Source organism: Franconibacter daqui, from assembly GCF_014644275.1.
Classification (GTDB): domain Bacteria; phylum Pseudomonadota; class Gammaproteobacteria; order Enterobacterales; family Enterobacteriaceae; genus Franconibacter; species Franconibacter pulveris.
Map to the genome: position 1 here is coordinate 343,372 of NZ_BMKJ01000002.1, position 113,912 is coordinate 457,283.

Sequence of the window (113,912 nt, forward strand, 5' to 3'; positions counted from 1 at the left end):
TCATCTTGGCGCAGAGTGCCGGGCGCAGGTGCTTTCTCTGCTGACCGATTTTCGCCGTGAAATTGACAAACGCACCATCGGCCCGCGTGGGCGTCAGGTGCTTGACCAGCTGATGCCGCGCCTGCTGAGTGAGGTGTGCGCCAGCAATAACGCGGCGGTGCCGCTTTCGCGCCTGACGCCGCTGCTCTCCGGCATCGTCACCCGCACCACTTATCTGGAGCTATTAACCGAGTTTCCCGGCGCGCTGAAGCATCTGATTCGCCTGTGCGCCGCCTCGCCGATGGTGGCAGGCCAGCTGGCGCGTTATCCGCTGCTGCTGGACGAGCTGCTCGACCCGAACACGCTCTATCAGCCGACCGCGATGAACGCCTATCGCGACGAGCTGCGTCAATACTTGCTGCGCGTGCCGGACGATGATGAAGAGCAACAGCTGGAGGCGCTGCGCCAGTTCAAGCAGGCGCAACTGCTGCGCGTAGCGGCAGCGGACATCGCCGGTACGCTGCCGGTCATGAAAGTAAGCGATCACTTGACCTGGCTGGCGGAAGCGATTATCGACGCTGTGGTGCAGCAAGCCTGGGGGCATATGGTGGCGCGTTACGGCCAGCCGACGCATTTGCGCGAGCGGGAAGGCCGCGGTTTCGCCGTTGTCGGCTACGGCAAGCTCGGCGGCTGGGAGCTTGGCTACAGCTCTGACCTGGATTTAGTTTTCCTCCACGATTGCCCGGTGGAAGTGATGACCGACGGCCCGCGGGAAATCGACGGCCGTCAGTTTTACCTGCGCCTCGCGCAGCGCATCATGCATCTTTTCAGCACCCGCACATCGTCAGGGATTTTGTACGAGGTGGATGCCCGTCTGCGCCCCTCCGGCGTGGCGGGAATGCTGGTGACGACGACCGAGGCCTTTGCGGATTATCAACAAAACGAAGCCTGGACGTGGGAACACCAGGCGCTGGTGCGCGCTCGCATCGTCTACGGCGAACCGCAGCTCAAAGCTCGCTTTGACGACATCCGCCATCAGATCCTCTCAACCTCGCGGGAAGGCGAAACGCTGCAAACCGAAGTGCGCGAGATGCGTGAGAAAATGCGTGCCCACCTTGGTAATAAGCATCGCGATCGCTTCGATATCAAGGCGGATGAAGGCGGTATCACCGATATCGAATTCATCACACAGTATCTGGTGCTGCGCTATGCTGCGCAAAAGCCGAAGCTGACGCGCTGGTCTGATAATGTCCGTATTCTTGAGCTGCTGGCGCAAAACGACATTATGGAAGAAGGGGAAGCGAAGGCGTTAACTCACGCTTACGTCCTGCTTCGCGACGAGCTGCATCATCTGGCGCTGCAGGAGTTGCCAGGCCATGTTGAGCGGGAGGCGTTCAGCGCCGAGCGCGAGCAGGTGCGCGAAAGCTGGCGGCGCTGGCTGCTGCCTTAACCGTGCGATTGGGCGTAATTATGCTATCATCGCGCGCAAATTTTGGTGTCTCTCAGGAGAGTCAGGAATGAAAGTAACGCTGCCCGAATTCGAGCGCGCAGGCGTCATGGTGGTGGGCGATGTGATGCTGGACCGCTACTGGTATGGCCCCACCAGCCGCATTTCGCCGGAGGCCCCGGTGCCGGTGGTGAAAGTCGATACTATCGAAGAGCGCCCGGGTGGCGCGGCGAACGTGGCGATGAACATCGCCTCCCTCGGCGCAAACTCCCGCCTTGTGGGCCTCACCGGCATTGACGACGCGGCGCGTGCGCTGAGCCAGACGCTGGCGGGCGTGAACGTCAAATGCGACTTCGTCTCGGTGCCGACGCACCCGACCATTACCAAACTGCGCGTGCTCTCCCGCAACCAGCAGTTAATCCGCCTCGATTTTGAAGAGGGTTTTGAGGGCGTGGACCCGGAGCCGCTGCACGAGCGCATCAACCAGGCGCTGCCGCACATCGGCGCGCTGGTGCTCTCCGATTACGCTAAAGGCGCGCTCGCCAGCGTTCAGCAGATGATTACGCTTGCGCGCAACGCGGGCGTGCCGGTGCTTATCGACCCGAAAGGCACTGAGTTTGAGCGCTATCGCGGTGCCACGCTGCTTACCCCGAACCTCTCCGAGTTTGAAGCGGTAGTGGGCAAATGTAAGAACGAGCAGGAGATTGTTGAGCGCGGCATGAAGCTGATTGCCGATTACGATCTCTGCGCGCTGCTGGTGACCCGCTCCGAACAGGGCATGACGCTGCTGCAGCCGGGCAAAGCGCCGTTCCACCTGCCGACGCAGGCGCAGGAAGTTTATGACGTGACCGGCGCGGGCGACACCGTCATCGGCGTGCTGGCGGCGACGCTTGCCGCCGGTAACACGCTGGAAGAGTCTTGCTATTTCGCCAACGCGGCGGCGGGCGTGGTGGTCGGCAAGCTCGGCACCTCGACCGTTTCGCCCATTGAACTGGAAAACGCGGTGCGCGGACGTTCAGAAACCGGTTTTGGCGTGATGACCGAGCAGGGGCTGAAAGAGGCGGTGCTGGCGGCGCGCAAGCGCGGCGAGAAAGTGGTGATGACCAATGGCGTGTTCGACATTCTGCACGCAGGCCACGTCTCTTATCTGGCCAACGCGCGCAAGCTGGGCGACCGCCTGATTGTCGCGGTAAATAGCGATGCTTCAACGAAACGCCTGAAAGGCGAAACCCGTCCGGTTAACCCGCTCGAGCAGCGCATGATTGTGCTGGGCGCGCTGGAAGCGGTGGACTGGGTAGTCTCGTTTGAAGAAGACACGCCGCAGCGTCTGATAGGCGAGATCCTGCCGGATCTGCTGGTAAAAGGCGGCGACTATAAGCCGGAGGATATCGCAGGCAGCAAAGAAGTGTGGGCCAACGGCGGCGAAGTGCTGGTGCTCAACTTTGAAGATGGTTGCTCCACCACCAACATCATCAAGAAAATCCAGAAAAACAGCTAGGTTTGTTGCAAAAGCCCCTGCCTGAGCGGGGGCTGAGCGGCGACGGTTAGTCCTGCTTGTCGATATTATCAACAGGCGGAATCGCCGGCGGCGGCGTTACCGGTTCTGCGGTAACGGGCGTTGCAGAAGCAGGCGTAGCGGTTGCGGCGGGAGTCGCGGCAGTCGCGCTGGCGCCACGGCTTTCCAGCTCGGTCAGGCGCTGCTCCAGGGCGGTCAGCTTTTCACGGGTGCGCAATAGCACCTGCGTCTGCACATCAAATTCCTCACGGCTTACCAGGTCAAGGCGCGACAGCTGGGATTGCAGAACCTGGCGGATCTTCTTCTCGACATCTTCCCCGAACTCGCGGATCCCTTTTGGCATCGATTCATGGACCTGACGGGCGATCTGTTCAATTTTCTTCGGGTCAATCATAGCGGTTTCCCTGATCTTCAACGGTGTGAACTCTAATTGTAATGCCTGATCCGAAGGGGATAAACCGGAAATGTTTGAATCGAATACATTGCCGACAATAATCATTGGCGTTATAGTTAACCCGCTTATTCTCAGGGCGGGGCGAAATTCCCCACCGGCGGTAAATCAGTTTTTCTGTCCATACTCTTTTTCGCGTTGCGGCAAAGCGGCGTGAAAGACGAAGGACAAACTGAAAGCCCGCGAGCGCTTCAGATTATCTCTGAAGGTCAGCAGATCCGGTGAAATTCCGGGGCCGACGGTTAAAGTCCGGATGGGAGAGAGTAACGATCAAGCGACGTCAATCCGTCCGCTCACGTTATTTTTTTGGCCGCTTTTCGGCACTCCTAAGACCGCCCTGGTTCTGGTAATCCATAATTTTAATGAGGTTTTTTTACCATGAATCAGACGCTTCTTTCCTCTTTTGGCACTTCGTTCGAACGCGTGGAAAACGCGCTGGCTGCGCTGCGCGAAGGTCGCGGCGTGATGGTGCTTGACGATGAAGATCGTGAAAATGAAGGCGACATGATTTTCGCCGCCGAAACCATGACCGTTGAACAGATGGCGCTGACCATTCGTCACGGCAGCGGCATTGTCTGCCTTTGCCTGACTGACGAACGCCGCCAGCAGCTCGACCTGCCGATGATGGTGGAAAATAACACCAGCGCTTACGGCACCGGCTTTACGGTGACGATTGAAGCGGCGCGCGGTGTGACAACCGGCGTTTCCGCAGCCGACCGCATCACCACGATCCGCGCGGCGATTGCCGATGACGCTAAGCCGTCCGACCTCAACCGTCCGGGCCACGTTTTCCCGCTGCGCGCGCAGCCGGGCGGCGTACTGACCCGCGGCGGCCACACCGAAGCGACTATCGATCTGGTTACGCTGGCGGGCTTTAAACCGGCGGGCGTGCTGTGCGAACTGACTAACGACGACGGCTCAATGGCGCGTGCGCCAGAGTGCATTGAATTCGCGAAGCAGCACAATATGGCTGTCGTCACCATTGAAGATCTGGTGGCTTACCGCCAGGCGCATGCGCGTAAAGCCAGCTAAGGCATAGCGCGAACAGAAAAAAGCCCGGTCGCTACCGGGCTTTTTTGTTAGCCGATGCCGCTGGTTTGCAACAGCGTCAGGCTGAACCCCATCACTGACATGCCGCACAGCACGCCATAGCTCGGGTTGTTGTGCGGGTCTATCTCTTTGGCGAGCGGCATTAGCTCATCCACCGACAGTGCCACCATAATCCCCGCGACCGCCGCCATGATGGAAGCCATTACGACGGGCGAAACCATCGATCCCAAAATAAGCCACGCCAGCACGCCGCCGACGATTTCCGCAAGACCGGAAACGCCCGCCCAGAGCACCGCTTTGCGTTTAGAGCCCGTTGCGGCGTAAACCGGCCCGGCCACCGCCAGCCCTTCGGGAATGTTGTGCAGCGCGACGGCGAGCGCAATGCCGAAACCCAGCTCCAGGTTATTGCTGGCGGTAACGAACGTCGCTACGCCCTCCGGAAAGTTATGCAGGCTGATGCCAAGCGTCAGCAGCAGGGCGGTGCGCCGCAGGTTGCGCACGCCGTGCGCTTCGCCGTGGCCTTTATCCAGCAAATCCTGCGGGTGCGCGTGCGGCAGCATCCGGTCCAGCGCGAAGTAGCCAAGCAGGCCAATAATAAACATGCCATAGCCCAGCACTGGCGACATTCCCTCTTCATGCAGCGCGGCGGGCAGCATTTCCATCAGCGAAATAAGCAGCATAATGCCCGCCGCAAAGCCGAGTGAGAAAGCCAACAGGCGGTTAGACGGCCGCTGGCCGAGCACCCCTAAAAAGGCGCCGATAAACGTGGCGCCGCCCGCCAGCAACGTCAGGATCAGAGGCACAGACATTGAACGCTCCTTATGATAATGATTCTCATTAATGTAAAGGGCCGAGTGATAAAGGTCGAGTAACCGCAGGGGCTTTTACACATTCCTTACATTCAAAATTTCTGATGATGATCATCACGCTTATCTGAGTTCTTCCCGCCAGCAAACAGCGTAAGGTTAACGCAACAAAACGCTCAATCTTGTTAAGGATATCATCATGACTTCCTCCCGCATGCCCGCACTGTTTCTCGGCCACGGCAGCCCCATGAACGTGCTGGAAGACAACCACTATACCCGGACCTGGCGCGGTCTGGGTGAAACGCTGCCGCGTCCAAAGGCGATTGTCGTGGTTTCCGCTCACTGGTATACGCGCGGTACGGGCGTGACGGCGATGGAGCAGCCGCAAACTATCCACGATTTCGGCGGTTTTCCACAGGCGCTTTATGACACGCATTATCCCGCTCCCGGCTCGCCTGAGCTGGCGCAGCGCGTGGCGGATCTGCTTGCGCCGACGCCCGTGACGCTCGACCGCGAAGCCTGGGGATTCGACCATGGCTCCTGGGGCGTGCTGATTAAGATGTACCCCGATGCCGACATTCCCATGGTGCAACTGAGTATAGACAGCACCAAACCTCCCGTCTGGCATTACGAGCAGGGGCGTAAGCTTGCGAAGCTGCGTGATGAAGGCATTATGCTGGTGGCGAGCGGCAACGTGGTGCATAACCTGCGCACGGCGCGCTGGCATGGCGAAAGCACCCCTTATCCGTGGGCGGAATCGTTCAATAACTTTGTTAAACAAAACCTGCGCTGGCGGGGCGAGGCGCAGTCGCACCCGCTGGTAAACTACCTTGAGCATGAAGGCGGCAGCTTGTCTAACCCTACGCCGGAACATTTCCTGCCGCTGCTTTATGTGCTTGGCGCCTGGAATGGCGAAGAGCCGCTAAGCGTGCCGCTGGAAGGGATGGAGATGGGATCGATAAGCATGCTTTCGGTGCAGGTGGGTTAAAAATAACGGCGCATGTTTCGCGCCGTTTTTTTATTCCACAAAGATATGCGGATAAAAGCGCGAGAGATCCTGCGTAATCAATTCGCGATCTTCGCGTATCCCAATGCCCGCCGCCTGGTCGTTAATCAGCCAGCTGCCGATAAGCGTATAGCTTTCGCCAAACTTCGGCAGCGGATGGAACTGCTGGACGATCATTCCTTCTTCGCCGTAAGGCCCTTCCACTTTAGCGATCGGCTGGCCATTTTCCACGATAGAAACATTAGCGCCTTCGCGAGAGAAAATGGGCTTCATAACATATTTCGCCAGTTCCGGATGAGCGTCTTCGGCGAAGTAAGCGGGAAGCAGATTGGGGTGATTGGGGAACATCTCCCAGAGCATCGGCAACAGCGCCTTGTTAGAGATAATGCTCTTCCATGCGGGCTCCAGCCAGCGCACGCCTGCATCTTCAAGCTTGGTGGAGAACATTTCACGCAGCATATGCTCCCACGGATAGAGCTTGAACAGATTGCCGATAACCTGATCCTGAAGATCGGTAAACTGACCTTTTTCGCCAAGGCCGATGTCTTCAATAAACAGGAACTCGCTCGGCAATTGCGCTTCAGCAGCGCAATCCTGCAGGTACTGCACCGTGCCGCGGTCTTCTACCGTGTCGCGGCAACAGGCAAAATGCAGCAGGTTAAAGCCATGCTGTTCTTTAAGCTCGGCAAAGCGCGCAATCAGTTTTTCCTGCAGACTGTTGAACTGATCGCTGCCAGCAGGGAGCTTGCCGGCATTGAGCTGATCTTCAAGCCAGATCCACTGAAAAAAAGCGGCTTCATACAAGGAAGTCGGCGTATCGGCGTTATTTTCCAGAAGCTTTGGGTCACCCACGCCGTCCCAGGCGAGATCGAGACGCGAATAGAGCGAAGGCTGCTGCGTGCGCCATGACTGGCGAACAAATTCCCAGGTATGTTTCGGAATGCGAAATTTGGCCATCAGCGTATCGCTGGCGACCACTTTTTCCACCACCTGCAAACACATCTGATGCAGCTCTTCGGTAACCGCTTCAAGGCGTTCAACCTGCGCCAGCGTCAGTTTGTAATAAGCCTCTTCACACCAGTACGGCTCGCCGTACATGGTGTGAAAGTTGAAACCGTATTCGGTCGCTTTATCGCGCCAGTCCGGGCGCTCGCTGATAGCAATTCTTTCCATTGCGTTTAACCACCCATTGAACGGGAGCCGGTGCCCATCGCGCTGCGCTGCATGGCGCTTTGTTTCGCCACGGTTTCGCCAAATCCGCCACGGGTTATGGTGGTTGTGGTAGCCGGTTTCGGCGTCATTGCGGTTTTAGGCACCGTTGCGGTACGGCCCGGCTGCGCGGCGCCGTAGCTCTTGCCGCTGGCGTCAGTATACTGGCCGTAAGCAGGGCTTGCCGGGTTGCGCGAACTGAAGAGCGGCTGTTGCGCGAAGCCCATGCCGCCGCCCATCAGACGGCCCATCATGTAGCCTGCCATCAGCGGCATCCAGAAGCTGCCGCTGCTTTGCGCCTGCGCCTGGTTTTCCGTCGAGCCGCTGCCCGCGACGCCTGCCTGAGCGGGCGCCTGCTGGCACTGGCCTTCGCCAAACTCCGCCACGCAATCTTCGCGGGTAGCGTACTTCGGCGCGGTGCGTTCGGCTTCCTTCAGCGCATTGTTGTAGGCGGCGGTACACTCGGCGCTTTTGCCTGGGTTCGCCTGCGAGCAATCATCCGCGTTTTGAAACATCTGCACGGTTTCATCGCTTTTCTCGCAACCGGCAAGCATGAAGACCGCCGTGACCGCGAAGGCCACAGGGGTGAGGTGACGCGCGTTCCAGCTTTTGCGGAACGTGGCGTGATTAATCTGTTTTGTCCGTTTCATTACTTTCTTCCTGGCCCCAAAGATATTGCACAGTTATGGTGCTCAGGATAGTGGATGAGTGGTTGAAATTAAAGCAGAGGGCCGCAAGGGCAGGGGATCTTTACGTTGCCTTACGTAAAGGCGTGATGCGCCAGCGCGCATCACGCCTGAAGCGCGATTACTGACGGAACGGGTTCGCGCCAGAGCGGCGGGATTGCGCGGCTGGCTGTACCGAAGCGGCAGGCTGCGCTGCCGGCATCGTGGCATCGTTACCGGCGGCGTTAGCGTTAGCCGTGAAGCTATCTACGGCCGCGTCCTGTTGCGGATTCTCCGGCGCTACGCTTTCCGGCGACGTCGGGATTGGCTTGCCAAGCGTCGTGTTCAGCGCAACCAGATCCTGCTCGTTCAGCGTACCGAGCGCAGCTTTAATATTAAGCTGGTTAATCAGGTAGTTATAGCGCGCGCTGGAAAGCTGCTGTTTCGCGTTATAGAGCGTGGTGGTGGCATCCAGCACGTCGACGATGGTACGCGTACCCACGGCGTAACCCGCTTCAGAGGCGTCCAGAGAACTTTGCGCGGACACCACGGCCTGCTCGTAAGCTTTAATGCTGCTGATGGAGGCGTTGACGTTGTTCCAGGAGGAACGCACGGTCTGAATTACGCTGCGGTGCGCGCTTTCTAACTGCTCGCTGGCGCTCACGAAGTTGTACTGCGCTTGTTTGACCTGCGAGGTGACCGAGCCGCCGCTGTAGATAGGCAGATTGAAGCTCAGGCCGACGGAGTTCTGACCGATATTGCGATCGGCATAACTTGAGCTGCTGAGGCTATTGCCGCGTGTCGCGCTGCCGCTGTAAGAGGTGTCGGAAATGCTGCTGGAGGCGGTTAAGCCCAGCGTCGGCAGGTGGCCAGATTCCGCATAGCGGATCTGTTCACGCGCCAGATCCTGGCTCAGACGCGCCTGCAGCAGGGACAGGTTGCGGTTTTCCGCTTCCTTCAGCAGCGCATTGACGTTGTCCGGCTTGTTGGTTTTAAAGCTGTCGATGTTCAGCGAAGCGAGCTGCGGATAGTAGTTGCCGCTCACCTGGCGCAGCTGTTCTACTGCGTTATCAAGGTTGTTGCGCGCGGTGACTTCGTTCGCCAGCACGGTGTCGTACTGCGAGCGGGCGTTCTGCACGTCGGTGATGGCCACCAGGCCTACGTTAAAGCGCTGGGTGGTCTGATCCAACTGGCGGTAGACCGCCTGTTTTTGCGCTTCCGTGTAAGAAAGGGCGTCAATGGCGCTCAGTACGTTAAAATAGGCGGTAGCGGTATTGAGGATCAGCGTCTGCTGGTCCGTCTGATAAGTGACGTCCTGAACGCCGGCGGTTTTTTCCTGCAGCGTCAGCGCGCGCCATCTCGACATATCGAAAATGGTCTGGGTCAGCTGCAATGAGCCGCTGGTGACGTTGGAGTCAATGCCGTCGTTGTCGCGAAAACCGTTATTGTAGGTGTAATCGGCGCCCAGACCTAACTGCGGCAGCAAAGGGCTGCGTGCTTCGTTAATTTTTTCGAATGCGGCGTCACGGTTAGCAGCGGATCGACGTAAATCCGGGTTACTTAATCGTGCCTGCTGATAAACCTGTAACAGGTTTTCTGCCTGGCTCATGGCGCTGAAACCCGTCAGGCTCAGACCGATAAGGATGGGGAGCAGTTTCTTCATTTGCATTCCTTGTTGTGAAGCAAAAATATTGTTAGCGCTGACAGAAGTCGAAAAATGATCGCCGATTCTAACAGAGTCAGCCCGCCGTGCGGCTTGGCGTAACGTGCCTTCTGCCTTTAAATTTCATCAATCTATCACATACCCGCACAGGCAGCAGGTAAACTGGCTTGAAATTACCAGATTCGCCACTATAAAGGAGTGGAAAACGTCATGAGTAAACCCACCAAATCAGCCGTTACGTTCGCCAAAAACGATGTAGAAATTATTGCACGAGAAACGCTCTATCGCGGCTTTTTTTCACTTGATCTTTACCGCTTCCGTCATCGCCTTTTCAACGGCGAAATGAGTGGCGAAATTAAGCGTGAAATTTTTGAGCGCGGCCATGCCGCAGTCCTGCTACCCTTTGACCCGGTGCGTGACGAGGTGGTGTTGATCGAACAGATCCGCATCGCCGCGTATGATACGAGCGAAACACCGTGGCTGCTGGAGCTGGTGGCTGGCATGATAGAGCCTGGCGAAAGCGTCGAAGAGGTAGCCCGCCGCGAAGCGGTGGAAGAGGCGGGGCTCTCCGTCGGCCGGGTGAAAAAGTTCATGAGTTATCTGGCAAGCCCCGGGGGCACCAGCGAGCGCCTTTCCTTACTGGTAGGCGAAGTGGACGCCACGACCGCGAAAGGGATTCACGGTCTGGCTGATGAAAACGAAGATATTCGGGTTCATGTGGTAAGTCGGGAGCAGGCATACCTTTGGGTTGAAGAGGGGAAAATCGATAACGCAGCCTCGGTCATCGCTTTGCAATGGCTGCAATTACATCATGAAGCATTGAGACAAGAGTGGAACACCTGAAAATGAAGCGCTATACGCCTGACTTTCCTGAAATGATGCGCCTGTGCGAAACCAACTTCGCTCAGCTGCGCCGCCTGCTGCCTCGCAACGACGCGGTGGGCGAAACCGTGAGCTATCAGGTCAATAGCGCGCAATACCGATTAACTATCCTGGAATCTACCCGTTACACTACGCTCGTGGAAATCGAGCAAACGGCCCCGAAGGTAAGCTACTGGAGCCTGCCTTCCATGTCCGTGCGTCTTTATCATGACGCCATGGTGGCGGAAGTGTGTTCAAGCCAGCAGATATTTCGTTTTAAAGCGCGTTATGATTATCCGAATAAAAAGTTGCATCAGCGCGATGAAAAGCATCAAATTAACCAGTTTCTTGCTGACTGGTTGCGCTATTGTTTAGCGCATGGAGCGATGGCGATTCCGGTTTGTTAGCGTCGTGAAACCTAAGGACACCATTTGGAAAGCCTGTTAAACCTTCCTGTTGCTGGTGGGGCCAGCGTCAGGATCTTGCAAATAACCGATACCCACCTGTTCGCCGGAAAAGACGAAACGCTGCTCGGCATAAAAACCTGGGAGAGCTATCAGGCGGTACTGGCGGCTATCCATGAACAGCAGCGTCAATGCGACCTTATCGTCGCGACCGGCGACCTGGCGCAGGATCATTCGCCCGAGGCCTATCAGCATTTCGCTTCAGGCATCTCGTCGATTTCTGCGCCCTGCGTCTGGCTGCCCGGCAACCACGACTTTCAGCCCGCCATGTATAGCGCGCTGCAGGAAGCGGGGATTTCTCCGGCAAAGCGGGTAATGGTGGGCGAGCAGTGGCAGATAGTGCTGCTCGATACTCAGGTGTTCGGCGTCCCTCATGGTGAACTTAGCGAGTATCAACTGGAATGGCTGGAGCGTAAGCTTGGCGAATGCCCCGAGCGCCATACGCTGCTGCTGTTGCATCATCATCCCTTACCCGCAGGCTGCAGCTGGCTCGATCAGCATAGCCTGCGCAATGCGGCTGCGCTTGATGACGTGCTGAGCCGTTTTCCGCGGGTGAAAAACCTGCTGTGCGGCCATATTCACCAGGAGCTGGATCTCGACTGGAACGGTCGCCGTATTTTAGCCACGCCGTCTACCTGCGTGCAGTTTAAGCCCCATTGCGCTAATTTTACGCTTGATACTATCGCGCCCGGTTGGCGCTGGCTGGAACTGCATCCGGACGGCACGCTGACGACGGAAGTCTGCCGTCTGGCAGGCGCGCAGTTTCGCCCCGATATCGCTTCCGAAGGCTACTGATGCCGACGCTTCTCTATTTGCACGGCTTTAACAGCTCGCCGCGCTCCGCCAAGGCCACCAGTCTGCAAGGCTGGCTTAAGCAAACGCACCCGGAGATCGAGATGATTGTGCCGCAGCTGCCCGCCTACCCGGCAGAAGCGGCGGAGCTGCTTGAGTCGCTGGTCATGGAGCATGGCGGGGATGAGCTTGGCGTTGTCGGTTCTTCTCTTGGCGGTTATTACGCCACCTGGCTTTCGCAATGTTTTATGCTGCCTGCTGTCGTGGTGAATCCGGCGGTGCGTCCTTACGAATTGCTGATAGATTTTCTGGGCGCCAATGAGAACCCCTACACCGGGCAGCAATATGTGCTAGAGTCTCGCCATATTTACGATCTTAAAGTCATGCAGATAGACCCGCTGGAAGCGCCGGATCTTATCTGGTTGCTACAGCAAACAGGCGACGAAGTGCTGGATTATCGCCAGGCGGTGGCCTATTACGCCTCCTGCCGTCAGACTGTGGAGACCGGCGGTAACCACGCTTTTGTAGGCTTCGAAGATTATTTCACCCAGATTATCGATTTTCTCGGGCTGCGCTAAGCCTGAAAGATCGGTACCGTTTTGTTATCTGACGATTAAATCATGACGCAATCCTATAATGCCGATGCCATCGAGGTACTCACCGGGCTTGAGCCGGTTCGCCGCCGTCCGGGGATGTACACCGATACCACCCGTCCCAACCATCTGGGTCAGGAAGTAATTGATAACAGCGTGGATGAAGCGCTGGCGGGACACGCGAAGCGCGTGGACGTTATCCTGCACGCTGACCAGTCGCTCGAGGTGATCGACGACGGGCGCGGCATGCCGGTGGATATCCACCCCGAAGAGGGCGTTCCTGCCGTTGAGCTGATCCTCTGCCGTCTGCACGCCGGCGGTAAATTCTCTAACAAGAACTACCAGTTCTCCGGCGGCCTGCACGGCGTTGGGATCTCGGTGGTAAACGCCCTCTCCACGCGGGTTGAAGTTAACGTGCGCCGCGACGGCCAGATTTACAACATCGCTTTCGCCAATGGCGAAAAGGTTAAAGAGCTGAGCGTGGTCGGCACCTGCGGCAAGCGCAACACCGGCACCAGCGTCCATTTCTGGCCGGATGAAAAATTCTTCGACAGCCCGCGCTTTTCCGTTTCGCGCCTCACGCATTTGCTGAAAGCGAAGGCGGTGCTCTGCCCGGGCGTAGAAATCACTTTTAAAGACGAAGTGAATAAGACGGAGCAGCGCTGGTGTTATCAGGATGGCCTGAACGACTACCTCACCGAGGCGGTAAATGGCCTGATTACGCTGCCGGAAAAACCGTTTATCGGTAATTTCTCGGGCGATACTGAGGCGGTGGACTGGGCGCTGCTCTGGCTGCCGGAAGGCGGCGAACTGCTGACGGAAAGCTACGTTAACCTTATTCCTACCATGCAGGGCGGCACGCATGTGAACGGCCTGCGCCAGGGGTTGCTGGACGCGATGCGCGAGTTTTGCGAATACCGCAATATCCTCCCGCGCGGCGTGAAGCTTTCCGCTGAGGATATTTGGGAGCGCTGCGCCTATGTGCTTTCGGTGAAAATGCAGGATCCGCAGTTCGCCGGGCAGACCAAAGAGCGCCTCTCGTCGCGCCAGTGCGCGGCGTTTGTCTCAGGCGTGGTGAAAGACGCTTTCTCGCTGTGGCTGAACCAGAACGTTCAGGCGGCGGAGATGCTGGCGGAGATGGCTATCTCCAGCGCCCAGCGCCGCATGCGCGCCGCCAAAAAAGTGGTGCGTAAAAAGCTCACCAGCGGCCCGGCGCTGCCTGGCAAGCTTGCGGACTGTACCGCGCAGGATCTGGCGCGCACCGAGCTCTTCCTGGTGGAAGGGGACTCGGCAGGCGGCTCCGCCAAGCAGGCGCGCGACCGCGAATATCAGGCGATCATGCCCCTTAAGGGCAAGATCCTGAACACCTGGGAAGTCTCTTCCGATGAGGTGCTGGCGTCGCAGGAGGTGCATGATATCTCTGTGGCTATCGGCATCGATCCGGACAGCGACGATTTGTCCCAGCTGCGCTATGGCAAAATTTGCATTCTCGCGGATGCGGATTCCGACGGTTTACACATCGCCACGCTGCTTTGCGCGCTGTTTGTGAAACATTTCCGTTCGCTGGTGAAAGGCGGGCATGTTTATGTCGCCATGCCGCCGCTTTACCGTATCGACCTCGGTAAAGAGGTCTATTACGCGCTGGATGAAGAAGAGAAGGCGGGCGTGCTGGAGCAGCTTAAGCGCAAGAAGGGCAAACCGAACGTGCAGCGCTTTAAGGGGCTTGGCGAGATGAACCCGATGCAGTTGCGTGAAACCACGCTTGACCCGAACACCCGCCGCCTCGTGCAACTGACCATCAGCGATGATGACGATGCGCGTACGCTTGCGGTGATGGATATGCTGCTGGCCAAGAAGCGCTCTGAAGATCGTCGCAACTGGCTGCAGGAGAAGGGCGACCTCGCGGATATCGAGGTATAACATTTCCGCCGTTGCCTTACGCAGGCACGCTCGCGGGTAATAAAAAAGGCGATGACTCTCATCGCCTTTCTTTTTTAGCAATAACGCTTATTTCACGCCTTCTTCCAGGATACGGATGTGAGTATCGAGCACATCGCTCTTTACCGCCTCGCTCCAGGCTTTCATGTGAGGCGTTTGCAGGTGCGCCTGTAAATGCTGCACGCTTTCCCATTTTTCCAGCATGACGATGGAATCTGGCGCGCTGGTCTGGAAATCGACCCCAGCGGCATGATCGATAAGCGGCGCATAGCCGTGACAACCTTCTTCCGCCAGCACCGTCGGAATGATTTTCCGAAAGGCGTCCAGCACCGCCTGGCGATGATGCGAGCCGGGACGGGTTCGAATTTCTGCAATCACTGTCAGCATGGTTAACTCCTTTTGTAAAACCGCCTTTCAGTTAAGCAAAAATTTTCGCCAGATGCTCGCGATATTCTGCAACATAGCGCGGCACGTCCGGCATTTTAATCACGTCGTTGGCGATAAAGGTCGGCAGGCCGCTCAGGCCGATAAACTCGTTGGCCTTGTGGAACGGCAGGTAAACGCCATCCACGCCTACGCCGTGGAAGAACTGCGCTTCGTCGTTGAAGGCTTCCAGCGGCGCGTTCCAGGTCAGCGACAGCATATATTTTTTGCCCTGCAGCAGGCCGCCGGAACCATACTTTTTGGACGCGTCGGAACGGGTGCGGCCATCGCTTGCATACAGCGAACCGTGACCTTCGGTAAACACATCATCAATGTACTTTTTAACGGTCCACGGCGCGCCCATCCACCAGCCCGGCATCTGATAAATAATCACATCGGCCCAGAGGTATTTCTGCACTTCCGCTTTCACATCGTAATCGCTGTCGGCGCGGGTGACCTGAACATCATGTCCGGCGTCGCGCAGAAAGCCTTCCGCGACCTCGGTCAGGGTGTCGTTAAGCTGACCATTGGAATGGGCGAATTTTTTCGCGCCATTGATGATAAGTACGTTGCTCATTATTTATCCTCTAACTATTACGTTTGGCATTAATTTTACCGCACCAGACGATGCGGCAGAATTAGCAAATTGAGCAAAGACTTTTGCCAAAACAGCAATAATTAAGCAAAAAGAGGGGCTTGCCTGATAAGTTTGTCCAATAAGCAAACCGGTAAAAGGGCTATAATAATGCCAGTCATGCTGACAGCGAGGCCTGTCATGCAAGCCCCTGCCTTGCAGGCAGAAAAAGCCTGATCGTATATACAATACTGTGACAGTAAGCCCCTGGATAAGGTACTATCGCGAGCAAAGATCTGCCCGGCGGGCAGGCATTGACGCGTGTAAAGCCACACCACGGTCTGAGGAAAAGAATTAATGAGTGATATTACTCACGACGGTGCAGAGCGCCTGGCGCTGCATGAGTTTACCGAAAACGCCTATCTCAACTACTCCATGTACGTCATCATGGACCGCGCGCTGCCGTTTATCGGCGACGGGCTTAAGCCTGTTCAGCGCCGTATTGTCTATGCGATGTCGGAACTGGGGCTGAACGCCAGCGCGAAATTCAAAAAGTCGGCGCGCACCGTGGGCGACGTATTGGGTAAATATCACCCGCATGGCGACAGCGCCTGTTATGAAGCGATGGTGCTGATGGCGCAGCCGTTCTCCTATCGTTACCCGCTGGTAGACGGGCAGGGCAACTGGGGCGCGCCGGACGATCCGAAATCCTTTGCGGCGATGCGTTATACTGAATCGCGTTTGTCGAAGTATGCCGAAGTGCTGCTGGGCGAGTTAGGCCAGGGGACGGTAGAGTGGATCCCGAACTTTGACGGTACGCTGCAGGAGCCGAAAATGCTGCCGGCGCGCCTGCCGAACATTCTGCTGAACGGCACTACCGGCATTGCGGTGGGCATGGCGACCGACATTCCGCCGCACAACCTGCGTGAAGTGGCGAAAGCGGCCATCAGCCTGATTGAGCACCCGAAGAGCACGCTCGAAAACCTGCTCGACATCGTGCAGGGGCCGGATTACCCGACCGAGGCGGAAATTATCACGCCGCGTGATGAGATTCGTAAAATTTACCAGAGCGGCCGTGGCTCCGTGCGCATGCGCGCCGTGTGGAAGAAAGAAGATGGCGCGGTGGTGATTAGCGCGCTGCCGCACCAGGTTTCCGGCGCGCGCGTGCTGGAGCAAATCGCAAGCCAGATGCGCGCTAAAAAGCTGCCGATGGTGGACGACCTGCGCGATGAGTCCGACCACGAAAACCCGACCCGTCTGGTGATTGTGCCGCGCTCCAACCGTGTGGATATGGAGCAGGTGATGAACCACCTCTTCGCCACCACCGATCTGGAAAAAAGCTACCGCATCAACCTGAACATGATTGGCCTCGACGGTCGCCCGGCGGTGAAAAACCTGCTGGAGATCCTCACCGAATGGCTGGCTTTCCGCCGCGATACGGTGCGCCGTCGTCTTAACTATCGTCTGGAGAAAGTCCTCAAGCGCCTGCATATCCTCGAAGGTTTGCTGGTGGCGTTTCTCAATATCGACGAAGTGATTCACATCATCCGCAGCGAAGATGAGCCGAAGCCGGTGCTGGTCAGCCGTTTCGGCATCAGCGAAACGCAGGCGGAAGCGATTCTGGAGCTTAAGCTGCGTCATCTCGCGAAGCTGGAAGAGATGAAAATTCGCGGCGAGCAGAGCGATCTTGAAAAAGAGCGCGACCAGATTCAGGGCATTCTCGCTTCTGAGCGCAAGATGAACACCCTGCTGAAAAAAGAGATCCAGGCGGATGCCGACGCTTACGGCGACGATCGCCGTTCGCCGCTGCACGAGCGCGAAGAGGCGAAGGCGATGAGCGAGCACGATATGCTGCCTTCTGAGCCAGTGACCATCGTGCTTTCGCAGATGGGCTGGGTTCGCAGCGCCAAAGGACACGACATCGATGCGCAGGGGCTTAGCTATAAAGCGGGCGACAGCTGGAAAGCGTCCGCCAAAGGCAAGAGCAACCAGCCTGTTGTGTTCGTTGATTCAACCGGGCGCAGCTATGCGCTTGACCCGATCACGCTGCCTTCCGCACGTGGTCAGGGGGAGCCTGTCACCGGCAAGCTAACGCTGCCGCCGGGCGCTGTCGTCGAACATATGCTGATGGCGCCGGAGGAGCAGAAGCTGCTGATGGCTTCCGACGCGGGCTACGGCTTCGTCTGCACCTTCAACGACCTGATAGCGCGCAACCGCGTGGGTAAAGCGCTTATCACGCTGCCTGAGAACGCCAGCGTGCTGCCGCCGCTGGAGATTACTCATGACGACGATATGCTGCTCGCCATTACTCAGGCGGGACGCATGCTGATGTTCCCGGTAGCGGATCTGCCGCAGCTCTCGAAAGGCAAGGGCAACAAGATTATCTCTATCCCGTCTGCTGAGGCGGCGAAGGGCGACGATAAGCTCGCTTATCTCAACATTCTCCCGCCGCAGAGCACCGTGACGCTGCATGTCGGCAAACGTAAGATCAAACTGCGTCCGGAAGAGTTGCAAAAAGTGCATGGCGAGCGCGGACGTCGCGGTACGCTGATGCGCGGCCTGCAGCGCATCGACCGCGTGGAGATTGACTCTCCGGCGCGCCCGACGGTAGGCAGCAGCGAAGAATAATCCGGACGCGTCAAAAGCGTGCGGGTTAGCGCCTGCGCCGCCATAAAAGGTGACGGGCGACAGCGAAGGCCCGGTGTTGACCGGGTTCCTCTCCCCGCCGGGGAGAGGATTCGGGTAACGGCCTGCGCTTAGCCTGCTCCTGAACTGGCGTTCTCCCGTCAGCGTTGCGTAAACTTTTCCCATCGAACCCATTGTTTGTTAGCGCGTTGCGCATAAAAATAACTGTTTTGGGATCCTCAACGTGATGGGCCGACAGCGGCGCCCGATCATGCCCCGAACGATTCGGGTATACTGACCGGCGGCTGCGGCTTCAGAGGTATTTATGCTATTTATTGTTCGTCTGACTATTGTTGTGCTTTATTGCATTGTGGTGTGCATCCTCGGTTCCATCTGGTGCCTTTTCAGCCCACGTAATCCCCGACATGTTGCAACTTTCGGTCACCTGTTTGGTCGGCTGGCGCCCGTTTTTGGTCTGAAGGTGGAAACCCGCAAGCCGGAAGGCGCAGAGAAATATGGCAACGCCATTTATATTGGCAACCATCAGAACAACTACGACATGGTGACGGCGTCGAATATTGTTCAGCCTCCCACCGTTACCGTCGGTAAAAAGAGCCTTGTCTGGATCCCCTTCTTCGGTCAGCTTTACTGGCTTACCGGCAATATCCTCATCGATCGCGACAACCGCGCTAAAGCTCATACCACTATTGCCACTGTGGTTTCGCAAATCCGCAAGCGCAATATCTCCGTCTGGATGTTTCCTGAAGGCACGCGCAGCCGCGGTCGCGGACTGCTGCCTTTTAAAACCGGCGCGTTCCACGCCGCTATCGCCGCAGGCGTGCCGATTGTGCCGGTATGCGTCTCCAACACCAGCAATAAAATTAATCTTAACCGTTGGGATAACGGTCTGGTGATTGTCGAAATGCTGCCGCCTATCGATACCCGCAACTGGGGTAAAGAACAGGTTCGCGACCTGGCCGCGCACTGCCGCCAGGTCATGGAAGCGAAAATTGACGAATTGAATAAAGAAGTCGCCGAGCGCGAAGCCGCGGATAAGCGATAATCCGCACCTGTAGCGGGGCCAGGCGGCCCCTTCCGGCTGGCATGTTGCGCCAGTCGTTAGTCCTTATTCATGGAGCAAGTATGTCACTCAGCCGGCGTCAATTTATTCAGGCATCGGGTATGGCCCTCTGCGCAGGCGCGGTGCCGCTAAAGGCCAGCGCGGCGGGTCAGCAGCCAGCGCTGCCTGTGCCTCCGCTGCTGGAATCCCGTCGCGGTCAGCCGCTCTTTTTAACCCTGCAACGCGCGCACTGGTCTTTTGCAACCGGCACCCGCGCGCAGGTATGGGGCTTTAACGGACGCTATATGGGGCCGACCATTCGCGTCTGGAGCGGCGATGACGTCAAAATGATTTACAGCAACCGTCTGCAGGAAAACGTCGCCATGACGATAAGCGGGCTTCAGGTGCCAGGGCCGCTGATTGGCGGCGCGGCGCGGATGATGAGCCCGAACGCCGACTGGGCGCCGGTGCTGCCCATCCGCCAGTCCGCCGCCACGCTCTGGTATCACGCTGATACGCCAAACCGCAGCGCCCAGCAGGTCTATAACGGACTGGCGGGCATGTGGCTTGTGGAAGACGACGTCAGTAAATCGCTGCCCGTGCCGAACCATTACGGCGTTGACGACTTTCCCGTCATCATTCAGGACAAACGGCTGGATAACTTCGGCTCGCCGGAGTATAGCGAGCCGGGGAGCGGCGGCTTTCTTGGCGATACGCTGCTGGTCAACGGCGCGCAAAGCCCTTATGTGGAAGTCTCCCGCGGCTGGGTGCGCCTGCGTCTGCTGAACGCGTCGAACGCCCGTCGCTACCAGCTGCAGATGAGCGATGGCCGACCGCTGCACGTGATTGCAGGCGACCAGGGCTTCCTGCCCGCGCCGGTGTCGGTAAAACAGCTTTCGCTGGCACCAGGCGAGCGGCGAGAAGTGCTGGTGGACATGACGAATGGCGATGAAGTCTCCATTACCTGCGGCGAAGCGGCTTCCATCGTGGATCGCATTCGCGGCTTCTTTGAACCTTCACGCATCCTTATCTCCACGCTGGTGCTGACGCTGCGCCCAACCGGGCTGCTGCCGCTGGTAACCGACAATCTGCCGATGCGCCTGCTGCCGGATGAAATCATCAACGGCAGCCCGGTGAATAACCGCACCATTAACCTGGGCGACGACCCAGGCATTAATGGTCAGCTCTGGGATATGAAGCGTATCGACGCGCAGGCGCAACAGGGTACCTGGGAGCGCTGGACGGTGCGGGCGGATATGCCGCAGTCTTTCCATATCGAAGGGGTAAGTTTCCTGGTGCGTAACGTTAACGGTGCGGCGCCTTTCCCGGAAGATCGCGGCTGGAAGGACACGGTATGGGTGGATGGGCAGGTAGAACTGCTGGTCTGGTTCGGCCAGCCCTCCTGGAGCCATTTCCCGTTCCTCTACCGCAGCCAGACGCTGGAGATGGCCGATCGCGGTTCGGTAGGGCAGTTGCTGGTCAACCCGTCGCCTTAACGGCGAACAGAGAAAAGGCCGCTGTGAAGCAGCCTTTTTTATGCGTAGCGTTTGCCCCTCACCCTCTCTCCGGCGGGGTGAGGGAACCGGTCAGTGCAGAGATAGATGGCTTTTCGGTTGTTATTTCATGAAGCGTCTTAAACGACCTGGCTGAAGCGCCCCTCACCCCACGGAGAGAGGGAGTCGGCCCGCATGGATGGACTCTTTTGCCGGAAAAAGAGGCCAACCCGTGCAGGCGTCATTGGTTTTCCCCCTCTCCCTTCCAGGGAGAGGGCCGGGGTGAGGGTAAAAGATGTTCAAGCTCCGCCAGTAAAGTCAGCAAAACTCTTTCCTGATTATTTAATCGTTCATTATTCCAAAAGCGTAACACCGTCCAACCGTGAGCCTGCAACCATGCCGTACGCCTCGCGTCGTATGCCCGATGCTCTGCCTGCTGACCGCCATCCAACTCAACAGCCAGCTTTGCCTGGCAACAGGCAAAATCAAGAATGCAAAGGCCGACGGATGCTGGCAAATTTATGCGCTGCAAAGTGGCGGTCGCGTAAGAGGCGCCATAAGAGGCGTTCCTGGGCAGTTAACTGCCGCCTGAGCTGGCGGGCATGAGTGGGGGCGTATCGCATCGCTCCACTCTGCCAGCCGTAAACGGAGCTGTCAGCGCGGAGCGATAAATGTGGAATCTGCCTTCAGAATTTATTCCGCCAGGAACAACTCCAGCAGCGAATTGAGAAACAGCTTGCCGTGGTCGGTTATCTGCCAGCTTTCCGGCGTTTCAATCAGGTATCCCTGCGCTATCGCTTCGTCAATCTGTGGGCGAATAACGCGCTCATCGAGACCGGTGTAACGCGCAAACTCCTCACGCGGTGCGGCTTCCAGTAAACGGAAGCGGTTCATAAAGAACTCAAATGGCTTATCTGTCGCTTCCACCTCATGCTGGCGGTCGAGGTATTTTCCCTGCATATAGCCGCGCGGATGGCGAGTTTTCGCCGTGCGCAGAATACGTCCGTCCGGGAACGTCACCTTGCCATGCGCGCCGCAGCCGATGCCGAGGTAATCGCCAAACCGCCAGTAGTTGAGGTTGTGCTGGCACTGATAACCCGGCTTCGCATAGGCCGACGTCTCGTACTGCTGATAGCCCGCCTGGGTGAGTAACTGATGGCCTTGCTCGAAGATATCCCACAGCGCGTCATCATCCGGAAGCGTTGGCGGGCGCGAGCCAAATAGCGTATTAGGCTCAATCGTCAGTTGATACCAGGACAGGTGCGGCGGGTTGAGCGCAATGGCCTGACGCAAATCGTCCAGCGCCTCGTCCAGCGACTGGTCCGGCAGGCCGTGCATCAGGTCGAGGTTAAAGCTGCGAAGCCCCAGCCCGCTTGCAAGGTTTGCTGCGCGCTTCGCCTCATCCGGCCCGTGAATGCGGCCAAGGCGCTTGAGCTTCGGCTCGCTAAAGCTCTGCACGCCGATGGAAATACGGTTCACGCCGGCGCGCTGGTACTCCACAAAGCGGTCGGCCTCCACGGTGCCTGGGTTGGCCTCCATGGTTATCTCCGCATCGGCGGCCAGGTTCAGGCGCGCGCGTACGCCGTCGAGCAGTTGCTGCATCGCCGGACCCGAAAGCAGGCTCGGCGTGCCGCCGCCGATAAAAATGGTTTTTACCTCGCGTCCCTGGGCATAAGAGGCGTCGTTATCAAGGTCGGTTAACAGATGCTGGACGTAATCATCGTGCGGCACCTCGCCCTTAAGCGCGTGCGAGTTGAAGTCGCAGTAAGGACACTTCTGCACGCACCAGGGAATATGAATATAAAGACTTAAGGGTGGCAAATTAGCCATTACGCATTGCTTCCAGTAACAGTTTCAACGCCTGTCCGCGGTGGGAAATGGCGCTTTTCTCTTCCCGCGTCAGCTCCGCCGCGGTTTTGCCCTCGGAAGGGACAAAGAAAATCGGGTCGTAGCCAAAGCCGCCTTCACCGGCAGGCTTGCGGGTAATAACGCCTTCCCAACTGCCGTGACACACCAGCGGCGTCGGGTCGTCGGCATGGCGCATATAAACCAGTACGCAGTGAAATTGCGCCTGACGTTTGCCTTCAGGCACATCTTCAAGCGCCGCCAGCAGCTTTTCGAGGTTTTGTTGATCGGTTGCTTCAACGCCTGCGTAGCGTGCGGAATAGATGCCCGGCGCGCCGCCCAGAATGTCGACCGCAAGCCCGGAGTCATCGGCAATCGCTGGCAGGCCGGTTACCTGCGCCGCGTGGCGCGCTTTCAGGATGGCGTTCTCAATGAAGGTCAGTCCGGTCTCCTCAGCGGACTCAACCCCAAGCTCGGTCTGCGCCACCACCTCTAAGCCAAAGTCTTGCAGCAGCGAGGCCAGCTCGCGCACTTTACCGGCGTTACCGGTAGCGAGAACAACTTTTTGCATAACGAAATCCTGTGATTAATCGATAATCGCCGCGACTTGCGCCGGGATTTGTTGAGGGTTAATGATTCTGACTTGCTTATGGCGGCCCAGTTCGCCTTTTTCAATGAAAACCTGGCTTTTGGCGACGCGAAACTGCTTTGCCAGAAACTTCAGCAGGTGCGCGTTGGCCTGGCCGTCCACCGGCGGGGCGGTGATGGCGACTTTCAGTTCGTCGCCATGCGCGCCCACAATGGCGTCCCGGCTGGCTTTCGGCTGAATATAAAGCCGTAAAACCAGCCCGTCCGCGCTGCGGCTTACTGCACTCACAGCAAATACCACAGCCCCGGGAAGAGATCCATGCCGAGGTAGTTCAGCAGATAAAGGATAATGATGACGCCCATCGCTGAAAAATCGATGCCGCCCATCGCCGGAATGATGCGGCGGATCGGCGCCATCATCGGTTCGGTCATCTGCATCAATACATACTCGACAGGGCTGCGGCCCTGGCTCACCCAGCTCATCAGCGAGCGAATGATGATGACCCAGAAGACCAGCGTACCCGCGGATTTCAGCAGCGAGAGCGCGCCTACCAACAGGTTCATCGGATCCAGCGACAGTACGCCCGCCTGGATAAGCAGCAGCAACGGATATTTCAGCGTCGTCAGAATAAACGCCACCAGCAGCGAAGCGGTGTCTATCGGCCCGAGGGACGGAATGATGCGACGCAGCGGCCCGATAACCGGCTGCGTTACTTTCACAATAAACTGCGCGAAGGGGTTATAAAAATCGCAGCGCGACCACTGCATCCAGATGCGCAGCAGCAGCACCATTACGTACAGCTCAATCAGGGTCTTGACCAGAAAAGTCAACGTCAGCATGGCGTTCCTCAGTAGTTATTGTTCAGTGTGGCGCGTGTAATCCCGCGCGCCAAAAATGGCGGTTCCAATGCGCACCATGGTGCTGCCCGCCGCTATCGCGGCTTCCATGTCGTCGGTCATGCCCAGAGATAGCGTATCGACAGACGGATAGCGGCTTTTCAGCTCGTTAAATGCTACCGCCATTTGACGTGCGACGGCAAACTGCCGCTCGTAATCGGGTTCCGGCGCGGGAATGGCCATCAGCCCGCGAAGCTGAACGCGCGGCAGTTGCGATACCTGCGCCGCCAGCGCATCCAGCTCGCTTAAGGGAATGCCTGATTTGCTTTGTTCATCGCTGATATTAATTTGGATCAGCACATTGAGCGGCGGCAGATTATCGGGGCGCTGGTCGCTTAAGCGGCTGGCGATGCGCAGGCGGTCGACGGTATGACACCAGTCGAAATGCTCCGCCACCAGGCGGCTTTTGTTGGACTGCAGCGGACCGATAAAGTGCCATTGCAACCCTTCCACGCCGCGTTGCCGGAAATGAAGGATCTTCTCCACCCCTTCCTGCACGTAATTTTCCCCAAAGGCGCGCTGCCCGGCGGCGATAGCTTCTGCGAGGGCGCTCGCAGGTTTGGTTTTGCTTACTGCAAGCAACGTAACTTCTTCTGAAGACCTGCCGCAGCGTTGGGCCGCCGCTGAGATCTTCTGCTGCACTTGCGCTAAGTTGCGCTCTATCTCACTCATGATTTATCGGGAAGCGGTATGGATATGGATGAACTGGTGGCGCTTAGTGTAAAGCATAACGTTTCGGATCTACACCTGTGCAGCGCGTTGCCTGCGCGATGGCGTCGGCGCGGCAGGCTGGAGCCGGTGCCGCACCCGCTGCCTGAACCTGAAACCTTGCTCGGCGAGTGGCTTAATGAAACCCAGCGCAGCGAGCTTGCCTTTAACGGGCAACTTGATTTCGCCGTCTCGCTGCCTGGCGGGGCGCGGCTGCGCGTCAACGCCTTCCGGCAGCAAAACGGGCTTTCGCTCGCGCTGCGTTTGCTGCCGACGCGCTGTCCGCAGCTGTCGTCGCTCGATCCGCCAGCGGCGTTAACCGGGCTGCTGCAGGCGCCGGATGGCCTGATTCTGGTGACCGGGGCGACGGGCAGCGGAAAATCGACCACGCTGGCGGCGATGGTCGACTACCTCAACCAGACGCTGGATGGGCATATCCTTACGCTGGAAGATCCGGTGGAGTTTCAGCACGCCAGCGCACGTTGCCTGATTCAACAACGGGAGGTAGGCATTCATTGCCGAAGCTTCAGCGACGGTTTGCGCGGCGCGCTGCGGGAAGATCCGGATGTGATTTTACTGGGCGAACTGCGGGACAGCGAAACTATCCGGCTCGCCCTGAGCGCGGCTGAAACGGGCCATCTGGTGCTGGCGACGCTGCACACGCGCGGCGCGGCGCAGGCGGTGGAGCGGCTGGTGGATGTCTTCCCGGCGGAGGAGAAAACCTGGGTGCGCAGTCAGCTTGCCGGCAGCCTGCGGGCGGTGCTGGCGCAAAAACTGGCGGAGTCGAGCGATGGCGGGCGGGTGGCGCTGTATGAGCTGCTTATCAACACCACGGCGGTGGCGAACCTTATCCGCGAAGGCAAAAGCCATCAGTTGCCCGGCCAACTGGAAACCGGAAGACAGCAGGGGATGCAGAACTTCGCGCATAGCCTGGCTTCGCGCATCTGTGAAGGAAAAATCGCCGCCGCGCAGCCGCAGGCGGCGAAGTGGGGATAGTCATCGCACGTTGAGTGAGTAAAGCACGGGCAAAGCGCCAGCGGTGGCAAGTATCTCGAGCTTAAGTTCACTGACATGCAGCGGCGCGCTGAGCCGGTGTTCCTGCACAGAATGGCGGTTATCAGTCACCTCCGCCACCAGGATTTCATCTGCCCAGAGCCGGTAATGCGTAACGCAGTGCGGCGTCACCGCAAAATGATGGCCCATTTGCACCGTTTCCATCGCGTTGTCGAAATCGTTGTCAAACACCAGCGTCAGGGTCTGGATGGTTTGCGGTTCGGCCCAACGCCAGAGCACGGCGGGCTGCTTATCTTCAGGCGAGGGCGCCCAGCCGTTGAAGTGCTGTTCCGGGCGAAGCCGACCGTTCAGCAGGTTTTGCGCTTCAAAACAGCGTAGCGGTTCGCTCAGGCGCAGAGCGGGCAGCACGTTATGCGGACGGCGGCGCGGCAGCCAGAAGTCAAACTCCTCCACGCCGAAGTCGCCGTCGGCAATCTGGCGCGCGTGTTTCGCCACGCGGGGGTTCTGGCTGTTGAATACCGTGATGATGCCAGGCGCGTCTGCCGCGCTCAGCGCTATTTCAGTCTCATCGTTGCGATCGAATGCAATAAACAGGTATTCGTCGCGCGGGCTGGAATAATCGAATTGCAGCGTATAATCGCCCGCTTGCGTTATCGTCAGCGTGCGCTCCGCCAGCAACCTGTCCGGCGTAAAGTTGCCTGCCTTTTTGCTGGTCAGCAGGCTGACGTTCAGGCGTTGCGGGCTTGCGGCGCGCAGGGTAAACGTGAGGGCAGGTAGCGACCCGGCAGCCTTTAACGGCAGCAGCAGCGCCATGCGCGCCTGCAGCGGCAACCATTCGCCGTTTGTGGGCAGGGCGTGAAGTTGATATTCGCTGGTGGCGGTTACAACCGCGCCGCTCGCCGGGTCGCTAAGCGTCTGGCGCGGAATGTAGCAGCCGCTGGCTTGTAAATGCTGTTGCAAAAGCGTGACGCGTTCGCGCTGCGCCAGCTCGCGTGGGGTAAGGCGTTGCTCGCGACAGAGCGCTGCGGCGCGGCCCACCACTTCGCCCAGCAAACCGCAGGTGCACATCACTCGCGCGCTGCCAAAAGCGACATGGGACGCGGAGATAAGCCGCCCGGTTAAAAAGAGGTTATCCAGCGAACGGCTGTAAAGGCAGCGAAAGGGGATAGTATAAGTGCCCTTGCTGTGGAACTGTCGGCAACCGTCGTGCGTGCTGTAGACGCCGTCCGCCGGATGCAGGTCAATGGACCAGCCGCCGTAGCCGACGGCGTCATAATGGTCGCGCTGCTCGATAATATCTTGCTGGCAGAGCAGGTGATCGCCCATAAAACGGCGGCTTTCCCGCTTGCCGGGAATGGCGCCGACCCATTCGATGGTCATCTTCTCCGCCTCGGGAAAGTTGCCGGAATTTTTAATGTAGTTCCAGACGCCCCAGACGATTTTCCAGAGTTCCCATTTTATGGCTTCGCTGTCGTGCACGGTATCAAGCCGGCCGCCCCATTCCAGCCACCAGAGGTCGCAACCGTTGAGGGTGGAAGTCAGGCGGGTGTAGCGCGGGATATCGCTTATCTCGCTCAGAGCGAAGGAGGGGGGCGTAAACGCTACCGCTTCCTCTGTGCGTTTGGTGTAGAAATAAATGGAGTGGCCCAGTTTGTGCCCGAAGCTGTCGCCTGGCGCCATCTTCTCGCCAAGCTCATCGGCGGCTTCTGCTCCGACACGATATTCCGCGCCAGCAAGGTAGCCGAGTACGCCGTCGCCGGTAGCGTCGCAAAACTGCTCCGCCGTGATGAGGTAAAAGGTTTCGTTGATAGCGTTGAATCCTTTCACGCCCGTAATGCGTTTACCCTGCGTGTAAACCTCAAACAACGCGGTGTTAAGCAACAGCGTCAGGTTGGGTTCGCGCTGCGCCATATCAAGCAGCACCAGATCGAACATCACCGGATTGCCCTCTTTGTTGCGATAGAGGTTCTCTTCCAGGATTTCCCCCATAATGCCGCCTTCTCTCGCCCAGCGGTTATTGTTACCCATATGCGAGGTGGCGCCGTTGGCCCATAGCCGCACTTCGCTGGAGGCGTTGCCGCCGAGTACGGGCCTGTCCTGCACCAGGACAACCTGTAACCCCTCGCGCGCCGCCGCCAGGGCCGCGCACAGGCCGGATAGCCCACCGCCCGCCACCAGCAGGTCGGCGTGCAACTGCGCCTGCGGAAAAGCCCGGGCATCGCTTTGGTGAAAGATCTGCATAATGTTTGTATCCTTCTTAAAGAGCACGACTCAATTCACGCAACCCAGGGCAGCTATGTCATCACAACCCAATCAAAGTCTGATCGACGGCATCCGTTGCCTGCAGTATCTGGTCTCCAGCGACCGCGCCATTGGCTGTCGCGAGCTGGCGCGCCTGATGAATATCAACACCACCCGCGTTAACCGCCTGCTGATGACCATGGCCTCAATTGGCCTCACCATGCAGGACGAACAGCGCCGCTATCTTCCCGGGCCCGGCATCCATGCGCTGGCGGCGCAGGCGATCCGCGGTTCTGCGCTTTTTTCGCAGGCGCTGCCGCAGCTTGAACGCCATGCGCCAAAGGAGATTGTGGTAGCGCTTGGCGTACTGTGGGAAGACCAGGTTATTTACATCTATCACGCCTCTCCGGGTTCGCAGCCGGGTCAGGCGCTGGCCGGGTTTCACATGTTGCCTGCCTGGCAGTCGGTCATCGGCATGTCGCTGTTGGCGTCGGAGAGCGACGACGCGCTGGCGCCGCGCTTCACCCCTGAGCAGTGGACGGCGCTTTCCCCTTATCTGACCCAGCAGCGCGAGCAGGGCTATGTGCTGTGGCGTCATGATGATGGCGAGATCTCCATGGCGAAGCCGCTGGGCATGCATAACGCGTCGCTGGCGCTGGCGGGGATGTGGCATATCTCCGAAACGGAGATTGACGCGCGTCTTCAGCAACTCCATGAACTGGCGGCGCTACTGATCAAACCTGTTTAATCGTCTGTTGCTCGCCTGACGTTGGCGTACCTGGCATACAATGACTATCGTGTCTCTTTAATAGAAACACAAAGTTTTTGACGAAACGCCACCGGGAAATGTGATGTGGCTCGAAGGGAAAGGGCGGGGCGGCAAGCCCCGGCACTATCAGAAGAGTAATGCGGTCAGGGGTGCTGTTCGAAGTAGCTTTCCAGAATGACGACCGCAGAAGCGGAGTCCACGCTGCCCTTATCCAGCGCGCGAAAGCCGCCGCGGGAGAAAAGCCCTGCGCGCGCTTCCACCGTACTGAGGCGCTCGTCATGCAGTTCCATCGCCACGCCGAAACGGCCATGCAGGCGATTAGCGAAGTTACGCGCGCGCGCCGTGAGCGGCTGCTCGGTGCCATCCATATTCAGCGGCAGCCCGACGACGACTTTTTCCGGCTGCCACTCTTTTATCAGCCGTTCGATAAGCGTCCAGTCCGGCGTGCCGTTTTGCGCTTTCAGCGCCGTCAGCGGACGGGCGGTGCCGGTGATGCGCTGACCTACGGCCACGCCGATGCTGCGGGTGCCAAAGTCAAAGGCAAGTAAGGTGCCGCTCATCAGGCGTGCCCCGCCACGCCGGGCATGGTATGGATATCAATGCCGATAAGCTTCGCAGCCTCGCGCCAGCGGTCGGCAATCGGCGTACGAAAGAGAATATTGAGATCGGCAGGCGCGGTGAGCCAGGCGTTTTCCAGCAGCTCTTGCTCCAGCTGACCTTTCTCCCATGACGAGTAGCCCAGCGCCACGATAATGTCGGAAGGTTGCTCAGCGGTGCCCATGGTTTCCAGCACGTCGCGGGAGGTGGTGATAATGGTGTTATCGGAAATCCGGATGCTCGAAGCAAACTTATCCGGCGGAGTATGCAGGATAAAACCGCGATCTTCCGCCAGCGGTCCGCCGAGAAAAACCGGCTTATCCAGGCGAATAGCCGGGTCGCGCGGTTCCGGGTTGATTTTCAGCTTCTGCAAAACCCCTTCGACCTGCAGGTTTTCCAGCGGCTTGTTGATGACGATTCCCATGGCGCCTTCGTCGTTATATTCGCAGATGTAAACCACGGAACGCCGGAAGAGAGGATCCTGCAAGGCCGGCATGGCAATCAGAAAGTGATGCTGTAAATTCATTGTCAAAGGTTCTGTAGTCCTGGTTGAAAAAGCGACAAGGCCAAGTATGGGGGCAAAGTGGCGGACTGTCACCAGGTGGGAGGAAAAGGCGGGCCTGCGCCCGCCGTAAAGATTATTTTGCCAGGCGTTTCTCAATGGCGTCCATCAGCATGCCGGTGATGGAGATGGGGAATTCCGCTTCGATTTCACGCACGCAGGTGGGGCTTGTGACGTTAATCTCCGTCAGACGGTCGCCGATGATATCCAGGCCCACAAAAATCAGCCCTTTCTCTTTCAGCGTCGGCGCTACGCGGCGGGCAATCGCCCAGTCGCTGTCGCTCAGCGGACGCGGTTCGCCGCGGCCGCCCGCCGCCAGGTTGCCGCGCGTTTCGCCACCCTGCGGAATACGCGCCAGGCAGTAAGGCACCGGCTCGCCATCCACCACCAGTACGCGCTTGTCGCCATCTTTAATGGCCGGCAGGTAATTCTGCGCCATGCAGTAGCGGCTGCCGAGCAGCGTCAGGGTTTCTGCAATTACCGAAAGGTTCGGGTCGCCTTCTTTGACGCGGAAAATAGAGGTGCCGCCCATGCCGTCCAGCGGTTTGAGGATGATATCGCCATGCTTTTGCCAGAACGCTTTCAGTTGCGCTTTATTACGGGTCACCAGCGTTTCCGGAGTCAGGTCCGGGAACCAGGCGGTGAACAGCTTTTCGTTGCAGTCGCGCAGGCTCTGCGGCTTGTTGACGATAAGGGTGCCTTTCTCTTCGGCGCGCTCAAGAATATAGGTCGCGTAAATGAATTCGGTATCAAACGGCGGGTCTTTGCGCATCAGGATGACGTCGAGATCGGCGAGTTCGATATCCTGCTCGTTGCCAAATTCATACCACTTGTCGTAGTTCTGTTCCACGCTGACGCGACGGGTGCGGGCGCGCGCTTCGCCGTTAATCAGGTAAAGATCCGCCATCTCCATATAGTGCAGCTCATACCCGCGGCGCTGCGCTTCCAGCAGCATAGCGAAGCTGGTGTCTTTTTTAATATTAATGGTTGCGATGGGGTCCATCACGATGCCGAGCTTAATCATTCTCTTTCTCCTTTAGCCCAGATCGCCAAAACGCACCTGTAGCGCGGTGATGGCGGTGAGCGCGGTAGTCTCAGTGCGCAGAACGCGAGGTCCCAACAGAATATCAGTAAAATGGTAGCGCGCCGTCATGGCGATTTCATCCGCCGACAGGCCGCCTTCCGGGCCGATCAGCAACCGCACGCGCTCAACCGGCAGCGGCAGCGTGTTGATGCTGTGCGCTGCTCGCGGGTGAAGATTGAGTTTTAAACCCTCATCCTGCTCGGCGCACCAGGCTTCCAGATTCATTGCCGGGCGAATCTCCGGCACGCGGTTGCGGCCGCACTGCTCGCAGGCGGCGATAGCGATTTTCTGCCACTGCTGGATTTTTTTATTCAGCCGTTCGGCATCAAGCTTAACGCCGCAGCGCTCAGAAAACAGCGGCGTAATGGTATTCACGCCCAGCTCTATCGATTTCTGGATAGTGAATTCCATTTTTTCGCCGCGCGACATCACCTGGCCCAGATGCAGATGCAGCGGCGACTCGCGGTCCGCCACTTCGCCTTTCAGCACCGTCACCCGCACGCTCTTTTTATCGGCGTGGGTGATTTCAGCATCGAAGACCTGGTTGCTGCCGTCGAATAAGTGTAATGCCTGACCCGGCCCCATGCGCAGTACGCGGCCAACATGGTTGGCGGCGTCTTCGCAAAGCGCAAGCTCATGGCCCGGGACAATCGGTTCGGGATGGTAAATGCGGGGAATTCGCATAAGGTTATTATCTGCCAGCAAGGGCGCGCCCGGCTTTCTGCGGAGCGCGCGATAAACAATGCCCGCTAGTGTAGGTTAGCGCTTTTGCGCCTGGCAAGCCTGCTGAACATAAGGGTTGTGGTTGCCCTGTACGCGAGCGATGCGCTCGTCGCGGGTACATTCCCACGCCGTTACCGGGTAGAGCTTGTTCCAGGCTTCAAACAGCTGCGTCTGCTGGCGTGAAAGAGAAAGCTTGTACTGGTCGCGCATGTAGAAATAGGTGCGGGCGATGGCGCCGCGGGCGCGGGCAGGCGGCTCAGCGGATTTGTCTTTGAAATCGACCTTCATTTCACACTGTCCGTACTGGCCTTCGCCCCCTTTCCACTGGTTGTAGAGGAAATTTCCACGGTCGCCGTTCACTTCGCCTACCGCAGGTTGCAGGTTATGCAGGTCGATTTCCATCTGGCGGTAAACCGGATCTTTATCGCAGTTTTTACGTCCGCCATCCTGCCAGCACTGACGCTGGTGGCCGAACTGCCAGGCGGGCACGACGTGCTCCCACTCAATGCGCGAAGCGCGGTTCTCGTTTTTACGCACTTTGTAGCCGCAAGACGCCAGATCCGGAATGCCCTTTTTCCCCTGCCAGGTAATCTTGCAGCCGCAGTAAAAATCACCCGGTGCGTCAGCGTTTACTTTCACGCTGGCAGCCTTGGCCTGAGAAAAACTATGAATGCCTGCGGCGAATGAACCGCCGGAAAGCAGGGCGGCGGTTAGCGCCACCGTAAGCGAAATTTTGCGAGACATCTTCCAACTCCATGTGACAAGTGCTCGCACCGTAGCGAAGGAAAGCGTCAGAAGCAATTCAAAGGCGCTTAAAATTTCCGGTTCAGGATAAAGGCGGGGTTTCCGGGCGCAATTTTTCGCCGCAGCGCACGCAGCGGTACTCTGTTTCACCGCGCAGCACGCGGTTGTGGCGCCGTACGGTAAGCTGATGTTGCTGGCAACTGCAGCGGTAGGGATAGGTGTTGCGGCGAACGGAGTCCAGTTCAAACTGGTGCGTACGGCGCGCCGGCACGCCAAGCACCGCTTCCATCATCCATTTCCACTCTTTGCCGTGCGGCGCGACGCGTCCGAAATGTTTCCAGACCAACAGATGCGCCAGCTCATGCGGCACCACTTCTTCATAAAACGCCTGCTGGTTTTCCAGCAGCAACACCGGGTTGAGGCGAATTTCGTAGCTCTCAAGCCAGGCGGTGCCTGCCGCCGTGCCGCGCTGTTGATAAACGATTTTCGGCTCGGGATAGTTACGCCCAAGATGAAGGTTTGCGCGCTGCAGGTTTTCGCGCAGGCTGCGCATAACGGCCTGTTGAACGGCGATAGGGAGACGTGGGGTTTTCATAACGGCAGAGCATAGAGAATGGCGGGAAGGAGGGCAAGCGGCGGAAATAAGCCTCTCCCCCGTGAGGGGAGAGGCCTGAAAGGTTAGTCGTGGGCGCCAATCTCGCGCAGGCGACGGCCTTTCATCAGGTTACGTTCAATATGCTCAAGCGAAACGTGCTTGGTTTCCGGCACCAGCCAGACGGTCAACACGATAAAGAAGAGGTTCAGCGCCGCGTATACCCAGAAGGTGTTGGCGTTGCCCAGCGTGTTGAGCATGGTCAGGAAGGTGGCGCCGACAATCATGTTGGCTATCCAGTTAGTCGCGGTGGAGAGCGTGATACCGAAATCGCGGCCTTTCAGCGGCTGGATTTCAGAACACAGCACCCAAATCAGCGGACCGGCGCTCATCGCGAAGCCGATAATAAACATCAACAGCATCGCCACGGCAAAGTACTGCGCCGTCGGAGTGTGAATACCCAGATGCAGCATGGTGCCGAGAATGCCCATGCCCGACGCCATCACGATAAAGCCCAGGATAAGCGTCGGCTTGCGGCCCCAGCGGTCCACCAGGCCGATAGCGATAAAGGTCGCCAGCACGTTAGTCAGGCCAACAATAACGGTGCCCCACATCTGCTCGTTGGTATTGGAATAGCCCGCCAGTTCAAAGATTTTCGGCGCGTAGTACATGATGACGTTCATGCCGGTGAACTGTTGCATCACCTGAAGCAGCACCCCCAGGAAGACGGCGCGGCGGAAGTTGCTGTTCTCCTTGAACAGCGCCCAGCCGCTCTGTTTTACCTTCAGGCTTTCACGGATCTCTTCAAGCTCATTGCGCGCCTCGGCGCTGGAGTCGCGCAGACGCATCAGCACGCGTTCCGCATCGTGGAAGCGACGTTTGGCGGCGAACCAGCGCGGGCTGTCCGGCAGGAAGAAAACGCCAATCAGCAGCAGTACCGCCGGAATGGTGATAACGCCCAGCATCCAGCGCCAGTTGCCGGTATAGCTGAAGGCGGTGTCCGAAAGGTACGCGCCCAGGATCCCGATGGTAATCATCAGCTGATACATGGAGATCATGCTGCCGCGGATTTTTTCCGGCGCAATCTCAGAGAGATAGAGCGGGGCGGTGTAGGAAGCGATACCTACCGCCAGGCCCAGCAGTACGCGGGAAACAATCAGGACTTCTACGTTCGGCGCGAAAGCGGAGCAGAGCGAGCCTGCCACAAACAGCACCGAGCCAATCATCAGACTCTTTTTACGCCCGAGGCTGGATGAGAGCCAGCCGCTGCCCACTGCGCCAACCGCCGCGCCGAACATCATCGAGCTGACCACCCACTCCTGCTGGTGTGAAGTAATCTGGAAATCATCGGCAATAAAGGGCAACGCGCCCGCAATCACGCCAATGTCGAGGCCAAAAAGCAGTCCCGCCAGGGCCGCGAGAAAACAGACAAAGAACGTCATGGCCTTGTTTGAACGCCCCTGTTTTTTATTGTCAGGCATACTGCCCTCCAGTTGGTATTGGTTTTATCGATGTGAATCGTAGGTTAGCGTACCGTAAAATGATGTGATACGAATCACATGAGTGTAATCGGTTACATCAATGTCAAGCTATGTAATTCGCTAAAACCTTTATTTATCAGTTTATTAGTTTAACAAGCAGCGAAGCGGCCGGATAAATTTCAGAGTAAACCGAAGCGGCATGTAACAGAATGCGTTTTTTTACCATGCAGCAGGAATAATCTGAAAGTTTATGTAGCAGAATCACTATGTAATCGCTTTCAGAACGATACGGAAAGACAAACTGCGAGGAAGTATAGCTGGCGGAAAAGAAAGCGCAGAAAAAGCCGCCAGAAATGCAAAAGGCCAGCACGAGGCTGGCCTTTACGGGCAATGCGGCGAAGATTTATTTCAGACCGGCAGCATCACGCAGCAGCTGCGCTTTGTCGGTTTTTTCCCACGGGAAGTTTTCACGACCGAAGTGGCCGTACGCCGCCGTCTCTTTGTAGATCGGGTGCAGCAGATCCAGCATCTGGATAAGACCGTACGGACGCAGGTCGAAGAACTCGCGCACCAGCAGGGTCAGCTGTTCGGTAGAGACTTTCTCAGTGCCGAAGGTTTCCACCATGATAGAGGTCGGCTCCGCCACGCCGATGGCGTAGGAAACCTGAATCTCACAGCGGTCCGCCAGGCCTGCGGCAACGATGTTTTTCGCAACGTAGCGCGCAGCGTAAGCGGCGGAGCGGTCAACTTTCGACGGATCTTTACCGGAGAACGCACCGCCGCCGTGACGGGCCATGCCGCCGTAGGTATCAACGATGATCTTACGACCGGTCAGGCCGCAGTCGCCCATCGGGCCGCCGATAACAAAACGGCCGGTCGGGTTGATGAAGAATTTGGTGGATTCATTAAGCCATTCAGCAGGCAGAACCGGCTTGATTATCTCTTCCATCACCGCTTCCTGCAGCGCTTTTTGCTCGATCTCTTCCGCGTGCTGTGTGGAAAGCACTACCGCGTCGATGCCGACGATTTTACCGGCGTCGTACTGGAAGGTGACCTGGCTTTTCGCATCCGGGCGCAGCCACGGTAGGGTGCCGTTTTTACGCACTTCAGCCTGACGCTGCACCAGACGGTGCGCGTAAGTGACAGGCGCCGGCATCAGCACGTCGGTTTCGTTAGTGGCGTAACCAAACATCAGGCCCTGGTCGCCCGCGCCCTGCTCAAGCGGGTCGGAGCGGTCAACGCCCTGGTTGATGTCCGGGGACTGCTTGCCAATTGCGCTCAGCACCGCGCAGGAGTTGGCGTCAAAGCCCATATCGGAATGCACGTAGCCGATTTCACGCACCGTGTTGCGGGTGATCTCTTCGATATCTACCCATGCGCTGGTGGTGATTTCACCGCCAACCAGCACCATGCCGGTTTTGACATACGTTTCACACGCTACGCGCGCTTTTGGATCCTGTTCAAGGATAGCGTCCAGCACGGCATCGGAAATCTGGTCAGCGATTTTATCGGGATGCCCTTCTGATACAGACTCGGACGTAAAAAGGTGTTTTGCCATATTCTCTTTACCCTGGAGTAATTCGGTTAGTTCAGACTGCTGTGTAAAGGCTTCAGTCCAGTGCGATATTCTGAACGGAAAAACGCCCTCGCGTTTAGCGGAACGGGCTGTCTGAATGTTAATCAGTATAGATGGATTAACTTCTGGATGGCTATTCTAGGTGAAATCTTAACCTCATTTCCAGCGATTTTTACGCGCCGGCGCGCAGGGTAAAGAAAGGCGGAGCGGAGATTTCTGATAAGGACAGCAAAGCGGGCATTTTTATTTTGCTTTTTAACCCTGTTGTCGGTATAAAACGGCGCGCGCGGCTTATGCATTCAAGCGCACGATGGTTCCCCTCGTGTCGCCCACTTCCAGCCGGGTTAAGCAGTGATTTTTAAGGCTTTGGCTTGTCGCATACCCTAACGTATGCGTGGAGGTGATACGAAATAATGAACCATTGTTATCCGCTTATTCTGGCACACCGTTCTGGTGCCTTTTCATCCCCTGCATTCTGCATATCTTCTTTGCAAACCTGCCGATGTTCCACCCATCTCGGCGCTTCTCAGGATTCCCGGGCCGGTTACGCCTGGTGATAACTGAACAAGGGCGCTCCTGAACGTTCAGGAGTTTTCTCGTGGTTTCGCCGACCCGTCATACGGAGTTCGGTTACGTGTTTTACAATGATATGGAAAAGAAACCAGTCGCTCAGCCGGGCGATCAGCGCTATCTGCTGGTGAACCCGTCTGTTTATGGGTTGTTATCGCACTGTAACACTGCGATAGTAGTTAACTGTTTTACACTTTTACTAAAACATGAGGTTCGCTATGTCTGACGACATGTCTTCGGTTTCCCCTTCGTCAGCAGGCGAACAGGGTGTACTACGTTCTATGCAGGAGGTGGCAATGAGCTCCCAGGAAGCCAGCAAGATGCTGCGTACTTACAATATTGCCTGGTGGGGCAATAACTATTACGACGTCAACGAGCTGGGCCATATCAGCGTTTGCCCCGATCCGGACGTCCCCGAAGCGCGCGTCGACCTCGCCAAACTGGTGAAGTCTCGTGAAGCTCAGGGCCAGCGCCTGCCCGCGCTGTTCTGCTTCCCGCAGATCCTGCAACACCGTTTGCGCTCTATTAACGCGGCGTTTAAACGCGCCCGCGAGTCTTACGGTTATAACGGCGATTACTTCCTGGTTTACCCCATCAAGGTGAACCAGCATCGTCGCGTTATCGAATCGCTTATCCATTCCGGCGAGCCGCTGGGCCTGGAGGCAGGCTCCAAAGCGGAGCTGATGGCGGTGCTGGCGCACGCCGGGATGACGCGCTCCGTTATCGTCTGCAACGGCTATAAAGACCGTGAATATATCCGCCTGGCGCTCATTGGCGAGAAGATGGGCCATAAGGTTTATCTCGTTATCGAGAAAATGTCGGAAATCAAAATCGTGCTGGAAGAGGCGGAGCGTCTGAACGTGGTGCCGCGTCTCGGCGTGCGTGCGCGTCTGGCTTCCCAGGGTTCCGGCAAATGGCAATCGTCCGGCGGCGAAAAATCAAAATTCGGCCTCGCGGCGACGCAGGTGCTGCAACTGGTGGAGACGCTGCGCGAAGCAGGCCGTCTTGAAAGCCTGCAGCTTCTGCACTTCCACCTTGGCTCGCAGATGGCGAACATTCGCGATATCGCGACCGGCGTGCGTGAGTCGGCGCGTTTTTATGTAGAGCTGCATAAGCTTGGCGTGCAGATCCAGTGCTTTGACGTGGGCGGCGGCCTCGGCGTGGACTACGAGGGTACCCGCTCTCAGTCTGACTGCTCGGTAAACTACGGGCTTAACGAGTACGCTAACAACATTATCTGGGCTATCGGCGACGCTTGCGAAGAGAATGGGCTGCCGCACCCGACGGTGATTACCGAGTCGGGCCGTGCGGTCACTGCGCACCATACGGTGCTGGTCTCCAATATCATCGGCGTGGAGCGTAACGAGTTCACCGACCCGACGGCGCCAGCTGAAGACGCGGCGCGCCCGCTGCAAAGCATGTGGGAAACCTGGCAGGAGATGCATGAGCCGGGTACTCGCCGCTCGCTGCGCGAATGGCTGCACGACAGCCAGATGGACCTGCACGACATCCATATCGGCTACTCCTCCGGCACGTTTAGCCTGCAGGAGCGCGCCTGGGCGGAGCAACTTTACCTGAGCCTGTGTCACGAAGTGCAAAAGCAGCTCGACCCGCAGAACCGCGCGCACCGTCCGATTATCGACGAACTGCAGGAGCGTATGGCGGATAAGATTTACGTCAACTTCTCGCTGTTCCAGTCGATGCCGGATGCGTGGGGCATCGATCAGCTGTTCCCGGTGCTGCCGCTTGAAGGGCTGGACCAGGCGCCAAGTCGCCGCGGCGTGCTGCTGGACATTACCTGCGATTCCGACGGCACCATCGATCACTATGTCGATGGCGACGGCATCGCCTCGACCATGCCGCTGCCGGAATACGATCCGGATAACGCGCCGCCGCTGGGCTTCTTTATGGTGGGCGCTTATCAGGAAATTCTGGGCAACATGCACAACCTGTTTGGCGACACCGAAGCGGTGGACGTCTTTGTCTTCCCGGACGGCAGTGTGGAAGTGGAGCTTTCCGACGAAGGCGACACCGTGGCGGACATGCTGCAATACGTGCAGTTGGATCCAAACACCCTGCTGACGCACTTCCGCGATCAGGTGAAACAGACCGGGCTTGACGAGGCGCTGCAGCAGCAGTTCCTGGAAGAGTTCGAAGCGGGACTCTACGGCTACACTTATCTGGAAGACGAGTAAGCGTCGTTTCGCTGGAATCACGGGGCAGGGAGGCGTTATTCGCCGCCTGCCCGATCCGCCGGGTTAACCGTCAGCGGAGGCAGAGCGTGAGCGTCACAGGCTTGAACCTGATTGAATTACCAGCGATAATCCGCCGCAATAAGCTGTATACCCATCAATCCCTTCCTCGTCGGGTTTAACGACGCGGAGGGGATTTTTTTTATCTCTTTTTTCACGTAACCAAGAGGTCATGTTCATGAACACCTTAGGCCATCAGTACGACAACTCCCTGGTATCCAACGCCTTTGGTTTTTTGCGTCTGCCGGTAAATTTCCAGCCGTACGACAGCGACGCGGAGTGGGTCATCACCGGCGTGCCGTTTGATATGGCGACTTCCGGCCGTGCGGGCAGCCGCTTCGGACCGGCGGCTATTCGTCAGGTTTCCACTAATCTCGCCTGGGAAGGCAACCGCTTCCCGTGGGATTTCGACATGCGCCAGCGCCTGAACGTGGTGGACTGCGGCGACCTGGTTTACGCCTTCGGCGACGCGCGTGAAATGAGTGAAAATCTGCAGGCGCATGCGGAAAAACTGCTGGCGGCTGGCAAACGCATGCTCTCTTTCGGCGGCGACCATTTTGTTACGCTGCCGCTGCTGCGCGCCCACGCCAAACATTTCGGCAAAATGGCGCTGGTGCATTTCGACGCGCACACCGATACCTACTCTAACGGCTGCGAATTCGACCACGGCACCATGTTCTACACCGCGCCGAACGAAGGGCTGATTGACCCGACCCGTTCCGTACAGATTGGTATTCGCACCGAGTTCGACAAAGACAACGGCTTTACCGTGCTGGACGCGCCGCAGGTTAACGATCGCTCCGTGGCGGACGTTGTGGCGCAGGTGAAGCAGATTGTGGGCGATATGCCGGTCTACCTGACCTTTGATATCGACTGTCTGGATCCGGCGTTCGCACCGGGCACCGGCACGCCGGTGATTGGCGGGCTGACCTCCGATCGCGCGCTTAAGCTGCTGCGCGGTATTCAGGATCTGAACATCGTCGGGATGGACATTGTAGAGGTGGCGCCGGCTTACGATCAGTCTGACATCACCGCGCTTGCCGCGGCGACGCTGGCGCTGGAAATGCTTTACATCCAGGCGGCGAAAAAAGGCGCGTAAGACAAGACAAAAAAGCCGGCGTTAACCGGCTTTTTCAACAGGGCGGGGGGCGTTAAGCCACCCCGCTTTTTTATTTGATGCCGTCGGCAGCCATGCGCTCGCGAATATGCTCGGCGCGTGCCGCGGAGGCCGGATGGTCGTCAAACATTGAGCTCTGGCGGCCTGCTTCCTGTTGCGCGAGCTTCTCGAAGCTGGTGGCGAGCCCCAGCGGGCTAATGCCGCGCTTACGCAGCAGATCGTAGGAGTAATCATCCGCTTCGGATTCCTGGCGCTGCGAGAACTGCGCATTGACCAGCTGTTCGCCCAGCGCGCCAAGCTGCGACTGCGACAGGCTACCGACGATGCCGCCTGCGGAAGCGGCGGCGGCGCGTACGGCGTTAGTGCCGAGCGCCACCTGCATGCCGCGCTTCACATGGCCCAGCGCGACGTGACCCATTTCATGGCCGATTACCGCTTCCACTTCGTTGTCGGTCATCATATCCATCAGGCCGCTGTAGACGCGGATGCAGCCGTTCGCCATGGCGAAGGCGTTCACATCTTTCTGCATATAGACCTTGTAGTTCACCGGCTGGCCGTTGATGTTGTCGCCAAGCGCCGCGGCGATCGTTTTCAGGCGCTGGGCGTACTGGCTGCTGGCCGGGGCGATAGTCGCCTTGCTGTCCAGCTCTTTACAGGACTCATCGCTTAATGCTTTTACCTGCGCATCGCTTAACGTGTAAGCCTGAAACGCCTCGGCGCCGGAGGTAAGCAGGCCGTTGGAATCCATGTTCTGACAACCGCTCAGCAGGGCCGCCGCGCCCATAGCGAGCAGAATCGCGCGCATCTTCATGTGTGTGCTTCCGCAAAAGTGAATAAAAAGGGTATAGCCTCGCCAGCGGAGTTTACCGGCATGATGAGCAGTATAAAGAAGTCAGTACGCAGTGAGCGAGGCCGTAGCGCTTTCTGCGCACATGATCCAGAGATTTCTTAGGCAACAAAAGGATGCTCCATGTACATGCCCATCCGCTTGGGTTACATTGTTTGCCACTTTTTCCGGGCGTAGCCCATAACGCGTGGTAGTCAAGTCGTTACTAAGGCGTGGCCTTTAACTATCCGATCTGGAGTCAAAATGTCCTCTCGTAAAGAGCTTGCCAATGCTATTCGTGCGCTCAGCATGGACGCAGTACAGAAAGCCAAATCCGGTCATCCGGGTGCCCCGATGGGTATGGCTGACATTGCCGAAGTCCTGTGGCGTGATTTCCTGAACCATAACCCGCAGAACCCGAGCTGGGCCGACCGCGACCGTTTCGTGCTCTCTAACGGCCACGGCTCGATGCTGATTTACAGCCTGCTGCACCTCACCGGCTACGACCTGCCGATCGAAGAGCTGAAAAACTTCCGTCAGCTGCATTCCAAAACCCCGGGCCACCCGGAAGTGGGTTACACCGCAGGCGTTGAAACCACCACCGGTCCGCTGGGGCAGGGCATCGCTAACGCCGTGGGCATGGCTATCGCGGAGAAAACGCTGGCGACGCAGTTTAACCGCCCGGGCCACGACATTGTTAACCACTACACCTACGCCTTCCTGGGCGACGGCTGCATGATGGAAGGCATCTCCCACGAAGTTTGCTCACTGGCGGGCACGCTGGGCCTTGGCAAACTGGTGGCGTTCTACGACGACAACGGCATTTCCATCGACGGCCACATTGAAGGCTGGTTCACCGATGACACCGCTAAGCGTTTTGAAGCTTACGGCTGGCACGTCGTGCGCGGCGTGGATGGTCACGATGCGGACGCCATCAAGCGCGCCATCGAAGAAGCGCGTGCGGTAACGGACAAACCGTCCCTGCTGATGTGCAAAACCATCATCGGCTTCGGCTCGCCGAACAAAGCGGGCACGCATGACTCCCACGGCGCGCCGCTGGGCGATGCGGAAGTGGCGGCGACCCGCGAACAACTGGGCTGGAAACACGAGCCGTTCGTGATCCCGCAAGAGATCTACGCGCAGTGGGACGCCAAAGAGATGGGCTCCGCGAAAGAGCGCGCATGGAACGAGAAGTTCGCCGCTTACGCCAAAGCCTTCCCGCAGGAAGCCGAAGAGTTTACCCGCCGCATGAAAGGCGAAATGCCAGCGGACTTCGCGCAGAAATCGCAGGATTTCATTGCGAAACTGCAGGCGAACCCGGCGAAAATCGCCAGCCGTAAAGCCTCTCAGAATGCTATCGAAGCGTTTGGCCCGTGGCTGCCGGAGTTTCTCGGCGGCTCAGCGGACCTCGCGCCTTCCAACCTGACGCTGTGGTCTGGTTCCAAAGCGATTAACGAAGACGCTGCAGGCAACTACATTCACTACGGCGTGCGCGAGTTCGGCATGACCGCTATTGCCAACGGCATCGCGCTGCACGGCGGTTTCCTGCCGTACACGTCTACCTTCCTGATGTTTGTGGAATATGCCCGTAATGCGGTGCGCATGGCGGCGCTGATGAAGCAGCGTCACGTGATGGTCTATACCCACGACTCCATCGGTCTGGGCGAAGATGGCCCGACTCACCAGCCGGTTGAACAGCTGGCGGCGCTGCGCGTAACGCCGAATATGAGCACATGGCGTCCGTGCGACCAGGTAGAATCTGCGGTCGCGTGGAAATACGCGGTTGAACGCCAGGATGGCCCGACTGCGCTTATCTTCTCTCGTCAGAACCTGGCGCAGCAGGAGCGCAGCGAGCAGCAGCTGGCGGATATCGCCCGCGGCGCTTACGTGCTGAAAGATTGCGACGGCCAGCCGCAGCTTATCTTCATCGCAACCGGTTCTGAAGTGGAGCTGGCGGTAGCGGCATGGGAAAAACTGTCTGCCGAAGGCGTGAAGGCGCGCGTGGTTTCCATGCCGTCGACCGACGCGTTCGACAAGCAGGATGCGGCCTACCGCGAAGCGGTGCTGCCGAAAGCGGTTAGCGCGCGCGTGGCTATCGAAGCGGGCATCGCGGACTACTGGTTCAAATATGTCGGCCTGAACGGTGCGGTAGTAGGCATGACCACCTTCGGCGAATCCGCGCCGGCGGAGCAGCTGTTCACCGAGTTCGGCTTCACCGTGGATAACGTGGTAAGCCAGGCGAAATCGCTGCTGTAATCACATTTGTTAAAGTGAAACCAAACGGGAGGCCTGGCGCCTCCCGTTTTTTATGCATCTTTTTAGTCGCCCGGGTATTTTTTAAGCAGTGCCTGAGTAAACGGCGTGAGGGTATAGTCTGATATTTCCCACGCTTTATACTCCAGCAGATCGTCCGCTATCTCCTGTATCACGCTGTTGAGCTCAAGGTTTTCCAGCCACGCCGTCCGGATAGCCGTGACGCCATACATCGCGCCCAGAAGATTGCCTGCAATGGCGCCTGTCGAGTCGGAATCTCCGCTATGATTCACCGCCATCAGCACGCCATGTTCAAACGAGCGGGCCGCCAGTGCGCAATAAACCGCAATGGCCAGCGCCTCTTCCGCTACCCAGCCTTCGCCAAGCTTCGCTATCGCCTCGTGGGACGGCGTCGGCGTCTGGGCTAGGTGTTGCGCAAGCTCAATGGCATGAAGCGTTTCTTCGTGCGCGGGCTGCGTTTTCAATAGCGCAATCGCGCTGTCAGCCGCCGCGTGCAGCGTCTCTCCTTGTGCAAGATGGAAAACCAGCACGGCGAGTACGCCGCCCGTAAGCCAGCCGGTAGGGTGCCCGTGGGTAAGCGCGGCCAGCCTGCATCCCATATCGAAAGCCTGCCGGACGGCGTCCGTCTCCTGATTGCGGGCATAAAACAGCCCCACCGGCGCTACGCGCATTACGCCGCCGCAGCCTTTGCTGTTATTACTGGCGGGTTCGCCAAAGCGTTTCATCTCGCGTAGCGCGCTCAGGCAGGTAACGCCCGGCGCACGGGCGCTGTAAAGAGCTTGTTGCTGGATAAGCCAGCCGGAAAGCGAAAAGCCTTTCAGCAGCCCGTGACGGTTATGTTCTCCCTGCGTCAGCAGCCAGCGCTGGTAGGCGTGAGCGGTAGTGCCGGTAAAAGCAGGGGCAATGCCGCGCATCGCGCCGCGCACCCAGCCGCGCAGCAACCCTTCCGCTGTGAACAGTGTCATCTGCGTATCGTCGGTTATCTTCCCTTTGCCGCCCCAGGCCGCTTCGTAATCCGTAATTCCCTGCGCGCCGAAACGCGCCGTAATTTCCGGGAGGCTCAAAAACTCCACCGGACCGCCTAACGCGTCGCCAACCGCCCCTCCAAGCAGGCATCCGCGAAAACGCAGGCGCAGCGTGTTGAGATCAGACAAATTTTCGGAAAGCGGGGCGGTTAACATGGCGGTTTACCAGGGTAAGTCAGATGGTTTCTTATTGTAGGGCGGCAACGTTCGTAGCGTAACCTCCCGTTTCTGGTGAAAGTTGTCGCTCTGATGACCAGTTCCAGGCGCAGTAATGCCAGGGGAATGGAATTTATTCCATTAAAAATGTGACGCAGGTCAGAACTTAAGGCGCTTTCCCTGGCCGATCGTTCCTTTTATTCCGGCTTTCGATTATTCTGGCTGAACCGTTTCAGTCGATTAAATGTTCGACAAATAATCAAACAGATGCAGTTTGTGACAGGCGAGGATTCCCCTCAGAGGATGGCTGCATTACTCTGTCAGCCAACTCAATCCGGGAATGCTTTGCAGGAGACCTATGACCCTACGCATAGCGATTAATGGTTTCGGTCGTATCGGGCGTAACGTGGTTCGCGCATTATACGAATCAGGGCGTCGGGCTGAAATCACCGTGGTGGCTATCAACGAGCTGGCGGATGCCACGGGCATGGCGCACCTGTTGAAATATGACACCAGCCACGGCCGCTTCGCCTGGGATGTGCGCCAGGAAGCGGAGCTGATGTGGATCGGCAACGACACCATTCGTCTGCTGCATGAGCGCAATATAGAAGCGCTGCCCTGGCGCGAACTGGGCGTAGATATCGTGCTGGATTGCACCGGCGTGTACGGTTCCCGCGCGGATGGCATAGCGCACCTGGAAGTAGGCGCGAAGAAAGTGCTTTTCTCCCATCCCGGCGGCAACGATCTTGACGCGACGGTGGTTTACGGCGTCAACCAGGCGCTGCTCGAAGCGGATCATCGCATCGTCTCTAACGCCTCCTGCACCACCAACTGCATTATTCCTGTGATAAAGCTGCTCGACGACGCTTTCGGCATTGAGTCCGGCACGGTGACGACGATCCATTCGGCCATGCACGATCAGCAGGTTATCGACGCCTATCACCCCGATTTGCGCCGTACGCGCGCCGCCAGTCAGTCGATCATTCCGGTGGATACGCGTCTTGCGGCAGGCATCAGCCGAATTTTCCCGAAATTTCATGACCATTTTGAAGCCATCGCCGTGCGCGTGCCGACCATTAACGTGACGGCGATTGACCTGAGCGTCACGGTTCGTCAGCCGGTAAAAGCGTGCGATGTCAACCTGTTGCTGCAAAAAGCGGCACAGGGTGCATTTCATGGTATAGTTGACTATACGGAATTACCGTTGGTCTCAACTGATTTTAACCACGATCCGCACAGTGCCATTGTGGACGGCACGCAGACACGGGTGAGTGGGGCGCACCTCATCAAAACGCTGGTGTGGTGTGATAATGAATGGGGCTTTGCTAACCGGATGCTCGACACCACGTTAGCCATGGCAGCTATTGGTTTCAGGTAAGACGCGATTTGCGTCTGCAAAACTTTAGAATCAACGAGAGGATTCACCATGTCTGTAATTAAGATGACCGATCTGGATCTGGCAGGTAAACGCGTACTGATCCGTGCCGACCTGAACGTACCGGTTAAAGAAGGGAAAGTTACTTCCGACGCGCGTATTCGCGCTTCTCTGCCGACCATCGAACTGGCGCTGAAACAGGGCGCGAAAGTGATGGTAACGTCCCACCTGGGTCGTCCGACCGAAGGCGAATACAACGAAGAATTCTCTCTGCTGCCGGTAGTGAACTACCTTAAAGACAAGCTGAATGCTCCGGTGCGCCTGGCAAAAGATTACCTCGACGGTGTTGAAGTCGCGCAAGGCGAACTGGTTGTTCTGGAAAACGTCCGTTTCAACAAGGGCGAGAAGAAAGACGACGAAACCCTGGCGAAGAAATACGCCGCCCTGTGCGACGTGTTCGTTATGGATGCGTTCGGCACCGCGCACCGCGCTCAGGCTTCCACCCACGGCGTTGGTAAATTCGCCGACGTAGCGTGCGCAGGCCCGCTGCTGGCGGAAGAGCTGGACGCGCTGGGTAAAGCGCTGAAAGAGCCGGCTCGTCCGATGGTCGCCATTGTTGGCGGTTCTAAAGTTTCCACCAAGCTGACCGTACTGGATTCCCTGTCCAAAATCGCTGACCAGCTGATCGTAGGCGGCGGCATCGCTAACACCTTCGTTGCCGCTCAGGGCCACAACGTAGGTAAATCCCTGTACGAAGCGGACCTGGTTGATGAAGCCAAACGTCTGCTGGGCACCTGCGATATCCCGGTTCCGACTGATGTTCGCGTTGCGACTGAATTCTCTGAAACCGCGCCGGCTACCCTGAAGTCTGTTTCTGAAATCAAAGATGAAGAACAGATTCTGGATATGGGCGACGTTTCCGCTGAGAAACTGGCTGAAATCCTGAAAAATGCCAAAACCATTCTGTGGAATGGTCCGGTTGGCGTGTTCGAATTCCCGAACTTCCGTAAAGGCACCGAGATCGTCGCTCGCGCTATTGCTGAAAGTGATGCGTTCTCCATCGCAGGCGGCGGCGACACTCTGGCGGCTATCGATATGTTCGGCATCGCGGACAAAATTTCCTACATCTCTACCGGCGGCGGCGCATTCCTCGAATTCGTGGAAGGTAAAGTACTGCCGGCAGTAGCTATGCTCGAAGAGCGCGCTAAGCAGTAATTGATACGGGCGAGGCTTCCTCGCCCGTTGTTTTCAGCGTGCTTTGACTGTCAGGGCTCGCACTTTTTTCTAACGGCCGAAGATACAGGACTACGTAAATGTCTAAAATTTTTGATTTCGTAAAACCGGGCGTCATCACGGGTGACGACGTACAGAAAGTGTTCCAGGTAGCTAAAGAAAACCACTTCGCGCTGCCGGCGGTAAACTGCGTGGGTACTGACTCCATCAACGCCGTTCTGGAAACCGCTGCCAAAGTAAAAGCGCCGGTTATCGTACAGTTCTCTAACGGCGGTGCTGCGTTCATCGCGGGCAAAGGCTTCAAAGGCGAAGGCCAGCAGGCGGCCATCCTGGGCGCTATCTCTGGTGCGCATCATGTTCATCAGATGGCGGAGCACTACGGCGTTCCGGTTATTCTGCATACCGACCACTGCGCAAAGAAACTGCTGCCGTGGATCGACGGCCTGCTGGACGCGGGTGAAAAACACTTCGCCGCTACCGGCAAACCGCTGTTCTCCTCTCACATGATCGACCTGTCTGAAGAGTCTCTGGAAGAGAACATCGAGATCTGCTCCAAGTACCTGGAGCGCATGTCCAAAATGGGCATGACCCTGGAGATCGAACTGGGCTGCACCGGCGGTGAAGAAGATGGCGTGGACAACAGCCATATGGACGCTTCCGCTCTGTACACCCAGCCGGAAGACGTTGACTACGCGTACACCAAACTGAACGCGATCAGCCACCGTTTCACTATCGCGGCGTCCTTCGGTAACGTACACGGCGTTTATAAGCCGGGTAACGTGAAGCTGACCCCGACCATCCTGCGCGACTCTCAGGAATACGTTTCTAAGAAACACAACCTGCCGCACAACAGCCTGAACTTCGTGTTCCACGGCGGTTCCGGCTCTTCCGCTCAGGAAATCAAAGACTCCGTAAGCTACGGCGTTATCAAAATGAACATCGATACCGACACCCAGTGGGCAACCTGGGAAGGTATCCTGAAGTACTACAAAGAGAACGAAGCTTACCTGCAGGGTCAGCTCGGCAACCCGAAAGGGGAAGATCAGCCGAACAAGAAATACTACGACCCGCGTGTTTGGCTGCGTGCAGCGCAGGTCAGCATGGTGACGCGTCTGGAGCAGGCATTCAAAGAACTGAACGCTGTTGACGTTCTGTAACAATTGCCTTAACTCTTTCTCAGGCCCGCTTCTGGCGGGCCTTTCTTTTTGTTAAATCAACCTGCTGCGTCCTCCGCCCTCTGCCTGTCGCCTGGCGTAATCCCGCCGTTTTGTTTACCCTTAAATCACTTCGCTGCCGTCCTTCGGGCAGTAAATTTTTAACCCGGCCGGGGTCACTACGAGGAGTGCCGAATGGAAGATTTAAATGTGGTAGACAGCATCAATAATGCGGGAGGCTGGCTGGTGCGCAACCAGGCGCTGCTGCTGAGCTATGCCGTCAACATTGTGGCGGCGATAGCCATTATTATCGTCGGGATGATTGTGGCTCGCGCCATCTCCAACACCCTTAACCGTGTGATGGTGGCGCGTCATGTGGATGCGACCGTTGCGGACTTCCTCTCCGCGCTGGTGCGCTACGGCATCATTGCCTTTACGCTGATTGCCGCGCTGGGCCGCGTGGGCGTGCAGACTGCTTCTGTCATCGCCGTACTCGGTGCCGCAGGTCTGGCCGTGGGGCTGGCGTTGCAGGGTTCGCTGTCCAACCTGGCGGCCGGGGTGCTGCTGGTCACGTTCCGGCCTTTCCGCGCCGGTGAATATGTCGACCTCGGCGGCATTGCGGGTACGGTGCAACACGTACAGATTTTCTCCACCACGCTTATCACCGCCGACGGGAAGTATGTGGTCGTGCCCAACGGGAAAATCATCGCCGGCAACATTATTAACTATTCCCGCGAACCGGTTCGTCGCAACGAGCTGATTATCGGCGTCTCTTACGATGCCGATATCGATCGCGTGCGTCAGATCCTTACCGATATTGTTATGTCTGACGAGCGTATTTTGAAAGATCGCGACAGAACGGTGCGTATGAATGAACTGGGCGCTTCCTCAATCAACTTTGTTATTCGTTGCTGGAGCAAGAGCAGCGACCTGCAGGAAGTCTATTGGGATATTCTGGAGCGCGCCAAGAAGGCGCTGGACGCGGAAGGCATCAGCATTCCTTATCCGCAAATGGACGTCAATGTGAAGCAGCTTGCGAAGCCTAAGCAGGAGCAGGCGGCTGAACAGGAGCCGAAACCGTCCGCCATTATTACGGAGTCGACGGCCCAGGAGGCCAAACCGGCCCCCCAGGATAAGCTCTCCGGCGCCCAGTAAAGATTAAGCCAGCGTAACGCTGGCTTTTTTATGACTATTCCCATTAGCTCTACTTATTGGCGATTAAAATTTTGCGTTTGGGCTAATGAAAAAGGCGCATTACACTTGTTTTCCAACTCAAGAAATTCAGGGAAAAAGAGTGTTAAGCTATTATTTTCAAGGGCTTGCTTTAGGCGCGGCAATGATATTGCCCCTTGGCCCGCAAAACGCCTTCGTGCTCAACCAGGGCATCCGTCGCCAGTATCATCTGATGATCGCTTCGCTGTGCGCGTTAAGCGACATCGTGCTGATTTGCGCTGGCGTCTTTGGTGGTAGCGCGATCCTCATGCAGTCGCCATGGTTGCTGGCGCTGGTGACATGGGGCGGCGTGGCGTTCCTCTTGTGGTACGGCTTTGGCGCGCTTAAAACGGCGTTTAGCCGGCACGTTGCGCTGGCGAATGCCCAGGCGATGAATCAAGGCAGGCTGCGGATTATCGCTACGATGCTGGCGGTGACCTGGCTTAACCCTCACGTTTACCTGGACACCTTCGTGGTGCTGGGCAGTCTCGGCGGGCAACTGGCGGAAACGCCGAAGCGGGCTTTCGCGCTGGGCACCATCAGTGCCTCCATCCTCTGGTTCTTCGGCCTGGCGCTGCTGGCGGCCTGGCTTGCGCCGCGTCTTCGCACCGAAAAAGCCCAGCGCATCATCAACGGCATTGTGGGGCTGGTGATGTGGTTCATCGCTTTTCAGCTTGGCCGCGAAGGTGTTGCGCACATAAACACGCTGCTCTAAACCTTCTCTGATGGACATTTGTTTTAAGAAAGCTAAGCTTGCAGCCAGACGCCCGCACGCGCAGGACGGGCCACTTCAGTGAAATGCAACACGGAGGAGAAACAGTGAAGTTTAAAGTGATGGCGCTGGCGGCTCTGGTCGCACTTAGCACGGCAAATATTCAGGCGAATGAATTGCCGGACGGCCCGCATATCGTGACGTCAGGGACGGCGAGCGTGGATGCGGTTCCGGATATCGCGACGCTGGCTATTGAGGTCAACGTAACGGCAAAAGACGCCGCTTCCGCCAAAAAGCAGGCGGACGATCGCGTTGCGCAATACCTCGGTTTCTTGCAGCAAAACAATGTCGAGAAAAAAGATATCAACTCCGCGAACTTACGCACCCAGCCGGAATATGAGTATCTGAAAGATGGCAAAGCCCAGCTTAAAGGATATCGCGCGGTACGTACCGTCGAGGTGACGCTGCGTCAGCTGGACAAGCTTAACGATCTGCTGGACGGCGCGCTGAAAGCGGGGCTTAACGAAATTCGCTCCGTATCGCTCGGCGTTGCGCATCCGGAAGAGTACAAAGACAAGGCGCGCAAAGCCGCTATTGACGACGCCGTACGTCAGGCGCAGCAGCTGGCCAGCGGCTTTAAGCGTAACCTGGGGCCGGTGTACAGCGTGCGTTATCACGTGTCGAACTACCAGCCGGGCCCGATGGTGCGGATGATGAAAGCCGAAGCCGCCGCGCCGGTGAGCGCTCAGGATACCTACGATCAGCAAACCATTCAGTTTGACGATCAGGTCGACGTGGTGTTTGAACTGCAGCCGGAGCAAGCGCAGCGCGAATCCGCTCCAGCTTCGCTCAATAGCGCGCCAGGGCAGAACGCCGCGCCAGCGACGAACACCACCAATGCTAAGTAAAGAAAAACCCGCCGTCCGGCGGGTTTTTTTATTCCTGTCTTAACACCTTATGGCCATATTCCAGCAGCGCGTCGGTGACGTTGCGCATCATGCGGCTTTCCGGCGCAAAGCGGTGCCAGTAAAGCATCCGGCGCTGGCAAAGGCCTGGCGTGAGATCGATAAGCTCGCCGCTTTGCAGCTCTTTTTCAATCTGCAAATGCGGGATCATGCAGCAGGTGGTGCCCTGGCGGGCGAGCTGTACAAAGGCTTCCGATGAGTTGACGATGTGGCACGGCACGCTGCCCGGCGGCAGGTCAAAGTTTTGTTGCAGGAAGGCCTGATGCATATCGTCGAGATGGTCGAACGCCACCGCAGGCGCTTTTAACAGCGAAGCGCGGGTGACGCCGTTGGGAAAGTAGCGTTCGGCAAACGCCTTCGAGGCGACAAACAGGTAGTCGAGCGCGCCGAGCTTATCTACGAGGCAGCTTGGCAGCGCCTGCGGCTGGATACTTACCGCGCCCACCACTTCGCCCCGGCGTAAACGTTCCTGCGTGCGGGTTTCATCCTCCACTTGCAGGTTAAGGCGAATAGGGGAGTCGACCAGTACCGGCGCCAGCGCAGGCAACAGCCAGGTAGCCAGACTGTCGGCGTTGACCGCCAGCGACAGCAGAAGCGGAGTCGCGCCCGTCTGTTCGTCGCCGAGCCATTCATCCTCCAGCAACTCCACCTGACGCAGCAACGCCAGCAGCTTCTGGCCCTGTTCGGTAGGGCGCGGCGGCACGGTGCGAACCAGCAAAGGCTGGCCAAACATGTTTTCCAGTTGCTTGATGCGTTGCGACACGGCGGACTGGGTGATACACAGCTTTTGCGCGGCGCGCTCAAACCCGCGTTCACGAATGACCGCATCCAGCGCCTGTAGTGTCCTGTAGTCCGGGCGTTTCATCTTTTTAGCATGCTCCTGAATCGTAATGTTTCGCACTATGACATAAATTTTTGCCAGGCACAGGCAGAAACCGCAATCATCGGAGCAGTATGCCTGACGGAAGGAGTCTTTTTCAGCGAGCCTGTTCTATAATGCGCCACAGTTTTCACACACAGGCAAAAGATCATGACGCAGGATGAACTGAAAAAAGCAGTGGGCTGGGCCGCGCTTCAGTATGTGCAGCCGGGAACGATTGTCGGCGTGGGCACCGGCTCCACGGCGGCGCATTTTATCGACGCGCTCGGCACCATCAAAAATCAGATTGATGGCGCGGTATCAAGCTCGGACGCTTCCACCGCCAAACTGAAAAGTCTCGGCATTCACGTTTACGATCTCAACGAGGTGGATTCGCTCGGCATTTATGTCGACGGCGCTGATGAGATAAACGGCCAGATGCAAATGATTAAAGGCGGCGGCGCGGCGCTGACGCGTGAAAAAATCATCGCCTCGGTGGCGGAAAAGTTCATCTGTATCGCCGATGCGTCAAAGCAGGTCGATATCCTCGGCAACTTCCCGCTGCCGGTTGAGGTTATCCCGATGGCGCGAAGCGCAGTAGCCCGTCAGCTGGTGAAACTGGGCGGCCGTCCGGAATACCGCCAGGGCGTGGTGACCGATAACGGCAACGTCATTCTGGATGTCCACGGCCTCTCTATCATGGAGCCTGTTGCGCTGGAGAATGCGATCAACGCGATTCCAGGCGTCGTCACCGTGGGCCTTTTTGCTAACCGCGGCGCGGACGTTGCGCTTATCGGCACGTCGGAAGGTGTCAAGACCATCGTGAAATGATCTGACCGGGGCGCTCGCGCGCCCCGCCAGGGTAAAAAAATCTTAACCGCGAAATTTGGTGACATATGTCACATTCGTCGTCTCTGCTTTTCCATTTCTGCCGTCATATTTCTGCCACACAATATTTTCTTCTGCCTTTCTGCACTGCGTGACTTTTCTTCAGGACGCTGACGCAAACGTTCATATTGCCGGACCCGCAAATTTTGATATGTTGGCAGAAGGCTGACTTATTGCTCAGTACACAATCTGATAAGACAAGACAGGGTCGGGAAATGGCAAAAGTATCACTGGAGAAAGACAAAATTAAATTCTTGCTGGTGGAAGGCGTGCACCAGAAAGCCATCGATAGCCTGCGCGCAGCGGGTTATACCAATATCGAATACCACAAAGGCGCGCTGGACAGCGATGCGCTGAAAGAGTCGATCCGTGACGCTCACTTTATTGGCCTGCGATCCCGTACCCATCTGACCGAAGAGATTTTCGCCGCAGCGGAAAAACTGGTAGCGGTAGGTTGCTTCTGCATCGGCACCAATCAGGTTGACCTGAACGCGGCGGCGAAACGCGGTATTCCGGTCTTTAACGCGCCTTTTTCTAATACCCGTTCCGTAGCGGAGCTGGTGATCGGCGAACTGCTGCTGCTGCTGCGCGGCATTCCGGAAGCGAACGCCAAAGCGCACCGCGGCATCTGGAACAAACAGGCGGCGGGCTCTTATGAAGCGCGCGGCAAAAAGCTTGGCATCATCGGCTACGGCCACATCGGCACCCAGTTGGGCATCCTGGCGGAAGCGCTGGGCATGCATGTTTATTTCTACGACATTGAAAGCAAACTGCCGCTTGGTAACGCCACGCAGGTTCAGCATCTTTCCGATCTGCTGAACATGAGCGATGTGGTCAGCCTGCACGTGCCGGAAAACGCCTCAACGAAAAATATGATTGGCGCAGAACAGCTCTCGTTGATGAAGCCGGGCGCGCTGCTGATCAACGCCGCGCGCGGCACCGTGGTTGATATCCCGGCGCTGTGCGACGCGCTGTCGCGCAAGCACCTCGCGGGCGCGGCGATTGACGTTTTCCCGACGGAGCCTGCCACTAACAGCGATCCGTTCAACTCCCCCCTGTGCGAATTCGATAACGTTATTCTGACGCCGCACATCGGCGGCTCCACGCAGGAAGCGCAGGAGAACATCGGTCTCGAAGTCGCGGGCAAGCTGGTGAAATACTCCGACAACGGTTCAACGCTCTCTGCCGTTAACTTCCCGGAAGTTTCGCTGCCGCTGCACGGCGGCACGGTAAGCCGCCTGCTGCATATTCACGAAAACCGTCCTGGCGTGCTGACCGCTATCAACCAGATCTTCGCCGAGCAGGGCATTAACATTGCCGCCCAGTTCCTGCAAACCACGCCGCAGATGGGTTATGTGGTTATCGACATTGATGCCGAAGAAGATGTGGCGAACAAAGCGCTGCAAAGCATGAAGGCGATTGCAGGCACCATTCGCGCTCGTCTGCTGTACTGATAAAAGAGCCATAAAAAAGCCCGCTTCGGCGGGCTTTTTGTTGGGCGCTTACCACGTCCAGATCTTTTCAGGCGTGACGACGGCGGGCAGCGGGATATCCCATTCTTCAACGGGAAGCGAGGCCACCTGCTGGCAATCATGGGCGTAACCCACCGGCCACAGCTCATGGCTGCGCCAGTTTTGCAGTGTACGGTCGTAAAAGCCGCCGCCCATGCCAAGACGTTGCCCCTGTGCGTCAAAAGCGACCAGCGGCGTGACCAGCACATCCAGTTCGCTTAGCGGCAACACGTGGCGGACATCGAGCGGCGGCTCGTAAATTTTCAGACGATTCAGCATCAGTTCGCTGTGCGGAAAGTAGCGCAGAAAAAGCAGATTACCGGGACTGAAGGGGTGAAGCACAGGCAGGTAAACGTGCTTACCGGCGCGCCAGAGTCCTTCTATCAGCGGGCGGGTATCGAGTTCGCCATCAAAAGAGAGAAACGCCGCTACGGTTTTCGCTTCCACCACGGGCGCATAAGCCATCATTCGGGCAGCGGCCTGTTGAGCAAATCGCGTTTGCTGTTCGGGCGTAATAGCACGGCGTAACTGACGGATTTCTTTGCGGATTTGCTGTCTGAGTTCGGGAGTAACTGGCCGTTGCGTCATGGTAGTAAAAGTGGGGAATCTCCGAGATGCCGCCGTAGGCTGTAACCCTTGAACCCGCGGTTCAAGGTGAATGCGTCGTCACGGTTTTCAGGCTTCTCGGACGAACCGAGCATGCTCACCAACCGTGGAGCGTCACATTCTGTTTTTTTGAAATATCGGCTCAGGGGACTGGCCCACTTGCGAACATCTCAGAGAAATTTTTTTCTTCACGGTCACTCTACCATAGTAGACCATAAAGTATTATTCAAACTTTGGTCCCGTTCTCTCACTTATGCGACCTTGCTCAAGCAATGCTTGCTCGATGGTCTGCTGGAGCATCCGAATACGCTGTTCCATGCTGGCTGCGTAATCACGGGTTTTGGTCTTTTCCTGAGCCAGCTCATAACAGACGTTCAACGCCGCGATGAAAACCAGTTGCTCAGTATTGGTGACTCTAGTGCGAACTTTCAGATCTTGCAACCGTTGATTCAGATCTTCCGCCGCCTGATTTAGTGCATCCCGCTGCTCTGGCGGACAATTCACCCGCAGTGAACGACCAAAAATTTGGATATCGACTGGTTGTGCAGACATTCCACCTTCCTGCTGTTGATTCACCTGCCGTTCGCGCCTTCCGGGGCGGCGAAGGGGCGACACTATAGCTACCCTGATAGGGAGATACAAGCCCTTTTCTGGTATCACCAGGGTCCAGAGTGGTAGCATACCATGAATATCCCCTCAACGACGATGAATGCGCATGTCTATACAGAACCAAATGCCTCGCTACGGCGAGCTCGGCCAGTTGCTTAACCAACAAGGCGTGGGGCTGACCCCTGCGGAAATGCACGGTCTCATCAGCGGAATGCTGTGCGGCGGCAACCAGGACAGCAGCTGGCAGCCGCTGCTGCATGACCTCACTAACGAGGGGTTGGCGTTTGGGCAGCAACTTGCGCAGGCGCTGCGCGAGATGCACGCCGCGACCAGCGACAACCTGGAGGATGACGGTTTTCTGTTTCAGCTTTATTTGCCGGAAGGCGACGACGTCAGCGTCTTCGACCGCGCCGACGCGCTGGCGGGCTGGGTGAACCATTTCCTGCTGGGGCTTGGCGTCACGCAGCCTAAGCTTGATAAGGTCGCCGGCGAAACGGGCGAAGCTATCGACGATCTGCGCAACATCGCGCAACTGGGCTACGACGAAGACGAAGACCAGGAAGAGCTGGAGATGTCGCTGGAGGAGATAATCGAATATGTGCGCGTAGCGGCGCTGCTGTGCCATGACACGTTTACGCGCAACGCGCCAACCGCGCCGGAAATCCGCAAGCCCACGCTACACTAAAATAAAAACGCAGCAGGAGGTGCAATGACACAGGTAGAGTTTCTCCGCCGTCGCCAGGCATTGCTGGCGAAGATGGCGCCCGCCAGCGCCGCGCTGATTTTCGCCGCGCCTGAGACGACGCGCAGCGCTGACAGCGAGTATCCGTATCGCCAGAACAGCGATTTTTGGTATTTCACCGGCTTTAACGAGCCGGAAGCGGTGCTGGTGCTTATCAAAAGCGATGACACCCATAACCACAGCGTGTTGTTTAACCGCGTGCGCGATAAAACCGCTGAAATCTGGTTTGGCCGCCGCCTGGGGCAGGAAGCGGCGCCGGAAAAACTCGCCGTGGACCGCGCGCTGGCGTTTGATGAGATTAACGAGCAACTCTATCAGCTGTTAAATGGCCTCGATGTGGTTTACCACGCCCAGGGGCAGTACGACTGGGCTGATAACATCGTGTTCGCCGCGCTGGAGAAACTGCGTCGCGGTTCGCGCCAGAACCTGGTCGCGCCCGCCACGCTTACCGACTGGCGTCCCTGGGTGCATGAAATGCGCCTGTTCAAATCGCCGGAAGAGATAGAAATCCTGCGCCGGGCAGGCGAAATCAGCGCGCTTGCGCATACGCGAGCGATGCAGGTCTGCCGCCCGGGCATGTTTGAATATCAGCTGGAAGGGGAAATTCATCATGAATTTAACCGCCACGGCGCGCGGTTTCCCTCCTACAACACCATCGTCGGCGGCGGCGAGAACGGCTGCATCCTGCACTACACCGAAAACGAAAGCGAATTGCGCGACGGCGATCTGGTGCTTATCGACGCGGGTTGTGAATATCAGGGCTACGCGGGCGATATCACCCGCACCTTCCCTGTTAACGGCAAATTTACCCCTGCCCAGCGCGCCATTTACGACATTGTGCTGGAATCGCTCGAAACCTCGCTGCGCCTGTTCCGCCCGGGAACGTCCATTCAGGAAGTGACCGGCGAAGTGACGCGCATTATGGTCAGCGGGCTGGTGAAGCTGGATATCCTGAAAGGCGAGGTGGATCAGCTGATTGCCGATAATGCCCATCGCGCTTTCTTCATGCATGGCCTGAGCCACTGGCTGGGGCTGGATGTGCATGATGTGGGCCACTACGGTCCGGACCGCTCGCGCACGCTGGAGCCTGGCATGGTGCTGACCGTTGAACCCGGGCTTTATATCGCGCCGGACGCCGACGTGCCGCCAGAGTACCGCGGCATCGGCATTCGCATCGAAGATGACATTCTCATCACTGAAAACGGCAATGAGAACCTTACCCACAGCGTAGTGAAATCCGCAGACGATATCGAAGCGCTGATGGCGGCGGCGCGTCAGGCATGAGCGTTATCATCATCGGCGGCGGCATGACCGGCGCGACGCTGGCGCTGGCGCTTTCGCACTTCACCCGCGGCGCGCTGCCGGTGCACCTGGTCGAGGCCAGCGCGCCGGAATCCGCCGCGCATCCGGGGTTTGACGCGCGCGCTATCGCCCTGGCGCACGGCACCTGCCAGCAGCTGGCGCGGTTTGGCGTCTGGCAGGCCATTGCCGATAAAGCGACGCCCATCAGCGTCGTTCACGTCAGCGACCGCGGCCATGCGGGCTTCGTGACGCTGGAAGCGAAAGAGTATGACATCGCCGCGCTGGGGCAGGTGGTGGAGTTACACGATGTTGGGCAGCGGTTGTTCAGTATGCTGCGTAAAGCGCCTGGCGTGCAGCTGCATTGCCCTGAGCGTGTGGCAAGCTTCACGCGAAGCGAAGAGGGCGTGAGCGTGCAGCTTGAGAGCGGCGCAACGCTTTCCGGCAGTCTGCTGGTGGCCGCGGACGGCACGCGTTCGCCGCTGGGCGCGCAGTGCGGCATCACCTGGCGCCAGCAGCCTTACCATCAACTGGCGGTTATTGCTAACGTGACCACCTCGCAGCCGCACGACGGCCGCGCCTTTGAGCGTTTTACTGAATATGGTCCGCTCGCGATGCTGCCGATGTCGCAGGGGCGCAGCTCGCTGGTGTGGTGCCATCCGCTGGAAAAAGAGGCGGAAGTCATGGCCTGGGATGACGCCCGTTTTTGCCATGAGTTGCAAAAGGCGTTTGGCTGGCGGCTCGGGCGCATTACCCATGCTGGCGCGCGCAGCGCTTACCCGCTCTCGCTTACCCGCTCCTCGCAGGCTATTTCTCATCGCGCCGCACTGGTCGGCAACGCCGCTCAGACGCTGCATCCAATAGCCGGGCAGGGGTTTAACCTCGGGTTGCGCGATGTGATGACGCTTGCCGAAACGCTCGCCCAGGCGCATGACCGGCAGCAGGATATCGGCAGCTATCCCGTGCTGGCGGCTTATCAACACCGCCGTCGACAGGACAGAGCCGCCACCATCGGCATTACCGATGGGCTGGTGCATGTTTTTGCCAACCGTTGGGCGCCGCTGGTCGTAGGGCGTAATCTGGGCCTGATGGCGATGGAACTATTTACCCCGGCGCGTGATGCGCTGGCGCAACGCACCCTTGGCTGGGTTGCGCGTTAAAGGAGAAGAATGTGCAAAGCGTAGATGTGGCGATTGTAGGCGGCGGCATGGTGGGGTTGGCGGTAGCCTGCGGACTGGAAGGCTGCGGCCTGCGCGTGGCGGTGCTGGAGCATCAGCCGCCGCAGCCCGTGGCCGCCGATGCGCCGCCTTCGCTGCGCGTCTCCGCCATCAATGCCGCCAGTGAAAAGTTACTGGAGAAGCTGGGCGTATGGCGCGATATCCTGAAAATGCGCGCCAGCGCCTATCACGGCATGGAAGTGTGGGAGAAAGACAGCTTCGGGCGCATCGCCTTTGAGGATAAGGGGTACGGTTATACGCACCTCGGTCATATCATCGAAAACAACGTCATTCATCAGGCGCTGTGGAACAAGGCGCAGCAGGGCAAAGACATTACGCTGATGGCCCCTGCCGAACTGCAGCAGGTGGCGTGGGGCGAGAACGAGGCGTTTCTGACGCTGAAAGACGGCAATATGCTCACCGCAAGGCTGGTGGTGGGCGCCGACGGCGCCAACTCCTGGCTGCGCGATAAAGCGGACATTCCGCTGACGTTCTGGGATTACGAACACTCCGCGCTGGTGGCGACCATCCGCACCGAGGAGCCGCACGGCGCAGTCGCGCGCCAGGCGTTCCATGGCGACGGCATTCTTGCTTTTCTGCCGCTTAGCGATCCGCACCTGTGCTCCATCGTCTGGTCGCTGCCGCCGCTTGAAGCGCAACGCATGCAGCAGGCCAGTGAAGACGAGTTTAACCGGGCGCTATGCGTGGCCTTTGATAACCGCCTGGGGCTGACGAAGGTGGAAGGCGATCGGCAGGTCTTCCCGCTGACTGGCCGTTACGCACGGCAGTTCGCCGCGCACCGGCTGGCGCTGGTGGGCGACGCCGCGCATACCATTCACCCGCTTGCTGGCCAGGGCGTTAACCTTGGTTTTATGGATGCGGCGGAGTTGATAGCCGAATTGCGTCGCCTGTTCGCGCAGGGCAAAGATATCGGTCAGCACCTTTATCTTCGTCGCTACGAGCGTAGCCGCAAGCACAGCGCGGCCGTCATGCTCGCCAGCATGCAGGGCTTTCGCGAACTGTTTGCCGGCAACAATCCGGCGAAAAAGCTGCTGCGTGATGTGGGTCTGAAACTCGCCGATTCGCTCCCCGGCGTTAAACCGCAACTGCTGCGCCAGGCGATGGGCCTTCACGATCTGCCGGAGTGGTTACGTTAACTGCGTCACACTTCTCTTTTCAACGGACGAAAAGAGGAGTGTTCACTCATTTGAAATATTCTAATTTCACCGCTTTTTTCGGATTAGTTTTTCTCATCACACGTTTTTTCTCTTAAGGCAATTCTTGCGCTGATTTGGTTGTTATTGCTGGGCAATAACGAAAAGCTCAGGATTAAAATCTGCTTTATCCGCTCTGCTCCGTTAGTAAATAGTTAAAAGCGCTGTGGCGCAGCTTTCCCATTTTGGTCATAAGCTAATGTGATGACTTAACTCACCTTATGGTTTACGCGCCATTTCGGTGATAACGTCAGGCGAAAGGTAACGTTTGCGTCGACGCCGGGATCGGTGTCGGCGACAGATGGCGGGCGCGGCAGTCAGAGGCCCAAAACCATCACCGACCCGGCAGAAAAACGAGGAAAAGATGGCCCAACAGACCCCTTTGTATGAGCAGCATGTTCAGTGTGGCGCACGTATGGTGGATTTTCACGGCTGGATGATGCCGCTGCACTACGGCTCGCAGATCGATGAGCACCACGCCGTGCGTAACGACGCGGGCATGTTTGATGTCTCGCACATGACCATCGTCGACCTGCGCGGCGAGCGCACCCGGGAATTTTTGCGCTACCTGCTGGCGAACGACGTCGCCAAACTCACCCAGCCTGGCAAGGCGCTTTACACCGCCATGCTTACCGCCTCCGCAGGCGTCATTGACGACCTGATTGTCTATTTCCTCGCTGAAGACTATTTCCGCCTCGTGGTCAACTCCGCCACCCGTGAAAAGGACCTTGCGTGGATTAACGAACATGCGGAGCCGTTCGCCGTTTCCGTTACGGTGCGCGACGACCTGTCGCTTATCGCGGTGCAGGGCCCGAACGCGCAGCAGAAAGCCGCCGCGCTCTTTAACGAAGCGCAGCGCAAAGCGGTCGCGGGCATGAAACCGTTTTTTGGCGTTCAGGCGGACGAGCTGTTTATCGCCACCACCGGTTACACCGGCGAAGCGGGTTATGAAATCGCCATGCCGAATGAGAACGCTGCAGGCTTCTGGGCGCAGCTGGTGGAAGCGGGCGTAAAACCCTGCGGTCTGGGCGCGCGCGACACGCTGCGTCTGGAGGCGGGCATGAATTTATATGGTCAGGAGATGGACGAGGGCGTATCGCCGCTCGCGGCCAATATGGGCTGGACCATCGCCTGGCAGCCGCAGGAGCGTGACTTCATCGGTCGCGAAGCGCTTGAAGCGCAGCGGGAGCAGGGGACCGAACAACTGGTCGGCCTCGTGATGAAAGAAAAAGGCGTATTGCGCGGCGGGCAGCCTGTTCACTTTACCGATGAGCTGGGCCGCGTGCGCGAAGGCGTCATCACCAGCGGTTCTTTCTCCCCAACGCTTGGCTACAGCATCGCGCTGGCGCGCGTGCCCGCGGGGATTGGCGATACCGCCATTGTGCAGATCCGCAACCGCGAAATGCCTGTCCACGTCACTAAACCGATTTTTGTCCGCGCCGGTAAGCCGGTCGCCCAATAAGTTTTGCTATCTGGAGAATAAGCATGAGCAATGTGCCGAATGAACTGAAGTACAGCAAAGAACACGAATGGCTGCGTAAGGAAGCGGATGGCACTTACACCGTCGGCATTACCGAACACGCGCAGGAACTGCTTGGCGACATGGTGTTTGTGGACCTGCCAGAAGTGGGCGCGACCGTGGCGGCGGGCGATGATTGCGCCGTCGCGGAGTCGGTTAAAGCGGCTTCTGACATCTACGCCCCGGTGAGCGGCGAGATCGTTGCGGTGAACGACGCGCTGAGCGACTCCCCGGAGCTGGTGAACAGCGCGCCGTACGGCGAAGGCTGGATCTTTAAGATCAAAGCCAGCGACGAAAGCGAAGTAGCGGCGCTGCTGGACGCGGCGGCTTACGACGCGCTGCTGGAAGACGAATAATTTCAGCTCGCTTCCCGTACAGACGAAGAAAAAGGGATAAGCGCAGGCTTATCCCGCTCCTTCAGCGAGCAACAAGAACACCCATCGCATTAATTTGCTTCACTGCACGTTTCAGGAAATATCGCCCATGACCCAGACCCTGAGCCAGCTGGAAAACCGCGAAGCCTTTATCGAACGCCACATCGGCCCCTCTGCTTCGCAACAGCAGGAGATGCTGCGCACCGTTGGCGCGGACTCGCTGAATGCGCTGACCGCGCAAATCGTTCCCGCCGACATCCAACTGACCGCGCCGCCGTTTATCGGCGAAGCCGCCACCGAGTTCGCCGCGCTGGCGGAGCTGAAAGCCATCGCCAGCCGCAACAAGCGTTTTAAAAGCTATATCGGGATGGGCTATACCGCCGTTCATACGCCGCCGGTCATCCTGCGCAATATGCTGGAGAACCCGGGCTGGTACACCGCCTACACCCCTTACCAGCCGGAAGTGTCGCAGGGACGTCTTGAAGCGCTGCTGAACTTCCAGCAGGTTACGCTGGATCTCACCGGGCTCGATATTGCCTCCGCCTCACTGCTCGACGAAGCGACCGCTGCAGCCGAAGCGATGGCGATGGCTAAGCGCGTCAGCAAGCTTAAAGGCGCGAACCGCTTCTTCGTGGCGCAGGATATTCATCCGCAGACGCTGGACGTGGTGCGCACCCGCGCGGAAACGTTCGGCTTTGAGGTTATCGTCGATGAGCCGGGCAAGGCGCTGGATCATCAGGATATTTTCGGCGTGCTGCTGCAACAGGTGGGTACCACTGGTGAAGTGCATGATTACGGCCCGCTGATTGAAAAACTGAAAGCGCGCAATGTGATTGTCAGCGTGGCGGCGGATTTTATGGCGCTGGTGCTGCTTACGGCGCCGGGCAAACAGGGCGCCGATATTGTGTTCGGCTCCGCCCAGCGTTTCGGCGTGCCGATGGGCTACGGCGGCCCGCACGCGGCGTTCTTCGCGGCGAAAGACGAATTTAAGCGTTCTATGCCAGGCCGCATCATCGGCGTTTCCAAAGACGCGGCGGGCAACACCGCGCTGCGCATGGCGATGCAGACCCGCGAGCAGCATATCCGCCGCGAAAAAGCGAACTCCAACATCTGTACTTCACAGGTGCTGCTTGCCAACATCGCGAGCCTTTACGCCGTTTTCCACGGACCGAAGGGCCTCAAGCGCATCGCCAGCCGCATTCACCGCTTCACCGATATTCTGGCGGCAGGGCTGCAGCATAAAGGGCTGAAGCTGCGTCATAGCACCTGGTTCGACACGCTGTGCGTGGAAGTGGCCGATAAAGCCGCCGTGCTGGCGCGCGCGCAGGCCGCCGAGGTTAACCTTCGCAGCGACATTCTGAACGCCGTGGGCGTTACGCTTGATGAAACCACCACTCGCGAAGATGTGCTGCGTCTGTTCAGCGTGCTGCTTGGCGACAACCACGGTCTGGATATCGACGCGCTGGATAAAGACGTGGCGCTCGACAGCCGCTCCATCCCGCAGGCGATGCTGCGCGAAGACGACATCCTCACCCATCCGGTCTTTAATCGCTACCACAGCGAAACCGAGATGATGCGCTACATGCATTCGCTCGAGCGTAAAGATCTGGCGCTGAACCAGGCGATGATCCCGCTGGGTTCCTGCACCATGAAGCTGAACGCCGCGGCGGAAATGATTCCCATCACCTGGCCGGAGTTCGCCGAACTGCATCCGTTCTGCCCGGCGGAGCAGGCCGAAGGCTACCATATGATGATTGGCCAGCTTTCCGAGTGGCTGGTGAAGCTGACGGGCTACGACGCGCTGTGCATGCAGCCGAACTCCGGCGCGCAGGGGGAATACGCCGGCCTGCTGGCGATTCGCCATTATCATGAAAGCCGCAACGAAGGCGCGCGCGATATTTGTCTTATCCCGAGCTCCGCGCACGGCACCAACCCGGCTTCCGCACAGATGGCGGGAATGGAAGTGGTGGTCGTGGCTTGCGACAAGCAGGGCAATATCGACCTTGCCGATCTGCGCGAGAAGGCGGAGCAGGCGGGCGATAAACTCTCCTGCATCATGGTCACTTACCCGTCCACGCACGGCGTGTATGAAGAGACTATCCGTGAAGTATGCGAAATCGTTCATCAGTATGGCGGCCAGGTTTATCTCGACGGCGCGAACATGAACGCCCAGGTGGGCATCACGTCACCGGGCCATATCGGCGCGGACGTTTCCCACCTCAACCTGCATAAAACCTTCTGCATTCCGCACGGCGGCGGCGGGCCGGGCATGGGGCCGATTGGCGTGAAAGCGCACCTGGCGCCGTTCGTGCCGGGCCACAGCGTGGTGCAGATTGAAGGAATGCTGACCCGCCAGGGCGCGGTTTCCGCCGCGCCTTTCGGCAGCGCCTCAATTCTGCCTATCAGCTGGATGTATATTCGCATGATGGGGTCTGAAGGGCTGAAGCAGGCAAGCCAGGTGGCTATTCTGAACGCCAACTACATCGCCACGCGCCTGAAATCGGCTTATCCGGTGCTTTATACCGGGCGCGAGGGGCATGTGGCGCACGAGTGTATTCTCGACATCCGTCCGCTTAAAGAAGAGACCGGCATCAGCGAGCTGGATATCGCCAAACGTCTTATCGATTACGGCTTCCACGCGCCGACGATGTCTTTCCCGGTGGCGGGCACGCTGATGGTAGAGCCGACGGAATCAGAAAGCAAAGCCGAGCTGGACCGCTTTATCGACGCGATGCTGGCTATCCGCATGGAGATTGACCGCGTGGCGAAAGGGGAGTGGCCAGCGGACGATAACCCGCTGGTTAACGCGCCGCACGTTCAGCACGAGCTGGTGGAAGAGTGGGCGCATCCCTATAGCCGTGAACGGGCGGCTTTCCCGGCAGGCTTTGGCAACAAGTACTGGCCGACGGTTAAACGTCTGGACGACGTTTACGGCGACCGCAACCTGTTCTGCTCCTGCGTGCCGATGAGCGAATACCAGTAATTCCGGCAAGAGGATGACGAAGGGCGCTGCGGCGCCCTTTTTTATTCGAAAGCGATAAATTCAGCGGGTACCGCGCGGGTCAGCCAGACGCCGTTATCCGCCTGATGAAACGCGTAGCCTTGCTGATGCATATCGCTGGCGTTGATTTTCAGCACAACCGGTTTGCCGTGGCGCACGCCAACAGCGACGGCGGTCGCTTCATCGCCTGAAAGGTGCACGTAATGACGCGAACCGGCCACCAGCCCCTGCTGGCGAATGCTTTCAAGAAAACGGGTGGCGGTGCCGTGGTAAAGCGTCCCGGGAGGCGTTTTTTCCTCCCACTGGATAGCTACCTGTTTTGTAGAGTGGCCCTGCACGGCGCGAATGTGTAGTTTGTCAGCAGTTAACGCAAAGCGTTTTTTGTCGTTATCCTGCACCACCGCCTCAATCAGCTCGGGCGTAAGATGCTTGCCCGCTTTAGCGGCGCGCATTATCAGTTCATCCACCGAAGCCCAGCCTTCGGTATCCAGTTGCAAACCGATGGACTCGGGCTGGTGGCGCAAAACGTAGCTTAAAAATTTGCTGATGTCGGCGTGTGATTTCATCGCTTTACCTGTGTCTGTTTTCCTGCACTCAAGCCTTATGGCTGCGGCGCTGCTCTTAATAAAAGCATCGCCGATACGTCCCCAAATAAAAAGGAGAAAAGCATGTCTGTTGCACTTATCACCGGCGCCAGCCGCGGCATTGGCCGGGCCACGGCGCTATTGCTGGCCGCGCAGGGCTATAAGGTTGTGGTGAATTACCATAAAAACGCGCAGGCGGCGCAGGAGGTGGTAGAGGCCATCCACGCGAAAGGCGGCGAGGCGCTGGCGGTGCAGGCGGATATTGCGGACGAGGCTCAGGTCATGGCGATGTTTGCGCAGATAGATGCGCTTAACCAGCCGCTCGGCGCGCTGGTAAATAACGCGGGCATTCTTTTCACGCAGTGCCGCGTTGAGGAGCTTACCGCTGAGCGGATTAACAACGTGCTGATGACCAACGTCACCGGCTACTTTCTCTGCTGTCGCGAAGCGGTAAAGCGCATGGCGCATCACCACGGCGGCAAAGGCGGAGCTATTGTTAACGTTTCGTCGGCGGCCTCAAGGCTTGGCGCGCCCGGCGAATATGTTGATTACGCGGCGTCTAAAGGGGCGGTGGATACGCTTACTACCGGACTTGCGCTGGAGGTCGCAGGGCAGGGCATCCGCGTAAACTGCGTGCGGCCGGGGCTCATTTATACCGAAATGCACGCTTGCGGCGGCGAGCCGGGACGGGTGGACAGAGTAAAATCAAGCCTGCCAATGCAGCGCGGCGGCCAGCCGGAAGAAGTGGCGGAGGCCATTGCCTGGTTGCTTAGCGAGAAAGCCTCTTACGTGACAGGAAGCTTTATTGAACTGGCGGGCGGGAAGTAGGCGGAATTGAGCGTTCGCGGAGCTATGGCGGCGCTTCGCTCACTCGCTTCACAGGGTATAAACGCACAGAGTGGGTAAACGTTGTATCGCTGTCCAGCATACTGAATAAGCGACAGTCGTCTCTCTCCCGATGGGGAGAGAGACGCGCGAAAGTCAGAGTTTTTCGCCGTTGCTGGCGATGACTTCTTTGTACCAGTTGAAGCTTTTTTTACGTGCGCGTGACATATCGCCCGTGCCGTCATCGTGTTTGTTCACATAGATAAAGCCGTAGCGCTTGCTGTACTGACCGGTGGTAAACGACACGCAGTCGATGCAGCCCCACGGGGTATAGCCCATCAGATCCACGCCGTCGTAAGTCACCGCTTTTACCATCTCGGCAATGTGGGCGCGCAGGTAATCGATACGGTAATCGTCATTGATGCTGCCGTCCGCTTCCACTTTATCGTAAGCGCCAAAGCCGTTCTCAACGATAAACAGCGGCTTCTGGTAGCGCTCGTAGAGCTCACACAGCGCGTAGCGCAGGCCCACCGGGTCAATCTGCCAGCCCCAGTCGGAGGCCTTCACGTGCGGGTTCGGCACGCTGCCCTGGAAACCGGTCAGCGCGTCGCCGCTGCCGCCTTCAGCTTTTACCGCGTTGGTCATGTAATAGCTAAAGCCCAGGTAGTCGCAGCAGCCTTCGCGCAGGATCTGCTCGTCGCCTGCCTCCATTTTGATGTTGAAGCCGCGGCGCTCCCATTCGTTCAGCACGTAGGAAGGGTAATAACCGCGCAACTGCACGTCAGTAAAGGCATAGCGCTCGCGCATGGACTCCTGAGCATACATTACATCTTCCGGCTTACAGGAGAAGGGATAGAGCGGCACCATCGCCAGCATGCAGCCGATCTGCATCTGCGGGTTAATGCGATGGCCGATTTTCACCGCCATGGCGCTGGCCACGAACTGATGGTGCAGCACCTGATACATCGTCTCTTCGGGGTTGTCGTGTTCGGTATAGACCACGCCGGAGCAGCAGTAGCCGAACAGCGGCGCTCGCCAGTTACGCTGGTTGTTGATTTCGTTAAAGGTCATCCAGTATTTGACCTTATTCTTGTAGCGCTCGAACACCACTTCGGCGAAGCGAACAAAGAAATCGACGACTTTACGGTTGGTCCAGCCGCCGTACTGCTGCACCAGATGCAGCGGCATTTCGAAGTGAGAAAGGGTGATAACGGGTTCGATGTTATATTTCAGCAGTTCATCAAACACCGCGTCATAAAATTTCAGCCCCTCTTCGTTCGGCTCGGCTTCGTCGCCTTTCGGGAAGATACGCGTCCAGGCGATGGAGGTGCGGAAACATTTAAAGCCCATCTCGGCGAAAAGCCTGATGTCTTCTTTGTAATGGCTGTAGAAGTCGACCGCTTCATGGTTCGGGTAGTATTTCCCCGGCACGACGGACTCGGTAATTTCACGCGGAACGCCGTGCGCGCCGCCGGTCAGCACGTCGCAAATGCTGGGACCTTTGCCGCCCTGGTTCCAGCCGCCTTCAACCTGATGCGCGGCGACCGCGCCGCCCCAAAGGAACTCTTTTGGAAGTGTCAGTTGCTTCATTTCATTCATCTCTTCGTTATTCGATAAACCGATCAAAGACAATAAATCGCGCAGAGCCAATTAACGTTTAATGCGAGTCTAACAAAGGGAATTGTAAAGTCACGATATAACAAATAGTGGATAACGTGACTTGTTACAAATGAAAAACAGCCTGTTTTTTTACGCCAGTTTTTTCGCCATTTTTCGGCCCAGCGTCTCGAGAATATAAATTACCGGCACCTGCGTGGTAATATCATACACGCCGGCAATGCGGGTTTGCGGCACGTGCCAGGAGAGGTTGAAATCGGCAAGCTTTGCCAGCGACGAGTTGTCGTGGCTGGTAATAGAGAGCACCTTGCAGCGGTGAAGGCTGAACTGGCTGGCGAAACGCAGGATCTCCGCGGTTTCGCCGGAAACGGAAAGGACGATAGCCAGCGCATTTTTGGCCATGTCAGTGGTGACGGGGAAATAAGGGTCGTCAATATGGTTGCTAAATTTCCCGACGTTGGAGAAAAAGCGCGCGCCATATTTCGCCAGAGCGCCAGAGGTACCCGCACCGACAAAAATAACGCGCTCAGAAGAGAGAATAATATCGACCGCGCGGTCGAGCAGATTATCGAATTCCTCATTATTAACGCTTCTGAAAAAACTGATGATTTCGCTGGCGCCGAAATTAGTCTGCTGAGGTTCGTTCTGTTCTAAATATAATTTAAAGCGTACGCGAAATTCGGAATAGCCTTCGCAGTTAAGCTTGCGGCAAAAGCGCAGCACCGTGGTCGTGGAGACGCCAGCCGCGTCCGCCAGCTCGCGAATGGTCATATACATCACTTTGTCGCGGTTTTTGATGACAAAGTTATAAACCCCCATCTCCAGATTATTGAGGCTGGCGATAGCGGAGTGGGTAAACATCGTCACGTGCGGGGCTTCCTTCGCGTAATGGCTGACAGCAGCATCTGCTCAACATATATCTTATGCTGCCATAAATCCCCACCGGGCGCGCCATTCTTTCGTTTGCGGATGCATAACCCGCGGCTGACGCTTATGATGCTTTTTTGCTTTTCGCCTGAGGAGAGACTGTTGCAAAACGACATTACCTTTTTCGCCCGCTTTGAGCCGGATATTCTGGCCGGGCGTAAAACCATCACGATCCGCGATGCAGCCGAATCGCATTTCCAGCCAGGCCAGCGCCTGCGCACCGGACGCTATGAAGATAATGGCTATTTCTGCACGCTTGAAGTTATCAGCACCACGCCAGTCGCGCTTAACGAGCTGAACGACGAGCATGCGCGCCAGGAAAATATGACGCTCGCTGAACTCCGGCAGGTGATAGCAGAGATATACCCTGGTCTGGACGAACTTTATGTGATTGCTTTTAAGCGGATTTCATAGCACAGCTGTAAGCTCTGAATCTGCTTTAAAGGTGCGATGCCTAAAGCGAAGCGGCGCATTTACGACAGGTAACAGATTTATTTTAGCTAACAGGTGTTCACTGAAATCATTCTCAGTTAGGCTATGCATGTCGTCTGTTTTTTGACACCTCTGTCGGAGCTTCACTATGGTTCGCAAGCCGCTCATTGCTCAGGGATATTCGCTGGCTGAGGAAATAGCCAACAGCATCAGCCACGGCATTGGGCTGGTATTTGGCATCGTCGGTCTGGTATTGCTGCTCGTGCAGGCGGCTGACACCAATGCCAGCGCCGTGGCCATCACCAGCTATAGCCTTTATGGCGGCAGCATGATCCTGCTGTTTCTCGCCTCCACGCTTTACCATGCTATCCCTCATGCCAGGGCTAAGGTCTGGCTGAAGAAATTCGACCACTGCGCTATTTATCTGTTGATAGCAGGCACGTATACGCCGTTTTTGCTGGTAGGGCTTAACTCGCCGCTGGCGAAGGGGCTCATGATTGTAATCTGGAGCCTGGCGCTGCTGGGAATTCTTTTTAAGCTCACCATCGCGCACCGCTTTAAGGTCCTGTCGCTGGCGACCTATCTGACGATGGGCTGGCTTTCCTTAGTGGTGATTTATCAAATGGCGGTAAAACTGGCGGCGGGCAGCGTGACGCTGCTGGCGGTGGGCGGCGTGGTTTACACCCTCGGTGTGATTTTCTACGTTTGTAAACGCATCCCTTATAACCACGCCATCTGGCACGGCTTTGTGCTGGGCGGCAGCGTCTGCCACTTCCTCGCTATTTATCTCTATATCAAATAACGCTAACCCCCTCGCGTGGGCGAGGGGGCTTCAGACTCAGGCTTCTTCCAGCGAATAAGGCAGCGGTTCGATAGCCAGCGTATGGCTGCTCTCGTCGCGAACGCGGAATACGCTGCCGCTTTCCATGTCGTTATTCATCACTGCCTGCACCAGCAAACGGCCGTCGTCGAGTTGCACTGCTGCCAGTACAGTCCCGGTGCGACGCCAGTTTTCGCCCATCTGCAGTTCAAGGTCTTCGCCCGCCTGCGGCACGCGGCTCGCTTTGCCCGCCAGATACCACAGCGCGCGCTTGTTAGCGCCGCGGAATTTTGCCCGCGCCACCATCTCCTGACCGGTATAGCAGCCTTTTTTAAAGCTGATGCCGCCCAGCGCCTGGATATTGGTCGCTTGCGGAATAAACTGCGCGCTGTTGGCGTCGTCAATCACCGGATACCCGGCTTCAATATCCAGCGCCAGCCATTGTTGACTGGCGTTAAGCTGCGCTTCGCCGCGCAGCTTTTCCGTAATATCGCTGGCGGTGGTTTTATCCGTTACCAGCAGAAAACGCTCGGCCGGCAGGTTGAACCACAGCAGCGTGGTAGCCCCTTCGCGCACGACCTGATTTTGTTCATCCGGCAGGACGCTAAAAAGGTTAGCCAGCGCTGCGCGCGCCTGAAAACCCGCCACGCCCAACAGCACCGCTTCCTTATCTTCGGCGATAGCCACTTTGGAGAACACCGCGTATTTTTTCAGCTGCGCCAGTTGATTATCCTGCACGCTGCGGCGAACAATCCAGGCGAACCCTTCGCCATGGCGAAACAGGCGCAGGTTGCTCCACATTTTGCCCTTTGCGTCGCAGTGCGCCGCCAGCAGGTGTTGGTTTTCAGCCAGGTGGGCCACGTCTGCCGTCACCTGGCCTTGCAGATACTTTTCGCTGTCGGCGCCAGTGAGGGTTGAGAGCGCCCAGTCATCCAGAGAGATAAGCGTCAGCGGCAGGCGCGCTGCGGCGGCGGGCTGACGCGGAGGAAATGGAGTGAATGCCATAACAATAAAGTCCCAGGTTGCTTACGCGAAATTACGTTCACGCTAGAGGTGCGATAACCACATATTGTTAAAGAGGCTGCGGACAATGCAAGTCTTTTGATATCCCCTTTCGTGCGCTTAAAGAAGAAGAGGGAGATGCCTCGCAGCAAAAGTAAATTGTTGCGCAAGGAAATTATTTTCCTGGATAACGCTTCGCAATTCGCAACATTCCTGTCAAAGGCGGAGAAAAAAAGCGGTACACTAGCAGCCGTCTTCTAAAAGCGGTTAAGCGGGAATATGCACATGGACATCAATAACAAAGCCCGAATCCACTGGGCATGCCGTCGCGGTATGCGCGAACTTGATATCTCTATCATGCCGTTCTTCGAGTATGAATATGACACGCTGAGCGATGAGGATAAGCGGCTGTTTATCCGTCTTCTTGAATGCGACGATCCTGATTTATTTAACTGGCTGATGAACCACGGCAAGCCTGCGGATGCGGAATTAGCGCGGATGGTGCAGTTAATCCAGACACGGAATCAGGAACGTGGTCCTGTGGCAATCTGATTTACGCGTCTCGTGGCGAGCGCAGTGGCTTTCGCTGCTACTCCACGGCCTTGTTGCCGCAGCGATTTTGCTGTTGCCCTGGCCGCTGAGCTATATGCCGGTCTGGCTGCTGTTGCTCTCGCTGGTGGTATTTGACTGCGTGCGCAGCCAGCGGCGCATTAACGCCTGTCAGGGCGAGGTGAAGCTCACTGCCGATTATCGCCTGCGCTGGCAAGGAGTAGAGTGGGAAATCGGCGATTCGCCATGGATGCTCAACAGCGGCATGATGCTGCGTTTGCGGGATGAACAAACTGCGCGTCGCCAGCATCTGTGGCTGGCGGCAGACAGCATGACGGAAGGCGAGTGGCGCGATTTACGGCGCTTATTGCTGCAACGCCCGGGCCACCCTTGCTCCTGAAACGGTCTCAGGCGAACTGTTCAGCCATTTCGCCCAGAATTTGCTCGCACCAGTTTTCGATGCGGCTTTCGCTTAAGTCATACTGGTTCGTTTCATCCAGCGCCAGGCCGACGAACAGCTGGCCTTCGGCAATTACCGGCTTATTGCTGGTAAACTCATACCCTTCGGTAGGCCAGTAGCCGATAAACTTAACGCCTTTCGGGGCGAGTTTATCGTGCAGCATGCCGAGGGCGTCCAGGAACCATTCGCCATACCCCAGTTGGTCGCCCATACCGTAAAGCGCCACGATTTTGCCCTCAAGGGCGAGGCTGTCGAGCCGATCCCAGACGGCTTCCCAGTCTTCCTGAAGTTCGCCGAAATCCCAGGTAGGAATGCCGAGGATCAGCACGTCATACTGCTCCATCAACGTGGGCGAGTCATCTTTAAGGTTATGCAGCGTTACCAGCTCAGGGCCAATAATATCGCGTATTTTTTCAGCCGCCATTTCGGTGTAGCAGGTGCTGGAACCATAAAAAAGACCAATGTTCATAGCGGTAACTTCTCATTTCTTCATCTGCAGAGGCGCCAGTGTACCAGATCCCGTCTGCTATCAGGCATAATGGCGCGACCCAGGCGAAAGGCGGAAAAGCGATGGAACAAGATTTAGCTCGTATAGAACAGTTTCTCGACGCGCTCTGGCTTGAGAAAAATCTCGCCCAGAACAGCCTGAGCGCCTACCGGCGAGACCTGACCATGGTAGCGCAGTGGCTGCATCACCGGGGGTTGACGTTGCTGACCGCCCAGCGTGACGATCTGCAGGCGCTGCTTGCCGAAAGGGTGGAAGGCGGCTATAAAGCGACCAGCTCCGCCAGGATGCTGAGCGCTATGCGCCGTCTTTTCCAGCATCTTTACCGTGAAAAAGCGCGTGCGGATGACCCAAGCGCCATGCTCGCCTCGCCCAAACTGCCGCAGCGGTTGCCTAAAGATCTCAGCGAGGCGCAGGTTGAACGCCTGCTGCAGGCGCCGGTGGTGGATCAGCCGATTGAACTACGTGATAAAGCAATGCTCGAAGTGCTGTACGCCACCGGGCTGCGCGTGTCGGAGCTGGTGGGGCTGACCATGAGCGATGTTAGCCTTCGCCAGGGCGTGGTGCGGGTTATCGGCAAGGGCAATAAAGAGCGGCTGGTGCCGCTTGGCGAAGAGGCGGTCTACTGGCTTGAACAGTATCTGGCGCATGGGCGCCCCTGGTTGCTGAACGGCCAGTCGCTGGATGTGCTTTTTCCCAGCAGCCGCGCCCAGCAAATGACGCGCCAGACCTTCTGGCATCGCATCAAGCATTATGCTCAACTGGCCGGTATCGACAGCGAAAAATTATCGCCGCACGTTTTACGTCATGCTTTTGCCACGCATCTGCTCAACCACGGCGCGGATTTGCGCGTAGTGCAGATGCTGCTGGGGCACAGCGACCTTTCCACCACGCAGATTTACACTCATGTGGCGACGGAACGGCTGCGGCAACTTCATCAACAGCACCACCCGCGGGCGTGAGTGCGATATCCAAGGATCGATTATGAAAAAACAGGTTTTACTGCTCTCTTTTCTGGCGGCGACGCTTTCCAGCTTCGCGCATGCCGATGACGCCGTTATCCGGCAGTCGCTGGCGAAGCTTGGCGTACAGGGAGCGGAAATCCAGCCCTCTCCGCTGCCGGGCATGAAAACCGTGCTGACGGAAAGCGGCGTGCTTTACGTGACTGAAGACGGCAAGCAGATGATCCAGGGGCCGCTTTATGACGTCAGCGGCGCGCAGCCGGTTAATGTCACCAACCAGCTGCTGCTTGGTAAGCTCAATGCGCTTGAAAAAGAGATGATCGTTTATAAAGCGCCCCAGCAGCAGCATGTGATTACCGTCTTTACCGATATCACCTGCGGCTACTGCCACAAGTTGCATGAAGAGATGAAAGACTACAACGCGCTGGGTATCACCGTGCGTTATCTCGCTTTCCCGCGCCAGGGGCTGCAAAGCCAGGCGGAAAAAGATATGCAGGCTATCTGGTGCGCCAAAGATCGCAATAAAGCCTTTGATAACGCGATGAACGGCGGGCAGACGGCCCCGGCCAGCTGCGATATGAACATCGCTAAACATTACTCGCTGGGCGTGCAGTTTGGCGTTCAGGGTACGCCCGCGATTGTGCTGAGCAACGGTTACGTTGTGCCGGGCTACCAGGGGCCGAAAGAGATGAAAGCTTTCCTGAATGAACATGATAAGCCGTTAAAGGCTGGTGGGCAGTAACGGGTGAAACAACAAACGCAACTTCGTCGTCGGGCCGTGGATGAATCCGCGCAGTTGCCCGATGATTTACCGCCATTGCTGAAGCGGCTTTATGCCAGCCGCGGAGTGAAGAACGCCGAAGAGCTGGAGCGCAGCGTTAAAGGCATGCTGCCCTGGCAGAAGCTTGGCGGCATTCAGCAGGCGGTGGAAATGCTGCATAACGCGTTTCGCGAAGGATTGCGAATTATGATCGTGGGCGATTTCGATGCCGACGGCGCCACCAGCACGGCGTTAAGCGTGCTGGCGCTGCGCGCGCTCGGCGGCGGGAATGTCGCCTATCTGGTGCCCAATCGTTTTGACGATGGTTATGGGCTGAGCCCTGAAGTGGTCGATCAGGCGCACGCTCGCGGCGCGCAGATGATCATGACCGTAGACAACGGGATCTCCTCTCACGCAGGCGTGATCCGCGCCCATGAGTTAGGGATCCCGGTGCTGGTGACCGATCACCATCTGCCAGGCGAAACGCTGCCAGAGGCGGATGCGCTGGTTAACCCGAACCTGGCGTACTGCGAGTTTCCGTCTAAATCGCTGGCAGGGGTCGGGGTGGCCTTCTACCTGATGCTGGCGCTGCGCGCTCACCTGCGTGAGGCGGGCTGGTTTGAAGAAAAAGGCATACCCATGCCTAACCTCGCGGAATACCTTGATTTGGTCGCGCTTGGCACCGTGGCTGACGTGGTGCCGTTGGACGCTAACAACCGTATTCTGACCTGGCAAGGCTTAAGCCGCATTCGCGCCGGCAAATGCCGCCCGGGCATTCGCGCGCTGTTGGAAATCGCCAATCGCGATATGCAAAGGCTCGCGGCAAGCGACCTTGGCTTCGCGCTCGGCCCGCGGCTTAACGCGGCGGGCAGGCTGGACGATATGTCTGTCGGCGTGGCGCTGCTGCTGTGCGACAACATCGGCGAGGCGCGCATGCTCGCTAACGAGCTGGACGCGCTGAACCAGACGCGTAAAGAGATCGAACAGGGCATGCAGGCTGAAGCGCTGACGCTTTGTCAGCAGCTTGAGCGCAGCGCGGAAACGCTGCCTGCGGGCATCGCTATCTATCATCCTGAATGGCATCAGGGCGTGGTGGGCATCCTGGCGTCACGGATTAAAGAGCGATTCCACCGTCCGGTTATCGCCTTCGCGCCGGCAGGCGACGGGCTGTTGAAAGGTTCGGGCCGCTCCGTTCAGGGGCTGCATATGCGCGATGCGCTGGAGCGCCTCGACACGCTCTATCCCGGCTTGATGCTGAAATTTGGCGGTCACGCCATGGCGGCGGGACTGTCGCTTGAAGCGGAACGCTTTGATGAGTTCCAGCAGCGTTTTTCCAGCCTGGTGAATGACTGGCTCGACCCGGCTATGTTGCAGGGGGAAATCTGGTCCGACGGGGCGCTTGCGCCGCAGGAGATGACGCTGGAAGTGGCGGAGATGCTGCGCGAAGCGGGCCCCTGGGGGCAGATGTTCCCCGAACCGCTCTTTGACGGCCGTTTTCGCATTCTCCAGCAGCGTCTGGTGGGCGAGCGTCATCTCAAACTCATGCTGGAGCCAGTCGGCGGCGGCCCGTTGCTTGATGGCATAGCCTTTAACATTGATACCACCCGCTGGCCCGATCAGGGCGTACGCGAGGTGGAGCTGGCGTACAAACTGGATGTAAACGAGTTTCGCGGCAACCGTAACGTGCAGTTAATCATCGACTATCTCTGGCCAGTTTAACGCCAGGATTCGCTATAAAAGGCGGCGTAAATCCGGTAGACTTTCCGTTTTACGACCGCATTTTGACATTCGTCCTCACTAAAAGATCTTACAGACCATGTTTGAAATTAACCCGGTAAAAAACCGCATTCAGGACCTCACAGAGCGCAGCGACGTTCTTAGGGGGTATCTTTGACTACGATGCCAAGAAAGAACGACTGGAAGAAGTAAACGCCGAGCTGGAACAGCCGGACGTCTGGAACGAACCGGAACGCGCTCAGGCGCTCGGTAAAGAGCGTTCCTCTCTGGAAGCTATCGTAGACACGTTAGATCAGATGACTCAGGGGCTGGACGATGTTTCCGGCCTGCTGGAGCTGGCTGTGGAAGCCGACGACGAGGAGACCTTCAACGAGGCTGTCGTCGAGTTGGATCAGCTGGAAGCGAAACTCGCGCAGCTTGAATTCCGCCGCATGTTCTCCGGCGAGTATGACAGCGCCGACTGCTACCTGGATATTCAGGCGGGCTCTGGCGGCACCGAAGCGCAGGACTGGGCCAGCATGCTGCTGCGCATGTATCTGCGCTGGGCGGAAGCGCGCGGCTTCAAGACGGAAGTTATCGAAGAGTCTGAAGGCGAAGTGGCGGGCCTGAAATCGGCCACCATTAAAATTTCCGGCGATTACGCCTACGGCTGGCTGCGTACCGAAACCGGCGTTCATCGCCTGGTGCGTAAGAGCCCGTTTGATTCCGGTGGCCGTCGTCACACCTCGTTCAGCTCTGCGTTCGTTTACCCGGAAGTGGACGACGATATCGATATCGAAATTAACCCGGCGGATCTGCGCATCGACGTTTATCGCGCTTCGGGCGCGGGCGGTCAGCACGTAAACCGTACTGAGTCGGCGGTGCGTATTACCCACATCCCGACCGGCATCGTAACGCAGTGCCAGAACGACCGTTCGCAGCACAAGAACAAAGACCAGGCCATGAAGCAGATGAAGGCGAAGCTGTACGAGCTGGAAATGCAGAAAAAGAATGCTGAAAAGCAGGCCATGGAAGATACCAAATCCGATATCGGCTGGGGCAGCCAGATCCGCTCTTACGTGCTGGACGATTCCCGCATCAAAGATCTGCGCACCGGGGTAGAAACCCGTAACACCCAGGCGGTGCTGGATGGCGATCTGGACAAATTCATCGAAGCAAGTTTGAAAGCAGGGTTATGAGGAACCAACATGTCTGAACAACAACCACAGGGCGCAGAAGCGGCAGTCGATCTTAATAATGAGCTGAAAACGCGCCGTGAGAAGCTGGCCCAACTGCGCGAGCAGGGCGTCGCTTTTCCGAACGACTTCCGCCGCGACCAGACCTCAGACCTTCTGCATGCTGAGTTCGATGAGAAAGAGAATGAAGAGCTGGAAGCGCTGAACGTGGAAGTGAGCGTGGCGGGTCGTATGATGACGCGCCGCATCATGGGTAAAGCGTCCTTCGTAACCCTGCAGGATGTGGGCGGGCGTATTCAGCTGTATGTCGCTCGCGACGATCTGCCGGAAGGCGTGTACAACGAGCAGTTTAAAAAGTGGGACCTCGGCGATATCCTGGGCGCGCGCGGCAAGCTGTTCAAAACCAAAACCGGCGAGCTTTCCATCCACTGCACCGAGCTGCGTCTGCTGACCAAAGCGCTGCGTCCGCTGCCGGATAAATTCCACGGCCTGCAGGATCAGGAAGCGCGTTATCGTCAGCGCTACCTCGACCTGATTGCCAACGACGAATCCCGCAAGACCTTTAAAGTCCGCTCGCAGATCCTGGCTGGCATCCGCCAGTTCATGGTAGGCCGCGGCTTTATGGAAGTCGAAACGCCGATGATGCAGGTGATCCCGGGCGGCGCCTCTGCGCGTCCGTTTATCACGCATCATAACGCGCTGGATCTCGATATGTATCTGCGCATCGCGCCGGAGCTTTATCTGAAGCGTCTGGTAGTGGGCGGCTTTGAACGCGTGTTCGAAATCAACCGTAACTTCCGTAACGAAGGCATTTCCGTTCGCCATAACCCTGAGTTCACCATGATGGAACTCTACATGGCTTATGCGGACTACAAAGATCTGATTGAGCTGACCGAGTCTCTGTTCCGCCAACTGGCGCAGGATGTGCTGGGCACCACTCAGGTTCCTTATGGCGAAGAGGTGTTCGACTTCGGCAAGCCGTTCGAGAAGCTGACCATGCGCGAAGCCATCAAAAAATACCGTCCGGAAACCGAAATGGCGGATCTGGATGATTTCGAAAAGGCGAAAGGCATTGCGCAGTCTATCGGTATTAAGGTTGAGAAGAGCTGGGGTCTTGGCCGCGTCGTCACTGAGATCTTCGAAGAAGTTGCCGAAGCGCACCTGATTCAGCCGACTTTCATCACCGAATACCCGGCGGAAGTCTCTCCGCTGGCGCGTCGTAATGATGAAAACCCGGAAATCACCGACCGCTTCGAGTTCTTTATCGGCGGCCGTGAAATCGGCAACGGCTTTAGCGAGCTGAACGATGCGGAAGATCAGGCGCAACGCTTCCAGGACCAGGTTGCCGCGAAAGACGCCGGTGACGACGAAGCGATGTTCTATGACGAAGATTACGTGACTGCGCTGGAACACGGCCTGCCGCCTACCGCCGGTCTCGGCATCGGTATTGACCGTATGGTGATGCTGTTTACCAACAGCCACACCATCCGCGACGTGATCCTCTTCCCGGCGATGCGTCCGGTGAAATAATCCGTCACGCTTGCCATAAAGCCGCGTGTTCCGCAGGGAGCGCGCGGCTTTTTCTTTTTATAAGGCCGTGCGGGTTTGGCGAACGAAACGGAACTGCTAAGATAAGCGCCGTCAATTGATTATCGTCTGTAACGAGGAGCTGTTTTGAGCACGGATTGGTCGTCCGCACTACTGAATAAGAAAGCCTTGTGTCTGCTTTTTTGCCTGTTTCTTGCCGCTTGCTCCAGCAACAAAGCGGGGGTCTCGAACGCGACGAAAGGCAGCTACAGCGGTTCGACTTATACGGTTAAGCGCGGCGACACGCTTTATCGCATCTCAAGAATGACAGGCAGCAGCGTCGGCGAACTGGCGCGTCTCAATGGTCTTTCTCCTCCTTACACAATAGAGGTCGGGCAGCGGCTGCGCGTGCAATCTTCCGCAAGCGCTGGCGCATCGCGAACCGCTTCTCGCTCAGCAACCGCCTCACGCAGGCCTGCCGCATTACCGAAAGTGGATGCGCCGCCGCCAGGGCAGCGCTGCTGGCGCTGGCCGACCAGCGGGAAAGTGGTGCTGGGCTATTCCACTGCAGACGGCGGCAACAAAGGGATAGATATCGCAGGCCAGCGCGGCCAGCCGATTTATGCTTCGGCAGCGGGCAGGGTGGTTTATGAGGGTAATCAACTGCGCGGCTACGGCAACCTCATCATGATTAAACACACCGAAGATTACATCACCGCCTACGCCCATAACGACACGACGCTGGTAAACAACGGCCAGCAGGTGAAAGCGGGGCAGAAGATAGCCACCATGGGCAGCACCGGCACCGATTCGGTGAAGCTGCATTTCCAGATACGCTATCGCGCCACCGCGCTGGATCCGCAGCGTTATCTACCGCCGCAGGGGCGTTCGCCCTCCTGTTAAGTTAGCGTGTCCGGCAACTGCTTATTATTCCGCCAGTTAGTAAAGGGCGGGGGTTGCCATCAGGAGGTGAAGGGCTATAATGCCATACGCACCTCAACGCGGGCGTAGTTCAATGGTAGAACGAGAGCTTCCCAAGCTCTATACGAGGGTTCGATTCCCTTCGCCCGCTCCATGACAACCTTCCCCAGTTCTCTCAACCCTTACAAAACCGAGTCACTACAAGCATCTCAGGCTGATTTGATCCTTTTAAAATCTCTATGCACTCTCCAGATGCGAACCCGGCGATACCATGTCGTTTATCTCCATGCATACGGAAAGTGCGCATATTGCGGGAAGTAGTTTCTTTTCTGCTCATCAAGCCATAGATAACTGGTATTCCCATCCCGGTAACTCCTTGCGGGTTTGTGATATTTCATTAACCCTACAGCACAATACATTGTGTAAATGTAATGTTTAATTGGTATGGATTAACCATTATTGTCGTGACTCATAGTCTGGTGTGATTCATTCATGAAAAGAGCGAAAAGCTGACGTGTGAGGAGGTAATCTCTGGAAGCCATAGCCAATGTGACGGCCCGCCTGATCAGATTATCCCCGCGAAATTAAATTTTCAGTGAAGCGCATTTTAGCCCGATCTCCATTCTATGGCCGTCACGAGACGTCGCAGGGGAAAACAGGTTTATGGTGGTCATGATACTGGCAGAGAGTAGACAGGCTCTGTCAGCGGTTCGGCCGTGCTTTCTTTAGAAACATGCTTAGCCTAATAAATCCTAGCGCCTTACATGCCGCTGATGATGTCGCCTGACGGTTCCGCGCGTTGTCTTACCACCACCGGGCTTTATGGCTTCTCTTGTGTAAAAGCATAGAGTTAGATCACAGACTGCGCTTTTAGTAGCCGCTATGGTCATATTTCACGCAGGGTTTGTAAGGGATTATGAAGTGGACACAGTAGAGGAACTAAACGGAACATACTTCTATGCGGGAAAATCGAATCTTACTGCCACTGAACTCTTTTTTATGGTGTTTATTTTCAACACTGCTGATCAGTTCGGCATTAAAGACATTACTGCAGTCTATGCACTGTATGCAGGTATGAACGATCAAAAGACGCGAACTAAACCAGGAACAGCAATTCAAGGGACTTCACGCCTTTCTAAAGGGATTAGAAAAACATTGGGAAAAAGGTTCTTTCCGTTCGGTATTAAACTTCCTACATGGATCGGTGGTTATACTCCGTGGACGGTAAAACTTAGAATGGTTAGAAGTATCGGAACGTGGGTAGGTCGAACTATTCCGTTAGCTGGCGAGATTGTTCTTTTGGTTGATGTTTCACAGATTACCTACAATTCGATCCGAGAATATAACACCATAGTGAGAGGCAACGATAAGTTATGGTAGATCCTATTGAGCAACGCGTCATCGAAATGATCACTATTCGTAGTGGTTGTTACATGTTCAGGAAAAAGAAATACGATACGTACACGGCAGAATCAAACATTCATTTTGATGTGCAGCTTGATCAGGATGATGTTGAAGAATTAGTTGAAGAGTTTGAAAAGGAATTTGGCGTTGACATGTCTAACTTCCATCTTGAAGTCTACTATCCCGAAGTTAAGTTTTCATGGAATCCATTCAAGAAACCCGATCCTGTAGATGTTCCTGATTTCACGATTGACATGTTTATTAAATCAGCTAAAGCCGGGAAATGGTTATACGATTAATTGCAAGGAGCTTAATAAATGGCTGTACCAGTACACCTATTTTTGACCGATGACGGCGGCGCAATGATCCGTGGCTCTTCTGATGTACAAGACCGTGAAGGCAGTGTCGAGCTACGAGGATTACATCATAACCTAACTATCCCTACTGACCCAATGACAGGGAAAGTGACGGGTACGCGTCAGCATTCACCTTTCCAGTTTACCAAAGAGCTGGATAGCTCCTCCCCCTATCTCTTCAAGGCTGCCGCAACGGGTCAGACACTGAAAACTGCTGAGTTTCGTTTCTATCATATCAACGACGCTGGGCAGGAGGTGGAGTATTACCGGATCACGCTGGAAAACGTCAAAGTTATTTCTGTTAGCCCGGTAATGCACGATACGCGAGGTTGTCCGGGGACTGGTCACATGGAAGATGTGGCTCTGAATTATGAGAAGATCACTCATCTGTACAAAGATGGCAATTTATTAGCTCATGACGCCTGGAACGAACGCCCTACAGCATAATTCCATTAGCTCCGCCCTTATCTGACAGTTACGGTTGTTTATACAGGTATCTGTCAGATTATATCTGGCTTAAATTTTCCACAGCCCCCATGCGTTTTTTATCAAGTACGTGTTGATACGTCGTGTGCTTACGCGTTCTGCGTCACCGGCTCCCTGACCGCCCCGGGCGATTTCCCGACGATGCGTTTGAACGCCCGGCTGAAGGCCGCCAGCGAACTGTAGCCGAGTTCGAAAGCAACAGACTCCAGCGGCTGGCGCGCCTCGTTGATGTACTGCACCGCAAGACGCATACGCAGCTCGGCCAAATAGCGCGCCGGCGAACTGCCGGTGGCGGCGAGAAAGCGTTCGGCGAAAACTGAGCGGGAGATGCCCGCCTCGCGCGCCAGCTTCTCCACCGTCCAGTTTTCGCCAGGCTTACGGTGCATGGCGTAAATGGCGCGGCTCAGCTTCGGGTCGCGCAGGACCTCCACCCAGCCGGTGGCTTTGTCGCAGCCGCATTCCACCCAGGCGCGAACGATAAGCGCCGCCACCACGTCGGCAAGCCGCGCCAGAATGGTGGCGTAACCTGCCTGGCGCGTCAGCGACTCCCGCTCCATCGCCGCCAGCAGCGGCTGGATCTCCGGCCAGCTTTTCTGCAACCGGCTTATCAGCATCACTTCTGGCATGGCGGAGATTAACGGCTGCATGCCGCCGAGCTCGAATTCCATACATGCGCTGAATACTACAGCAGGCGGCTGAGGAGGATCGCTGTCGTCCGCTTTGCTGATTTCACAAACCGATTTACACAGCGGTTCAGTCGCAAGCTGCGCGACGTCGACTACCGCCGCGTCTGGCTCGGAAAGCAGCGTATGGGCGTCGCCGTTGGGCATCAACAGCGCATCGCCGCTCTCCAGTTCATAAATCTTGCCGCTGACGGTGCGCAGCAGCAGCGGCCCGCGGCTGACGAAGTGAAACTGCGCCCGCCCCGGCGCGTAGCTAAAGTGCACGCCAAACGGGCGGCAGGCTTCAATCCGCCGGTAGTTAACGCCGGAAAGACGCATGCCGCGCAGCAGTTCGCTGGTGAGATCGGGTGTAGAAGCCGTCATAACGTAACTCCGGACGAATTATCAATAGATGAGGATTATATGTCATAGATCGTCCTGGCAGAACTGCCTATGCTTGCCGCCTGTGTAAATATATTGCTGGAGATAAGTTAATGAATTCCTGCACCGCCGCTGCCGCAACGTCGGCACCTGCAAAAGCCGCCTGGCCCGCCGTATGGTCGCTCGGGCTTGGCGTATTTGGGCTCATCACTGCGGAGTTCTTGCCGGCAAGCCTGTTAACCCCGATGGCGAACAGCCTTAGCATCAGCGAAGGTACCGCGGGCCAGGCCGTTACCGCCACCGCGCTGGTGGCGCTTTTCAGCGGCCTGCTCATCACCGCCGCCACGCGTAATATCGACCGCCGCTGGGTCCTGATCTTTTTCTCTTTTTTACAGGCCGTTTCCAGCGTGATGGTGGCGTGGGCGCCTTCGTTTGATCTGTTGCTGGTTGGCCGTTTGCTGCTGGGCGTGGCGCTGGGCGGTTTCTGGGCGATGTCTACCGCCACCGCAATGCGTCTGGTTCCCGCCGCGCAGGTGCCGAAAGCGCTGGCGATTATTTTCTCCAGCGTGTCGATGGCGACCGTCGTCGCCGCGCCGCTCGGCAGCTTCCTCGGCAACCTGATTGGCTGGCGGGCGGTCTTTGCGCTAACCGCATTGCCGGGCGTGCTGGCGTTGCTCTGGCAGCTGTGGGTATTGCCGACCATGAAGCCAGAGAATGTCAGCAGCCTGCATACGCTGATAAAGGTGCTGAAGCGCCCGGGCGTGGTGGCCGGTCTGCTGTCTACGATCCTTATCTTCAGCGGCCACTTCGCCTTTTTCACCTACCTGCGTCCGTTCCTTGAAAAAGTCGCAGGGGCAGGCGTTGAGGCCATCTCGCTCATCCTTTTGGCTTTCGGCGTGGTGAACTTTATCGGCACGTCGCTTGCGGGGCATTTTATCTCCCGCAGCCTGCGTCATACTCTGGCGCTGGCGCCGGGCCTGATGGGCGTGCTCGCCCTGCTGCTGACGCTGTTTGGTCATTTGACACTGCTGGACGGCGTGCTGGTGGCGCTCTGGGGGCTGGCGTTCGGTATGGTGCCGGTCGGCTGGTCCACCTGGCTTGCCAGCACGGTGCCGGATGAAGCTGAAAGCGCGGGCGGCCTGCTGGTGGCTTCCATCCAGCTTGCAATAAGCGCAGGCGCTGCGGGCGGCGGGATTATCTTTGACATGAATGGCGCGACCGGGGTCTTTACCGGCAGCGCGCTGTTGCTGCTGGCCGCCATGGCGACAGTGCTGGTGGCGGTGAGAGTCAGACCGCTGCCAACCGCAGAATAACGAAAGGGGCGCGCTATGCGCCCCTTGTTTTACCTGCCTGTAAGCGCGTCAAAGATAAGGCGTGACTGCATTCACTCTTTTTATACATCGCTGATACCACTTCTTAACAATCGACTACTATAGGCCGGTTCTGTCAAGGGAGTGTTAACCATGAAAGATGTCGTTATCGTTGGGGCTGCGCGCACGCCCATCGGCTGTTTCCAGGGGGCGCTCGCCTCCCGCTCCGCCGTGGAGCTGGGCAGCCTGGTGGTGGAGGCGCTGATCGCCCGCACGGGACTCAACCCGCAATGGGTGGATGAGGTTATCCTCGGGCAGGTTTTAACCGCAGGCGCCGGACAGAACCCGGCGCGGCAAACCGCCATTAAAGGCGGGCTGCCGACCACGGTTTCCGCCATCACCATTAACGACGTCTGCGGCTCCGGGCTTAAGGCGCTGCATCTGGCAACGCAGGCCATTCAGTGCGGCGAAGCCGATGTGGTTATCGCGGGCGGCCAGGAGAACATGAGCCGCGCGCCGCATGTGCTTATCGACAGCCGTACCGGCGCGCGCCTTGGCAACAGCCAGCTTATCGATAGCCTGGTGCATGACGGCCTGTGGGATGCATTTAATGACTACCATATGGGCGTTACCGCCGAAAACCTGGCGCGGGAATATGGCATCAGCCGCGAGTTGCAGGACGCATGGGCGCTCGCTTCGCAGCAAAAAGCGCGGGCGGCCATCGACAGCGGCCGCTTTCGCGATGAGATTGTCCCGGTTACGGTTGAGCAGCCGCGCGGCGCCGCTGTGGTCGTGGATACGGATGAACAGCCCCGTACCGACGCCAGCGCAGAAGGGCTTGCAAGGCTTGCGCCAGCGTTCGACAAAAGCGGCAGCGTAACGGCCGGCAACGCTTCCTCTATTAATGACGGCGCGGCGGCGGTCATGATGATGAGCGCCAGTAAAGCGGAAGAGCTGAACCTGCCGGTGATGGCGCGCATCCGCGCTTTCGCAAGCGTTGGGGTGGATCCGGCTTTCATGGGCATCGCCCCGGTTTATGCCACGCGCCGCTGCCTTGAGCGGGCGGGCTGGCAGCTTGGCGAGCTTGATCTTATCGAGGCGAACGAAGCCTTTGCAGCGCAGGCGCTCTCGGTGGGCAAAGTCCTGGAATGGGATCAGCATAAAGTGAACGTTAACGGCGGCGCTATCGCGCTGGGCCACCCGATTGGCGCTTCCGGCTGCCGTATACTGGTGTCGCTGGTGCATGAGATGGTCAAGCGGCAGGCGCGTAAGGGGCTTGCCACGCTGTGCATTGGCGGCGGGCAGGGCGTGGCGCTGGCAATCGATCGCAATTAATAATTTGACGGCCCTTCAAGCGCCTTCCTTGAGAAGGCGTTTTTATTTCCCCGAAGGCATAACTTCAGGCAATACGCCATTCATGTCTGACCTGGCAGGATGATTTATTTTCCGGCGCTCCATGCTTTCTGAATTATTTTTCTGCCATTTGTCACGCCCTTTATTATTTATATCGATTTTATTTCATCCTTTTTGAAACAAACGACGTTTCCAAAAGTAAATTACAAGAACGTTATTCAGAACGCCCTTATTTTGTGATCTGGCGCTTTATTAATGGCTATTTTTCTGACGTTTTAATGCGCGAAGTCACGCCCTGTTTTTTCGTTATTTTTGAAACAACCAATTACGATCGAGATCACTAAAATAATCGCACCTTAAAAATAAAATGCAGTTCCATAAAAACGAAACGTTATTTTATTAAGGGTGCTCTATGTTTAAGAAAGCTCTGGGACTGGCGGTGCTTTGTGGCGCAACTTTTACGGCGCAGGCCGTCACCGTGGATCTCCGTCATGAATATATCGACAGCGGTTCTAACGCTGACCGCGTAGCCGTGTCACACCGTTTTGAAAATGGTTTTGGTTTTGGCGTGGAAGCCAAATGGCGCTCCGGCGGTGACGACCAGTCTCGTCCTTTTAACGAAGTGGTAGGCAGCGGCCATGAAGATAATATTAGTTGGCGCTGGAAAGCGACGGATAATATTGCCATTACGCCGGGCTTTACGCTGGAAAGCGGCGACAGCAAAACCATTTATAAACCGAACCTGCATGTACAATACAGTTTCGATAATGGCGTTTACCTCGCGGCGCGCTATCGCTACGAATATACCCGTGTGCCGGATGGCGCAGAAGAGGATGACCGCGTAAACCGCGGCGACGCCTGGGTGGGTTTTGCGCTGGGCGAATGGCGTACTGAATTAAACTATGTCTACGCGAAAAGCGATCAGGGCTTTGCGCGTAATAACAATAAAAACTATTCCAACGAATATAACGCTAAAGTGGCTTATAAAATTGATAAAAACTGGGCGCCTTATTTTGAAGTCGGCAACGTGGGTGTAAAAAGCACCGATGAGCGCCAGACACGTTTACGCGTCGGCGTCGCTTACAGCTTCTGATAAAAACTTACCCTCGCTGAGTCTCCCCTGCTGTAAAAGGCAGGGGATAATTGATGTGCTTTTATATAAACCATGTTGTACTTATCTGCAAAATAATGGGCCGTCCTGCGGGACGGTTTTTTTATTTATCCCGGCGGAAATAAAAAGGCCCTCCCGCAAGGGGAGGGCAAGGCCAGTTACGGAACCACTCAATTAATTCAGGCTTGCAGCATTTCACGTTGTTCAGGCAATTTCGCAATGTAGATTGCAGGCTTGCCATCTTTATCCGAGCTGAAGAGCACGGCGCTGTCGTCGGGGGTAAAAGAGGGATGCGGATGCGTGACCTGGCGGCTATTGGCAAACGTCGCCCATGAGGTATCGTGGCGCGCTACGCGGAAATAACGCTTGCGCGCCACGTCGAATACATAGAGGTAAGGATCGTTGTCGATGGTGTAGCCGCCCGTGTCCTTCACATCTACCGGCGTGCCGGAACCGTCGCCCACCAGCAGCGTGCCCTCAACGTTGCTCATCAGATGGGAGCAGGCCGGTATCGGCATAATCTCTTCATTACGCTGGCTTTTTGGATCATAGCGATAAACCGTGCGCCCCTGTTTGCCCTTCAGGTAAGAGACGTAAACCAGCGCGGAACCGTTCGGCACCCAAAATTCATGGGTGCAGCTTTCGCCATCCGCATGCTCTTTTACCTTGCGAACGTTGCTGCCGTCTTCATTGACCAGCCACATGCGCGCATCCACAAGGTCGTGCGGGCCTTCATGGCAGAACGCGACGGTATTGTCATCAAATGGACGGTAAATCGGGTGGCCGAGCCAGAGCTTCTCTTCGTGAATGGTCTGGCTTTCACCGGTTTGCAGATCCACGCGCAGCAGTCGACAATGCGGGCCTTTATGGAAGAAATCGTGAAAAATCTTCCAGTCGCTCAGCGGCACATAGTCGCTTTTCGCAATTTCGATGCCGACCAGTTTGGTGCAGTCGCTGTTGGCAACCCAGGTGCCATAGCCCACCCACTCTTGCGGCACGCGGTACACTTCACGCTCCGCCAGGGTTTGCAGATTCACTTCAAGCAGCGTGCGGTCATTTTTCACGTAGTAGAGAAAAGCGTCGTCAGGAGACAGGAAGCCGCCGAAGGTATTATCGCCAGCGCCTTCGGTTAGCTGTACCGCCTCGGCTTTCGCCAGGTTCAGTAAGTAGTAGTTCCAGTGCCCGTCGAATTCGCCTGCGAACAGCAAATGGCTGCCGTCGTTAAAAAAGCATTTCTGGTAGAAATAGTTACGGTGGCAGGTCACTTCCGGAGGCGTTAAGCGCGTCACTTCCGCCCCTGTATCCGGGTCACGGCTGACCTCATAGTTCAGTTTAACCCGCATGCCTTTCGCCATAGTGCGCTCCTCGTTTGTCGGTCCGTGAATGTTTTCAAAAATAGAGTGTTAATTTATCAAAACATTGTTTCATTATGTGTGACTGTGGGCGCACTTTCGTTTTATGGCTTTGCTTATCCAGCACAAATTCTCCTGTAGCAGCTTGCGTTTATTTTTATGGTTTTGCTTATGCGCTTTCACACTTTTTTCGTTTTAGCGCAGCCATAGTATGGCTGCTCTCTCTTAAGGTAAACGATGGGTCAGGTAATAATAACTATTATTATCAATATTTTAAGAAATTCATCGTTAACAGGCCGAAAGAGAAAAATAGGATAAGCGTGATCGGAACATCAAATTAGACAGGAATCTCGAAGAAAATTGAAACATTGTTTTAAGTATAATTGAAAACGTGTTTCGGTAAGTTTAATATGATGCCATTGATGAAAACGAAACGATGTTTTGTTGATAAGGCAAGCAACGGTTCGTCCACGTTATCGCTGTTTTCCGCTGGGTTTCAGGGGAGCGATGCGAACTGCGGACAGCGTAATTACAGTCACGCCTGTTCGTGACAGGCTCGATTAACAAGGAAACACACATGATTCTGGATGCATTTTCTCTTCAAGGTAAAGTCGCTGTAGTATCCGGTTGCGACACCGGTCTGGGTCAGGGCATGGCTATCGGGCTTGCTGAAGCGGGTTGCGATATTGTCGGCATCAATATCGTTGAACCGACGGAAACCATCGAGCGCGTTACCGCGCTGGGCCGTCGTTTTCTGAGCCTGACCGCAGACCTGCGTAAAATTGATGTTATCCCTGAGCTTATTGAACGCGCGGTAGCGGAGTTCGGCCACGTTGACGTGCTGGTAAATAATGCGGGCCTGATCCGTCGTGACGACGCGATTAACTTCAGCGAGCAGGACTGGGATGATGTGATGAACCTGAACATCAAGAGCGTCTTCTTTATGTCCCAGACCGTGGCGAAGCAGTTTATCGCCCAGGGCAACGGCGGCAAAATCATTAATATCGCCTCCATGCTCTCTTTCCAGGGCGGCATCCGCGTGCCTTCTTACACCGCCTCGAAAAGCGGCGTCATGGGCATTACTCGCCTGATGGCTAACGAATGGGCGAAGCACAACATCAACGTTAACGCCATCGCGCCGGGTTATATGGCGACGAACAATACCCAACAGTTGCGTGCTGATGAACAGCGCAGCGCCGAGATTCTCGACCGTATCCCGGCGGGCCGCTGGGGTCTGCCGAGCGATCTGATGGGGCCGGTGGTGTTCCTTGCCTCCAGCGCTTCCGACTACATCAACGGCTACACCGTGGCGGTAGATGGCGGCTGGCTGGCGCGCTAAGCGCGAGCGATGTGTAGAAAAGCCTCCCTGTGCGGAGGCTTTTTTATTGCCGGCCTATGGAAGAAACGGCGGGCGGCGCTGCGGCTTTCAGCTGGCATTGAGGGGGAAGGTAAACCCGGGCGAGCGTGTTTCGCCCTTCACTCTGGCCCTCTCTCCACAAAGAGAAAGGGGGCGGGGTCGCGGGCGGCCAAAAGCCTGCTCGCTTTTCTCCTGTCAGGGTGAGGGCGCGTCAACTGCCTGTCGCATGAGCTACTATGCCAACACAGCGCCGCTGCGAGCGCTGCGTAAGCGTGAACAGTGCGAAGCGCTCACCTCACGCCTCTCCCGGAAAGGCAAAAAAATACCCCGCCGTAAACGGCAGGGCAGGGATACGCTACCAACACGCTTAACGCGCGGCGCGGCGCAAGATACGCTCCGCCTGACGCTGGAACTCGGCGGCGGTCTCTTCCACCGATTTCTGGCCGTAGTCGATATACTGCAGCGCGGTGCCGAACTGCGAAACGATCTGTGGGTCGTCAAAGTAAGGCGAAACCGCAAGCGTCGTTGGCAGCGACTGTGCCAGCTTCAGGCCCGCGACAGACGGATCTTCATCTTTGATAACGCCCTCTTTAGTCAGTTGTTCTACCGCCGCTTTGCTCAGCGGCACGCCGCGTTCAAGGCCAAGCGCCGCCACCCCTTCCTTGCTGTTCAGCAGGAAGTTAATCAACTGCGCGGCTTCTTTCGGGTGTTTAGTCGATTTGCCAATCGACAGCATCTGCGCCGGTTTAAAGAACAGGCCTGCGTCTTTGGCTTCCGGCAGCATCGGGTAGGCGCCAAGCTCCAGCTTCGCCGGCGGCTTCAGGTTGTCGGAGTATTTCGTGATGGTGGAGTTCCACATATAAGTGCCAGCCCACTCGCCCTGGATCCACGGCTTCATCTCATACATGTTGCTCTTGCCAAACGAGGCGTAGTACTTGGTGTCCGGCATCACGTGGCTGTCGATTAGCTTTTTGTACATGCCGAAAAACTCAACCCACTGCTCCTTGCTGTAGGCGAATTTTTTGGTTTTCTCGTCAACGGCCGCCAGGTTGTATTTCTGCACCATGTAAGAGTTGAGCAGCGCGAGCACGTCCTGATGCTCCAGCACGACCGGGTAATACTGTTTGCCGAGCTTGCTTTCAAAGGCTTTCCCCGCCGCCATCAGCGCATCCCAGGTTTTCGGGTATTCCACGCCCGCTTTTTTCCAGGTTTCATTGTTGTAATAGAACACGCGGGCGGTAACGGAAATCGGAATGCCGTTGAGCTTGCCGTTAACGGTGGTGGACTGCAGCTCTTTCGCGTCGAACTGGCTTAGGTCGATAATCTCTTTAACCTGGTTGAGATCGTAAAAGCCGTCGCCGTTTTTCGAGAAAATGGGCAACCAGTTCCAGTTAGTCTGCATTACGTCCGGCTCGGTGCCGCCCGCAATCTGCGTGGTGAGGCGCGAGAGGTGCCCGTCCCAGCCGGTATATTCTGGCTTCACGCTGATGTCCGGGTGCTGCTTGTGAAACTCCTCCAGCGCTTTCAGCGTCACCTGGTGACGGCCGTTGCCGCCCCACCAGGACATACGCAGGTCGACGTTTTCCGCCGCCAGAGAAGGGAAAGCGCCGAGGGTGAGGGTAGAGGAAATTGCTGCGCCCAGTAGTAATTTTTTCATTATTGGACTCCTGTCAAAGAGAGATGTTCTGTTCTGTTTTAGCGTCAAAAATATGACATTTATTCATGTCGAACTTAAAGTACACCTTACGATTAAGACCCTTAGCAATCATGGGCTTAGCTTCATCGGAAGGAATGCGGCAGGTGAGTTCGAAGTCCGCCACCTTCAGGTAGACGAAGAACTCATGCCCCATATTCTCTACGCGCACCAGCTCCCCGGCGCCGCACGCTTCGGCGTAAGGCGCGTCGCTGACGCAAACATATTCCGGACGCACGCCGAAGAAGACATCCTGGCCGACGTAACCCGCGAGCTTCTCCTGCTGACGGTCAGTGAGCGCCAGCGTATCGTTGCCTACCGTCACAAACAGGCGTCCTGCTTTTTCCACCACCTTGCCAGGCTTGATGTTCATCTCCGGCGCGCCGATAAAACCTGCCACGAACATGTTTTTCGGAAAGTGATAGAGGTTGTCCGGCGTATCGACCTGCATGATGTGGCCAAGCTTCATCACGCAGATGCGGTCACCCATGGTCATCGCTTCGGTCTGGTCGTGGGTAACATAAACCGTGGTGGCAGGCTTGCCGCTCTGCTTAAGCTGCTTGTGCAAATCGGAAATACGGATGCGCATCGAGGCGCGCAGCTTGGCGTCGAGGTTGGAGAGCGGCTCGTCAAACAGGAAGACGTCCGGTTTTTTCACGATGGCGCGGCCTACCGCCACGCGCTGCGCCTGGCCGCCGGAGAGCTGACGCGGCAGGCGGTCGAGCAGTTCGTCAAGCTCAAGGATTTTCGCCGCTTCGTCAACCTGGCGGGCGATCTGCTCTTTCGGCAGCTTGCTGAGCTTCAGGCCGAAGGCGAGGTTTTCGCGCACCGTCATGTGCGGATAAAGCGCGTAGTTCTGGAACACCATCGCGATGCCGCGCTCTTTCGGCGCCAGGTTGTTTACCACCTTCTCGCCGATTTTTACTTCGCCGCCGCTGATGGTTTCAAGGCCCGCCAGCATGCGAAGCGTAGTGGATTTAGCGCAGCCCGACGGGCCGACAATCACCATAAACTCGCCGTCCGCGATCTTCAGGTCGATACCATGAACCGCTTTAAAGCCGTTGGAATAGACTTTTTCTAACTTATTGAAAATGACCTCAGCCATGATATTCCCTCGTTAACCTTTAATTCCGCTGCTGGCCACGCCCTGCACGAAGTAACGCTGGGCCAGGAAGAAGACGATGATGGACGGCAGAATGGAGATGCTCGCCATTGCCAGAATTTCGTTCCACGGCGCCCCTTCGGTGACGTCGATGGACATTTTGAGCGCCAGCGCGATGGGGTATTTATCCACGCTGTAGACGTAGATCAGCGGCCCGATAAAGTCGTTCATCGACCACATAAACTGGAACAGCGCGACCGAAATCATGGCGGGTTTGAGGATCGGCACAACCACGTACCACAGCACCTGGAACGAGTTGCAGCCGTCGATTTGCGCCGCCTCCTCCATGTCGCGCGGTACGCCGCGCAAAAACTGGATCAGCATGAAAACAAAGAAACCCTGGGTGGCGAAAGCCATCGGCAGCCAGAGCGGCAGATAGCTGTTGAGCATGCCCATTTCGCGGAACATCAGATACTGCGGAATCAGCAGCACGGTGCTCGGCAGCAGCATGGTGGCGATAAGCGTGGCGAACCAGAACTTCTTACACGGGATCTCAAAGCGCGCGAAGCCGTACGCCACAACGGTGGAAGAGATAACAGTCAGCACCACTTTTGGGATCACATACTTAAACGTGTTCAGCATGTAGTGGCCGAAGTTGTACTCGGTGCCGGTTTTCCAGCCGTTAATAAAGCCATCCCAGGTGGCGTGGGTCGGCCACAGACCGAGCGTTGTGAAAATCTCATGGTTCGGCTTAAACGACGCTGAAAACATCCAGGCCAGCGGGTAGAGCATCAGCAGGCCGACAAACAGCAAAATCACGTAGCGGATGGCGCGGCTCACTTTTTCGCGTCGCAGGGTGCGCGCCACTTCGCGGTCGGCGTTGCTTATGGCAGGCCGCGGCGAGAGTTGTTCCTGTTGAATATCAGCCATTTTTGCCTCCCTTATCGGCGGAGTAGAAGACCCAGTATTTTGAAGACTTGAAGGCTATGGAGGCGAACAGCGCCACCACCAGGAACAGCACCCACGCCAGCGCCGCGCCGTAACCCATGTCGAAGTACTTGAACGCCGTGTCGTAGATATAGAGCGAGAAGAGATAGGTGTAGTAGGTCGGGCCGCCGCCGGTAATGACGTAGGGACCGGTAAACTCCTGGAACGCCTGGGTGGTTTGCATGATGAAGTTGAAGAAAATGACCGGTGTAATCAGCGGCACGGTCACTTTCATAAACATCTGCCATTTCGACGCGCCATCGATCATCGCCGCTTCATACTGCGACTGCGGAACGTTTTGCAGCGCCGCAAGGAAAATCACCATCGCGGAGCCAAACTGCCAGACGCGCAGCAGCGTGACTGACATCAGCGCAAGCGAAGGTTCGCCCAGCCAGTTCACCGGGTCTACGCCAAACACGCCGATAAAACTGTTCAGCAAGCCGTCGATGGCGAACAGCGCACGCCACAGCACGGCGATGGCGACGGAGCTGCCGAGAATCGAGGGAATGTAATACGCGGTGCGGAAAAAACCGATGCCGCGCAGTTTAAAATTGAGCACAAACGCGATGCCCAGCGCGAAGGCGAGCTTCAGCGGGATAGTCAGAAATACATAGGCAAACGTGACGCCCATTGATTTCCAGAACAGGTCATCTTCCGTCAGCATATAGCGGTAATTTTCAATACCGTTAAATACCGGCGGGTTCATCAAATCGTACTCGGTAAAGCTGAGTAAGAAAGAAGAAACAAAGGGAAAGGCCGTAAAGACTATCAGCCCTATTATGTAGGGCGATATCCAGGCCAGCCCCAGCAGCTTGTTTTCATTCATACATACCTACCTGGCAATCGAGGGGTTAGAAATCAGATGCGTATCACCGCGACAGCAAAAGCGCCTGTGGGAATCAGGGGGCGCATAGGTTTGCTATCTATTTGTTTTTATTGCTTTTTTAAACAAGATGCTGCGGTGTGGCGTACCACCACAAATCCATCATCCCGCATTTATGAACCGCCATTTCTTTTTTGTAAAACGGTGTTTTAATTTATTTTATTGCTATTTGTTTTGTCGTCATTCGATAAATGGCGGAAATGTGATCGGAGTCGAAACGGCGTTTCGAAAACTTGAAGCAGGCGGGATTTTGCAAAAAAAATGCGAGTACTATATTTGGTAGGTTATCGGATTTATGATTGATTCAAGCTGTTTGTATTCGCAATAATAATGAATCAGCTGATTTTCCAGTCATCGAAACAGGGAATAGTTTCCTTCTTGTTACCTGATTTAATTAGGCTTGTCAAAGGGATGTCCCTCCTGGCTATACATTGTGCGCATAACGATGAAGCTTGATATAAGCGCAATCATTACAGGCAATATAGTTTCATTATTAATAATTTTTACTTGACTATTCATACGCAACTACTTATTCGCTCATTATGTCTTCTATTGAAATCAAAAATGATTCACCGGCTCAACCTGGCGGCCTTTCTTTTCAACGCACCCGGCATGAAGAAATAGATTTACTTTCTATACTGCAAGTGCTTTTCCATTCAGCTAAAACGGTGATTTTCGTTACCGCTGTGTTTGCTGTACTCGGCGCGACGCTGGCTTTGCTCATGCCGCAGAAATGGACCAGCGAGGCGGTAATCTCTACGGCTGAAACGCCACAGCTTATCGAATTGCAACGTATGTTTATTCAGTTGCAGGTGCTGGATGTTGATACACAAATTGATGCCAAATATCTCGAAAGCCTGTTTCTGAAAAAGTTTGATTCCCGAAGCGTGCAGGAAGCTTTTCTGCGCTCTTCGCCATGGGTTCAGGTGCAGTTAAGCAAAGCGCAGGGGGATACGGCAAGCCTGCAGCGCGCCATCGCAAATGTGGCGCAGAGGTTCAAAATGCAGTCTAACGATAACCCTAAAATAGCCTCGCCTTACAGCTCCTGGACGCTTAGCTTCACCGCGCCGAAAGCGCAGGATGCACAGCGAGTGCTGTCTGATTACATTAATTACGTTTCGCTTGCGGTACAGAAAGAGGTGATTGCAAACCTGCGCTCAGCCGTAGATTTAAAAAGCCGTGTGGAAGAGAGCCGCCTGGCGCTTGAGCGTAATAATCTCGTCAATCAGCATAATATCGCCATTCAGCGCCTGCACTACTCGCTGGAAGTGGCTAACGCGGCGGGCATTAAAAAACCCGTTTACAGCAATGGCCAGGCGGTAAAAGATGACCCGGATTATTCCATCGCGCTGGGCGCAGACGGGCTGGCGCAAAAGCTTGAGATTGAACGTTCCATTAAAGATGTCTCAGAGCTGAACGCGGCGATTCAGAATCGCGAATATCGCCTGGCGGAGCTGAAAAAGCTCAATGTGGAAGAGACGGATTTTACGCCGGTTAACTTCCAGATGTCCGCTTCCCTGCCAATGAAAAACGACGGTCCTGGTAAATTAATCGTACTGGTGATGGCGACACTCGCAGGTCTGATAGTTGCCTGCGGCATAGTGCTTCTTCGTCACGCCATGGCGCAACGTGTTATGCGTGAACCCGCTATTTTGCCGTAAGCTATAGCGCTTCTTAAAGCCGCCTGTGGGCGGCTTTTTTATTTGTTTATTTCAGGAAATCTTCGCGCACTGGCGTGAACGTATCGAGCAGCGTCCCGGGTTTCAGGCAGACGCAGCCGTGCATGACATACGGTTTTTTATAGAGCGTATCCCCCGCGCTGACACGGTGCGTCTCTTCACCGATGGTGAATTCGAACTCGCCGGAGAGCACATAGGTGAGCTGCTCATGGGGATGGTTGTGCATCGGGCCAACGGCGCCCGCCTCAAAATGCACCTCTACCGCCATCATTTTGCCGTCGTGGGCAAGAATACGGCGCGACACGCCATTGCCAAGATCGTCAAGCCGGGTCTCTTTGTGGAAGATAAACATGTAGCCGCCTCTTAATAAATAAAACAATGTTTCAAATAATCTATCTCAGCCTGTTGATAAAAGAAACGGGAGCGGCGCGAAGTGGAAAGCCGATCACATTTAGCGCCGCTGTCTGGTATAAATCCTTTAAAGTGTATTCACGGAGGCGATATGAAAACCATTGGCTTACTGGGCGGCATGAGTTGGGAATCCACCGTACCTTACTATCGGTTGATTAACGAAGGGGTAAAAGCGCGGCTGGGCGGGCTGCATTCAGCGAAAATCGTGCTGCATAGCGTCGATTTTCACGAAATAGAAGCCTGCCAGTCGAGCGGCGAATGGGACCGGGCGGGGGAGATGCTGGCGCAGGCCGCGCTGGGTCTGCAAAAAGCGGGCGCTGAGGGCATAGTGCTGTGCACAAACACCATGCACAAGGTGGCGCACCATATTGAATCCCGCTGCGAATTGCCGTTTTTGCATATCGCTGGCGCCACCGGGCGAGCTATTCGTGAAGCAGGTCTGCAAACCGTGGCGCTGCTTGGCACGCGCTATACCATGGAGCAGGATTTCTACAGCGGTCGGCTCGAGAGCGATTATGGCATCCGCTCGTTAACGCCTGACGAAGCGGCAAGAGCACGCATCAACCAGATCATTTTCGACGAGCTTTGCTGCGGCCAGTTCACCCCAGCGTCAAAAGCGTTTTATCAGCAGGAGATAGCAAAGCTGGTGGCGCAAGGGGCGCAGGGCGTGATTTTCGGCTGCACGGAAATTGGCCTGTTGCTAAATCAGGACGATTGCCCGGTGCCGGTGTTTGATACCGCCGCCATTCACGCCGCTGAGGCGGTGAATTTTATGCTGGGCGAAGCATAATCAGCCCGCCAGCAGCGCTTCAAGCGGCGCGGTGAAGCGGCTCATCTGCTGTTGAAGATGAGCGCTGAAGGCTTCCACCAGCGCCGAGGCGGGGCGGTGCAGGGGGCGGATAAGGCTCACGGTAAAAGGCACCGCCACGCTGAAACGCCGCACTACCACGCCGCTTGCGGCGTAATCCAGCGCGGTAAGCGGGTTTACCACGGAGATGCCTACGCCTGCGCGCACCATTGCGCAGACCGACGCGGCGCTGTGCGTCTCCAGCACCATACGCCGCTTGACCTCGTGCTCCTGAAACAGCGAATCCAGCAGTTGACGGTAACTGTCGGTGCGCGAGAGGCTAATGTAATTTTCCCCTTCGAAATCCTGCGGCGTCAGCGCCGCTTTTTTCGCGAGCCGGTGACCTGCCGGGAGCACGCACACTTCGTTTAAGGTCAGCAGCGTCAGGCGTTCAGTACCGGCGGGGGTGGTGATGTTTTCCGTTAGCCCCAAGTCATGGCGCTGGGCGGAGAGCCATTCTTCCAGCAGCGGCGACTCCTGCGGCACGATATTCAGGCTTACCTGCGGATAACGGGCAAGGAACGGCTCCAGCAGCAGCGGTAAAAAAGATTGCGAGAAAACCGGCAGGCAGGCGATGGACAGCTCGCCCTGGCGAAACTCGCGCAGGCTTTCGGCGGCGCTGACAATCCGGTCCAGCCCATACCAGGAACGCTGCACCTCTTCAAACAGCCGCAGCCCTTGCACGGTGGGGTGTAACCGCCCGCGGCTGCGGGTAAACAGCTGCAGGCCAATCAGCTTTTCAAAGCGCGCCAGTTCCCGGCTGACGGTGGGTTGCGAGGTATGCAGCAGGTTAGCCGCCTCGGTCACATTACCGGCGGTCATCACCGCATGAAAAATTTCGATATGACGCAGCGTAACGCCGGGCATGGCTGGCTCCTTTTACCGGGCGGGGAAGGCAATCTGCAACTCCATATCATTTTTGCATAGACTCCCGAGAAAACGATATTTTTTCTTCACTCCCGCCTGTGGCGTAATGAGGCAAAGCGAATAAGGAGCCTGCTATGCCACGTCCGTTAAACAATACTGATACCGCCCTGAATGCGGCCAACCTCATTACCCTTCCCGCGCAGTTTGGCTGCCCGGTCTGGGTTTATGACGCGCAGATTATTCGCGATCGCATCGCACAGCTGCAGCAGTTCGACGTGGTGCGTTTCGCTCAGAAAGCCTGTTCTAATATTCACATCCTGCGCCTGATGCGCGAGCGGGGCGTGAAAGTGGATTCCGTCTCGCTCGGTGAAATCGAGCGCGCGCTGGCAGCGGGATACGATCCGCAGAGCAACCCGGACGATGTAGTCTTTACCGCCGACGTGATAGACGACGCGACGCTTGCGCGCGTAAGCGAACTGCGCGTGCCGGTAAATGCCGGTTCGGTGGATATGCTTGAACAGCTCGGGGCCGTGTCGCCAGGCCATCGCGTCTGGCTGCGCGTCAACCCGGGCTTCGGCCACGGTCACAGCCAGAAAACCAATACCGGCGGCGAAAACAGCAAGCACGGCATCTGGTACAGCGATCTGCCGCATGCGCTGGCCGTGATGCAACGCTATCAACTGAAGTTAGTTGGTATTCACATGCATATCGGCTCCGGCGTGGACTACGGTCATCTGGAGCAGGTGTGCGGCGCGATGGTGCGCCAGGTGGTGGAGTTCGGCCAGGATCTGGAAGCCATCTCCGCAGGCGGCGGGCTTTCCATCCCGTATCGTTACGGTGAAGAAGCTATCGATACTGCGCACTATTTCGGTCTCTGGAACGGTGCGCGCGAGAAAATCGCCGATCATCTTGGCCACCCGGTAAAGCTTGAAATCGAACCTGGCCGTTTTCTGGTGGCGGAGTCCGGGGTGCTGATCTCGCAGGTGCGCAGCGTCAAGCAGATGGGATCGCGCCATTTTGTGTTGATCGACGCGGGCTTTAACGATCTGATGCGGCCTGCCATGTACGGCAGCTATCATCACATTTCCGCGCTGGCGGCGGACGGGCGGGATCTTAGCAAAAACCCGCTCATCGACACGGTAGTAGCCGGGCCGCTGTGCGAGTCAGGAGACGTGTTTACCCAGCAGGAAGGCGGCAAGGTGGAAACCCGCGCATTGCCGGAAGTGAAGCCTGGCGACTATCTGGTGCTGCACGATACCGGCGCGTATGGCGCATCGATGTCGTCTAACTACAACAGCCGTCCGCTGTTGCCGGAAGTGCTGTTTGATAACGGCGAACCGCGATTAATTCGCCGTCGTCAGACCATCGAAGAGTTGCTGGCGCTGGAGTTACTCTGAATCTTGCGGGCCGTCATAGTACGGCCCTTTTGTTACGGAGTCGCGCAGCACCAGTGTGCCGGTAAACGGCGGAATGGGTTCCAGCGGCTCGTCGTTGGCAAGGCGGATAGCCTGGTCGATGGCGGTAGTAATCATGTTGTCGATGGGCAAGTAGACGGTGGAAAGCCCCGGCTCCAGCCATGCGGCGCTGGGGGCGTCGTCAAAACCAAACAGCGAGATATCTTCCGGTATGCGCAGCCCCGCCTGGTGCAGCGCTTTCGACGCGCCAAGCGCCATGTCGTCGTTTCCGGCGAACAGCGCGGTAAATTTCACGCCGCTTTCCAGCAGCTCCTGACAGCGCTCATAGCCGCTTTGCATTTTTGAGTCGCCGTTTTTCACCCGCCGCTCATCCCAGGCAATCCCATGTTTTTCAAGCGCTTTGCGGTAGCCCTCCAGCCGCGCTTTGCCGGTTGGCGTGTTAATCGGCACCGTAATGCAGCCAATCTCCCGGTGTCCCTGGGCAATCAGATAATCCACCGCCTGAAAGGCGGCGTCCTGCTGTTCGAAGAAAACGCAGCGCTCGCGCGCCTGGCTGACGTCGCGGTTAATCACCACCAGCGGCACGCCGATAGAATGGATGAGCGACATTATCTCTTTTTCGCTCATGTGGCGGGTGTAGAGCACGATGGCGTCGCACTGGCGGTCGGCGAGCATCTGCACCGCTTCCAGCTCGCGGGCGGGCGCGTCGTGCCCGTCGGTGACAATCAGCTGTTTGCCGTGGGTTTCCGTCTGGCGCGACGCCTGTTGCAACAGGCGGCCAAAGTAAAAGCCGTCGAAGGTGGAGAGCACCAGACCAATGCTGTTGCTGGTGCGGTGAGCCAGCGATCGGGCAAGAAAATTGGGCCGGTAGCCCAGCTCTTCCATCGCCCGGAACACCTGCTTACGGGTGCTCTCTTTCACCTGCCCGGTGCCGTTCAGCACGCGCGAGACGGTAGCCTTTGAAACGCCCGCACGCAGTGAAACATCCAGCATCGTCGCCATTCATTACTCTCCTGTCACTTATTGCTGTGCAGTTTATCACAGCGCGCCGCTTGTTGAGCGCGGCGGGGCGTGCTTACGCCAATAGCTCCGGCGCGATCACGCTTTCAGAAGGCAATTTTAACGGCAGGTAAATGCCCTGCTAATAAAAAGGGAATGTGGTATGCCAAATTGGCAGTGAAACGCGATTGCGGAATACCAATCTCCCGGAGTGCGAGATCAGTCACAGATAATTACCGCAGCGGGTTCTATGTTTTGGCATACCAAAAAACGGAAGTACGCGGTCTCCGTCCATCATAACAACAGCCCCCAACTGAGGTCATACCCTATGGCACTACAGGAAAAGCTGATCGATTCGCTGGGCAGTTTCGCCACGAAATTCAACAGCTACCGCTACATTATGGCGATCAAAGCCTCGTTCATTACCCTGATGCCGGTCATCATCGTCGGCGCGTTTTCCGTGCTTATCTCCAACATGGTGCTGGACCCGAAAAACGGTCTGGCCAGCTTCCAGGCGCTGTCGTTTCTCGCCGCGCTGAAGCCCATCACCAGCGCGATTAACTACGCCACGCTTAACTTTTTAAATATCGGCGCGGTCTTTTTGATTGGTATCGAGCTTGGCCGCATCAATGGCATCAAAACGCTCTTTCCCGGCCTGCTGGCGGTTATCTGTTTCATCTGCGTCACGCCGACCACGCTTGAGATGATGATCGACGGCCAGATGCACGTGGTGAAAGATGTGCTGGCGCGCCAGTTCTCCGATACCCGCAGCCTGTTCCTCGGCATGTTTATCGCCATCCTTTCGGTGGAAATTTACTGCTGGCTGGAGAGCCGCCCGGGGTTGCGCATCAAAATGCCGGACACCGTGCCGCCTAATGTTTCCGCCTCGTTTTCCGCATTGATCCCGGCCATTATCACCACGACCGTTATCGCGACATTCGGCTTTGTCTTCCATCAGCTGACCGGCATGTACCTTTACGATGCGGTTTATCAGGTGGTGCAGCAGCCGCTGGAGCGCGTGGTGCAAAGCCTGCCCGGGATCCTGCTGTTGATGTTTGTCGCGCAGCTTTTCTGGGTGATCGGCATTCACGGCAATCAGATGATTAAGCCCATTCGCGAACCGCTGCTGCTTGGCGCGATAACCGTCAACATGAGCGCTTTCGAGCAGGGCAAAGAGGTGCCGAACATCATCACCATGCCGTTCTGGGATGTGTATATGAGCATCGGCGGCTCCGGGCTGACCATCGGCCTGCTGATTGCGGTGATGATCGCCACCAAACGTAAAGAGATGAAAGAGATAGCCAAGCTCTCGTTCGGCCCGGGCATCTTTAACATCAACGAGCCGGTCATTTTTGGTATGCCGATCATGCTCAACCCCATCCTCGCCATTCCTTTCATTATCGCGCCGCTGGTCACCGGCACGATTGGCTATTTCGCCACCGTAACGGGCTTTGCCGGTAAAGCGGTGGTTATGGTGCCCTGGACCACGCCGCCGCTTATCAACGCCTGGCTCTCCACGGCGGGGTCGATGGGCGCGGTAGTGACCCAACTGGTCTGCATTCTGGTTTCAATTCTGATTTACCTGCCGTTTGTGAAAGTGGCTTCTCGTCGCGCCGAGCAGGCGCAGTTGCAGGCCGCCAACCCGGAAATGGCGAAAAACGCGTGAGGACATCATGAGTCAAAAAAGCATTACCATTCCGCAGGATTTCATTCTGGGCGCGGCCTCGTCCGCCTGGCAGACCGAAGGCTGGAGCGGCAAGAAAGAGGGCCAGGATTCGTATATGGATATCTGGTACAAGAATGACCGCCACGTCTGGCACGAGGGCTACGGCCCGGCGGTGGCGACTGACCTCTACAACCGCTACCGGGAAGAGGTGGCGCTAATGAAGCAGGCGGGGCTGACGCATTACCGCACCTCCATCAACTGGTCGCGCTTTTTTACCGATTACGAAAAGGGCGTGGTGGACGAAGAGTACGCCCGCTATTACGACAACTTTATCGACGAGATGCTGGCGGCCGGCATTGAGCCGATGATCTGCCTTGAGCACTATGAGCTGCCTGCTTATCTGTTTGAAAACTACGGCGGCTGGGCGTCGAAGAAGGTGGTTGAGCTGTTTGCGCTGTACGCCGAAAAGGTGTTTGAGCGTTATCACCACAAAGTGTCGCGCTGGTTTACTTTCAACGAACCCATTGTGGTGCAAACGCGGGTATATCTGGACGCGCTGCGCTGGCCGTATGAGCAGAACACCTCCACCTGGATGCAGTGGAATCACCATAAAAACCTCGCCACGGCGAAAGTGGTGAAGCTGTTTCGCGAGAAGGGCTATACCGGCAGCGTGGGGGCTATCCTGAACCCGGAAGTGACCTATCCGCGTTCCAGCGCGCCGCACGATGTGAAAGCGGCGGAAATGTACGATCTCTTTTATAACCGCGTATTTCTCGACCCGATGGTCCACGGCCGCTATCCGCAGGCGCTGGTGGCGCTGCTGGAGCAACATGGCGTGCAGTGGGACTACAGCGCCGACGAGCTGGCGCTCATTCGCGACAACACCGTCGATGAGCTTGGCATCAACCTTTATTACCCGCACCGGGTGAAAGCGCCGTCGCGCGCCTGGAACCCGCAAACGCCGTTCCATCCGGCTTATTACTATGAGCCTTTCGAGCTGCCGGGACGACGGATGAATAAATCCCGCGGCTGGGAAATTTACCCGCGCATTATTTATGACATGGCGATGCGCATCAAAAACGACTACCGCAACATCCCGTGGTTTATCGCTGAAAGCGGCATGGGCATTGAGAACGAAGGGCAGTTTCGCAACGCCGAAGGGGTCATTCAGGATGACTACCGCATTGGTTTTATCAGCGAGCACCTCTACCGGACGCTGCTTGCCCGCGAAGCCGGGGCGAACTGCCAGGGCTACATGCTCTGGGCCTTTACCGACAATGTCTCGCCGATGAACGCGTTCAAAAACCGCTATGGGCTGATTGAAATAGATCTGCAAAACAACCGGGCGAGACGGGCTAAGAAATCGGCGGGCTGGTACCGGGCGCTTCGAGAAACCCGCACGCTGACCCTGAACATTGATGATGACTGGAAATAAGGAGCGACCATGAAACGTATCGTACTGTGCTGTTCCGCAGGCATGTCCACCTCGCTGGTGGTGACCAAAATGGAAAAGGCGGCGGCGGAGCGGGGGCTGGAGTACCGCATCTACGCTATCCCGGAGCAAAACCTGCGCGATGAACTGCAAAGCCACGCCGCCGAAATCCAGGCGGTGCTGCTCGGCCCGCAGGTGCGCTTCAAGCTTGCCGAAAATAAAAAGCTGACCGACGAGCACCACATCCCTATCGACGTTATCGATACGGTAGCCTATGGCACCTTAAACGGCGCGAAAGTTCTCGATCAGGCGCTGAGTCTGGTAATCTAGTGCGCGTTTTTTCCGCATTTAAGGCGGGGAAGCTTCTCAGGCTCAATTCAGTACACAGGTGATATCGTGGATAAGGTGGTTGTTCCGCCCGAAAAAAAGCAGTACCAGGAGATTGGTGAGGACCTCAGGGAGCAGATAATCCAGGGCCACTATCCTGTCGGTTCGCGGCTGCCACCGGAGCGTAATATTGCGGAAAAGTACGGCGTCAGCCGCACCATCGTGCGCGAGGCGCTGTTGATGCTGGAGCTGCAGGGCACGGTGGATATCCGCCAGGGCTCCGGCGTCTACGTCATGCGTATTCCTACGGAAAATGAAACTGAGGAAGAGCGTTTTTTCAACAGCGACATCGGTCCGTTTGAAATGCTCCAGGCGCGCCAGCTGCTGGAGAGCAATATCGCCGCCTTCGCGGCGAAAATGGCCACCAAAGCCGATATCGATAACCTTAAGCGCATTCTGGAGCAGGAGCAGCGCGCCATCGCGATGAGCGACAGCAGCCAGGATAATTACAAGCTGTTTCATCTGGTGCTGGCGGGCGCTTCGCAAAACCAGATGCTGCTCGCCACGGTGGAGAGCATCTGGCGCCATATGGACAGCAGCCCGCTCTGGCAGCAGTTGCACGCCCATCTTGAAAGCCGCAGCTACCGCCTGAAGTGGCTTGGCGAACACCAGACCATTCTTGCCGCTCTGCGCCGTCGCGATGTCATGGGCGCCTGGCAGGCGATGTGGCAGCATCTTGAAAACACCAAAAACAGCCTGCTGGAGCTTTCAGACGCCGATGCGCCCGATTTCGACGGCTATTTGTTTGAATCCGTACCTATTTTTCAGGGCAAAATGCAGTGATTATTCAGCCGCTTTATGACGCGCCGCAGCATGCGGAGCAGGTGACCGACTGGCTCTGGCAGGCTTTCGGCCCCACGCAGCCGCGCGACTTTTTCGCCAGCATCGTTAACCACAGCCAGAAACCCGGCGCGCTGCCGCTGACGTTTATCGCCACCGAGGGCGAAAAGCTGCTGGGCACGGTCGGGTTATGGCGCTGCGATTTAATCAGCCGCCAGGATCTCTTCCCGTGGCTCGCCGCGCTTTATATTGATGAATCGCAGCGCGGCAAGGGGCTGGGGGGAATGTTGCAGGAGACGGTGACAGGATTTGCCCGAAGCCTTGGCTTTACCGAACTTTATCTCTATTCCGCCTGCAAAAATTATTACGAACGTTCAGGCTGGCAATACATTGGCGACGCCCTGGAATATCCCGATAAATCTGTTCACCTCTACCGCTACGGGCTTTGATTCTCCAGCGGCGCGCCGACGGAGTGGCGGCGCACCAGCGTAGGGCTGAAAAGGTGGGTGACTTCCGGCGGCGTGCGGTTATCGGCGAGCGCCAGCGCGAGTTCTGCCGCCTGGGTCGCCATCGTCACGATGGGGTAGCGAATTGTGGTGAGCCTTGGACGAACGTAGCGTGAAACCAGCACGTCATCGAAGCCGATAAGCGAAATCTCTTTCGGCACGTCAATGCCGTTGTCGTTCAGCACCCCCATCGCGCCCGCCGCCATGGAGTCGTTATAGCAGGCCACGGCGGTAAACTGTTTTCCTCGCCCCAGCAGTTCGGTCATCGCCTGTTCGCCGCCACTCTCATCCGGTTCGCCGAAGCTCACCAGCCTTTCGTTGCAGGGCAAACCGTGCTCTTTCAGGGCGTCGTAATAGCCCTGAAGCCGGTCTTCGGCATCCGAAATAGCGTGGTTGGAGCACAGGTAGCCGATGCGGGTGTGGCCTTGTTGAATCAGGTGGCGGGTGGCGAGCCATGCGCCGTAGCGGTCATCCAGCGCCACGCAGCGACGCTCGAAACCTGGCAAAATGCGGTTAATCAGCACCATGCCGGGAATTTGCTTCATTAGCGGCGCCAGTTCTTCATCGGGGATCATCTTGGCGTGCACCACCAGCGCGGCGCAGCGGTGGCGGATGAGTTGCTCTATCGCCTGCCGCTCTTTCAGTTCATTGTGGTAGCCATTGCCGATAAGCAAAAAATTGTTGGTGTTATAGGCGACCTGTTCCACCGCTTTCGCCATGGCGCCAAAAAAGGGATCGGACACATCGCTGACCACCAGGCCCACGGTTTCAGTGGTTTGCTGTGCGAGCGCGCGGGCGTTGGCGTTGGGGTGATAATTCAGCGTTTCCATGGCCTCCAGCACCGCCTGGCGGGAAGCATCGCTGGCTTTTGGCGAGTCGTTAATGACGCGAGACACGGTGGCGACAGAGACTCCAGCAAGCCGCGCAACATCCTTTATAGTCGCCATAAAATACCTTCTGCATGGGTAAACGTTTACACATGGTTAAGTGTTACGGAAAAACCGCGCCACTTCAAGCAACTGGCCATAAACATGGGCGCGTTTTGTGGACCATATCCAAAAGCGGGGTGTAATTGTTACATCTGACGGCGCTCTGTCATCTGTAACGGAAAAAGGGGGAATAATGTCAAACAAAACCTTTGGTTACACTTTGCGATGGGCTGTTGCGATTGGCCTGTAGCGGCAGAGAAATCGTCGCTGGTAGAGTTGAGATCCCAGAGGTATTGATAGGTGGTGTCAGTTAACTACTGACCACAAGCATTACACCAACCTGCGCGGATGCGCAGGTTTTTTTTTGCCTGTCATTCAGGTTTATCTGCGGGTGCCAATAACCAGCGATATTGCCAGGTGGTGTCAGTTAACTACTGACCACAAGCATTACCCAGGCCTTCGCGGATGCGCAGGTTTTTTTTTGCCTGTCATTCAGGTTTATCTGCGGGTGCCAATAATCAGCGATATTGCCAGGTAGCGTCAGTTAACTACTGACCACAAGCATTACCCAAGCCTTCGCGGATGCGCAGGTTTTTTTTGCCTGTCATTCAGGTTTATCTGCGGATGCCAATAACCAGCGATATTGCCAGGTGGTGTCAGTTAACTGCTGACCACAAGCATTACCCAAGCCTTCGCGGATTGCGCAGGTTTTTTTTGCCTGTCATTCAGGTTTATTGCCGGCATGTTTATCTGCGGGTGCTAATAACCAGCGATAGTGCCAGGTAGCGTCAGTTAACTACTGACCACAAGTATTACCCAGGCCTTCGCGGATGCGCAGGTTTTGACGCTCGTTCATGCCCCCTGTAATCCGCCTCGCGCTATTCCGAATTGTGTCGCTGTAGCCACTCCCCGCGTCCTTTCCCGGCTTTCAACTGTCGCTCATCCCCGACAACTCGTGTAATCTGCCGCGACTATACTTCATCCTTGATAACTGAAGACAAAGGGAGTTGAGATGCTATTTGGATTTTTCCGCAACCTCTTTCGCATACTGTTCCGCGTACAGCTTCACGGCGATATTCGGGCGCTGAGTCAGCCGCGCGTTTTAATCACGCCCAATCATGTCTCGTTTATGGATGGGATCCTGCTGGCGCTCTTTTTACCGGTGCGTCCTGTATTTGCCGTCTATACCTCTATCAGCAGCCAGTGGTATATGCGCGCGCTGACCTCGTTTATCGATTTCGTGCCACTGGACCCGACAAAACCGATGTCCATCAAGCAACTGGTGCGCTTAATCGGCCAGGGCAGACCGGTGGTGATTTTCCCGGAGGGACGTATTTCGGTCAGCGGCTCGCTGATGAAAATTTATGACGGGGCCGGGTTCGTCGCCGCGAAATCGGGCGCGACGGTTGTACCGATGCGTATTGAAGGCGCAGAACTCACCTTTACCAGCCGCCTGAAGGGTCTGGTGAAACGTCGCCTCTTCCCGGCTATCGACCTGCATATTCTGCCGCCCACCACCATTGCGATGCCGGATGCGCCGCGCGCGCGCGATCGCCGCCGTCTGGCCGGGGAAATGCTGCACCAGATTATGATGGAAGCGCGGATGGCGGTGCGTCCGCGTGAAACGCTGTTCGAGGCGCTGCTTTCAGCGGCGCACCGCTACGGCGAAGGCAAAAACTGCCTGGAAGATATCAACTTTAAACCGGACAACTACCGCAGCTTGCTGAAAAAGACGCTGTTTGTCGGCCGGATTCTCGATAAATACAGCAAGCCTGGCGAAACTATCGGCCTGATGCTGCCCAACGCCGCCATCAGCGCCGCCGTGATTTTCGGCGCGTCTATGCGCGCGCGCGTTCCGGCGATGATGAATTACACCGCCGGGGTGAAAGGGCTTAACAGCGCCATCACCGCCGCGCAGATCAAAACCATCTTTACCTCCCGTCAGTTTATTGAGAAAGGCAAGCTTGGCCATCTGATTGAGCAAATCACCTCGGTTCGCTGGGTCTTTCTTGAAGATCTGCGCGGCGAAATCACCACGGCCGATAAGCTGTGGATTTTCGGCCACCTGCTGGCGCCCCGCCTGGCGCAGGTCGCGCAGCAGCCGGAAGACGCCGCGATGGTGCTTTTCACCTCAGGCTCGGAAGGCAACCCGAAAGGGGTGGTGCACAGCCATAAAAGCCTGCTCGCAAACGTTGAGCAGATCCGCACCATCGCCGATTTTACCGCCCGCGACCGCTTTATGTCGGCGCTGCCGCTGTTCCACTCTTTTGGCTTAACGGTAGGGCTGTTCACGCCGCTCTTCACCGGCGCGGAAGTCTTTCTTTACCCAAGCCCGCTACATTACCGCGTGGTGCCGGAGCTGGTCTATGACCGCAACTGCACCGTGCTGTTCGGCACCTCAACGTTCCTCGGCCATTACGCCCGCTTTGCTCATCCTTATGATTTCTACCGCGTTCGCTATGTGGTCGCTGGCGCGGAAAAACTGCAGGAGAGCACAAAGCAAATCTGGCAGGACAAATTCGGCCTGCGCATTCTGGAAGGCTATGGCGTAACGGAATGCGCCCCGGTGGTTTCCATTAACGTGCCGATGGCGGCAAAGCCTGGCACTGTCGGGCGCATTCTTCCTTCTATGGACGCGCGCCTGCTGGCCGTGCCGGGCATTGAGCAGGGCGGGCGTTTACAGCTGAAAGGCCCGAACGTGATGAAGGGCTATCTGCGGGTGGAGAAACCGGGCGTACTGGAGGAGCCGACGGCGGAGAACGCCAACGGCGAGAGCGAGAAAGGCTGGTACGACACCGGCGATATCGTCACCTTTGACGAACAGGGGTACGTGGTTATTCAGGGACGCGCCAAACGCTTTGCGAAAATCGCTGGCGAAATGGTTTCGCTGGAAATGGTGGAGCAGCTGGCGCTGGCGGTTTCGCCGGAGAAAATGCACGCCACGGCTATCAAGAGCGATGCCGCCAAGGGCGAAGCGCTGGTGCTGTTTACCACCGACAGCGAACTGACGCGTGAAAAACTCCAGCAGCAGGCGCGAACCTACGGCGTGCCGGAGCTGGCGGTGCCGCGCGATATCCGCTACCTCAAGCAGTTGCCGGTGCTGGGCAGCGGTAAGCCCGATTTTGTTACTCTCAAATCGATGGTCGACCAGGACGAACAGACGCATGCATGATGCCAACCATTCTACGTCGCTCTTTTCCCGCGGCATGCTGGCGGTTATCGCCGCGCAGTTTTTATCCGCCTTTGGCGATAACGCGCTGCTCTTCGCCACGCTGGCGGTGCTGAAAGCGCAGTTTTACCCGGACTGGAGCCAGCCGGTGCTGCAAATGGTATTCGTCGCCGCCTATATCCTTTTCGCGCCGTTTGTCGGCCAGGTGGCGGACAGTTTCGCCAAAGGACGGGTGATGATGGTGGCGAACAGCCTGAAGCTGCTTGGCGCGGCGGCTATCGGCCTTGGCTTTAATCCGTTCATCGGCTATACGCTGGTGGGGATTGGCGCGGCGGCTTACTCGCCCGCGAAGTATGGCATTCTTGGCGAGCTGACCACCGGCGACCGGTTAGTAAAAGCCAACGGCCTGATGGAGTCGTCCACCATCGCCGCCATCCTTGTCGGCTCGGTGGCGGGCGGGGTGCTGGCGGACTGGCACATCGGCGCGGCGCTGGCGGTTTGCGCGCTGGTCTACGCCGGCGCGGTAGTGGCGAACCTGTTTATTCCGCAGCTCGCCCCGGCGCGTCCGGGGCAGTCATGGCGCTTTACGCCGATGACCCGCAGCTTCTTTAACGCCTGCCGGGTGCTGTGGCGAAACGACGAAACGCGATTTTCGCTGGTCGGCACCAGCCTGTTCTGGGGCGCAGGGGTGACGCTGCGTTTCCTGCTGGTGCTGTGGGTGCCGGTGGCGCTCGGCATTACCGATAACGCCACGCCGACCTACCTTAACGCGATGGTGGCGATCGGCATCGTGCTTGGCGCGGGCGCGGCGGCGAAGCTGGTGACGCTTGAAACCGTATCGCGCTGCATGCCGGCGGGCATCCTGATTGGCGTGGCGGTTATCGTGTTCGCGCTCCAGCAGGCGCTGCTGCCTGCTTATCTGCTGCTGATGCTGATTGGCATTTTCGGCGGCTTTTTCGTGGTGCCGCTCAATGCGCTATTGCAGGAGCGCGGTAAGCGCTCGGTAGGCGCAGGGAATGCGATAGCGGTACAAAACCTTGGCGAAAACACCGCCATGCTGCTGATGCTGGGGCTCTATTCCCTGGCGGTAAAAGCAGGGGCCCCGGTGGTGGGCATTGGCGTCGGCTTCGGCGCTATTTTTGCGCTGGCCATCGCCGGGCTCTGGTTCTGGCGACGCAAGCAGTAATAAAAAAACCCGCTCCGGCGGGTTTTTTTACAGACGAACCCCAGACCTTACGGCGCCGGGTAGGTATACACCTGATGCACCGCTTCCAGCTCTGCCATGACCTCTTCGCTTAATTCCAGATGCAGGCTTTCCACATTGGTTCTCAGCTGCTCAAGCGTGGTGGCGCCAAGCAGGGTGCTGGCGACAAACGGCTGGCGACGCACAAAAGCCAGCGCCATTTGCGCCGGATCCAGCCCGTGGCGCTTGGCGATCTCTACATAGGCCGCCACCGCTTTTTGCGACTGCTCGCTGCTGTAGCGCGTAAAGCGGCTGAACAGCGTATTGCGGGCGCCCGCAGGCTTCGCGCCGTTCAGATATTTGCCGGTCAGCGTGCCGAAGGCGAGACAGGAGTAGGCCAGCAGTTCAACGCCTTCAAACTGGCTGACTTCCGCAAGGCCGACTTCAAAGCTGCGGTTAAGCAGGCTGTAGGGGTTCTGGATAGTCACGATACGCGGCAGATCGTGCTTTTCCGCCAGGTGCAGATAGCGCATCACGCCCCAGGCGGTTTCGTTCGAGACGCCGATATAGCGAATTTTCCCGGCGCGCTGGTATTCAGCCAGCGCTTCCAGCGTTTCGAGGATCGTTACGGCAGGCGCACCCTCCGTCCAGCTGTAGCCCAGTTTGCCAAAGCAGTTCGTCGGGCGCTGTGGCCAGTGCACCTGATAAAGGTCGAGATAGTCGGTTTGCAGACGCTTAAGGCTTTCATCCAGCGCAATACGGATATTCTTGCGATCCAGCGCCTGGTTCGGGCGTATGCCGCTGTCATTGTTGCGGCTCGGCCCGCTTACTTTGGAGGCGATGATCAGCTTTTCGCGATTGCCACGCTTTTTCAGCCAGTTGCCGACATAGGTTTCGGTCAGCCCTTGCGTTTCCGGTCGTGGCGGGACGGGGTACATTTCCGCCACGTCAATGAGGTTTATCCCCTGACTTACCGCGTAATCAAGCTGCTCATGCGCATCGGCTTCGCTGTTTTGCTCACCAAAGGTCATGGTGCCCAGTCCCAGTGTACTTATCTCAAGTGAGCTATGAGGGATACGGTGATAATGCATAGCCGGCTTCCTTATTTTTAGACTGCGTCAGGCACTTCCCGACAAAGGAATATAAACATGGCAGAGGGGGACCAAAAGGGGAAGGGGAGGCCGCACAAAAAACGAAAAGGCCAGCGGAAAAACTGGCCTTTTATACGTTAGCGTTCAATGATTTGTGACACCTGGTCGCGGTTGATTTGCTGTTCGTTGCCCTGCGGATCGCGGTAGCTTACCAGACCCGTATCATCGTCCACTTCCGGCTTGCCGTCGGTGAGGATCATACGGCCGTCTTTGGTCGCCATAACGTAGTCGCTGCTGCAGCCGGAAACAGCAAAAGCCAGACCCACAGCGGAAATTACTACAGCCCATTTATTCATCGTTATTCGCCTCATAGGGATATGGAATGGATTAACCTGGTTATTCTAGTAAAAACCAGCGAAGCGCGACGAAAAAGCAGGCAATTCTTAAAGGGAAATAAAAAGCGCTCCCGAAGGAGCGCCTGAGATTAAAGGGGATTTTTCTTGTTACGTATCAAATTAAGGCTTTCAACCGCGATAGAGAAGAACATCGCAAAATAGATATAGCCTTTAGGTACGTGAATATCGAAGCTTTCCAGCATCAGCGTAAAGCCCACCAGAATCAAAAACGAAAGGGCCAACATTTTGACAGAAGGGTGACGCTCGACAAATTCGCCAATCGGGCGCGCTGCGAACATCATCACGCCTACGGCAATCACGACCGCCGCCATCATGATAAACAGATGGTCGGAAAGGCCGACTGCGGTTATCACAGAATCCAGGCTGAAGATAATATCGAGCAGCATGATCTGGAAAATCGCGCCGAAGAAAGAGTGGACGTTAGTTTTAAGCCCCTCTTCTTCGCCTTCAATAGATTCATGGATCTCCTTGCTCGCCTTCCAGATAAGGAACAGGCCGCCGAGCAGCAGAATTAAATCGCGCGCGGAGATCTCTTGCCCTAATACGGTAAACAGCGGTTGGGTGAGTTTGATAACCCAGGCGATGGAAGCCAGCAGCGCCAGGCGCATAATCATCGCGCCGGCAAGCCCCAGTTTTCGGGCCTTGCCTTGCTGTGATTTGGGGAGTTTCGCCACAACCAGAGAGAGAAAAATAATATTATCGATCCCAAGCACAATCTCCAGCAGCGTCAGCGTACCGAGCGCCAGCCAGGCATTGGGATCCGTTACCCATGCAAATAACATCTAAAAGTCCTGCTTATAAAGAAAACGCTAATTATATGCATCCAACACCGCAGGGTAAAAATTTAATCTCTTTATAACAAAAAATGTCGCGCCAGCAGCGCGCCAGTGAAGTTCTTCTTCAGGTAAAAGCCGCGCGGCAGCGTAAGAATAGGTTCGCCGTTAGCGCCAATCGCTTCCGTCAGGGCTTTGCTGTTCGCGGCTTTGGGACGCAGCTGTAACACTTCGCCGTGGCGAGCGGTGATTCGCTCAACGTGTCCAAGCACGATTAAATCCATTAACTCTTCCCAGTCCTGGCGAAGCTGCGCCTCTTCATGCGCCGAAGGACTCCAGAGCAGCGGCGAACCTACGCGCCTTTCGGCGAGGGGGATCGTGCGTTCGCCTTCCACCGGGATCCACAGCACGCGCTTTAGCTTGTGACGCACATGGCTGGTTTCCCATACCACGCCTGAATTGCCGGTAAGCGGCGCAACGCAGACGAAAGTAGTCTCCAGCGGGCGTCCCTGACGGTCAATGGGAATGGTTTTCAACTCTACGCCGAGCGCGGCGAAATCCTGCTCCGGTTTGCTGCCCGCGCTGGCGCCAAGCCATAACTCCAGCAATATCCCTGTCCAGCCCTTGTCGCGCTTCAAATCGGGTGGAATGGGCAAGCCTGCAAGGGCGGCGAGTTCGCCCAGCGTCATGCCTGCCAGCAGGCCAGCCTGCGCGAGCAGCTGCGCTTCATCTTCCGGCGGTTGGCGAAGGGGAGAGAGTGACAACATGGTGCTTTTCCGTTAGGTTAAAAAATGAACAGCAAAAAGAGCGCTTGTGGACAGAGTTTACCGCGCTGTGAGCAACATATGCAGCCTGTTGATTGTAATAGTTATTTTAAATAAAAAAACCAATTCCGGCCTGACAAAAAACGGGTTTTCCCAATCTGGTCACTGACAATGAACAGGATCTTACACCAGGTTATCCACAGAAAAATGGGATAACTGTGAAAAGAAGCCACTACTGGTTCGATTTACAGCCTTGACGCGAACCGTTTTTGCACTTTTTCGCCAGCCTGTGACTAACTTATTGGCACAATCTGTGGATAAAAACGGCTCTGTTCGATCTTTCATCACCGCCAGGATCTTAAGCGTGATGCTCGTCACGTTTTGTAGGCATAAAGGGTGGGTTATTTATTTAATTAACTGAAAACAAAGGTTATATTCATAAGGCTGTTTTGAGCCGGGACAGAATTGTCCTGGGTTTTCCCTGGGAAATTAGCTACTTCTACACAGTGATATCCACAGAAAAAGTGAATAAAACGCTGGCTTGCGCCTCGTCTCTGTTTATAAGTCGGCATATTTTTGTGAGTTATTCAAGGTTTATTCCTTGAAGTCGCG

At 56.8% G+C, this 113,912-nt stretch carries 107 protein-coding genes, 1 tRNA gene, 1 other RNA gene, 1 pseudogene and 1 riboswitch (1 of these 111 running past the window's edge); of the genes and pseudogenes, 63 read left to right on the forward strand and 47 right to left on the reverse strand.

Annotation, left to right across the window (positions count from 1 at the left end; translation table 11 throughout):
* Positions 1-1,429, forward strand: the 3' portion of a protein-coding gene (glnE, locus tag IEX01_RS10920; RefSeq protein WP_188723841.1) for a bifunctional [glutamate--ammonia ligase]-adenylyl-L-tyrosine phosphorylase/[glutamate--ammonia-ligase] adenylyltransferase. It extends 1,409 nt beyond the left edge of the window; 1,429 of the gene's 2,838 nt are visible here — the last part of the coding sequence; its start codon lies off the left edge, out of view; its stop codon occupies positions 1,427-1,429.
* Between the two features lie 67 nt (positions 1,430-1,496).
* Positions 1,497-2,924, forward strand: coding sequence for a bifunctional D-glycero-beta-D-manno-heptose-7-phosphate kinase/D-glycero-beta-D-manno-heptose 1-phosphate adenylyltransferase HldE (gene hldE, locus IEX01_RS10925; protein ID WP_024555589.1), 1,428 nt, complete (start codon positions 1,497-1,499; stop codon positions 2,922-2,924).
* A 46-nt stretch (positions 2,925-2,970) separates the two neighbouring features.
* Here hldE and ubiK read toward each other — a convergent pair whose 3' ends face one another.
* Positions 2,971-3,336, reverse strand: a complete 366-nt coding sequence (ubiK, locus tag IEX01_RS10930) for a ubiquinone biosynthesis accessory factor UbiK (protein WP_024555588.1) — start codon at positions 3,334-3,336, stop codon at positions 2,971-2,973.
* A 123-nt stretch (positions 3,337-3,459) separates the two neighbouring features.
* Positions 3,460-3,662, forward strand: a riboswitch (FMN riboswitch).
* 109 nt (positions 3,663-3,771) lie between these two features.
* Between ubiK and ribB the strand changes: the two genes are divergently transcribed.
* Complete coding sequence (gene ribB, locus IEX01_RS10935) at positions 3,772-4,425, forward strand: 3,4-dihydroxy-2-butanone-4-phosphate synthase (protein ID WP_024555587.1); 654 nt, start codon at positions 3,772-3,774, stop codon at positions 4,423-4,425.
* Positions 4,426-4,472: 47 nt separating this feature from the next.
* Here the strand turns inward: ribB and zupT are convergent, their stop codons facing one another.
* Positions 4,473-5,252, reverse strand: coding sequence for a zinc transporter ZupT (gene zupT, locus IEX01_RS10940; protein ID WP_024555586.1), 780 nt, complete (start codon positions 5,250-5,252; stop codon positions 4,473-4,475).
* Between the two features lie 196 nt (positions 5,253-5,448).
* Here zupT and ygiD point away from each other — a divergent pair, with 196 nt between their 5' ends.
* The gene (ygiD, locus tag IEX01_RS10945; RefSeq protein WP_024555585.1) at positions 5,449-6,237 is read left to right on the forward strand and encodes a 4,5-DOPA-extradiol-dioxygenase; all 789 of its coding nucleotides are present in this window, start codon (positions 5,449-5,451) and stop codon (positions 6,235-6,237) included.
* Between the two features lie 30 nt (positions 6,238-6,267).
* On the opposite strand, the gene IEX01_RS10950 is transcribed toward ygiD, so the two are convergent.
* The 3 genes from IEX01_RS10950 to tolC form a co-directional block, all read right to left on the reverse strand.
* A complete protein-coding gene (locus tag IEX01_RS10950) occupies positions 6,268-7,428 on the reverse strand; it encodes a glutathionylspermidine synthase family protein (RefSeq protein WP_188723842.1) in 1,161 nt (386 codons plus the stop codon).
* 5 nt (positions 7,429-7,433) lie between these two features.
* On the reverse strand, positions 7,434-8,114 hold the full coding sequence (locus IEX01_RS10955) for a DUF1190 family protein (protein WP_024555583.1): 681 nt from the start codon (positions 8,112-8,114) through the stop codon (positions 7,434-7,436).
* A 157-nt stretch (positions 8,115-8,271) separates the two neighbouring features.
* The gene (gene tolC / locus IEX01_RS10960) at positions 8,272-9,792 is read right to left on the reverse strand and encodes an outer membrane channel protein TolC (protein WP_188723843.1); all 1,521 of its coding nucleotides are present in this window, start codon (positions 9,790-9,792) and stop codon (positions 8,272-8,274) included.
* A gap of 210 nt (positions 9,793-10,002) precedes the next feature.
* On the opposite strand from tolC, the gene nudF reads away from it, so the two are divergent.
* Genes nudF through parE form a run of 5 tightly spaced genes read left to right on the forward strand, consistent with a single transcriptional unit; the run spans position 10,003 to position 14,422 of the window.
* The gene (gene nudF / locus IEX01_RS10965; protein ID WP_024561670.1) at positions 10,003-10,635 is read left to right on the forward strand and encodes an ADP-ribose diphosphatase; all 633 of its coding nucleotides are present in this window, start codon (positions 10,003-10,005) and stop codon (positions 10,633-10,635) included.
* 2 nt (positions 10,636-10,637) lie between these two features.
* Entirely contained in the window at positions 10,638-11,060 is a 423-nt protein-coding gene (locus IEX01_RS10970) for a DUF1249 family protein (protein ID WP_024555580.1), read from the forward strand.
* Between the two features lie 24 nt (positions 11,061-11,084).
* Positions 11,085-11,912, forward strand: coding sequence for a 3',5'-cyclic-AMP phosphodiesterase (cpdA, locus tag IEX01_RS10975; protein ID WP_188723844.1), 828 nt, complete (start codon positions 11,085-11,087; stop codon positions 11,910-11,912).
* Entirely contained in the window at positions 11,912-12,487 is a 576-nt protein-coding gene (gene yqiA / locus IEX01_RS10980) for an esterase YqiA (RefSeq protein WP_024555578.1), read from the forward strand. The genes cpdA and yqiA overlap by 1 nt, the downstream gene beginning before the upstream one ends.
* A gap of 42 nt (positions 12,488-12,529) precedes the next feature.
* A complete protein-coding gene (gene parE, locus IEX01_RS10985; RefSeq protein WP_188723845.1) occupies positions 12,530-14,422 on the forward strand; it encodes a DNA topoisomerase IV subunit B in 1,893 nt (630 codons plus the stop codon).
* A gap of 87 nt (positions 14,423-14,509) precedes the next feature.
* Here the strand turns inward: parE and IEX01_RS10990 are convergent, their stop codons facing one another.
* Together IEX01_RS10990 and IEX01_RS10995 are read right to left on the reverse strand one after the other, a co-directional pair.
* Positions 14,510-14,827, reverse strand: coding sequence for a putative quinol monooxygenase (locus IEX01_RS10990; RefSeq protein WP_048887937.1), 318 nt, complete (start codon positions 14,825-14,827; stop codon positions 14,510-14,512).
* Positions 14,828-14,858: 31 nt separating this feature from the next.
* Positions 14,859-15,440 carry an NAD(P)H-dependent oxidoreductase gene (locus IEX01_RS10995; protein ID WP_024561059.1) on the reverse strand — a complete coding sequence of 194 codons (582 nt, stop codon included), beginning with the start codon at positions 15,438-15,440 and terminating at the stop codon, positions 14,859-14,861.
* Positions 15,441-15,794: 354 nt separating this feature from the next.
* Here IEX01_RS10995 and parC point away from each other — a divergent pair, with 354 nt between their 5' ends.
* From parC to ftsP, 3 genes are all read left to right on the forward strand, one after another.
* Positions 15,795-18,065 carry a DNA topoisomerase IV subunit A gene (parC, locus tag IEX01_RS11000; protein ID WP_024561058.1) on the forward strand — a complete coding sequence of 757 codons (2,271 nt, stop codon included), beginning with the start codon at positions 15,795-15,797 and terminating at the stop codon, positions 18,063-18,065.
* A 322-nt stretch (positions 18,066-18,387) separates the two neighbouring features.
* Complete coding sequence (locus IEX01_RS11005) at positions 18,388-19,125, forward strand: 1-acylglycerol-3-phosphate O-acyltransferase (protein WP_024555573.1); 738 nt, start codon at positions 18,388-18,390, stop codon at positions 19,123-19,125.
* A gap of 80 nt (positions 19,126-19,205) precedes the next feature.
* Complete coding sequence (ftsP, locus tag IEX01_RS11010; protein ID WP_024555572.1) at positions 19,206-20,618, forward strand: cell division protein FtsP; 1,413 nt, start codon at positions 19,206-19,208, stop codon at positions 20,616-20,618.
* Positions 20,619-20,856: 238 nt separating this feature from the next.
* Here ftsP and IEX01_RS11015 read toward each other — a convergent pair.
* The 6 genes and pseudogenes from IEX01_RS11015 to IEX01_RS11040 form a co-directional block, all read right to left on the reverse strand.
* Positions 20,857-21,238, reverse strand: a pseudogene (locus tag IEX01_RS11015) (DUF559 domain-containing protein).
* A gap of 70 nt (positions 21,239-21,308) precedes the next feature.
* A complete protein-coding gene (gene hemW / locus IEX01_RS11020; protein WP_024561874.1) occupies positions 21,309-22,445 on the reverse strand; it encodes a radical SAM family heme chaperone HemW in 1,137 nt (378 codons plus the stop codon).
* Positions 22,438-23,031 carry an XTP/dITP diphosphatase gene (locus IEX01_RS11025; protein ID WP_024561875.1) on the reverse strand — a complete coding sequence of 198 codons (594 nt, stop codon included), beginning with the start codon at positions 23,029-23,031 and terminating at the stop codon, positions 22,438-22,440. The genes hemW and IEX01_RS11025 overlap by 8 nt, the downstream gene beginning before the upstream one ends.
* A 15-nt stretch (positions 23,032-23,046) precedes the next feature.
* The gene (yggU, locus tag IEX01_RS11030; RefSeq protein WP_024555569.1) at positions 23,047-23,337 is read right to left on the reverse strand and encodes a DUF167 family protein YggU; all 291 of its coding nucleotides are present in this window, start codon (positions 23,335-23,337) and stop codon (positions 23,047-23,049) included.
* Complete coding sequence (locus tag IEX01_RS11035; RefSeq protein WP_024555568.1) at positions 23,334-23,888, reverse strand: YggT family protein; 555 nt, start codon at positions 23,886-23,888, stop codon at positions 23,334-23,336. The genes yggU and IEX01_RS11035 overlap by 4 nt, the downstream gene beginning before the upstream one ends.
* Positions 23,889-23,903: 15 nt before the next feature.
* A complete protein-coding gene (locus IEX01_RS11040) occupies positions 23,904-24,617 on the reverse strand; it encodes a YggS family pyridoxal phosphate-dependent enzyme (RefSeq protein ID WP_024555567.1) in 714 nt (237 codons plus the stop codon).
* 18 nt (positions 24,618-24,635) lie between these two features.
* On the opposite strand from IEX01_RS11040, the gene IEX01_RS11045 reads away from it, so the two are divergent.
* Entirely contained in the window at positions 24,636-25,649 is a 1,014-nt protein-coding gene (locus IEX01_RS11045; RefSeq protein WP_188723846.1) for a type IV pilus twitching motility protein PilT, read from the forward strand.
* Here the strand turns inward: IEX01_RS11045 and IEX01_RS11050 are convergent, their stop codons facing one another.
* Positions 25,650-27,908, reverse strand: a complete 2,259-nt coding sequence (locus tag IEX01_RS11050; RefSeq protein ID WP_188723847.1) for an FAD-dependent oxidoreductase — start codon at positions 27,906-27,908, stop codon at positions 25,650-25,652.
* A gap of 55 nt (positions 27,909-27,963) precedes the next feature.
* Between IEX01_RS11050 and IEX01_RS11055 the strand changes: the two genes are divergently transcribed.
* Positions 27,964-28,656 carry an IclR family transcriptional regulator gene (locus IEX01_RS11055; RefSeq protein WP_024555564.1) on the forward strand — a complete coding sequence of 231 codons (693 nt, stop codon included), beginning with the start codon at positions 27,964-27,966 and terminating at the stop codon, positions 28,654-28,656.
* Positions 28,657-28,820: 164 nt separating this feature from the next.
* Here the strand turns inward: IEX01_RS11055 and ruvX are convergent, their stop codons facing one another.
* The 8 genes from ruvX to metK all read right to left on the reverse strand — a co-directional run bounded on the left by ruvX (position 28,821) and on the right by metK (position 36,018).
* Complete coding sequence (gene ruvX / locus IEX01_RS11060) at positions 28,821-29,237, reverse strand: Holliday junction resolvase RuvX (RefSeq protein WP_024555563.1); 417 nt, start codon at positions 29,235-29,237, stop codon at positions 28,821-28,823.
* Positions 29,237-29,800: a YqgE/AlgH family protein gene (locus tag IEX01_RS11065; RefSeq protein ID WP_024551335.1), complete on the reverse strand. Its 564-nt coding sequence runs from the start codon at positions 29,798-29,800 to the stop codon at positions 29,237-29,239. The genes ruvX and IEX01_RS11065 overlap by 1 nt, the downstream gene beginning before the upstream one ends.
* A 112-nt stretch (positions 29,801-29,912) precedes the next feature.
* Positions 29,913-30,860, reverse strand: coding sequence for a glutathione synthase (gshB, locus tag IEX01_RS11070; RefSeq protein ID WP_024555562.1), 948 nt, complete (start codon positions 30,858-30,860; stop codon positions 29,913-29,915).
* A 12-nt stretch (positions 30,861-30,872) separates the two neighbouring features.
* The gene (rsmE, locus tag IEX01_RS11075) at positions 30,873-31,604 is read right to left on the reverse strand and encodes a 16S rRNA (uracil(1498)-N(3))-methyltransferase (protein WP_188723848.1); all 732 of its coding nucleotides are present in this window, start codon (positions 31,602-31,604) and stop codon (positions 30,873-30,875) included.
* A 75-nt stretch (positions 31,605-31,679) separates the two neighbouring features.
* Complete coding sequence (gene endA / locus IEX01_RS11080) at positions 31,680-32,387, reverse strand: deoxyribonuclease I (RefSeq protein WP_024560376.1); 708 nt, start codon at positions 32,385-32,387, stop codon at positions 31,680-31,682.
* A gap of 82 nt (positions 32,388-32,469) precedes the next feature.
* Positions 32,470-32,982, reverse strand: a complete 513-nt coding sequence (locus IEX01_RS11085; protein WP_071788405.1) for a SprT family zinc-dependent metalloprotease — start codon at positions 32,980-32,982, stop codon at positions 32,470-32,472.
* A gap of 83 nt (positions 32,983-33,065) precedes the next feature.
* Complete coding sequence (locus IEX01_RS11090) at positions 33,066-34,460, reverse strand: sugar porter family MFS transporter (protein ID WP_024555558.1); 1,395 nt, start codon at positions 34,458-34,460, stop codon at positions 33,066-33,068.
* Between the two features lie 403 nt (positions 34,461-34,863).
* A complete protein-coding gene (gene metK / locus IEX01_RS11095; RefSeq protein ID WP_024560374.1) occupies positions 34,864-36,018 on the reverse strand; it encodes a methionine adenosyltransferase in 1,155 nt (384 codons plus the stop codon).
* A 431-nt stretch (positions 36,019-36,449) separates the two neighbouring features.
* Between metK and yqgG the strand changes: the two genes are divergently transcribed.
* The 4 genes from yqgG to speB all read left to right on the forward strand — a co-directional run bounded on the left by yqgG (position 36,450) and on the right by speB (position 39,957).
* On the forward strand, positions 36,450-36,593 hold the full coding sequence (gene yqgG, locus IEX01_RS21910) for a small protein YqgG (RefSeq protein ID WP_419144539.1): 144 nt from the start codon (positions 36,450-36,452) through the stop codon (positions 36,591-36,593).
* Between the two features lie 92 nt (positions 36,594-36,685).
* Complete coding sequence (gene yqgB, locus IEX01_RS11105; protein ID WP_139025656.1) at positions 36,686-36,832, forward strand: acid stress response protein YqgB; 147 nt, start codon at positions 36,686-36,688, stop codon at positions 36,830-36,832.
* The gene (gene speA, locus IEX01_RS11110; RefSeq protein WP_034882199.1) at positions 36,825-38,801 is read left to right on the forward strand and encodes a biosynthetic arginine decarboxylase; all 1,977 of its coding nucleotides are present in this window, start codon (positions 36,825-36,827) and stop codon (positions 38,799-38,801) included. Before yqgB ends, speA begins: the two co-directional genes overlap by 8 nt.
* A gap of 235 nt (positions 38,802-39,036) precedes the next feature.
* Positions 39,037-39,957, forward strand: a complete 921-nt coding sequence (gene speB, locus IEX01_RS11115) for an agmatinase (RefSeq protein ID WP_024560373.1) — start codon at positions 39,037-39,039, stop codon at positions 39,955-39,957.
* 70 nt (positions 39,958-40,027) lie between these two features.
* Here speB and loiP read toward each other — a convergent pair whose 3' ends face one another.
* Positions 40,028-40,786: a metalloprotease LoiP gene (gene loiP / locus IEX01_RS11120; protein WP_024555552.1), complete on the reverse strand. Its 759-nt coding sequence runs from the start codon at positions 40,784-40,786 to the stop codon at positions 40,028-40,030.
* Positions 40,787-41,065: 279 nt separating this feature from the next.
* Between loiP and tkt the strand changes: the two genes are divergently transcribed.
* Positions 41,066-43,057, forward strand: a complete 1,992-nt coding sequence (gene tkt, locus IEX01_RS11125; RefSeq protein ID WP_188723849.1) for a transketolase — start codon at positions 41,066-41,068, stop codon at positions 43,055-43,057.
* Positions 43,058-43,119: 62 nt separating this feature from the next.
* On the opposite strand, the gene IEX01_RS11130 is transcribed toward tkt, so the two are convergent.
* Positions 43,120-44,256, reverse strand: coding sequence for an ADP-ribosylglycohydrolase family protein (locus IEX01_RS11130; RefSeq protein ID WP_188723850.1), 1,137 nt, complete (start codon positions 44,254-44,256; stop codon positions 43,120-43,122).
* 358 nt (positions 44,257-44,614) lie between these two features.
* Here IEX01_RS11130 and epd point away from each other — a divergent pair, with 358 nt between their 5' ends.
* From epd to IEX01_RS11160, 6 genes are all read left to right on the forward strand, one after another.
* Positions 44,615-45,634 carry an erythrose-4-phosphate dehydrogenase gene (gene epd, locus IEX01_RS11135; protein WP_188723851.1) on the forward strand — a complete coding sequence of 340 codons (1,020 nt, stop codon included), beginning with the start codon at positions 44,615-44,617 and terminating at the stop codon, positions 45,632-45,634.
* Between the two features lie 48 nt (positions 45,635-45,682).
* Entirely contained in the window at positions 45,683-46,846 is a 1,164-nt protein-coding gene (gene pgk / locus IEX01_RS11140; RefSeq protein ID WP_024555548.1) for a phosphoglycerate kinase, read from the forward strand.
* Positions 46,847-46,944: 98 nt separating this feature from the next.
* Positions 46,945-48,021: a class II fructose-bisphosphate aldolase gene (fbaA, locus tag IEX01_RS11145; RefSeq protein ID WP_024555547.1), complete on the forward strand. Its 1,077-nt coding sequence runs from the start codon at positions 46,945-46,947 to the stop codon at positions 48,019-48,021.
* Positions 48,022-48,213: 192 nt separating this feature from the next.
* Positions 48,214-49,173 carry a small-conductance mechanosensitive channel MscS gene (gene mscS, locus IEX01_RS11150; protein ID WP_188723852.1) on the forward strand — a complete coding sequence of 320 codons (960 nt, stop codon included), beginning with the start codon at positions 48,214-48,216 and terminating at the stop codon, positions 49,171-49,173.
* 139 nt (positions 49,174-49,312) lie between these two features.
* Entirely contained in the window at positions 49,313-49,945 is a 633-nt protein-coding gene (gene argO / locus IEX01_RS11155; protein WP_188723853.1) for an arginine exporter ArgO, read from the forward strand.
* 104 nt (positions 49,946-50,049) lie between these two features.
* Positions 50,050-50,850, forward strand: a complete 801-nt coding sequence (locus IEX01_RS11160; RefSeq protein WP_188723854.1) for an oxidative stress defense protein — start codon at positions 50,050-50,052, stop codon at positions 50,848-50,850.
* A gap of 28 nt (positions 50,851-50,878) precedes the next feature.
* Here the strand turns inward: IEX01_RS11160 and argP are convergent, their stop codons facing one another.
* On the reverse strand, positions 50,879-51,772 hold the full coding sequence (gene argP / locus IEX01_RS11165; protein WP_024555543.1) for a DNA-binding transcriptional regulator ArgP: 894 nt from the start codon (positions 51,770-51,772) through the stop codon (positions 50,879-50,881).
* Between the two features lie 165 nt (positions 51,773-51,937).
* Between argP and rpiA the strand changes: the two genes are divergently transcribed.
* Positions 51,938-52,597 (forward strand): ribose-5-phosphate isomerase RpiA, encoded by a 660-nt coding sequence (rpiA, locus tag IEX01_RS11170; protein ID WP_024555542.1) that lies wholly within the window; start codon positions 51,938-51,940, stop codon positions 52,595-52,597.
* Between the two features lie 272 nt (positions 52,598-52,869).
* Positions 52,870-54,108 (forward strand): phosphoglycerate dehydrogenase, encoded by a 1,239-nt coding sequence (serA, locus tag IEX01_RS11175; RefSeq protein ID WP_024555541.1) that lies wholly within the window; start codon positions 52,870-52,872, stop codon positions 54,106-54,108.
* Positions 54,109-54,156: 48 nt separating this feature from the next.
* Here serA and IEX01_RS11180 read toward each other — a convergent pair whose 3' ends face one another.
* From IEX01_RS11180 to zapA, 3 genes are all read right to left on the reverse strand, one after another.
* Complete coding sequence (locus tag IEX01_RS11180; RefSeq protein WP_188723855.1) at positions 54,157-54,753, reverse strand: 5-formyltetrahydrofolate cyclo-ligase; 597 nt, start codon at positions 54,751-54,753, stop codon at positions 54,157-54,159.
* Between the two features lie 14 nt (positions 54,754-54,767).
* Positions 54,768-54,951, reverse strand: a non-coding RNA gene (gene ssrS / locus IEX01_RS11185) — 6S RNA.
* Positions 54,952-54,993: 42 nt separating this feature from the next.
* Positions 54,994-55,323 carry a cell division protein ZapA gene (gene zapA / locus IEX01_RS11190; RefSeq protein WP_024551313.1) on the reverse strand — a complete coding sequence of 110 codons (330 nt, stop codon included), beginning with the start codon at positions 55,321-55,323 and terminating at the stop codon, positions 54,994-54,996.
* Between the two features lie 163 nt (positions 55,324-55,486).
* Here zapA and IEX01_RS11195 point away from each other — a divergent pair, with 163 nt between their 5' ends.
* The 7 genes from IEX01_RS11195 (at position 55,487) to gcvP (ending at position 64,728) form a co-directional block, all read left to right on the forward strand.
* Positions 55,487-56,065, forward strand: a complete 579-nt coding sequence (locus tag IEX01_RS11195; RefSeq protein WP_024555539.1) for a YecA/YgfB family protein — start codon at positions 55,487-55,489, stop codon at positions 56,063-56,065.
* A 24-nt stretch (positions 56,066-56,089) separates the two neighbouring features.
* On the forward strand, positions 56,090-57,406 hold the full coding sequence (pepP, locus tag IEX01_RS11200; protein ID WP_024555538.1) for a Xaa-Pro aminopeptidase: 1,317 nt from the start codon (positions 56,090-56,092) through the stop codon (positions 57,404-57,406).
* Positions 57,403-58,581: a 2-octaprenyl-6-methoxyphenyl hydroxylase gene (ubiH, locus tag IEX01_RS11205; protein ID WP_188723856.1), complete on the forward strand. Its 1,179-nt coding sequence runs from the start codon at positions 57,403-57,405 to the stop codon at positions 58,579-58,581. Before pepP ends, ubiH begins: the two co-directional genes overlap by 4 nt.
* Before the next feature lie 11 nt (positions 58,582-58,592).
* A complete protein-coding gene (gene ubiI, locus IEX01_RS11210) occupies positions 58,593-59,795 on the forward strand; it encodes an FAD-dependent 2-octaprenylphenol hydroxylase (RefSeq protein WP_024560366.1) in 1,203 nt (400 codons plus the stop codon).
* Between the two features lie 421 nt (positions 59,796-60,216).
* The gene (gene gcvT, locus IEX01_RS11215; RefSeq protein ID WP_024555535.1) at positions 60,217-61,314 is read left to right on the forward strand and encodes a glycine cleavage system aminomethyltransferase GcvT; all 1,098 of its coding nucleotides are present in this window, start codon (positions 60,217-60,219) and stop codon (positions 61,312-61,314) included.
* 23 nt (positions 61,315-61,337) lie between these two features.
* Entirely contained in the window at positions 61,338-61,727 is a 390-nt protein-coding gene (gcvH, locus tag IEX01_RS11220; protein WP_024555534.1) for a glycine cleavage system protein GcvH, read from the forward strand.
* A 127-nt stretch (positions 61,728-61,854) separates the two neighbouring features.
* Positions 61,855-64,728, forward strand: a complete 2,874-nt coding sequence (gcvP, locus tag IEX01_RS11225) for an aminomethyl-transferring glycine dehydrogenase (RefSeq protein ID WP_188723857.1) — start codon at positions 61,855-61,857, stop codon at positions 64,726-64,728.
* 41 nt (positions 64,729-64,769) lie between these two features.
* On the opposite strand, the gene IEX01_RS11230 is transcribed toward gcvP, so the two are convergent.
* Positions 64,770-65,312, reverse strand: a complete 543-nt coding sequence (locus IEX01_RS11230; protein ID WP_024560364.1) for an RNA 2'-phosphotransferase — start codon at positions 65,310-65,312, stop codon at positions 64,770-64,772.
* Positions 65,313-65,414: 102 nt separating this feature from the next.
* On the opposite strand from IEX01_RS11230, the gene IEX01_RS11235 reads away from it, so the two are divergent.
* Positions 65,415-66,158, forward strand: a complete 744-nt coding sequence (locus tag IEX01_RS11235) for an SDR family oxidoreductase (protein WP_024555531.1) — start codon at positions 65,415-65,417, stop codon at positions 66,156-66,158.
* A gap of 153 nt (positions 66,159-66,311) precedes the next feature.
* Here IEX01_RS11235 and IEX01_RS11240 read toward each other — a convergent pair whose 3' ends face one another.
* On the reverse strand, positions 66,312-67,745 hold the full coding sequence (locus tag IEX01_RS11240) for a 6-phospho-beta-glucosidase (RefSeq protein ID WP_188723858.1): 1,434 nt from the start codon (positions 67,743-67,745) through the stop codon (positions 66,312-66,314).
* Between the two features lie 159 nt (positions 67,746-67,904).
* Entirely contained in the window at positions 67,905-68,633 is a 729-nt protein-coding gene (locus IEX01_RS11245) for a MurR/RpiR family transcriptional regulator (protein ID WP_188723941.1), read from the reverse strand.
* A gap of 165 nt (positions 68,634-68,798) precedes the next feature.
* On the opposite strand from IEX01_RS11245, the gene yqfB reads away from it, so the two are divergent.
* Together yqfB and trhA are read left to right on the forward strand one after the other, a co-directional pair.
* Positions 68,799-69,113: a N(4)-acetylcytidine aminohydrolase gene (gene yqfB, locus IEX01_RS11250; protein WP_229701847.1), complete on the forward strand. Its 315-nt coding sequence runs from the start codon at positions 68,799-68,801 to the stop codon at positions 69,111-69,113.
* A gap of 166 nt (positions 69,114-69,279) precedes the next feature.
* A complete protein-coding gene (trhA, locus tag IEX01_RS11255; protein WP_024555527.1) occupies positions 69,280-69,933 on the forward strand; it encodes a PAQR family membrane homeostasis protein TrhA in 654 nt (217 codons plus the stop codon).
* Positions 69,934-69,969: 36 nt separating this feature from the next.
* On the opposite strand, the gene ygfZ is transcribed toward trhA, so the two are convergent.
* Positions 69,970-70,956, reverse strand: a complete 987-nt coding sequence (ygfZ, locus tag IEX01_RS11260) for a tRNA-modifying protein YgfZ (RefSeq protein ID WP_024560361.1) — start codon at positions 70,954-70,956, stop codon at positions 69,970-69,972.
* A gap of 282 nt (positions 70,957-71,238) precedes the next feature.
* On the opposite strand from ygfZ, the gene sdhE reads away from it, so the two are divergent.
* Positions 71,239-71,505 carry an FAD assembly factor SdhE gene (gene sdhE, locus IEX01_RS11265; RefSeq protein WP_024555525.1) on the forward strand — a complete coding sequence of 89 codons (267 nt, stop codon included), beginning with the start codon at positions 71,239-71,241 and terminating at the stop codon, positions 71,503-71,505.
* Positions 71,486-71,902 (forward strand): protein YgfX, encoded by a 417-nt coding sequence (locus IEX01_RS11270; RefSeq protein WP_024555524.1) that lies wholly within the window; start codon positions 71,486-71,488, stop codon positions 71,900-71,902. The genes sdhE and IEX01_RS11270 overlap by 20 nt, the downstream gene beginning before the upstream one ends.
* A 7-nt stretch (positions 71,903-71,909) precedes the next feature.
* On the opposite strand, the gene fldB is transcribed toward IEX01_RS11270, so the two are convergent.
* Positions 71,910-72,431 (reverse strand): flavodoxin FldB, encoded by a 522-nt coding sequence (fldB, locus tag IEX01_RS11275; protein ID WP_024555523.1) that lies wholly within the window; start codon positions 72,429-72,431, stop codon positions 71,910-71,912.
* Positions 72,432-72,532: 101 nt separating this feature from the next.
* Here fldB and xerD point away from each other — a divergent pair, with 101 nt between their 5' ends.
* The 10 genes from xerD (at position 72,533) to IEX01_RS11325 (ending at position 81,756) form a co-directional block, all read left to right on the forward strand.
* Positions 72,533-73,429 (forward strand): site-specific tyrosine recombinase XerD, encoded by an 897-nt coding sequence (xerD, locus tag IEX01_RS11280; protein ID WP_024555522.1) that lies wholly within the window; start codon positions 72,533-72,535, stop codon positions 73,427-73,429.
* A 22-nt stretch (positions 73,430-73,451) separates the two neighbouring features.
* Entirely contained in the window at positions 73,452-74,171 is a 720-nt protein-coding gene (gene dsbC / locus IEX01_RS11285) for a bifunctional protein-disulfide isomerase/oxidoreductase DsbC (RefSeq protein ID WP_024555521.1), read from the forward strand.
* A gap of 3 nt (positions 74,172-74,174) precedes the next feature.
* Positions 74,175-75,908 (forward strand): single-stranded-DNA-specific exonuclease RecJ, encoded by a 1,734-nt coding sequence (gene recJ / locus IEX01_RS11290; RefSeq protein WP_024555520.1) that lies wholly within the window; start codon positions 74,175-74,177, stop codon positions 75,906-75,908.
* Between the two features lie 97 nt (positions 75,909-76,005).
* Positions 76,006-77,104, forward strand: a protein-coding gene (prfB, locus tag IEX01_RS11295) for a peptide chain release factor 2 (protein ID WP_125454235.1) whose coding sequence is annotated in 2 segments (ribosomal slippage) — positions 76,006-76,080 and positions 76,082-77,104 — 1,098 coding nt in all. Because the reading frame shifts where the segments join, the coding sequence is not laid out codon by codon here.
* Between the two features lie 9 nt (positions 77,105-77,113).
* The gene (gene lysS / locus IEX01_RS11300; RefSeq protein WP_024555518.1) at positions 77,114-78,631 is read left to right on the forward strand and encodes a lysine--tRNA ligase; all 1,518 of its coding nucleotides are present in this window, start codon (positions 77,114-77,116) and stop codon (positions 78,629-78,631) included.
* Between the two features lie 144 nt (positions 78,632-78,775).
* Positions 78,776-79,531 carry an amidase activator ActS gene (gene actS, locus IEX01_RS11305; RefSeq protein ID WP_188723859.1) on the forward strand — a complete coding sequence of 252 codons (756 nt, stop codon included), beginning with the start codon at positions 78,776-78,778 and terminating at the stop codon, positions 79,529-79,531.
* A 98-nt stretch (positions 79,532-79,629) separates the two neighbouring features.
* A tRNA-Gly gene (locus IEX01_RS11310) sits at positions 79,630-79,703 on the forward strand.
* A 767-nt stretch (positions 79,704-80,470) separates the two neighbouring features.
* On the forward strand, positions 80,471-80,929 hold the full coding sequence (locus IEX01_RS11315) for an STM2901 family protein (RefSeq protein ID WP_188723860.1): 459 nt from the start codon (positions 80,471-80,473) through the stop codon (positions 80,927-80,929).
* Positions 80,923-81,252 carry a DUF1493 family protein gene (locus IEX01_RS11320; RefSeq protein WP_024560356.1) on the forward strand — a complete coding sequence of 110 codons (330 nt, stop codon included), beginning with the start codon at positions 80,923-80,925 and terminating at the stop codon, positions 81,250-81,252. Before IEX01_RS11315 ends, IEX01_RS11320 begins: the two co-directional genes overlap by 7 nt.
* A gap of 18 nt (positions 81,253-81,270) precedes the next feature.
* Positions 81,271-81,756: an Hcp family type VI secretion system effector gene (locus tag IEX01_RS11325; RefSeq protein WP_024560355.1), complete on the forward strand. Its 486-nt coding sequence runs from the start codon at positions 81,271-81,273 to the stop codon at positions 81,754-81,756.
* A gap of 128 nt (positions 81,757-81,884) precedes the next feature.
* On the opposite strand, the gene IEX01_RS11330 is transcribed toward IEX01_RS11325, so the two are convergent.
* A complete protein-coding gene (locus IEX01_RS11330; RefSeq protein WP_188723861.1) occupies positions 81,885-82,841 on the reverse strand; it encodes an AraC family transcriptional regulator in 957 nt (318 codons plus the stop codon).
* Positions 82,842-82,951: 110 nt separating this feature from the next.
* Here IEX01_RS11330 and IEX01_RS11335 point away from each other — a divergent pair, with 110 nt between their 5' ends.
* From IEX01_RS11335 to IEX01_RS11345, 3 genes are all read left to right on the forward strand, one after another.
* Positions 82,952-84,151 carry an MFS transporter gene (locus IEX01_RS11335; protein WP_024555515.1) on the forward strand — a complete coding sequence of 400 codons (1,200 nt, stop codon included), beginning with the start codon at positions 82,952-82,954 and terminating at the stop codon, positions 84,149-84,151.
* Positions 84,152-84,301: 150 nt separating this feature from the next.
* Positions 84,302-85,483 (forward strand): acetyl-CoA C-acetyltransferase, encoded by a 1,182-nt coding sequence (locus IEX01_RS11340; RefSeq protein WP_188723862.1) that lies wholly within the window; start codon positions 84,302-84,304, stop codon positions 85,481-85,483.
* A gap of 430 nt (positions 85,484-85,913) precedes the next feature.
* Positions 85,914-86,594, forward strand: coding sequence for an oligogalacturonate-specific porin KdgM family protein (locus IEX01_RS11345; protein WP_024555513.1), 681 nt, complete (start codon positions 85,914-85,916; stop codon positions 86,592-86,594).
* 197 nt (positions 86,595-86,791) lie between these two features.
* On the opposite strand, the gene IEX01_RS11350 is transcribed toward IEX01_RS11345, so the two are convergent.
* A complete protein-coding gene (locus IEX01_RS11350) occupies positions 86,792-87,967 on the reverse strand; it encodes an oligogalacturonate lyase family protein (protein ID WP_024560352.1) in 1,176 nt (391 codons plus the stop codon).
* A 574-nt stretch (positions 87,968-88,541) separates the two neighbouring features.
* Here IEX01_RS11350 and kduD point away from each other — a divergent pair.
* Positions 88,542-89,303 carry a 2-dehydro-3-deoxy-D-gluconate 5-dehydrogenase KduD gene (gene kduD / locus IEX01_RS11355; RefSeq protein ID WP_024560351.1) on the forward strand — a complete coding sequence of 254 codons (762 nt, stop codon included), beginning with the start codon at positions 88,542-88,544 and terminating at the stop codon, positions 89,301-89,303.
* 385 nt (positions 89,304-89,688) lie between these two features.
* Here the strand turns inward: kduD and IEX01_RS11360 are convergent, their stop codons facing one another.
* The 4 genes from IEX01_RS11360 to IEX01_RS11375 are packed head-to-tail and all read right to left on the reverse strand — an operon-like array spanning position 89,689 to position 93,929.
* The gene (locus IEX01_RS11360) at positions 89,689-90,978 is read right to left on the reverse strand and encodes an ABC transporter substrate-binding protein (protein WP_188723863.1); all 1,290 of its coding nucleotides are present in this window, start codon (positions 90,976-90,978) and stop codon (positions 89,689-89,691) included.
* Positions 90,979-90,991: 13 nt separating this feature from the next.
* Positions 90,992-92,119, reverse strand: coding sequence for an ABC transporter ATP-binding protein (locus IEX01_RS11365; RefSeq protein ID WP_024555509.1), 1,128 nt, complete (start codon positions 92,117-92,119; stop codon positions 90,992-90,994).
* A gap of 12 nt (positions 92,120-92,131) precedes the next feature.
* Complete coding sequence (locus tag IEX01_RS11370; protein ID WP_188723864.1) at positions 92,132-93,046, reverse strand: carbohydrate ABC transporter permease; 915 nt, start codon at positions 93,044-93,046, stop codon at positions 92,132-92,134.
* Positions 93,039-93,929: a carbohydrate ABC transporter permease gene (locus IEX01_RS11375; RefSeq protein ID WP_024555507.1), complete on the reverse strand. Its 891-nt coding sequence runs from the start codon at positions 93,927-93,929 to the stop codon at positions 93,039-93,041. The genes IEX01_RS11370 and IEX01_RS11375 overlap by 8 nt, the downstream gene beginning before the upstream one ends.
* A gap of 599 nt (positions 93,930-94,528) precedes the next feature.
* Between IEX01_RS11375 and wzz(fepE) the strand changes: the two genes are divergently transcribed.
* Positions 94,529-95,647, forward strand: a complete 1,119-nt coding sequence (wzz(fepE), locus tag IEX01_RS11380; protein WP_024555506.1) for an LPS O-antigen length regulator Wzz(fepE) — start codon at positions 94,529-94,531, stop codon at positions 95,645-95,647.
* A gap of 46 nt (positions 95,648-95,693) precedes the next feature.
* On the opposite strand, the gene IEX01_RS11385 is transcribed toward wzz(fepE), so the two are convergent.
* Positions 95,694-96,017 carry a cupin domain-containing protein gene (locus IEX01_RS11385; RefSeq protein ID WP_024555505.1) on the reverse strand — a complete coding sequence of 108 codons (324 nt, stop codon included), beginning with the start codon at positions 96,015-96,017 and terminating at the stop codon, positions 95,694-95,696.
* Between the two features lie 150 nt (positions 96,018-96,167).
* On the opposite strand from IEX01_RS11385, the gene IEX01_RS11390 reads away from it, so the two are divergent.
* Positions 96,168-96,866, forward strand: coding sequence for an aspartate/glutamate racemase (locus IEX01_RS11390; protein ID WP_024555504.1), 699 nt, complete (start codon positions 96,168-96,170; stop codon positions 96,864-96,866).
* Here the strand turns inward: IEX01_RS11390 and IEX01_RS11395 are convergent, their stop codons facing one another.
* On the reverse strand, positions 96,867-97,790 hold the full coding sequence (locus tag IEX01_RS11395; RefSeq protein WP_024555503.1) for a LysR family transcriptional regulator: 924 nt from the start codon (positions 97,788-97,790) through the stop codon (positions 96,867-96,869).
* Positions 97,791-97,924: 134 nt separating this feature from the next.
* Here IEX01_RS11395 and lysA point away from each other — a divergent pair, with 134 nt between their 5' ends.
* A complete protein-coding gene (gene lysA / locus IEX01_RS11400; RefSeq protein WP_188723865.1) occupies positions 97,925-99,187 on the forward strand; it encodes a diaminopimelate decarboxylase in 1,263 nt (420 codons plus the stop codon).
* Here lysA and IEX01_RS11405 read toward each other — a convergent pair.
* Positions 99,179-100,207 (reverse strand): LacI family DNA-binding transcriptional regulator, encoded by a 1,029-nt coding sequence (locus tag IEX01_RS11405; RefSeq protein ID WP_188723866.1) that lies wholly within the window; start codon positions 100,205-100,207, stop codon positions 99,179-99,181. The two genes, lysA and IEX01_RS11405, sit on opposite strands and share 9 nt — an antisense overlap.
* A gap of 325 nt (positions 100,208-100,532) precedes the next feature.
* Between IEX01_RS11405 and IEX01_RS11410 the strand changes: the two genes are divergently transcribed.
* The 5 genes from IEX01_RS11410 to IEX01_RS11430 all read left to right on the forward strand — a co-directional run bounded on the left by IEX01_RS11410 (position 100,533) and on the right by IEX01_RS11430 (position 104,918).
* Complete coding sequence (locus tag IEX01_RS11410; RefSeq protein WP_188723867.1) at positions 100,533-101,870, forward strand: PTS sugar transporter subunit IIC; 1,338 nt, start codon at positions 100,533-100,535, stop codon at positions 101,868-101,870.
* Positions 101,871-101,877: 7 nt separating this feature from the next.
* Positions 101,878-103,305: a glycoside hydrolase family 1 protein gene (locus IEX01_RS11415; RefSeq protein ID WP_188723868.1), complete on the forward strand. Its 1,428-nt coding sequence runs from the start codon at positions 101,878-101,880 to the stop codon at positions 103,303-103,305.
* Between the two features lie 9 nt (positions 103,306-103,314).
* A complete protein-coding gene (locus tag IEX01_RS11420; RefSeq protein WP_024559249.1) occupies positions 103,315-103,632 on the forward strand; it encodes a PTS sugar transporter subunit IIB in 318 nt (105 codons plus the stop codon).
* A gap of 66 nt (positions 103,633-103,698) precedes the next feature.
* Positions 103,699-104,472: an FCD domain-containing protein gene (locus tag IEX01_RS11425; RefSeq protein WP_024559248.1), complete on the forward strand. Its 774-nt coding sequence runs from the start codon at positions 103,699-103,701 to the stop codon at positions 104,470-104,472.
* Positions 104,469-104,918: a GNAT family N-acetyltransferase gene (locus tag IEX01_RS11430; protein WP_188723869.1), complete on the forward strand. Its 450-nt coding sequence runs from the start codon at positions 104,469-104,471 to the stop codon at positions 104,916-104,918. Before IEX01_RS11425 ends, IEX01_RS11430 begins: the two co-directional genes overlap by 4 nt.
* On the opposite strand, the gene galR is transcribed toward IEX01_RS11430, so the two are convergent.
* The gene (galR, locus tag IEX01_RS11435; protein ID WP_024559246.1) at positions 104,906-105,922 is read right to left on the reverse strand and encodes an HTH-type transcriptional regulator GalR; all 1,017 of its coding nucleotides are present in this window, start codon (positions 105,920-105,922) and stop codon (positions 104,906-104,908) included. The two genes, IEX01_RS11430 and galR, sit on opposite strands and share 13 nt — an antisense overlap.
* A 994-nt stretch (positions 105,923-106,916) precedes the next feature.
* Here galR and aas point away from each other — a divergent pair.
* Together aas and lplT are read left to right on the forward strand one after the other, a co-directional pair.
* Positions 106,917-109,076, forward strand: coding sequence for a bifunctional acyl-ACP--phospholipid O-acyltransferase/long-chain-fatty-acid--ACP ligase (gene aas / locus IEX01_RS11440; protein WP_188723870.1), 2,160 nt, complete (start codon positions 106,917-106,919; stop codon positions 109,074-109,076).
* Positions 109,069-110,259, forward strand: a complete 1,191-nt coding sequence (gene lplT, locus IEX01_RS11445) for a lysophospholipid transporter LplT (protein ID WP_048887912.1) — start codon at positions 109,069-109,071, stop codon at positions 110,257-110,259. Before aas ends, lplT begins: the two co-directional genes overlap by 8 nt.
* A 47-nt stretch (positions 110,260-110,306) precedes the next feature.
* On the opposite strand, the gene IEX01_RS11450 is transcribed toward lplT, so the two are convergent.
* The 4 genes from IEX01_RS11450 to mutH all read right to left on the reverse strand — a co-directional run bounded on the left by IEX01_RS11450 (position 110,307) and on the right by mutH (position 113,303).
* Positions 110,307-111,347, reverse strand: coding sequence for an NADP(H)-dependent aldo-keto reductase (locus IEX01_RS11450; protein WP_024561583.1), 1,041 nt, complete (start codon positions 111,345-111,347; stop codon positions 110,307-110,309).
* A gap of 137 nt (positions 111,348-111,484) precedes the next feature.
* Entirely contained in the window at positions 111,485-111,703 is a 219-nt protein-coding gene (locus IEX01_RS11455) for a YgdI/YgdR family lipoprotein (RefSeq protein WP_024556457.1), read from the reverse strand.
* A gap of 128 nt (positions 111,704-111,831) precedes the next feature.
* Positions 111,832-112,545 (reverse strand): TerC family protein, encoded by a 714-nt coding sequence (locus tag IEX01_RS11460; RefSeq protein ID WP_024556456.1) that lies wholly within the window; start codon positions 112,543-112,545, stop codon positions 111,832-111,834.
* 71 nt (positions 112,546-112,616) lie between these two features.
* A complete protein-coding gene (mutH, locus tag IEX01_RS11465) occupies positions 112,617-113,303 on the reverse strand; it encodes a DNA mismatch repair endonuclease MutH (protein ID WP_188723871.1) in 687 nt (228 codons plus the stop codon).
* Positions 113,304-113,912: the final 609 nt, after the last annotated feature.

Coding starts and splice junctions, on each gene's coding strand:
- galR (WP_024559246.1), bottom strand. CDS start 105,922: ATGGCGACTATAAAGGATGTTGCGCGGCTTGCTGGAGTCTCTGTCGCC.
- IEX01_RS10955 (WP_024555583.1), bottom strand. CDS start 8,114: ATGAAACGGACAAAACAGATTAATCACGCCACGTTCCGCAAAAGCTGG.
- sdhE (WP_024555525.1), top strand. CDS start 71,239: ATGGACATCAATAACAAAGCCCGAATCCACTGGGCATGCCGTCGCGGT.
- IEX01_RS11025 (WP_024561875.1), bottom strand. CDS start 23,031: ATGCAAAAAGTTGTTCTCGCTACCGGTAACGCCGGTAAAGTGCGCGAG.
- hldE (WP_024555589.1), top strand. CDS start 1,497: ATGAAAGTAACGCTGCCCGAATTCGAGCGCGCAGGCGTCATGGTGGTG.
- yqgB (WP_139025656.1), top strand. CDS start 36,686: ATGGAAAAGAAACCAGTCGCTCAGCCGGGCGATCAGCGCTATCTGCTG.
- yqgG (WP_419144539.1), top strand. CDS start 36,450: ATGAACCATTGTTATCCGCTTATTCTGGCACACCGTTCTGGTGCCTTT.
- IEX01_RS11385 (WP_024555505.1), bottom strand. CDS start 96,017: ATGTTTATCTTCCACAAAGAGACCCGGCTTGACGATCTTGGCAATGGC.
- IEX01_RS11090 (WP_024555558.1), bottom strand. CDS start 34,460: ATGCCTGACAATAAAAAACAGGGGCGTTCAAACAAGGCCATGACGTTC.
- xerD (WP_024555522.1), top strand. CDS start 72,533: ATGGAACAAGATTTAGCTCGTATAGAACAGTTTCTCGACGCGCTCTGG.
- IEX01_RS11240 (WP_188723858.1), bottom strand. CDS start 67,745: ATGAAGCAACTGACACTTCCAAAAGAGTTCCTTTGGGGCGGCGCGGTC.
- zapA (WP_024551313.1), bottom strand. CDS start 55,323: ATGTCTGCACAACCAGTCGATATCCAAATTTTTGGTCGTTCACTGCGG.
- nudF (WP_024561670.1), top strand. CDS start 10,003: ATGAGTAAACCCACCAAATCAGCCGTTACGTTCGCCAAAAACGATGTA.
- gshB (WP_024555562.1), bottom strand. CDS start 30,860: ATGATTAAGCTCGGCATCGTGATGGACCCCATCGCAACCATTAATATT.
- endA (WP_024560376.1), bottom strand. CDS start 32,387: ATGTCTCGCAAAATTTCGCTTACGGTGGCGCTAACCGCCGCCCTGCTT.
- IEX01_RS11360 (WP_188723863.1), bottom strand. CDS start 90,978: ATGAAAAAATTACTACTGGGCGCAGCAATTTCCTCTACCCTCACCCTC.
- IEX01_RS11085 (WP_071788405.1), bottom strand. CDS start 32,982: ATGAAAACCCCACGTCTCCCTATCGCCGTTCAACAGGCCGTTATGCGC.
- IEX01_RS11365 (WP_024555509.1), bottom strand. CDS start 92,119: ATGGCTGAGGTCATTTTCAATAAGTTAGAAAAAGTCTATTCCAACGGC.
- IEX01_RS11035 (WP_024555568.1), bottom strand. CDS start 23,888: ATGCTGACGTTGACTTTTCTGGTCAAGACCCTGATTGAGCTGTACGTA.
- IEX01_RS11455 (WP_024556457.1), bottom strand. CDS start 111,703: ATGAATAAATGGGCTGTAGTAATTTCCGCTGTGGGTCTGGCTTTTGCT.
- IEX01_RS11375 (WP_024555507.1), bottom strand. CDS start 93,929: ATGAATGAAAACAAGCTGCTGGGGCTGGCCTGGATATCGCCCTACATA.
- IEX01_RS11245 (WP_188723941.1), bottom strand. CDS start 68,633: ATGTTTACCCACTCCGCTATCGCCAGCCTCAATAATCTGGAGATGGGG.
- dsbC (WP_024555521.1), top strand. CDS start 73,452: ATGAAAAAACAGGTTTTACTGCTCTCTTTTCTGGCGGCGACGCTTTCC.
- gcvT (WP_024555535.1), top strand. CDS start 60,217: ATGGCCCAACAGACCCCTTTGTATGAGCAGCATGTTCAGTGTGGCGCA.
- IEX01_RS11335 (WP_024555515.1), top strand. CDS start 82,952: ATGAATTCCTGCACCGCCGCTGCCGCAACGTCGGCACCTGCAAAAGCC.
- IEX01_RS11230 (WP_024560364.1), bottom strand. CDS start 65,312: ATGAAATCACACGCCGACATCAGCAAATTTTTAAGCTACGTTTTGCGC.
- metK (WP_024560374.1), bottom strand. CDS start 36,018: ATGGCAAAACACCTTTTTACGTCCGAGTCTGTATCAGAAGGGCATCCC.
- ubiK (WP_024555588.1), bottom strand. CDS start 3,336: ATGATTGACCCGAAGAAAATTGAACAGATCGCCCGTCAGGTCCATGAA.
- gcvH (WP_024555534.1), top strand. CDS start 61,338: ATGAGCAATGTGCCGAATGAACTGAAGTACAGCAAAGAACACGAATGG.
- kduD (WP_024560351.1), top strand. CDS start 88,542: ATGATTCTGGATGCATTTTCTCTTCAAGGTAAAGTCGCTGTAGTATCC.
- zupT (WP_024555586.1), bottom strand. CDS start 5,252: ATGTCTGTGCCTCTGATCCTGACGTTGCTGGCGGGCGGCGCCACGTTT.
- lysA (WP_188723865.1), top strand. CDS start 97,925: ATGCCACGTCCGTTAAACAATACTGATACCGCCCTGAATGCGGCCAAC.
- ribB (WP_024555587.1), top strand. CDS start 3,772: ATGAATCAGACGCTTCTTTCCTCTTTTGGCACTTCGTTCGAACGCGTG.
- ygfZ (WP_024560361.1), bottom strand. CDS start 70,956: ATGGCATTCACTCCATTTCCTCCGCGTCAGCCCGCCGCCGCAGCGCGC.
- IEX01_RS11345 (WP_024555513.1), top strand. CDS start 85,914: ATGTTTAAGAAAGCTCTGGGACTGGCGGTGCTTTGTGGCGCAACTTTT.
- pepP (WP_024555538.1), top strand. CDS start 56,090: ATGACACAGGTAGAGTTTCTCCGCCGTCGCCAGGCATTGCTGGCGAAG.
- IEX01_RS11325 (WP_024560355.1), top strand. CDS start 81,271: ATGGCTGTACCAGTACACCTATTTTTGACCGATGACGGCGGCGCAATG.
- ftsP (WP_024555572.1), top strand. CDS start 19,206: ATGTCACTCAGCCGGCGTCAATTTATTCAGGCATCGGGTATGGCCCTC.
- IEX01_RS10970 (WP_024555580.1), top strand. CDS start 10,638: ATGAAGCGCTATACGCCTGACTTTCCTGAAATGATGCGCCTGTGCGAA.
- parE (WP_188723845.1), top strand. CDS start 12,530: ATGACGCAATCCTATAATGCCGATGCCATCGAGGTACTCACCGGGCTT.
- IEX01_RS10995 (WP_024561059.1), bottom strand. CDS start 15,440: ATGAGCAACGTACTTATCATCAATGGCGCGAAAAAATTCGCCCATTCC.
- mscS (WP_188723852.1), top strand. CDS start 48,214: ATGGAAGATTTAAATGTGGTAGACAGCATCAATAATGCGGGAGGCTGG.
- rpiA (WP_024555542.1), top strand. CDS start 51,938: ATGACGCAGGATGAACTGAAAAAAGCAGTGGGCTGGGCCGCGCTTCAG.
- IEX01_RS10950 (WP_188723842.1), bottom strand. CDS start 7,428: ATGGAAAGAATTGCTATCAGCGAGCGCCCGGACTGGCGCGATAAAGCG.
- yqiA (WP_024555578.1), top strand. CDS start 11,912: ATGCCGACGCTTCTCTATTTGCACGGCTTTAACAGCTCGCCGCGCTCC.
- IEX01_RS11405 (WP_188723866.1), bottom strand. CDS start 100,207: ATGGCGACGATGCTGGATGTTTCACTGCGTGCGGGCGTTTCAAAGGCT.
- IEX01_RS11410 (WP_188723867.1), top strand. CDS start 100,533: ATGGCACTACAGGAAAAGCTGATCGATTCGCTGGGCAGTTTCGCCACG.
- pgk (WP_024555548.1), top strand. CDS start 45,683: ATGTCTGTAATTAAGATGACCGATCTGGATCTGGCAGGTAAACGCGTA.
- lplT (WP_048887912.1), top strand. CDS start 109,069: ATGCATGATGCCAACCATTCTACGTCGCTCTTTTCCCGCGGCATGCTG.
- IEX01_RS11005 (WP_024555573.1), top strand. CDS start 18,388: ATGCTATTTATTGTTCGTCTGACTATTGTTGTGCTTTATTGCATTGTG.
- IEX01_RS11460 (WP_024556456.1), bottom strand. CDS start 112,545: ATGTTATTTGCATGGGTAACGGATCCCAATGCCTGGCTGGCGCTCGGT.
- speA (WP_034882199.1), top strand. CDS start 36,825: ATGTCTGACGACATGTCTTCGGTTTCCCCTTCGTCAGCAGGCGAACAG.
- IEX01_RS11045 (WP_188723846.1), top strand. CDS start 24,636: ATGGATATGGATGAACTGGTGGCGCTTAGTGTAAAGCATAACGTTTCG.
- IEX01_RS11390 (WP_024555504.1), top strand. CDS start 96,168: ATGAAAACCATTGGCTTACTGGGCGGCATGAGTTGGGAATCCACCGTA.
- mutH (WP_188723871.1), bottom strand. CDS start 113,303: ATGTTGTCACTCTCTCCCCTTCGCCAACCGCCGGAAGATGAAGCGCAG.
- IEX01_RS11370 (WP_188723864.1), bottom strand. CDS start 93,046: ATGGCTGATATTCAACAGGAACAACTCTCGCCGCGGCCTGCCATAAGC.
- IEX01_RS11320 (WP_024560356.1), top strand. CDS start 80,923: ATGGTAGATCCTATTGAGCAACGCGTCATCGAAATGATCACTATTCGT.
- parC (WP_024561058.1), top strand. CDS start 15,795: ATGAGTGATATTACTCACGACGGTGCAGAGCGCCTGGCGCTGCATGAG.
- tolC (WP_188723843.1), bottom strand. CDS start 9,792: ATGAAGAAACTGCTCCCCATCCTTATCGGTCTGAGCCTGACGGGTTTC.
- IEX01_RS11130 (WP_188723850.1), bottom strand. CDS start 44,256: ATGTTAACCGCCCCGCTTTCCGAAAATTTGTCTGATCTCAACACGCTG.
- gcvP (WP_188723857.1), top strand. CDS start 61,855: ATGACCCAGACCCTGAGCCAGCTGGAAAACCGCGAAGCCTTTATCGAA.
- tkt (WP_188723849.1), top strand. CDS start 41,066: ATGTCCTCTCGTAAAGAGCTTGCCAATGCTATTCGTGCGCTCAGCATG.
- IEX01_RS11350 (WP_024560352.1), bottom strand. CDS start 87,967: ATGGCGAAAGGCATGCGGGTTAAACTGAACTATGAGGTCAGCCGTGAC.
- fbaA (WP_024555547.1), top strand. CDS start 46,945: ATGTCTAAAATTTTTGATTTCGTAAAACCGGGCGTCATCACGGGTGAC.
- rsmE (WP_188723848.1), bottom strand. CDS start 31,604: ATGCGAATTCCCCGCATTTACCATCCCGAACCGATTGTCCCGGGCCAT.
- aas (WP_188723870.1), top strand. CDS start 106,917: ATGCTATTTGGATTTTTCCGCAACCTCTTTCGCATACTGTTCCGCGTA.
- loiP (WP_024555552.1), bottom strand. CDS start 40,786: ATGAAGATGCGCGCGATTCTGCTCGCTATGGGCGCGGCGGCCCTGCTG.
- epd (WP_188723851.1), top strand. CDS start 44,615: ATGACCCTACGCATAGCGATTAATGGTTTCGGTCGTATCGGGCGTAAC.
- IEX01_RS11340 (WP_188723862.1), top strand. CDS start 84,302: ATGAAAGATGTCGTTATCGTTGGGGCTGCGCGCACGCCCATCGGCTGT.
- IEX01_RS11180 (WP_188723855.1), bottom strand. CDS start 54,753: ATGACGCAACGGCCAGTTACTCCCGAACTCAGACAGCAAATCCGCAAA.
- IEX01_RS11050 (WP_188723847.1), bottom strand. CDS start 27,908: ATGCAGATCTTTCACCAAAGCGATGCCCGGGCTTTTCCGCAGGCGCAG.
- lysS (WP_024555518.1), top strand. CDS start 77,114: ATGTCTGAACAACAACCACAGGGCGCAGAAGCGGCAGTCGATCTTAAT.
- IEX01_RS11195 (WP_024555539.1), top strand. CDS start 55,487: ATGTCTATACAGAACCAAATGCCTCGCTACGGCGAGCTCGGCCAGTTG.
- ubiH (WP_188723856.1), top strand. CDS start 57,403: ATGAGCGTTATCATCATCGGCGGCGGCATGACCGGCGCGACGCTGGCG.
- IEX01_RS11330 (WP_188723861.1), bottom strand. CDS start 82,841: ATGACGGCTTCTACACCCGATCTCACCAGCGAACTGCTGCGCGGCATG.
- IEX01_RS11395 (WP_024555503.1), bottom strand. CDS start 97,790: ATGCCCGGCGTTACGCTGCGTCATATCGAAATTTTTCATGCGGTGATG.
- hemW (WP_024561874.1), bottom strand. CDS start 22,445: ATGGCTAATTTGCCACCCTTAAGTCTTTATATTCATATTCCCTGGTGC.
- ygiD (WP_024555585.1), top strand. CDS start 5,449: ATGACTTCCTCCCGCATGCCCGCACTGTTTCTCGGCCACGGCAGCCCC.
- IEX01_RS11055 (WP_024555564.1), top strand. CDS start 27,964: ATGTCATCACAACCCAATCAAAGTCTGATCGACGGCATCCGTTGCCTG.
- IEX01_RS11450 (WP_024561583.1), bottom strand. CDS start 111,347: ATGCATTATCACCGTATCCCTCATAGCTCACTTGAGATAAGTACACTG.
- IEX01_RS11065 (WP_024551335.1), bottom strand. CDS start 29,800: ATGAATTTACAGCATCACTTTCTGATTGCCATGCCGGCCTTGCAGGAT.
- IEX01_RS10990 (WP_048887937.1), bottom strand. CDS start 14,827: ATGCTGACAGTGATTGCAGAAATTCGAACCCGTCCCGGCTCGCATCAT.
- argP (WP_024555543.1), bottom strand. CDS start 51,772: ATGAAACGCCCGGACTACAGGACACTACAGGCGCTGGATGCGGTCATT.
- IEX01_RS11415 (WP_188723868.1), top strand. CDS start 101,878: ATGAGTCAAAAAAGCATTACCATTCCGCAGGATTTCATTCTGGGCGCG.
- fldB (WP_024555523.1), bottom strand. CDS start 72,431: ATGAACATTGGTCTTTTTTATGGTTCCAGCACCTGCTACACCGAAATG.
- speB (WP_024560373.1), top strand. CDS start 39,037: ATGAACACCTTAGGCCATCAGTACGACAACTCCCTGGTATCCAACGCC.
- IEX01_RS11235 (WP_024555531.1), top strand. CDS start 65,415: ATGTCTGTTGCACTTATCACCGGCGCCAGCCGCGGCATTGGCCGGGCC.
- ruvX (WP_024555563.1), bottom strand. CDS start 29,237: ATGAGCGGCACCTTACTTGCCTTTGACTTTGGCACCCGCAGCATCGGC.
- IEX01_RS11040 (WP_024555567.1), bottom strand. CDS start 24,617: ATGAGTGAGATAGAGCGCAACTTAGCGCAAGTGCAGCAGAAGATCTCA.
- trhA (WP_024555527.1), top strand. CDS start 69,280: ATGGTTCGCAAGCCGCTCATTGCTCAGGGATATTCGCTGGCTGAGGAA.
- IEX01_RS11420 (WP_024559249.1), top strand. CDS start 103,315: ATGAAACGTATCGTACTGTGCTGTTCCGCAGGCATGTCCACCTCGCTG.
- serA (WP_024555541.1), top strand. CDS start 52,870: ATGGCAAAAGTATCACTGGAGAAAGACAAAATTAAATTCTTGCTGGTG.